Annotated in this window: 88 protein-coding genes and 1 other RNA gene (1 of these 89 running past the window's edge); 32 read left to right on the top strand and 57 right to left on the bottom strand. The window is 33.7% G+C overall.

Going from position 1 to position 115343, the window contains the following annotated elements; all coding sequences use genetic code 11:
* From ACFSSE_RS00720 to ACFSSE_RS00615, 22 genes are all read right to left on the bottom strand, one after another.
* Window positions 1-145 carry the beginning of a glycoside hydrolase family 31 protein gene (locus ACFSSE_RS00720; RefSeq protein ID WP_379041240.1) on the bottom strand. Its footprint begins 2132 nt before the window's first position, so 145 of the gene's 2277 nt are visible here — the first part of the coding sequence; the start codon lies at window positions 143-145; its stop codon lies beyond the left edge, outside the window.
* Between the two features lie 14 nt (window positions 146-159).
* Window positions 160-2658, bottom strand: coding sequence for an L-rhamnose mutarotase (locus ACFSSE_RS00715; protein WP_379041239.1), 2499 nt, complete (start codon window positions 2656-2658; stop codon window positions 160-162).
* Between the two features lie 6 nt (window positions 2659-2664).
* Window positions 2665-3723 (bottom strand): sugar phosphate isomerase/epimerase family protein, encoded by a 1059-nt coding sequence (locus ACFSSE_RS00710; RefSeq protein ID WP_379041238.1) that lies wholly within the window; start codon window positions 3721-3723, stop codon window positions 2665-2667.
* Window positions 3713-5044, bottom strand: coding sequence for an alpha/beta hydrolase family protein (locus tag ACFSSE_RS00705; protein ID WP_379041237.1), 1332 nt, complete (start codon window positions 5042-5044; stop codon window positions 3713-3715). Before ACFSSE_RS00705 ends, ACFSSE_RS00710 begins: the two co-directional genes overlap by 11 nt.
* 206 nt (window positions 5045-5250) lie before the next feature.
* On the bottom strand, window positions 5251-6384 hold the full coding sequence (locus tag ACFSSE_RS00700; RefSeq protein WP_379041236.1) for a sialidase family protein: 1134 nt from the start codon (window positions 6382-6384) through the stop codon (window positions 5251-5253).
* A 1-nt stretch (window position 6385) separates the two neighbouring features.
* Window positions 6386-7048, bottom strand: coding sequence for a DUF3826 domain-containing protein (locus ACFSSE_RS00695; RefSeq protein ID WP_379041235.1), 663 nt, complete (start codon window positions 7046-7048; stop codon window positions 6386-6388).
* Window positions 7049-7050: 2 nt separating this feature from the next.
* Window positions 7051-9789, bottom strand: a complete 2739-nt coding sequence (locus tag ACFSSE_RS00690) for a glycoside hydrolase family 78 protein (RefSeq protein WP_379041234.1) — start codon at window positions 9787-9789, stop codon at window positions 7051-7053.
* Window position 9790: 1 nt separating this feature from the next.
* Window positions 9791-12574: a glycoside hydrolase family 2 protein gene (locus tag ACFSSE_RS00685; protein ID WP_379041233.1), complete on the bottom strand. Its 2784-nt coding sequence runs from the start codon at window positions 12572-12574 to the stop codon at window positions 9791-9793.
* Between the two features lie 2 nt (window positions 12575-12576).
* On the bottom strand, window positions 12577-14010 hold the full coding sequence (locus tag ACFSSE_RS00680) for a sialate O-acetylesterase (RefSeq protein WP_379041232.1): 1434 nt from the start codon (window positions 14008-14010) through the stop codon (window positions 12577-12579).
* A 353-nt stretch (window positions 14011-14363) separates the two neighbouring features.
* The gene (locus ACFSSE_RS00675) at window positions 14364-16169 is read right to left on the bottom strand and encodes a six-hairpin glycosidase (protein ID WP_379041231.1); all 1806 of its coding nucleotides are present in this window, start codon (window positions 16167-16169) and stop codon (window positions 14364-14366) included.
* 30 nt (window positions 16170-16199) lie between these two features.
* On the bottom strand, window positions 16200-17261 hold the full coding sequence (locus tag ACFSSE_RS00670; protein WP_379041230.1) for a glycoside hydrolase family 43 protein: 1062 nt from the start codon (window positions 17259-17261) through the stop codon (window positions 16200-16202).
* Window positions 17262-17347: 86 nt separating this feature from the next.
* Window positions 17348-18901, bottom strand: coding sequence for a glycoside hydrolase family 140 protein (locus ACFSSE_RS00665; protein WP_379041229.1), 1554 nt, complete (start codon window positions 18899-18901; stop codon window positions 17348-17350).
* A gap of 5 nt (window positions 18902-18906) precedes the next feature.
* On the bottom strand, window positions 18907-22017 hold the full coding sequence (locus tag ACFSSE_RS00660; protein WP_379041228.1) for a DUF6298 domain-containing protein: 3111 nt from the start codon (window positions 22015-22017) through the stop codon (window positions 18907-18909).
* Window positions 22018-22040: 23 nt separating this feature from the next.
* Window positions 22041-23690: a pectate lyase family protein gene (locus ACFSSE_RS00655; RefSeq protein WP_379041227.1), complete on the bottom strand. Its 1650-nt coding sequence runs from the start codon at window positions 23688-23690 to the stop codon at window positions 22041-22043.
* Window positions 23691-24709: 1019 nt separating this feature from the next.
* Window positions 24710-26398 (bottom strand): pectate lyase family protein, encoded by a 1689-nt coding sequence (locus ACFSSE_RS00650; RefSeq protein WP_379041226.1) that lies wholly within the window; start codon window positions 26396-26398, stop codon window positions 24710-24712.
* A gap of 174 nt (window positions 26399-26572) precedes the next feature.
* Window positions 26573-27742 carry a DUF3826 domain-containing protein gene (locus ACFSSE_RS00645; protein ID WP_379041225.1) on the bottom strand — a complete coding sequence of 390 codons (1170 nt, stop codon included), beginning with the start codon at window positions 27740-27742 and terminating at the stop codon, window positions 26573-26575.
* A 137-nt stretch (window positions 27743-27879) separates the two neighbouring features.
* Window positions 27880-28845, bottom strand: a complete 966-nt coding sequence (locus ACFSSE_RS00640) for a hypothetical protein (RefSeq protein ID WP_379041224.1) — start codon at window positions 28843-28845, stop codon at window positions 27880-27882.
* A 42-nt stretch (window positions 28846-28887) separates the two neighbouring features.
* Entirely contained in the window at window positions 28888-30753 is a 1866-nt protein-coding gene (locus ACFSSE_RS00635; RefSeq protein ID WP_379041223.1) for a RagB/SusD family nutrient uptake outer membrane protein, read from the bottom strand.
* Between the two features lie 10 nt (window positions 30754-30763).
* On the bottom strand, window positions 30764-33973 hold the full coding sequence (locus tag ACFSSE_RS00630) for a SusC/RagA family TonB-linked outer membrane protein (protein ID WP_379041222.1): 3210 nt from the start codon (window positions 33971-33973) through the stop codon (window positions 30764-30766).
* Between the two features lie 616 nt (window positions 33974-34589).
* Window positions 34590-37667: a T9SS type A sorting domain-containing protein gene (locus tag ACFSSE_RS00625; RefSeq protein WP_379100644.1), complete on the bottom strand. Its 3078-nt coding sequence runs from the start codon at window positions 37665-37667 to the stop codon at window positions 34590-34592.
* 219 nt (window positions 37668-37886) lie between these two features.
* Window positions 37887-38558 (bottom strand): DUF3826 domain-containing protein, encoded by a 672-nt coding sequence (locus ACFSSE_RS00620; RefSeq protein ID WP_379041220.1) that lies wholly within the window; start codon window positions 38556-38558, stop codon window positions 37887-37889.
* Window positions 38559-38571: 13 nt separating this feature from the next.
* The gene (locus ACFSSE_RS00615; RefSeq protein WP_379041219.1) at window positions 38572-40176 is read right to left on the bottom strand and encodes a fucose isomerase; all 1605 of its coding nucleotides are present in this window, start codon (window positions 40174-40176) and stop codon (window positions 38572-38574) included.
* Between the two features lie 254 nt (window positions 40177-40430).
* Here ACFSSE_RS00615 and ACFSSE_RS00610 point away from each other — a divergent pair, with 254 nt between their 5' ends.
* Window positions 40431-41297, top strand: coding sequence for an AraC family transcriptional regulator (locus ACFSSE_RS00610; protein ID WP_379041218.1), 867 nt, complete (start codon window positions 40431-40433; stop codon window positions 41295-41297).
* Here the strand turns inward: ACFSSE_RS00610 and ACFSSE_RS00605 are convergent.
* The 5 genes from ACFSSE_RS00605 to uvrA form a co-directional block, all read right to left on the bottom strand.
* Window positions 41294-42217, bottom strand: a complete 924-nt coding sequence (locus ACFSSE_RS00605; protein WP_379041217.1) for a dihydrodipicolinate synthase family protein — start codon at window positions 42215-42217, stop codon at window positions 41294-41296. The genes ACFSSE_RS00610 and ACFSSE_RS00605 overlap by 4 nt on opposite strands.
* Window positions 42218-42232: 15 nt before the next feature.
* Window positions 42233-43804 (bottom strand): sodium:solute symporter, encoded by a 1572-nt coding sequence (locus tag ACFSSE_RS00600; RefSeq protein WP_379041216.1) that lies wholly within the window; start codon window positions 43802-43804, stop codon window positions 42233-42235.
* Between the two features lie 331 nt (window positions 43805-44135).
* Window positions 44136-44546, bottom strand: coding sequence for a hypothetical protein (locus ACFSSE_RS00595; RefSeq protein WP_379041215.1), 411 nt, complete (start codon window positions 44544-44546; stop codon window positions 44136-44138).
* A 68-nt stretch (window positions 44547-44614) separates the two neighbouring features.
* Window positions 44615-44812 carry a hypothetical protein gene (locus tag ACFSSE_RS00590; RefSeq protein ID WP_379041214.1) on the bottom strand — a complete coding sequence of 66 codons (198 nt, stop codon included), beginning with the start codon at window positions 44810-44812 and terminating at the stop codon, window positions 44615-44617.
* 43 nt (window positions 44813-44855) lie between these two features.
* A complete protein-coding gene (gene uvrA, locus ACFSSE_RS00585; RefSeq protein ID WP_379041213.1) occupies window positions 44856-47711 on the bottom strand; it encodes an excinuclease ABC subunit UvrA in 2856 nt (951 codons plus the stop codon).
* A gap of 352 nt (window positions 47712-48063) precedes the next feature.
* Here uvrA and ACFSSE_RS00580 point away from each other — a divergent pair, with 352 nt between their 5' ends.
* A complete protein-coding gene (locus ACFSSE_RS00580) occupies window positions 48064-48294 on the top strand; it encodes a hypothetical protein (RefSeq protein WP_379041212.1) in 231 nt (76 codons plus the stop codon).
* Window positions 48284-48631: a type II toxin-antitoxin system PemK/MazF family toxin gene (locus tag ACFSSE_RS00575; protein WP_379041211.1), complete on the top strand. Its 348-nt coding sequence runs from the start codon at window positions 48284-48286 to the stop codon at window positions 48629-48631. Before ACFSSE_RS00580 ends, ACFSSE_RS00575 begins: the two co-directional genes overlap by 11 nt.
* A gap of 177 nt (window positions 48632-48808) precedes the next feature.
* Here ACFSSE_RS00575 and ACFSSE_RS00570 read toward each other — a convergent pair whose 3' ends face one another.
* Window positions 48809-50188, bottom strand: coding sequence for an SLC13 family permease (locus ACFSSE_RS00570; RefSeq protein ID WP_379041210.1), 1380 nt, complete (start codon window positions 50186-50188; stop codon window positions 48809-48811).
* A 276-nt stretch (window positions 50189-50464) separates the two neighbouring features.
* On the opposite strand from ACFSSE_RS00570, the gene ACFSSE_RS00565 reads away from it, so the two are divergent.
* From ACFSSE_RS00565 to ssrA, 5 genes are all read left to right on the top strand, one after another.
* Window positions 50465-51643: an AIR synthase related protein gene (locus tag ACFSSE_RS00565; protein ID WP_379041209.1), complete on the top strand. Its 1179-nt coding sequence runs from the start codon at window positions 50465-50467 to the stop codon at window positions 51641-51643.
* Window positions 51644-51683: 40 nt separating this feature from the next.
* Window positions 51684-52898 carry an AAA family ATPase gene (locus ACFSSE_RS00560; protein WP_379041208.1) on the top strand — a complete coding sequence of 405 codons (1215 nt, stop codon included), beginning with the start codon at window positions 51684-51686 and terminating at the stop codon, window positions 52896-52898.
* Complete coding sequence (locus ACFSSE_RS00555; RefSeq protein ID WP_379041207.1) at window positions 52895-53473, top strand: DUF4276 family protein; 579 nt, start codon at window positions 52895-52897, stop codon at window positions 53471-53473. Before ACFSSE_RS00560 ends, ACFSSE_RS00555 begins: the two co-directional genes overlap by 4 nt.
* Before the next feature lie 94 nt (window positions 53474-53567).
* Entirely contained in the window at window positions 53568-54770 is a 1203-nt protein-coding gene (locus tag ACFSSE_RS00550) for a pyridoxal phosphate-dependent aminotransferase (RefSeq protein WP_379041206.1), read from the top strand.
* A gap of 326 nt (window positions 54771-55096) precedes the next feature.
* Window positions 55097-55493, top strand: a transfer-messenger RNA (tmRNA) gene (gene ssrA, locus ACFSSE_RS00545).
* A gap of 574 nt (window positions 55494-56067) precedes the next feature.
* Here ssrA and ACFSSE_RS00540 read toward each other — a convergent pair.
* The 10 genes from ACFSSE_RS00540 to ACFSSE_RS00495 form a co-directional block, all read right to left on the bottom strand.
* Window positions 56068-56307 carry a substrate-binding domain-containing protein gene (locus tag ACFSSE_RS00540; RefSeq protein WP_379041205.1) on the bottom strand — a complete coding sequence of 80 codons (240 nt, stop codon included), beginning with the start codon at window positions 56305-56307 and terminating at the stop codon, window positions 56068-56070.
* 856 nt (window positions 56308-57163) lie between these two features.
* Complete coding sequence (locus tag ACFSSE_RS00535; protein ID WP_379041204.1) at window positions 57164-59539, bottom strand: T9SS type A sorting domain-containing protein; 2376 nt, start codon at window positions 59537-59539, stop codon at window positions 57164-57166.
* Between the two features lie 94 nt (window positions 59540-59633).
* Window positions 59634-63113: a T9SS type A sorting domain-containing protein gene (locus tag ACFSSE_RS00530; protein WP_379041203.1), complete on the bottom strand. Its 3480-nt coding sequence runs from the start codon at window positions 63111-63113 to the stop codon at window positions 59634-59636.
* A 389-nt stretch (window positions 63114-63502) separates the two neighbouring features.
* The gene (locus ACFSSE_RS00525; protein WP_379041202.1) at window positions 63503-64561 is read right to left on the bottom strand and encodes a helix-turn-helix domain-containing protein; all 1059 of its coding nucleotides are present in this window, start codon (window positions 64559-64561) and stop codon (window positions 63503-63505) included.
* 1561 nt (window positions 64562-66122) lie between these two features.
* Window positions 66123-66605, bottom strand: coding sequence for a heme-binding domain-containing protein (locus ACFSSE_RS00520; RefSeq protein WP_379041201.1), 483 nt, complete (start codon window positions 66603-66605; stop codon window positions 66123-66125).
* A gap of 3 nt (window positions 66606-66608) precedes the next feature.
* Window positions 66609-67403, bottom strand: a complete 795-nt coding sequence (locus ACFSSE_RS00515) for an inositol monophosphatase family protein (RefSeq protein ID WP_379041200.1) — start codon at window positions 67401-67403, stop codon at window positions 66609-66611.
* Window position 67404: 1 nt separating this feature from the next.
* Window positions 67405-67860 (bottom strand): GtrA family protein, encoded by a 456-nt coding sequence (locus ACFSSE_RS00510; RefSeq protein ID WP_379041199.1) that lies wholly within the window; start codon window positions 67858-67860, stop codon window positions 67405-67407.
* Entirely contained in the window at window positions 67860-69023 is a 1164-nt protein-coding gene (locus ACFSSE_RS00505; RefSeq protein WP_379041198.1) for a prolipoprotein diacylglyceryl transferase, read from the bottom strand. The genes ACFSSE_RS00510 and ACFSSE_RS00505 overlap by 1 nt, the downstream gene beginning before the upstream one ends.
* A gap of 16 nt (window positions 69024-69039) precedes the next feature.
* On the bottom strand, window positions 69040-70359 hold the full coding sequence (mtaB, locus tag ACFSSE_RS00500; RefSeq protein ID WP_379041197.1) for a tRNA (N(6)-L-threonylcarbamoyladenosine(37)-C(2))-methylthiotransferase MtaB: 1320 nt from the start codon (window positions 70357-70359) through the stop codon (window positions 69040-69042).
* Window positions 70360-70396: 37 nt separating this feature from the next.
* Window positions 70397-70969 (bottom strand): UbiX family flavin prenyltransferase, encoded by a 573-nt coding sequence (locus ACFSSE_RS00495; RefSeq protein ID WP_379041196.1) that lies wholly within the window; start codon window positions 70967-70969, stop codon window positions 70397-70399.
* 600 nt (window positions 70970-71569) lie between these two features.
* Here ACFSSE_RS00495 and ACFSSE_RS00490 point away from each other — a divergent pair.
* On the top strand, window positions 71570-71959 hold the full coding sequence (locus ACFSSE_RS00490; protein ID WP_379041195.1) for an acyl-CoA thioesterase: 390 nt from the start codon (window positions 71570-71572) through the stop codon (window positions 71957-71959).
* 125 nt (window positions 71960-72084) lie between these two features.
* On the opposite strand, the gene ACFSSE_RS00485 is transcribed toward ACFSSE_RS00490, so the two are convergent.
* From ACFSSE_RS00485 to argS, 6 genes are all read right to left on the bottom strand, one after another.
* Entirely contained in the window at window positions 72085-72477 is a 393-nt protein-coding gene (locus ACFSSE_RS00485; protein ID WP_379041194.1) for a response regulator, read from the bottom strand.
* A 3-nt stretch (window positions 72478-72480) separates the two neighbouring features.
* Window positions 72481-73566, bottom strand: a complete 1086-nt coding sequence (locus tag ACFSSE_RS00480; protein WP_379041193.1) for an ATP-binding protein — start codon at window positions 73564-73566, stop codon at window positions 72481-72483.
* 7 nt (window positions 73567-73573) lie between these two features.
* On the bottom strand, window positions 73574-75793 hold the full coding sequence (locus ACFSSE_RS00475) for a sensor histidine kinase (protein WP_379041192.1): 2220 nt from the start codon (window positions 75791-75793) through the stop codon (window positions 73574-73576).
* A gap of 4 nt (window positions 75794-75797) precedes the next feature.
* Window positions 75798-76907: a ThiF family adenylyltransferase gene (locus ACFSSE_RS00470; RefSeq protein WP_379041191.1), complete on the bottom strand. Its 1110-nt coding sequence runs from the start codon at window positions 76905-76907 to the stop codon at window positions 75798-75800.
* 11 nt (window positions 76908-76918) lie between these two features.
* Entirely contained in the window at window positions 76919-77737 is an 819-nt protein-coding gene (locus ACFSSE_RS00465; protein ID WP_379041190.1) for a hypothetical protein, read from the bottom strand.
* A gap of 151 nt (window positions 77738-77888) precedes the next feature.
* A complete protein-coding gene (gene argS, locus ACFSSE_RS00460) occupies window positions 77889-79652 on the bottom strand; it encodes an arginine--tRNA ligase (protein ID WP_379041189.1) in 1764 nt (587 codons plus the stop codon).
* A gap of 88 nt (window positions 79653-79740) precedes the next feature.
* On the opposite strand from argS, the gene ACFSSE_RS00455 reads away from it, so the two are divergent.
* From ACFSSE_RS00455 to bioD, 8 genes are all read left to right on the top strand, one after another.
* Complete coding sequence (locus ACFSSE_RS00455; protein WP_379041188.1) at window positions 79741-81192, top strand: arginine deiminase family protein; 1452 nt, start codon at window positions 79741-79743, stop codon at window positions 81190-81192.
* Window positions 81193-81430: 238 nt separating this feature from the next.
* On the top strand, window positions 81431-82342 hold the full coding sequence (ctlX, locus tag ACFSSE_RS00450; RefSeq protein ID WP_379041187.1) for a citrulline utilization hydrolase CtlX: 912 nt from the start codon (window positions 81431-81433) through the stop codon (window positions 82340-82342).
* Window positions 82343-82519: 177 nt separating this feature from the next.
* Entirely contained in the window at window positions 82520-83911 is a 1392-nt protein-coding gene (locus ACFSSE_RS00445; RefSeq protein ID WP_379041186.1) for an arginine decarboxylase, read from the top strand.
* Between the two features lie 110 nt (window positions 83912-84021).
* Entirely contained in the window at window positions 84022-84915 is an 894-nt protein-coding gene (locus ACFSSE_RS00440) for a hypothetical protein (protein ID WP_379041185.1), read from the top strand.
* A gap of 46 nt (window positions 84916-84961) precedes the next feature.
* Window positions 84962-85669 carry a 3'-5' exonuclease gene (locus tag ACFSSE_RS00435; RefSeq protein ID WP_379041184.1) on the top strand — a complete coding sequence of 236 codons (708 nt, stop codon included), beginning with the start codon at window positions 84962-84964 and terminating at the stop codon, window positions 85667-85669.
* Window positions 85659-87563 carry a DUF294 nucleotidyltransferase-like domain-containing protein gene (locus tag ACFSSE_RS00430; protein WP_379041183.1) on the top strand — a complete coding sequence of 635 codons (1905 nt, stop codon included), beginning with the start codon at window positions 85659-85661 and terminating at the stop codon, window positions 87561-87563. The genes ACFSSE_RS00435 and ACFSSE_RS00430 overlap by 11 nt, the downstream gene beginning before the upstream one ends.
* A 159-nt stretch (window positions 87564-87722) precedes the next feature.
* A complete protein-coding gene (locus tag ACFSSE_RS00425; RefSeq protein WP_379041182.1) occupies window positions 87723-88847 on the top strand; it encodes an aminotransferase class I/II-fold pyridoxal phosphate-dependent enzyme in 1125 nt (374 codons plus the stop codon).
* A 47-nt stretch (window positions 88848-88894) separates the two neighbouring features.
* The gene (gene bioD / locus ACFSSE_RS00420) at window positions 88895-89512 is read left to right on the top strand and encodes a dethiobiotin synthase (protein WP_379041181.1); all 618 of its coding nucleotides are present in this window, start codon (window positions 88895-88897) and stop codon (window positions 89510-89512) included.
* 135 nt (window positions 89513-89647) lie between these two features.
* Here the strand turns inward: bioD and ACFSSE_RS00415 are convergent, their stop codons facing one another.
* Window positions 89648-91198: a M20/M25/M40 family metallo-hydrolase gene (locus ACFSSE_RS00415; protein ID WP_379041180.1), complete on the bottom strand. Its 1551-nt coding sequence runs from the start codon at window positions 91196-91198 to the stop codon at window positions 89648-89650.
* Between the two features lie 419 nt (window positions 91199-91617).
* On the opposite strand from ACFSSE_RS00415, the gene ACFSSE_RS00410 reads away from it, so the two are divergent.
* Genes ACFSSE_RS00410 through ACFSSE_RS00400 form a run of 3 tightly spaced genes read left to right on the top strand, consistent with a single transcriptional unit; the run spans window position 91618 to window position 93289 of the window.
* Window positions 91618-91899 (top strand): type II toxin-antitoxin system RelE/ParE family toxin, encoded by a 282-nt coding sequence (locus tag ACFSSE_RS00410; protein WP_379041179.1) that lies wholly within the window; start codon window positions 91618-91620, stop codon window positions 91897-91899.
* Window positions 91900-91910: 11 nt separating this feature from the next.
* Window positions 91911-92210, top strand: a complete 300-nt coding sequence (locus ACFSSE_RS00405; RefSeq protein ID WP_379041178.1) for a HigA family addiction module antitoxin — start codon at window positions 91911-91913, stop codon at window positions 92208-92210.
* Window positions 92211-92269: 59 nt separating this feature from the next.
* Window positions 92270-93289: an acyltransferase gene (locus ACFSSE_RS00400; RefSeq protein ID WP_379041177.1), complete on the top strand. Its 1020-nt coding sequence runs from the start codon at window positions 92270-92272 to the stop codon at window positions 93287-93289.
* Window positions 93290-93348: 59 nt separating this feature from the next.
* On the opposite strand, the gene ACFSSE_RS00395 is transcribed toward ACFSSE_RS00400, so the two are convergent.
* The 7 genes from ACFSSE_RS00395 to ACFSSE_RS00365 all read right to left on the bottom strand — a co-directional run bounded on the left by ACFSSE_RS00395 (window position 93349) and on the right by ACFSSE_RS00365 (window position 98021).
* Window positions 93349-93798, bottom strand: coding sequence for a KTSC domain-containing protein (locus ACFSSE_RS00395; protein WP_379041176.1), 450 nt, complete (start codon window positions 93796-93798; stop codon window positions 93349-93351).
* Window positions 93799-94108: 310 nt separating this feature from the next.
* On the bottom strand, window positions 94109-94231 hold the full coding sequence (locus tag ACFSSE_RS00390; protein ID WP_379041175.1) for a helix-turn-helix domain-containing protein: 123 nt from the start codon (window positions 94229-94231) through the stop codon (window positions 94109-94111).
* Between the two features lie 2 nt (window positions 94232-94233).
* A complete protein-coding gene (locus ACFSSE_RS00385) occupies window positions 94234-94395 on the bottom strand; it encodes a hypothetical protein (protein ID WP_379041174.1) in 162 nt (53 codons plus the stop codon).
* Window positions 94396-94427: 32 nt separating this feature from the next.
* Window positions 94428-95399 (bottom strand): hypothetical protein, encoded by a 972-nt coding sequence (locus ACFSSE_RS00380; RefSeq protein ID WP_379041173.1) that lies wholly within the window; start codon window positions 95397-95399, stop codon window positions 94428-94430.
* A gap of 77 nt (window positions 95400-95476) precedes the next feature.
* A complete protein-coding gene (locus tag ACFSSE_RS00375) occupies window positions 95477-96499 on the bottom strand; it encodes an asparaginase (protein ID WP_379041172.1) in 1023 nt (340 codons plus the stop codon).
* A 41-nt stretch (window positions 96500-96540) separates the two neighbouring features.
* Window positions 96541-97308, bottom strand: a complete 768-nt coding sequence (locus tag ACFSSE_RS00370; RefSeq protein WP_379041171.1) for a TatD family hydrolase — start codon at window positions 97306-97308, stop codon at window positions 96541-96543.
* 83 nt (window positions 97309-97391) lie between these two features.
* Window positions 97392-98021, bottom strand: coding sequence for a LysE family translocator (locus tag ACFSSE_RS00365; protein ID WP_379041170.1), 630 nt, complete (start codon window positions 98019-98021; stop codon window positions 97392-97394).
* Between the two features lie 317 nt (window positions 98022-98338).
* On the opposite strand from ACFSSE_RS00365, the gene ACFSSE_RS00360 reads away from it, so the two are divergent.
* Window positions 98339-98779 carry a deoxycytidylate deaminase gene (locus ACFSSE_RS00360; protein WP_379100641.1) on the top strand — a complete coding sequence of 147 codons (441 nt, stop codon included), beginning with the start codon at window positions 98339-98341 and terminating at the stop codon, window positions 98777-98779.
* A 5-nt stretch (window positions 98780-98784) separates the two neighbouring features.
* A complete protein-coding gene (locus ACFSSE_RS00355) occupies window positions 98785-99624 on the top strand; it encodes a hypothetical protein (protein WP_379041168.1) in 840 nt (279 codons plus the stop codon).
* Here ACFSSE_RS00355 and ACFSSE_RS00350 read toward each other — a convergent pair.
* Window positions 99621-99818 carry a hypothetical protein gene (locus ACFSSE_RS00350; protein WP_379041167.1) on the bottom strand — a complete coding sequence of 66 codons (198 nt, stop codon included), beginning with the start codon at window positions 99816-99818 and terminating at the stop codon, window positions 99621-99623. The genes ACFSSE_RS00355 and ACFSSE_RS00350 overlap by 4 nt on opposite strands.
* 489 nt (window positions 99819-100307) lie before the next feature.
* Between ACFSSE_RS00350 and ACFSSE_RS00345 the strand changes: the two genes are divergently transcribed.
* The 4 genes from ACFSSE_RS00345 to ACFSSE_RS00330 all read left to right on the top strand — a co-directional run bounded on the left by ACFSSE_RS00345 (window position 100308) and on the right by ACFSSE_RS00330 (window position 105156).
* Window positions 100308-101492, top strand: coding sequence for a helix-turn-helix domain-containing protein (locus ACFSSE_RS00345; RefSeq protein WP_379041166.1), 1185 nt, complete (start codon window positions 100308-100310; stop codon window positions 101490-101492).
* A 251-nt stretch (window positions 101493-101743) separates the two neighbouring features.
* Entirely contained in the window at window positions 101744-102766 is a 1023-nt protein-coding gene (locus ACFSSE_RS00340; RefSeq protein ID WP_379041165.1) for a TonB-dependent receptor plug domain-containing protein, read from the top strand.
* On the top strand, window positions 102735-103910 hold the full coding sequence (locus ACFSSE_RS00335) for an outer membrane beta-barrel family protein (protein WP_379041164.1): 1176 nt from the start codon (window positions 102735-102737) through the stop codon (window positions 103908-103910). Before ACFSSE_RS00340 ends, ACFSSE_RS00335 begins: the two co-directional genes overlap by 32 nt.
* Before the next feature lie 442 nt (window positions 103911-104352).
* Window positions 104353-105156: a hypothetical protein gene (locus ACFSSE_RS00330; protein ID WP_379041163.1), complete on the top strand. Its 804-nt coding sequence runs from the start codon at window positions 104353-104355 to the stop codon at window positions 105154-105156.
* A 679-nt stretch (window positions 105157-105835) separates the two neighbouring features.
* On the opposite strand, the gene ACFSSE_RS00325 is transcribed toward ACFSSE_RS00330, so the two are convergent.
* Genes ACFSSE_RS00325 through ACFSSE_RS00310 form a run of 4 tightly spaced genes read right to left on the bottom strand, consistent with a single transcriptional unit; the run spans window position 105836 to window position 110808 of the window.
* Window positions 105836-107863, bottom strand: coding sequence for an OmpA family protein (locus tag ACFSSE_RS00325; protein ID WP_379041162.1), 2028 nt, complete (start codon window positions 107861-107863; stop codon window positions 105836-105838).
* A gap of 4 nt (window positions 107864-107867) precedes the next feature.
* Window positions 107868-108851 carry a PorP/SprF family type IX secretion system membrane protein gene (locus tag ACFSSE_RS00320; protein WP_379041161.1) on the bottom strand — a complete coding sequence of 328 codons (984 nt, stop codon included), beginning with the start codon at window positions 108849-108851 and terminating at the stop codon, window positions 107868-107870.
* Window positions 108844-110052: a gliding motility-associated C-terminal domain-containing protein gene (locus ACFSSE_RS00315; protein ID WP_379041160.1), complete on the bottom strand. Its 1209-nt coding sequence runs from the start codon at window positions 110050-110052 to the stop codon at window positions 108844-108846. Before ACFSSE_RS00315 ends, ACFSSE_RS00320 begins: the two co-directional genes overlap by 8 nt.
* A 6-nt stretch (window positions 110053-110058) precedes the next feature.
* Entirely contained in the window at window positions 110059-110808 is a 750-nt protein-coding gene (locus ACFSSE_RS00310; RefSeq protein ID WP_379041159.1) for a hypothetical protein, read from the bottom strand.
* 207 nt (window positions 110809-111015) lie between these two features.
* On the opposite strand from ACFSSE_RS00310, the gene ACFSSE_RS00305 reads away from it, so the two are divergent.
* The 6 genes from ACFSSE_RS00305 to ACFSSE_RS00280 all read left to right on the top strand — a co-directional run bounded on the left by ACFSSE_RS00305 (window position 111016) and on the right by ACFSSE_RS00280 (window position 115311).
* Window positions 111016-111861, top strand: a complete 846-nt coding sequence (locus ACFSSE_RS00305) for a transketolase (RefSeq protein ID WP_379041158.1) — start codon at window positions 111016-111018, stop codon at window positions 111859-111861.
* 215 nt (window positions 111862-112076) lie between these two features.
* On the top strand, window positions 112077-113030 hold the full coding sequence (locus ACFSSE_RS00300) for a transketolase family protein (RefSeq protein WP_379041157.1): 954 nt from the start codon (window positions 112077-112079) through the stop codon (window positions 113028-113030).
* A 71-nt stretch (window positions 113031-113101) separates the two neighbouring features.
* Complete coding sequence (locus tag ACFSSE_RS00295) at window positions 113102-113644, top strand: RNA polymerase sigma factor (protein WP_449304936.1); 543 nt, start codon at window positions 113102-113104, stop codon at window positions 113642-113644.
* A gap of 31 nt (window positions 113645-113675) precedes the next feature.
* Window positions 113676-114284 carry a hypothetical protein gene (locus ACFSSE_RS00290; RefSeq protein WP_379041155.1) on the top strand — a complete coding sequence of 203 codons (609 nt, stop codon included), beginning with the start codon at window positions 113676-113678 and terminating at the stop codon, window positions 114282-114284.
* Between the two features lie 5 nt (window positions 114285-114289).
* Window positions 114290-114724, top strand: coding sequence for a hypothetical protein (locus tag ACFSSE_RS00285; protein ID WP_379041154.1), 435 nt, complete (start codon window positions 114290-114292; stop codon window positions 114722-114724).
* Window positions 114725-114921: 197 nt separating this feature from the next.
* Window positions 114922-115311, top strand: a complete 390-nt coding sequence (locus ACFSSE_RS00280) for a hypothetical protein (protein WP_379041152.1) — start codon at window positions 114922-114924, stop codon at window positions 115309-115311.
* Window positions 115312-115343 lie beyond the last annotated feature (32 nt).

Genomic DNA, 115343 nt, shown 5'->3' with positions numbered 1-115343 from the left:
ACGGAACAGTTAATACAATTCCTAAACCTGATTTTTCTATCGCAATGGGTTTACACGATTTCCATAGTTTAGAAATCCCTTCTTCCTTGCTTAAATCAGTGTCAAAGTCTAAAAAATCAAAAAACTGATGATTGGTATGTTTCATTTAGCTTATTCTATTTAATCAAGTTTTTTTAAAAACACCCAGCTTTCACCAGGTTTTGTTCCTTCAATTCCGGTTTGGTATTGGCTCATTATTTTATTCCAATCGTCCACTCTCGGGTTATTTTCTGTGGTTTTTGGATTCAGCTCATCTAATTTTTTTCCTTTTGGGATGCTGATGATGAGCATCAATTGTCTTCCATTTTTAAAGACTTGCAATTGCTGAAAATCTGCATTGCAAAATCCTTGAGAAACTTCCGGCCATTTTTGGAATTGAGTGTGATGGTATTCCAAATATTCGTTCTGTTTTTTTACATCATCCACCAAATTGGCGGTCAATAAAATATGATCCCAATTGTCAGCCAAATTTGTATCAGAACAACGTTCATTTTTACTGAAATTATAAACCGGTTGATTGTAGGTTTTTATCTGAGATTTTGGATAAAGCGCTTTTAAATCTTTCTCTAATTTTTCAATGTGATTGAGCTTTGCATACAGCACCAAATGGTTTTCCCATTGGTACAATTCCGGATCAATTACACCATTTGATTTGGCTATAGATTTTATTTTATCAGCATCAAAACCTTCACCTTTTAATTCTACCACAGCAAAATGAGGCACTTCCTGTAAAGGCCACGTTTTATCAACCACAACCTCTTTAACCAAATATTGGTAAGGTTTTCTGATACCTGCTTTGGCTTTTACCGAGTCATCTACAAATGAATTATTGTGTATCCAAACGTTGCCCGGTCCGTTAGCGTTTTGCAAAAACTTCTCTGCCGGAACCCAGTTATTTTTTACCGTAAAATAGGAAGAACCTTCATCGGTATACAAATAAAACCAGTGAAAGGGATCGTGAGCGTAAGGATTTTGGTAAATGCTATCGATGTAATTATCGGCAATTAAACTCCCCGGTTGTGCCGAAAGGGTGTAAATAGACGCTACATCATACAAATGTTTTCCGTAATGATGAATTTTATTTCCAATGATTTTATTATTGCTCATGGCGTTGATGGATTTTGTCCAGCCCCAGCCCAAGCCAATTCCGGTGTAGGAAACATCAGAAATTTCGTTGTGTGCAATAGTGATATTTTTAACAAATCCTGCGCTAATGCCTACTGTTCCACAGTCTTCATTGGCTACATCGGTAATTAAATTATCGGTGATTAATTCGTTTGAGCAAATTTCTCTTTCGTCTTTAGGGTTGTAAGGCAAATGCGTTTCAAAAGCTTCATCAGAAAAAACGCCTAAATTTATTCCGCTTCCGCCGATGTCTTTAAACAGGTTTCCTTTGATGGTGTTATGGTTTGTTCCACGGTGAAAATCCAATCCTGTAGAAGAAAGATGCTGGAAACTACAGCCTTCGAAAATGGTATTATTGGCATAATTAACGGTTACTGCCGACTGTGGGCGACCAATCCATCCTTGATTTTCCAATCCGGCTTTATCTGGTGTTCCCGGAATCTTCAATTTATAAGCATCCAATAAGTACATTCCTGCTTGTAAAGGCACATGCCCCTGTTGCGATGGACGCAACCAATTGCTGTATTCAAAAGAAATCCCTTTGAAAGTAATATGATGAACAGGATAATCAATAGTTCCTGTGACATTAACTAAATTTTCTAAAACCGGAGCAATAACTTCGGCTTTGCTTAAATCTTCTCCAGCTTTTGGATAATAATAGATTTTAGCATTGTTTCTATCGAGATACCATTCTCCGGGCTCATCCAATAAAGAAATGGCATTGTTTAAAACAAAAGGAGAATTTCCTGTTTTTTTGGAAATCCACGGTGCTGGCCAAGGATGTTCGCTTTGAATTCTACTTTCTGGTTGTTCAAAATAGAGTTTGGCACTATCGCCTCTCACTTCCATATTTTTAATGCGGAGATTGGCAATGGCCCACCATTGTTGAATAAACATTTCCATTCCCGGCTCAAATCTCACTGATTTATCTTGGAAAGGAATCCAGCAAGTTTGTTCTTTTTTATCCCAAGAAAGGATACGATCCATTTTACTTCCCGAAGTACTTTTTGCTCTTGTTGCCTTCACTCCATTTACCCATAATTGGCGGTAATTTAAAATTTCTCCCGCTTTTTGAGGCGCATCCGCAACCCAAACTGTTCCAGCTTTTAAACCGTTTATTGCTTCCGCTTTTCTCCAGTTGATGATATTTACACCACCACTTAAAATTGCTTTTTTAAAGTTTTGCGCTTGTATAATCGTGGGACTTTCTGCCGTTCCAGAATCCTCTGGACGGATGAAAACCGGTTCTTGTAAATGATAGGTTCCGTCAGTTAAAATGATGTAGATTCCGTTTTTGATATTCGGATTTTTTAACCGGCGTAACTCTCTGGCTTTTCTTAAAGCCATGTTTAAACTGGCTAAGGGTTGCTTTTGTGTGCCTTCCGCTAAATCTGATCCCTTAGGCGAAACATAAATTTTTGTTACAGCACTGCTATCAGCTTTTAAAGCTTGAAAACTGAACAGTAAAAGAAAAAAAAAGAGAATTTTATTCATCGTTTATTATTGAAATACTTTTTTAAGATAGGCTACATTGGCTCCAAAATTCCCCTTAACATTGCGTGGCTGGGTGGCATCTCTTGAACGCTCCACCACAAGCCAACCTTTCCATTTCATGTCATCTATAGTTTGTTTCACTTTATATAAATCCAATCGTTTGTTATTTTCTAGCCAAACGTCGTCTTCATCTGTAGCATGGATTTGAACGATGTATTTTCTGCCTAAAATTTGGAGTTCTTTGTTTAAATCTCTTCCTTCTTTTAAGGGATTAGAGAAATTGAAATAGCTTCTTATATTTTTTGAGCAGATATCTTTTAACAATTCTTTTTCAGCGGTTGCGTCTAAAGAAGTTTCAATTCCGATGGTTACTCCGGCTTTCTTTGCCATTTTTCCAGCTATCTTTAAGCGTTCTACAATGGCTGGGCGTAATTCTGGATGTTTGATTAAATCACCTTTTACGCCTAATGGTAAAAAAGCGACTTTGATATTCATGGCTTTGGCTGTTGCCAGACAATCACCAATCATTTTTTGCCAAGTTGGTCGCTCTGCAAAAGATTGGGCGTAAAAACCTGTCATGGCTATGGAACAAAATTCAATATTTAATTCTTTCGCTTTCGCTAGATATTCTTGTCGAGTGGTATCATTGTTCAATTTGCTATCGAAGGTTTCTCTGTTTCCTAAACCGCCCATGTCAATTTCTAAACCGTCGGCTTTTAGCTCGCTGGCTAATGTGATGGCGCTGATTTTGTGACGTTTTAAAATCATTAAATCAATGACAGCGATTTTATAGTCTTGTTTTTGTTGGGCTTTTGTGAATATTGGAGTTAATAGTACGAGTGTTAATACTATGGCTATTTGTTTTTTACCACGGAGTGAACGGAGGTTTTTATCACAAAGTGCACTGAGTTGGGTGGTTAATTTTTTAACCACAGAGGGCGCAGAGATCACAGAGTTGGGTGGTGTTGTAGTGTTTTTTTTACCACAAAGAACACTGAGTTGAGTGGTGAGTTTTTTAAACACGGAGGGCGCAGAGGTCACAGAGTTGGGTTTACTATTTAACATCGTCGAGCTTTTTAAAATAGTTTTCCAATTGTGCGTAGCCTTTCATCGCGTTTGAAGGCAGTTTTTCTCCTTTATCGCCAAATACTTTTAAGTCGTTTTCGGTTTCGATGCTTACTTTATCTTCGTTTATGGCATTGATATTCATACTAAAGTTACGGGCAACAAAATCGTATAAGGCTTTTCGTTTATTTACGCCATAGTCATGTGATTCTGTAGGTAAATGAACATTTTCTATCTTGTCTTTTGCGCCATAATAGCTGTAAATATTTTGCAGGTATGGGAAATCATGGAGCGGTGTATGTGCTGTCCAATCGCCGCCATCAGAAATTAAAAGCTGTGGTTTTGGTGCAGCAAAAGCGGCCAATTCTACATTATTGGTGCCACCACCGCATAAATGAATAGGTAAACCACTTTCGCAAGGGCAACCTCCATAAAAATAGGATGAAATGGCGACCGCTGGTGCGCTCAATTTAATTCTGTCGTCTATTGCTGTTATTAAAACCGTGTGACTACCAGCTCCTGAACCTCCGCTAATGCCTACTCTTTCTGGATCCACATCTTTACGGGTTAAGAAATAATCGAGCAAACGGATGGCATCTAAAGTTTGCACAGCCATAGATAGGCTTTTACGATGGTCTTCATATTCAAACTGCAACATGGACTCGCCCCAAGCAAATAAATCGTAACTGAATGCCATGGCGCCCATGCGAGCTAAAGTGGCGCAGCGTATTTGGCAATCTTTGCGGTAGCGTTGTTGCAACCAATGCCCATCTGGACTTAAAATTAAAGGAATTTTTCCTTTCATTTTGCTTGGGCGGTACAACGAACCACTGAGGTAAACACCCGGCATCACTTCTAGAGCCATGTTTTGAACGGTATAACCATCAAACTTTCTAACAGCAGTAAAAATAGGTTTGCTATTAGGTTTTGGAGGTAATGGCGAAAGTTGTAGAGCCTCCATAATACATGGAATTAAGGCTGCTTTTCGTTTTTCAAAACCTGCTTTATCATTATATTTTGAAGCTAATCTGGCTAATTCTGCCCAACCATCTTCTGGTTGCCAACGGTAATATTCGTAATCTTTAAGTTTGTAAACACCTTCTTTTTCTTTGTTCACCTTCATATCTAAAGGCTTCAGTATGTTTTCTAGGGTTTCATCCACATCGGGGCGGAAACGCCATAGCGCATAATCCACGGTTTTACCAGTCACCTGTTTTTCATCAAATTTAATGGCAACCTGGTATCTTTCCTGGATTTCCATAAGCACATCTTTCAATGATTTTGGATATTTATCATCTGAACTTTGCGCTTTTACCATCATCAGCGAAAGCGTAAAAAAAATAAAAAATAAAAGCCTCATCCTAAATCCTTCTCCGAAGGAGAAGGACTTGCTCTTAATGTGTTTTAATAAGATCATTTTCAAATCATTTTCCTAAAACTAGCTAACTAATAACTTACAAACTGAAGTCAAACTACCTAACAAACGATAACCTAACCACCTAACAAACGATAACCTAAAAACTAAACCTACTCTTCTGCCGGTGCGTTTTCTGGTTTTGGGGCTTCGTAGCCTTTTAGCTTTGGCCACACGCCGTTCTTGATTTTTTTTAATTTTAATTTAGATGGATCAACCACCACATGTTTAATTTTTTCCCTGCGCCAAGTGTAAATAAAATGCAGTAAGCCATCGCTGGTTTGTATCACCGCAGGATAAGAATATTGGCTGATAGGCGAATCTTCTAAAATTAAAGCTGCTTTCCAGTTAATACCGTCTTTAGAAACCGAAACGTTTAATGGCGTACGTGGGCCTTTTACCAAATCTCCGGGAGGCAAAACATGGTTATAAACCAGCACATGCTTCCCGTTTTTCATGGTTACCGCATCGGTACCTGAGTTGTTGTTGGGTAAATTTGTTTTTTGCATGGCTGTCCAAGTTTCGCCATTATCATAAGACCAAGCCGTTGCTAAAGCTCTGTTTCTGGTACGGGCTAAAATCTGTAATTTACCATCTCCATGAAATAAAATACTGGGTTGTATAGCGTTAATAATTTCTTCTGTTTTATCTAAAGAGCCAATGGTTCTCCAAGTTTTACCAAAATCTGGCGTTACCTCAAAATGTACCCTCCAACCACCTTCGCCTTCTGTGCTACTTGGTGCAAATAAATTTCCGTTGCTCAATAAAACAGGTTTGTTTTTTACCGGACCAATCTGGTTGTTTGGCAATTTTTCTGCTTCTGACCATGTTTTACCGCCATCTTTAGAACGTTTTAACATTCCCCACCATTCTGATGGTTTTGGTCCTATTTTATAGAACAATAACAAATCTCCATCGGGAATTTGATATAAAACCGGATTCCATGTCGGCAATCTTTTGCTTGCGCTTTGCACTCCATCCGCTGCAGACACTGGGGCTGTCCATTTTCCATCTACTAATCTGGAAACGTAAATCTCTACATCGGGGTTACGCTCATGAGTTCCGCCAAAAAATGCGGAAACCATGCCTGTAGGGGTTTCTACAATGGTTGCCGAGTGCACTGACGGAAAATTTGCTTTCTCGTAAATAAACTCGTCTGTAATAATTCCTTTTCGCCAAGGCTTATCTTGCGCCTGACTCATGGTGCTTACAAAAATTAATCCTGCTAATACTGCTTTAAATTTCATGTTAGTTGTTGTTTTGTTTGGCTTTTTCTGCTTTAGCCTTTTTCACATAATCGTTATACATCTGACGCCAATTTCTACCATTGTTGTTCAAATATTGTTCTGCCTGTGTTTTATAAATCTCAAAAATGGCAGAAATCTGTTTCATACTTTTATAGTTTACTGCTTGCTCGCGGGCTTGTTCTAGTAAAGCAAGAATGGTTTGATCTTCTTTTTCAGTGATATTAGGCACAATCAAACGGTACGCCTTCATGGTAAAAGCTACTTTTCCTATCGTGTATTTATCCAAAACCATCGCTACTTGCTCTTCGTTTAAATCCTTTCTTAAACCATCCATCAAATTTTTGTGTACGGATGAAGGAATGGAAGAATCTACAATTATTTGCCTAAACAGTTCTGAAAGTGGTTTTCCATCGAGCGGATTGATTCCCGCTGGTACCAAGGTATAGGGATGACTGTTATGCCAGTCTCTAATTTGTGTTAAATGCAAAGCCACTACATTGTTAATTCTTGCTTCCTTATCGGGATTGTTTAGCAATAAACTGCTCACCCATTCTTTGGCTTTGGCTTCATTTTCCGCATCGGTTTTACTAGCAACTTCTTGTGCTTTAACCAAACCAAACGCTCCAATAAGCGTAATTAGCAATAACATTTTTAATTTTCTCATCTTTATTTAATTTGAAAGGTGTAATTCCCTGAGTTAACTTTATAAATCATATTTTTTCCATCCTGACGAATAAATTCTATTCCATCTGCCTGTTGAACAGATTTTCCGTTTTCTTTGATGTTTTTTTGGCTATCTGCTGGTAAATAAACCTCTGCCGAAGTATTTGCTGGGATGGTTATTTCCCAAGTGAAAGCTTTCTTATCCTTTTTCCAGCTGCTTTTAATTTTACCATAAGGCGAATCAAAACTGGCATCTACATATTGAAGTCCATCAACCGTTTCTGGCTTCATGATGATTTTTTTGAATCCCGGAATTCCGGCTTTTATGCCAGCCAGGTTTTCATAATACCAAATCAGTAAATCACCTAGCATCATCACATGATTTTGTGAATTCATTCTTGGGTGTGCGGTGTCTCCGTTCCATAATTCCCAAATGGTTGTTGCGCCATTTTCAATCATGTAACCCCAGCTTGGGTAAGTTTTTTGGGTTGCAATGGTGTATGCCAAATCTGGTCTTCCGTAATCATTTAAACAACGCATTAGCCACTGTACGCCTACCAAGCCATTGCTTAAATGCCCGTCATTAGTTACCTCAACAATATAGACGATGTTTTTAAAAACCTTTTCGGTTTCTGCTGCTGGAACCATCCCAAAATAAAGTGGAATAATGTTATCGGTTAACTTATTATCACCATAAAAACCTTTATTGTTATAAAATTTAGCATGGAAAGCATCTTTCACTTTTGTTGCTAAAGTTTCAAACGACATATAATCCGCTTCGTTGCCTGTTAGTTTGCTAAATTCCATCATCAATTGCAGAAAATGATAATGGTAAGCTGTGGAAAGCAAAGCTGATGGGTATTTTTTATCGGCACTTTTACCTCTTCCGGCTTCAATAGTAACAGGTGGCGCACACCAATCGCCGTAGCTATCCTTGGTCATGATGTAATTTTCCATGTACCTATCCTGCATATAAGCCAGCCATTTTTTGATTGCCGGATAATTATCTTTAACAACCTCTACATTTCCTGTTTGCCTGTACACCATATCGGTGATGGCAACAATGGTTCCGGCCCAAGTCATGTTATCACTGTAATAACGCCAAAAGGCAGGTGCCACATCCGGAATTGCACCGTCTTCTTTTTGCGAGTTGCGAATATCTTGCAACCATTTGGTGTAAATACGTTCGTTATCGAAAACAAAACTTTCTCCATAAGCCACTTCGCCTCTATCGCCCAGCCATGGCATGCGCTCGTTGCGTTGCGGACAATCCAAAGGCATGCCTTTGTAATTTCCAGCAATGCTCCACCAAGCATTTTTGAAGATTTGATTGATTAACAAGTTTGAGGTTTCAAATGTGCCAATGGTTTTGATATCATCGTAAACCATTTTCCCTAAAAAATCTGTCAGTTTTGGTTGATAGGTATAACCTGAAAGCTCGACAAACCTAAAACCACGGTAAACAAAAGTGGGTTCCCATTTCTCTTCATCGCCTCCTTTTAGGGTATATAAATCCGTATTTTGTGCGTTGCGGAGATTAGCAGTAAAAAGTTCTCCATTATCTTGTAGAGATTCTGCAAAACGAAGCTGAATCTGTTGTCCTTTTACTCCTTTAACTTTTATTTGCAACCAGCCCACCATGTTTTGCCCCATATCCAAAATGTACCTTCCACCAGAAAGTTTGGTAATGGAAACAGGTTGCATCGTTCTCATCACCTTCATGTTCTCATTCATTTGAGCTTCAATTGTGCCACTTGGTTCTTGCACATATTCGGCAGCTAACCATTTGCTGTCATCAAAACCGGATTGGGTCCATCCTAAAAATTCTTTTTTGGCATCATATTCTTCGCCATCGTATTCATTATTGGCCCTAATTGGCCCATTGGCTGTTCCTTTCCAGCTATCGTCTGTCTCAATGTCTTCTGTACTTCCATCGGTGTAAACCAAATGAAGGTTCAACAGCATTTTAGGAAAACCAAAAGTTTTGATTTTATAAGGCTTTTCATGTTGTCGCATAGCAAAGAAACGCCCATTTCCCAAAACCGCAGCTACAGCATTTCCCCCATTTTGGATGTAGGATGTCACATCGTAAGTATTTGCTTTTACGTTCTGGTTATAATCGGTAGGTGATGGTGCTAAAACATCTTCTCCTACTTTTTTGCCATTGATAAAAAGCTCGTACAAACCTAAACCTACAATGGATGCTGTTGCAGATTTGATCCCTTTGGTACTCTCAAATTCTTTTCTGAAATACCTTGCAGATAAACGAGAATTGTTTGTTATGCTGTCCCAAGGAAAAGCCCTGTCGAAACCAATCCAAGTCTTTGGCCAATCTTTATAGTAGAGCAAACCCATTGTCCAGAAGTTGTTTTCAGACCATTCGCTTTCGCCGATGCTTGTCCAAGTCTTTACTTTCCAAAAGCATTTGGTACGACTGTTTAATTCTTTACCACTGTATTTTACATGGATAGATTCCGAAGAATTTACTTTTCCTGAATTCCATAAATCGCCTTCGTTATTGGCTAGTTTAGATGCAGAGGAAGCCACCAAAACCTGATAGGCATTTTGTGTTATACCTCGTTTTGATGATACAATTTGCCAGCTTAAAAATGGTTGCTTCACATCTATTCCCAATGGATTTACCAATTGCTCCACTTTTAGTGCAGTCAATTTAGGCCCTTGTGCCTGAACTGCATAAAAACCAGTAATTAACAGAAATAATATGATGAATCTTTTAATCATTTTAATTGAAGTCAAAGTATAAAGTCAGTTCTTTTGCCCTTTCCGGATTTTTCTCATAATCGTAAAAGATATTCTTTTGCCCCATTGGCCCGGTACTTTCGGCTATTTGTGTTTTGTTGCCAATACTTGGGATGGCTTGCATAAAGCTGATATCTCCCTTAGGAAAAATCGGCACATAATTATGCCATTTGTCGTCTTTAAAAGCTGGTGTAAACAGCCTTAAAAAAGTATCTTCATCTTCTGCCAAAACTTTAAAATCCTGCCCTTTGGTTAAAAACTTGCACCAATACATATTGGCATGATAACCTCTAAATTCTGGGTAAACAAAAGGAATTTCTCCGGTTTCTGTATCGTTATAATCCTTGTGCCAAACGCCAAACTTTGGCCCTTTCATTCGGTTTTTCCAAACCCGATAAGGTCCTTTTCCCATATATTCCACCGCTTTAATTTCTGCTTCTGGAAATGAGAAATTTACCCCAGCAAACCAAGTGTAAAACTCGCCTGGAAAATAGTTTACCTTCATTTGAATATATCCGTTTGGATAAACCTTCCATTGTAAAGTATTGTAGCTTTCTTTTTTGTTAAAAACCGATGCAATCACCAAAGTATCTGCATCCATTTTTGCAGTAAAACCTTTAAAATTATTTGCCCCTTCTTGTAAAACTGGACCATTGTTAAAAGGAATTTCATTTGTTCCGCTTTTCACACTTTCTAAAATTCCGGTGCTTTTGTTGATTCGGATTTGTAGCTTTTTAACTTTGATCAAATAGCTTTCGCCGATGGTAGCATAGCTTACCTTTTCATCGGCTTTAGCCTGATTTAAAATTTCTTGTGCAATTTGCTTTGGCTTACTAATTGGAAAACTCCAAGTAAATATTTCCTTTTGATTGACATCTTTTGCGGTAAGGTATAGCACATCATAAGAAAACCAGTTTTCTGGAAGTGCTACTTTAAGAAGGCCTTTTGCATGAGGTTCGATATCTGGGGCATTGCTATTTCCTGATAAAACAGGTTTAGCAAGCGTACTATCTAGAACATTAAATTTCTTTAATTCCCAGCTAAAAGTGCATTGATTCACATTTGTAAAATCATAACGGTTTTCGATGTTAAAATCTCCTTCAAAAGCAGCTGTCATTTCTCTGACCTCAAATTTTATCGGACTCCAAACTTCTTTAATGGTAAAATAGCTGCCTTCTTTTTGATGAAAAGGCCCTAAAATACCATCTGGACCATGGTCTTTATCTGTATCGATGACGTTATTTTTATCAGTCCTTACCACACCTTCATCTGCAAAAACCCACAAAAAACCACCTGCCGAACTTGGTTTGCTCCACATGGCTTCCCAATAATCATCCAAACCGGCACCATGTCCGCCATCGTACAAACCATGCAAAAATTCTGTAGGCATTACAATGTTATGTCCGTTCATATAATTACCTATTCCGTAATTATATTGGCGATAATGTTGCGTATCAATACCTCCATAAGCTGCCCAAGGATGTATGACAGGACGTTTTTGAATATCGAATTCTTTAAAATATTTATCTAATTCTAAATTATGTCCACCTTCATTTCCGTTTGCCCAAAATATAATGGACGGATGGTGAATGGTAGGTTCCATCATTTCTTTCAGCAATTTTTTACCGGTTTGTGTATCGTAGTTACCATGCCATCCCGCCAGTTCATTCATTACATACAAACCCAAAGAATCACATATTGCTAAAAAGTGCGCATCGGGTGGATAATGTGCCATTCTCACCGCATTCATGTTCATGTCTTTCATCAGTTCAACATCATGAATAGACAAAGCTTTGCTGGTAGTTCTACCCGATGTAGGCCAAAAAGAATGACGGTTTACGCCTTTGAATTTTATTTTTACCCCGTTTATAAAAACGCCATCACGCTCTTTCACTACAATGGTTCTGAAACCTATTTTTTTGCTGATTTGATGAACTTTTTGACCTTTGTAGATTAAAGTAAAACGAGCATGGTATAAATTAGGGCATTCCGCAGACCATAGTTTAATATCTTCGAAATTGGTGCTTAGTGAAATGGATGATTTACCTTCTGTTTTTTGCGAAAAGGTTTTGCCAAACGCTTTTCCTTCTGCATCTAATAATTCCAGTTGAATTTCATCGGCTTTGCCAGAAAAAGAAATATTTGATTGGAAACTTCCATCTGCTTTGGCATCAATAGCCAATTCAGAAATATGTGTTTGTGGTAAAAATTCTAAATAAACCGGACGGAAAATCCCTCCAAAAAGCCAGAAATCTCCTCTGCGTTCCGCATCATTTACTGATTCATTAGCAGAATGTTTAGCAACTTCCACTTCTAATAAATTATCGGCTCCGTATTTTATGCTTTTGCTAATATCATATTTGAAGGCGTAATAAGCCCCTTGATGGGTTGGTCCTGCTAATTTTCCATTAATCTTTACTGTTGCATCGGTGAAAACACCTTCAAAAACAATATTGACCGCTTTTCCTTTAGCAGCTGCAGGAACTTTGAACTGGTATTTATATTTCCCAATCTCTTTTCCTCTTACGCTGTCTTTGTCGAACCCGTAATTGTATTTACCAAAACCTTGCAGTTCCCAGCAAGAAGGCACTCCAATCTTTGTCCATTTTCCTGCATTTTGTCCGGCAGAACAATAAAAATCCCATTTCACCATATTATCTTTTCCTTTACCAGAAAGGTAAATTTTCTCTGTTTGCTGAGCATTTGCCGAACACAGAAAAGCCATCAAGAAACTAAAAAAGGCGATATGTTTGATAAAAGATTTCAAAATTATGGGTTAAATTGGTTGACGATTTGATTATTTGTTCTGAAAGCACTGGCGGGTAAATTTGCCTTATTTACCAAATTTGGTTGAGCAACTTCATCCCATCCAAATCGGGCATTAATAGGGTTTTTAACTTCTGCGGAAGTCAATACAATCTTTTTTCCTTTAATTTTAGCTTTCGCTGGATGATAAACACCATCAGAGCCAGCTAATTCAAAAAAATCTAAAGGTTTGCCTTCTTTACTTCTTAAACCTTTTGCTTCTTTAAAAGAAAGAACAAGCTCATTGTTTTTGATCTTCATTTTATCGTAAACTGGTCCGCTCGAAATCAGTTTTTGACCATAAGTCTTATCTAAAGCAATCAATGCCAAACGACGACCGACTTCCCATTTGTAACCTGGGTGAATACCGCCACCACCATCAAATAAATCTGTAATTACTGCCATTCCGGTATTTGGAATTTTTAAAGCTGCTGCTTGAGCTTCCCAAAATTCGGGTAAATCATATTTATTATATTTCACTTCTCCTTCTGAAGAAGTGTAAGCAAAAGGGGCGATTTGGACATAGTAAAAAGGAAGTTCTGCGCCCCAATCTTTTCGCCAGCCATCAATTAAGGCTTTCATTTTATAAGTATAATTGACGCGATCTTTTAAAAAGCAATTACTTTCGCCTTGATACCATAAAAACCCCTTTATAGCAAAAGGGATCAATGGTTCTATCATAGAATGATAAAATTTGGCAGGGTCGCCTTCTAAATTTTTGTCTTTGAAATACGCAGAATTAGCAAAGTCTTCCTCATTAATCCAAGGCACAATTCTACTTCCAGGAATAGATGAAGCAATAATTCCCACTGGAACATTTAAATCTTTTTTGATTTCTTTAGCGAAGAAATAACCTACGGCAGAAAAATTCCTTAAAGCGTCACCTTCTGCAATATCCCATCCTTTATGCGTTGGCGATGGCTTAATCAATTCTTTTCGGTTCACCAAAAACAAACGAATATTTGGATAGTTTGCAAAATCTAATTCATTTATTGGGCTTGGGTTTAAACCTTTAGCTTGCTCTGCATCAACTTTACTATTCTTACGCATGGTATATTCCATGTTTGATTGACCAGAGCATAACCAAACTTCACCCACCAAAATATCTTTCAATATTATTGTGTTTGTTCCTTTGATAGTCATGTCACGATTTTCAAAGCTCGCTTTCAGCGGATTTAAAATCACTTTCCAATTACCCTTTTCATCAGCAATTGTTTGTGCGGATTTATTGGCAAAAGAAACTGAAACTTTTTCGCCAGCATTTGCAGTTCCACAAATCACAATTGGCTTTTTTTGTTGCAGTACCATTTGATGCCCCAATATTCTAGGCAATACCACTTCGGCATTAGCCTGAAAAGCAATGCTTACAAAAAATGCTATGACTTTTAGAAACTTCATTTAAAATTAATTTTATATCTAATGCCTTTTCAACACAACCTCGCCTGCCCTCATGCCGGGCAATGGCATTTACTTTATTCGGTTATTTTTTACTGTTTTCTTTTGTCCTCATGAGTGCTTCGCTATTTTTCATTTCTTGTTTATTTTTCTTGTTTGATGTTCAAGAGTGCTTCGCAATTTTTTCCGCAAAGAAGTAAACAAAAAACTCTCGACTACGCCCTTTGCTAAAAAGCAAGTGCTTTTACTCACTTCATCTGTACCGCAAAGTTCTGATGTCGAAACTAAGCCGTACTTTGGTCTGTGCTTGGGCTGGATTGAACGGAAAACAGTCGTCATTTGAATCATCTTAACATTTAATACGTTGTTTTTAAAGAATGAACATAGAAAACAGCTTCTTTTGCTTTCTCACCTGCGTTTTTTAAATCGTAATCTTGGTCTGTTGGGGTTTCTGCATCAGGAAAACGTCTAACTTCTCCGGTTCTAAACATGATTCTGCTGAAAACACTAATAGGTGCAAAATATACCCTCGCTCCTTTTTCCTGTCCGTTTACTTTAATTCTATAAATACGAGTAGTACAATCCAGTTCCATTTCAATTTTATAGGTCTTACCTGCTTCGTAATTCATCACTCCCGAATAACGATAGCCTACTTTTGCTTTTAAAGAACCTTCTGCATCAAAAACCAATCTTAATGCTGGTAAACCTTTATCATCCTGCAATTCTATTTGCAGTTCTCCAGTATTGTTTTGTTTAGGCGTAACTGTGAATGCTAAGTTTAGTTTTTGAGCTGGTTTAATCACTCTTACTGCTTTAGCATAATCAAAAGGATCTTCATCATGTAAAGCCAAAACCTTTTCTCCGTTTAGTTTTTCAATTTGAGTCCTTGCCCAAATCGGTGAAAATAAATTCCACTTATTTAGCTCGTTGCCATGAGGTAATTGGTTAAAATTTTCATCTACAACAGTATTTTCTTCCGCAGTTATTGGAACTGGTACTTTAGCCACCCAAATATCTTCTTTGTTCATACTGTAAGTCAGCCACATGTTATTGTCTGGCGGCACCCCATTTCCTTCTATAATTCCACGTACGTATTGCGGACCGTAGGATTTGTAGTTGCCCCCATATCGCATAAACGAAATTTCTCCGTTTACCAATAATAAATTGGTATAGTTTAAACCATCTACACTAGTAGAAACTGCCAAAGGCCACCTAAATTCTGATGGATTATACACCGTTGCAAATTTCCCATCACTGGTTTTTTGTCCCCAAATTTTAGCATTGCTATTGATGAAACCCGGTGCTCTCATTGGGCTGTAAGTCCAAGTTTTACCATCATCGTTACTTTGAGAGGTTAATGCATGTTTCCAAAAACCCATTACTTTTCCGTTTGGTAAATGGTAATAGCTAAAAGCTTTATATTCCTTTTTTAGTGGAATTAATGGATCGTCTCTATCAGCTTCTTCTACCCATTGTTGCATCATTAGTGGAGTAGCCATCAATTCATCGCAAGCTTGTTTAAATCCCTTATCTTTTGATGAAGTATAAAATGGGTAATTAGACTGTTTCTTATCCCAATTTTTATTGTTTCTGATGAAATAAATAGGTCCGTAAGTACCATCCTTATAAACTTCTCGCACTACTCTTCCAATTCCTTTCCCGTCATTTGGATCGTCTTTTAAATCCATCGCGATACCGTAATATCCTAGCGTTAATAAACGTCCATTTTTAGCCGTATAAAAACCCATTCTTTGGTGCATTACTGCATATAAATTGTTAGCTACGCCAGGATAACCTTCCTTTTTATAACCATCGGGGATTTTATAAGGAGGAAATAATACTTCTGGATTAGTCCAATTTACCCCATCTTTTGAGGTTAACATTAAGGTTCTGCCCGGAGCAATATGTTCGCCAATTGGGTCGCTTAAATATTGTAAGTAAAAAGTATTGTTCCAATAAGCTAAAAGTGGTTGATGATTGTAAGTCCAATTGTTTCCGCCTGCCCATTCTGGATGTTCTCTGTTAGCTCTAAAAACCTGTATATTATGTACTCCAATTGCTGACTGCAACTGCCCATGGTGATAATCTACATTAGACAAAGTGCTGCCTGTATATTTAACTGTATCCTGCGCAAATAGAATTTGAGCAGATAAAATCATCATTAAAAAAAATATGCTATTGTTAAGTCTCATCTACTTCTCCTCCGTTTTCAGGCTTTTTTTAAGTCTCTTTAAAAATGATTTCTTAATCGGAATAATGGTTCCGTGTTTATGTCCTTCTGGTATTGCTATTTCTGAATTGGCATCTGTAAAAGTTTTAAAATCGGCAGTTTTTACAGCGCCATAACTTTTATCCTGATAGGAATCGAAATAGATTAACCAGCCATCTTTTACTTTTACTACTGCAGGACCTTCCGTAAATTTTTTGGTATATGGTGCCGATACATCTTTAAATGGCCCGAAAGGATTATCGGCGAAAGCCACTTTTAAATTACGCTCTGGACGGGTATTGTCTTTTAAAACCAATGCATAATCTTTTATCGCTCGTTTTACAATTACAGCATCAATCACACTAAAATTAGGGTCGATGAATAATTTTGTAGGGCTAAAAGCTTTAAAATCTTTGGTGGTTGTGTAATACATCCGGTGGTTATTATTCTCTTCCTCAGCTCCTTTTGGAAAACGGAATGGAATGGTAGAAGCCCAAATGATGATGTATTGTTGATCCACATCGTCATAAAAAAGTTCTGGAGCCCAAACGTTTACCGTAGTTTCTTCATGCTGCATTACTGGGAGGAATTCTTGTTTAGACCAATGAATTAAATCTTTGGAACTGGCATAACCAAAACCTTTATCCCCTTTCCAGCTGCTGGTCCAAACCAAATGGAAAGTTCCATCAGGCCCTTGCACCATGGATGGGTCACGCATAACTTTTTGTTCTCCTACTTCGGGTTTTAGAAAAACGCAGTTAAAATCTTTCCAATGGTAAGCATCTTCACTATAAAGCATTCGCAAACCTTCGTCTGCTGGTTCGTGAAATGAGGTAAACAAATACGCTTTTTGATTGCATGTGCTAAAAAGAAATGCTGTAGCAATTAAAATATATATAGCTAACCTCATCGCTGAGGCCTTTTCAGCATAGGCTTGCCTGCCCTCATGCCGGGCATGGCATTTACTTTTTTTCCGTAAAAAAGTAAACAAAAAACTCTCGACTGCGCCATTTGCTATGGAAGGAAGTACTTTTACTTTGTTCATCTGTACCGCAAATGCCAAGGTCGAAAAAAAAGTGAACTTTGGGCTGTGCTTGGGCTGGATTGAACGTAAAAAAGTCAAAACTCGCATTATATACTTTCTAAAATTAACACCCAATCATTTCCATCTTTTACTGTTCCCGGAGGATTGAAAGATTTTGTTCCTTTGTTTTCAAATTCTCCAATTGCTGTTTCAGAACCGTCAGCTGGTTTAAACCATGATGCTTTCACATTTTCACCTTCAATTTTTCCCATATTAATTTCTAAATCTCTACCCGTCCAAGTGTAAATGAAAGCATAATCTTTTCCTTTAGTGGCTACCAAATAATTATGTTTTTCTTTTTGATTAGCGATGATGGATTGATCTGGAATCCTTTCGAAATAAGGTTTAGAGAGCATGAGTTTTTTAAGATGTTGCATTTGTCCAGCACCAGCATCGTTTATCGCTTTAGTATAATACTCCCAATTGCGGACACCAAAAGCTCCTGAACCTTCGTTTGGTTTATAAAATTGCATCACAGCATTGTTTCCATAAGTAAAACCTGCTGCTCCGGCAAACACCGACCAATAACCGTATCTTCTTACCGCTGCATCCGTCCAGCGAACTTCTAAAGAATCATGCAAGCCTTCTGGAATACCTTCATAACTTGGCTCGGCATCTAAGGTTGGTTTGGTAGGTTTTAAATTGTAATCTTCAAAAACATGTTTCCAATTATCTTCACCATAATGACGTTTTTCGTTTTTGGAAGTATCTTGATTGTATCTTCTATGTCCGGATTGGAAAGTATTGAAATCTAACCATTGCTCTTTATGAAACCACTCCGAAGAATTGGTTCTACCTCTTGGATGGAAAGTCATTAAATGTAAACTATCTCTTGATTTAATGGTTTCACCCACGGTTTGCCACACTTCTTGATATTCTGAACCTTTAATATCTCCACCATTCATCCAAATGATATTGGGTTTTTTCCCAAATCTATCTACCAAAAAATTAGCATATACTTTTGCTTCTTCAGGTTTTACTTTCCCGCTTTTAACAGCAGTTCCCCATACGTTTACAAATGCAATGTAAAGATTCCTTTTTGCCGCTTCATCTATGACGTAGTTGACATGATCCCAATAATCGTACTGAAGGCTGTCTTTAAAATCATCTCCTTTAGTCACATTTACAGAGTCGATTTTCTTATTGATTAAAGCCAAATCGCCGTAAAAATTAGCCACCTCTAAACTGTGTATTCCCATTACCTGGATTACGTTGAACCCTTTCTTTTGTCTATCGTCTAAATAGGCGACCGCTTCTTCCCGAGAAAGCTGTTTAAACAATAACCAACCCGTATCACCCAACCAAAAAAACGGTTTCCCATCATTGGTTTCAAAATATCTTCCTTCTTTGTTGATTTGCAAACCCATTTCGGCAACTTGCTCTTTTTGCTTGCAGGACGCAATGAGGAAAATCAGCCCGAAAAAGAATAAGCTAATTTTTACAATTAGTCTCATCTTAATCACGTCGAGGTTTACGAGACTTCTCACAAGCAAGGTAAACTCATAGAACTTAACACCTATTAGTGTGATGTCTCCTATCGTCGACATAACACTCGTCTTGGCGTTATTGAAATAAGATAAAAGCGGAATCTCTGTTTTCATTGGTTTTAGTTTTGATGAATCCATAAAACAGCGGTGCCATTTCCGGATTTTTTAATGCTTTGTGTTTGTTTAGTTAATTTTTGTGCAGAAATAATTTTGCCTGAACCTGGATTAATCCAAGTTATAATAGCCGATTTTGGAAGATTTAAATCAGCAGTACTGACATCGGCATCTGCATAAATAATATATTCGCCACGTTTATTTGCTAAGACATAATCTTGATTTTTAACTGATATAGGAAGCATGCTGCTTGCCGATTTTAAAAACTCATTGTCCTCTACTTTTACATTGGTAAAAGAACCTCCAGCCATAAACGCTGCCCAGCTGTAAGAAGGATAATTATCACCAGAATACATCACTGCTTTATCTGGGTATTTCTCACGATACTCTTTAACCGCTCTGTAAACTTGTTCAAAAGAAGTTTTCTTTGGTTTAAACTGACGGGCTTGCTGACGTGGCGCCAAATTTTGTCCGCCCAGTGGTGCATAAGCAGAACCATCTGCTTGGTAATGCCAATATCTAATGTCGATGACATTGATGGTGGATGAAAGATTTGGATCTTGTAGAATGGCATCTTGCACATCTTTAGTGGTACTTAAACCAATAAATGCTTTATTACCCGTTTCTTGCTCCCAATCTTTAATGGTTTGTAACCAAAACTTAGCGAAATTTAAAGGACCAGTATATTCTTCGCTGATAAATTGAATAACTGAAGAATTGCCCACAAAATTATTTAAGCATTGCCTAATGTAAGCTTTATGCAGCGGGGCTCTTTGTGGATGGGTTTCATCATAAAACTGATCGGCTAAAAAAAGCCTTTTATCTCCGGCATAAGGAACAGGCTCTAAAAAACCTGTGGAATTAATGTTATTCGCGGTTCTCCAAGGAAAATCTGCATAATGTGCACCAGCTTCTATGATGTTGTGCTGAAAATAGTTTTGATGGATGAGCACCAAACCTTTTTCATCAGCCAAATTCGCAAATTGTTTCAATCGTCCCCAGTACCAAGGATTGTATTTGGTTAGATCGTATTTGGAAAGTCCGTCCCAAGCAGTTCCTTGACCACTTCTTGCAAATGGCAATTCGTAAAAAGGAGCCCACACTTCACCGCTCATTCTGCGGATGCGTTCATGGTCGTCTCTTCTTCTATCATACCATAAACCGTAGTTTTGTTCTACAATTAAATCCGATTTTTTAAGCATGGAATCTGTTAGTTGCTCTAAATCATCGGTTAAACCATGCCCTATTCGTCCCGGAACATATCTGGTGAGTGCTGGTCTGGCTTTGGTAATATCATCTCCTTGGATACCGCCTGTCCACCATGGCACACTTAAACGACCGCCCACCAAAACTTGGTTATCTTTTACTAACCAACCATTTTCAATTGTTAAATATTTGGGAGGAAATCTTTGACCATAAAATGGTTCCTCATAAGTTATATTTTTAGCGATTACAGGAATTAGATTTCTAACTGATGCACTGTCAATAAAATCTTCTAATTGAGGTATTGGATAGGCAGCAGCCAAAGTCATTTGTCTAGCTTGTTCTACAGTTGGACTGCTGGTGGCTTCAGAAATCTTCTCCTGTAATTGTGCCCTTTTAGACACATCCTTTTTTAGCCTTTCGGCGAGTTGGGCGTAATATAAGCTACGTGGTGTAATGTGTTCATTAGAAAAATCCCAAAAGCCATCTCCTTGAAATTCGGACCAAGTACCAAAAGCCCAATTTTGAGCTGTAGGTGGTTTAAAATTATAAATTCTTGATGCAGAGCACTGCCAAAATACGCTATTGGCAGCTGTCCAGCCTGCACCTCTGGCATCCTGACCAATATTTTGGTAGTTTAATGCGTTTCCATCAATATTAATCACATCAAACAAAACTCCTGATGCCCAAGTATCAATTGCTCCGCTATAGCTAAAAGGCAAATAGGCTTTGCATTGTACAAAAGCATTTGGCCCTGGTGCTAAATAGCCCACTGCAAAATCGTGGTAACCATATTCGGAATATAAGCGTTGAAATAAAGTTTGCTGTCCATTTGTTTGAAAAGTATAGCGACGTTGTCCACCAATCTCAGAAATTGGCGCTAAAGATTTACAATCTTCTACAGTTATACATTTTCCAGTAGCTAAAACATTTACTGCCGAACCTGCAAAATGCTTAAAATTGGTTTGACGTACCCAAGCATTTTCGGTGTTTTCTATGGTGATGGCCATCCATCTATGGTTTTCATCTTTCGGATTGCTTTCATCATAAGTAGAAATGAGTGATAAATTTTCGACCCCTACATTTTCTATTCTTCCGTTCCACTGATATTTCTCAATATATCCCCCACCAAATTTTTGATCTAATGCAGTGGTAATTGGCGCATCAATGGTTATTTCATTTCCATTGTTGGCGGTAATTGTTCTGTCCCAAACCACATCTTCTTCTCCCGGTTTCCAACCTAAAGAAGAAAGATCGCCTCCAAATGACCATGTTTTAGTGGTATCTAACCAAGCTGCTGTAGAAGGACGGGTGAGCATAATTCTATCACCAACTTTAAAATTGTTAGCGTTTGCCAAATGAAAGCTCATGGCATTTACAGGAACATAAGCATCTGTAATTTCAGTTTTATGAGCTAATTTTAAATCATTGATTCCATAAACACGGATGAGCGTTTCTCGATCTAAACCCGCACCAGTAATGGTAGTTTCGTTGACGCCACTCCCTCTTATAACTATTCCCGAGGTTTGAATTTTTAGCTGACCTAAAACTTCAAAATCTCCTTTTCCTAAAAGAACTGTTCCACGAAAACCATTTTTAGCTAGCGGAAGTCTAGCTACATAATCAATTGCATTTTGGATTCGCTTTGTGGCATCTTCTGTTTTTGAAGCAACTGTAATTTTAACAGGAACATTGGGGATTTCCTCATTCCCGGCTTGATAACCTGCATAAGAAAAATCAGGAATTCGATTTCCTTGAAAATCAGGAATAAAATTTAGCTCCCCATTTTTTTCAAAAGTGAGCGGCTTAAAGACTTCGATTTTCTTTTTTTGTGAAAAAGCCTGCTGTTGAACGCACAACAGACAGCCTAAAATCCACACATTAATTTTTATTTTTTTACTAAAAACAATCACTTACGATCCTTTTAAAGGTTTTATTATTTAGCAGCAGGTGTTACTGTTTTAATATTTACCAAACTATTCAGATAATTTTCAATATTACTGTATCCATTTGCTGCAATAGCTCTTGAATCATTCGAATCTTTAGGATTTAAACCATTTTTTTTCTCATAATCATCCGGAATACCATCATTATCTTGGTCTTTATAAGGCTTACCAGCATATACCGGATAACCACCAACTTGGTTTATATCTGTGATGATTCCTAATTTGTAAGAATCTAATTCCATTCTTCTGTGTTTAAACTGAGAAGTAGGAGCTACTACGTTTGCAGGTGATTCGATTTTTCCGGTTTTGGTTTGATTAATAATTCGAACATCAACTGCATCACGAACTGGTAAATTTGCGCCTACGTTTTCTAACACATATTCTTTTGCTTTATCGGCAGGTAAAATGGTAACATGAGCCATTGGCATAGGTTTTTTAACTCGCATAGCTGCAAAATAGGGCTTTGCTTCGTCATAAGACATTTCACTACCTTTTTTGTTTTCTATCTGAATGCCGCCATTCCAATTGTCTCGAGTTACTTTCTCGTTCCCTTCTACAATGTTTCCTTCAACATGAGCTCTACCAAAAACAACATAAGGTAATTTACTGCGGCCAGCTTCTGGTTTTAAAATTCGGTATGAAATGGATTCGTTTTTTGGTGTTGCAGGACCTGGTTTATAATAGTTATTTACAATATTGTATAAAGCGGTATAGTCTCCACCATCGGTAGAACGGTGCACCCAATTAAAAACTACGTTATTTACAAAGTTAAATATTCCGTTCCATCCTATTGATGGATTTCTCCCTGCGTTGTTTGCCCAAAGATTTCTGGTAAACATACAATTCTCGCCACCTAAGGTACTTCCGAATGAGTGATTCCAAGTATCTAAAGCTTCGGAAAAAATAGAATTTTGAATGGTAATATTTACTGTAGGAAATTTCTCTTCGGTTTTTCCTGTGCTATCGTTATACATGTGACGATACATTGACATATTTTCGTCTAATCCCCAGCTTGCAGATACGTGATCAATCATAATGTTACCAATTGGATTACCGCCTATGGCATCATCTCTCCTACCCACCCAAGTATCTCCACGTCTGAAACGCATAAACCTTACTACTACATCATGGGTATTGATCCAGAAAGATTCTCCTGCAATACAAACGCCATCGCCCGGTGCACTTTGACCAGCAATGGTCATATATGGAGCTCTAACAATTAAAGGTGTTTTTAATTTAATAATCCCTGAAACATTAAAAACCACTATTCTGGCTCCACCTTGTTCACAGGCTTCACGTAAAGAACCAGGTCCACTGTCGTTTAAATTTTTAACCACAATTACTTTTCCCCCACGGCCTCCAAAAGAATAAGCACCTCCACCTTCTGCTCCGGGAAATGCCAATAAATCTGATTGAGGCAAATCAGTTGGGCGATGTGCCCATGGTACGTAAGGTTTGCCCATTGCCTCTTCTTGTTTGATCATAGGAAGAGCCTTAAGCCACGCAGAATCTGAGTGAGACACAGCTGCATCCATCAATTCTTTACTCTTTTTTTGATCCTCCGCAGATATTGAAGGGTACTGAGCAAATAAGTTAAAACAAACGAACATCAGCAAAACTGACAATGAATAATTTTTCATATTATTAATTATGGTTTATAATTTTTCAGCTTAAGCTGAAGTTGGTATTTACTACAATTGATATAGTATATGATTAATCAAATTTAATAAGCTTTTTCTCGGTTTATTAGTGAAATTTTCACTAAAAATTATAGTATCTTACCATAAACTTTAACATTTGTGTCTCTCATTCTTTTATTTTGTGTAATTATTGAATGGGGCCTTTTTTATATACTCCCTTCTAATCACTTAAAATTTGAGAAACTTTTTAGGATAACCAATTACACCTAAATTAATTATGAAGATTCTTTAATCAATTTGTTTATTTCATGATTTTATAATACTTCTTAACTAACATTTTAAATTTAAAATGAACAGTTTGAAATATAAGTTTAACTTGGCTTTAATTAATCATATATGAATATGATATTCAAATATAAAAAAATAATTTTTCAATCCTACTAAATTATGAAGTAAAATTATCATCAAAATAACTTGATATTGGTATAATTACCAATATAACTGCAAGCATGAAAATACCTTGCTTTTCTTCAGGGTATTTATCTTTCCATAAATTCCCAGTAGAGCGAGAAGTTTTTGGACTCGATTTTAGAAAGACGACTTAGCTGATAATCGTTTAGATATTTTAGGTAATGGTTATTCCGTTTACTAACTACCAACACATCAGACTTTAACATTTGTATTACACCCTACTTGATTTGTCCCATATTAGGTCTTCATATTTTTTTATCAACGCTTGCATAGATATGCCCCTGAAGTTGCGGATACAACATTGTTGGGTTAAATAATATGATGATAAAAAAACAAATAGAAGATTTTCATTAATTAAGTGCGAAGTTAATTTCAATATTAGTTAGCGTTTCTTCTAAGAGCGCAACTGTGATTTTAGTGTTTTTTATTGAAACGGAATATTTTAGAAAATACCCAACCCCTTTCAGAGTTAGGTATTATTCGAATTTATTGCTGACTATTTCTTCATTTAAAAGTTTTTTATACCTAAAGCTATTACAAAATAGCAATTAACTGATTGTATCAACGTTATTGCCAAGATTGCGGTAATTGATTTTTTCCTGCGGATTAGTGCCATTCAGGTATTCTTCCACATTGGTATAACCGTCGCCATCAGCATCCATAGCGCCATCTTTAGGGTTTTTAGGGTCGAGATTATTTTTAATTTCCCATGCGTCAGGCATACCATCGCCATCACTATCAACAAGTACTTTAGCGGGATCATATGATAATTTAGGATATCCGCCTACCTCTGATATTTCTTTAATAATACCGGTTTTAGTCGTGGTTCTTCCTGTGCGCACCATTTCTGTAACACGGGCATCTACAGCATCACGTTTAGGTAAAGTTGCCCCGGCTTTAGCCAATACAGATTCATAAGCAGTTCCGGCTGTTTGGTGTGGAGCTACCGGCCATCCTACAAAAGGGGTATTTACACGAGCAATGTTTTCAGACATACTATCATCAGAAATTATCGATGCTTTTGTCTCTTTGCTACGCATACCCGCCCAATTGTTAATGTTCAATTGTTGGTTTCCTTCCATAATATTACCCGCAACATACCATTTGCCCGGTCGATTTTGTTCTTTAGGATACCAATCACCTTCTTTCCATGCGCTTCCAGGAGAGTACATGCTACGTTGTTCGATACGAGCAAAAACTGCCCTTATATTTTCGTTTGTTGCAGGACCTGGTTTGAAATAGTTATTAATAAGATTCACCATAGAGGTTTCATCTCCTCCATCTATTGAACGATGACCCCAGTTAAAAATAACGTTATACCTGAAATCAAACGGACCAGACATCCCAATTGAAGGATTTCTAGCAGTATTAGATGCAAAAAGATTGTGGTGAAATGTTGAAGGATCTCCTCCCCATGTACCACCAAAAGCATGCCCTCTGGCATTAAGCGCTTCGCTAGAAATAGTCCACTGAACAGTGACATTCTGTGCAGCATCTTTTATTTGAGTTTTGCCATCAAAAGACGGCCTCATGTGGCGGTAAAGAGAAATATTTTCGTCCATTCCCCAACTTGTAGAGCAATGATCAATAATGATGTGATGATCCGGATTACCTCCAATATTATCATCTCCCTGACCACCAACCGGTACCCCACGTCTCACACGTAAGTGACGAACAATAACGTTATGTGTATTTATATTTAATGTTCCTGCAATGCAAACGCCATCTCCGGGAGCAGACTGCCCAGCAATAGTAATGTCTGGATGATTGATATCAAGGTCGCTATCTATTTTAATGGTTCCAGCAACACGAAAAACAACAATCCGTGGTCCTTTAGCCTCTAAGGCTGCCCGAAAGCTACCTTGTCCGCTATCGTTAAGATTGGTAACAGCAATAACTTTCCCCCCACGCCCTCCGCTGGTAAACATTCCGCCGCCCCATGCTCCTGGAAAAGCAGGGATAACTTCTTCTGGCAAACGAGTTGGGTGAGGAGGTATTTGTCCCACTTCTGGAGTGTTGCTTTGTGCATATAATTGCGCATTAGAACAAAAAACAGCAAGTAAAAGCAAACTCGTAATTAGCATTTGATAGCATGCTATTGTTTTCGATCTTTTGATCCAAAAACTTGCTAAAAAGGGTTCACATTTTGAATCAGCCTGTGTTGTTATTCCTGCATTAGCAGTAGAAAAACCGCCTACTAAAGCATCTTTTTTTGTGTCAAGTGTAATCTTTTTCATTTATTTTTTTATTTATTTTAGTTACTAGCAAACGATATTCAAAATAAGCAGATATATGCTTGATTGGTAAAGTAGGGATGAGACCCATCTCAAAACAACTTTAACATGCTCAGTAAAGATTTAAACCTACTGAAAAAGGACATTTTCTTACTAAACCAACATATTTGTAATCCTTTAATTATTTAATGCCTGTTTCTTCTCTATCTCCTCTGTTGCTTTTCTTAAATCATAACCTTCTGCAGAAAGATAATTATTAGCTCTTCCACGGTATTTGATAAACCATTGGTTTCGCTCCCGACTTGTTAATACATTCAAGGCATTCTCCCTTGCCTCCAATAAGTATTGATAAACTTTTGCTTTCTGCACTTCGGTAAGATTAGGCAATAGTTCTTGAAAACGACTAAACTCTGTATGAAGTCCATTAGCAGTCATCTCATTTTTTACTATTTCTATTTGGGCGCTATTTAACCAGCTTCCAAGTTTTGTTAAATAAATTGTTCTCTGTTGATCTAGCGCTGCTTTGTGCTGCTCCCAAGCTTTTGCAGCTTCTTTATCTATCTCTTCTTTGCTTTTCGCTAATGAATCTATTACCATTAAACGGTTTTTCCATTGCTTATTCAGCTCCCCTATTTTCTGATATTGATAGGCAACTAAATTTCTTACCGATTCTGCTTTAGCTTTATCCTGTAAATTAAGTACTTGAATAATTTTATTGGATTGCGTAATTTCTAAAGAAGTTGACTTCGTATCTCTTCTCTTTGCCCAATCGTCTCCCTCTTTTTTTAAATCATACCCCTCAGCAGATAATTGATTGGCAATTTTTCCTTTATATTTATTAAACCAAGCATGCTTTTCTTTAGATGAACCACCATCCATAGCCTGTTCTCTTGCCGCTATCAGATTAGCCCAAATCATTTCCTGTTGCTGATGAGTTGCATAAGGTAACATTAACAGGTAATTGGCATAAGTAAGTGGAACGGTATGGTAAGTCATCCCATTTTTAACCTCTTCAACCTGATCTTTAGAAAGCAGCTGATTTAAACTGTAGATATAGTTTTGGTGCGAAACTTTAACAGCCTCATCTGCCTTTGCTTTAATTGACGCTGTCTTTGCTCTGTTATGCTGGATGTCCTGATCTCTTTTTGAATGAATAGCGTTGAGTGTAGCGTATTGATTTGCAACTAAGGCTTTCACTTTTTGCGCCTTTACAGTGTCTGAAAGGTGTAATTCTACCACTATTTTAGCTGCCCTTACATTAGCAATTAACTTATAGTCATTGTCCTGAGCAATAGTATTTGTAAATAATATGAAGAGGAATATGATTGGAATAAGTGTTTTCATCATGGATTATAGTTTATTTATTAAAAATTTACTTTTCTGTTCATGTTGTTTTTATATTTAACAGTAAAGTGATATTTTACTTAAATAAAAGAGGCTGTCTTTTTGAGACAACCTCTTTTATAAATTTTAATTTATAGAATTTACCTTTGTACCTTTACACTAATGCTCAGGTAATCTCTACCTTCATAATCCTTAGCAACTGCATTTACTAGTATACAACCATACTTTCCTTCGGGTGTAACAAAATAAACTATATTACCAGCTGACAAAGCCGCTGGAGAGGTTGTAGAAGCAGTACCAGTAAGATTTGGATTGGCGCTTCTTGCATTAGATTCAATTATACTGGAAGAAGTTAAAGTGTAAAGGAATATATTAGTCCCTCCAGATCTTATAGTACTAAACCTCGTAGCTCTTTTAGTCCATGTACTAACATCATAAACTGTTAACGGATTAGGTGTTCTATCTAAAGCATATAAGTTGTAAACAAACATATTTTGTCGTGGTGGAACGTCTTGTCTTCTCCAAATTCCAAAATCAATAGCTGCTGAATTTGAGAATCCATTGGTATAGCTAAAAGTTGTGCCTTGAGCAATAGAATAAAAAGAAGGACGAATTTTTTCTAAAGTATCTGGCGCATAAACAAATCTATTAGCCAAAAAAGTATAGCTTGGTCTTCCTTCTATAGTAACACTTTTATAGCCATCGCCAATAAACACGTTCTTACTATTTGAGGCAAAAACACGATAGGTTGTTTTACCATCACGCTGCATTCTGAACTTCAGAACTCGGGAATAACTCCTTCTTTCTGCTTCATTTGTTATAGGTGTAACGGTACGTTCCGGACTATTTCCGCTTGCGCCACCTACTTTTTCAACAGTAATAAAATACATGTCTTCCTCGGCAGAGTTTACAGTATAGTCTATATAAACGCTATCACCATCATTAACTAGTTTATAATCTGTAACACTAAAAGGATGTGTTCCATTATATGTTACAGTAACATCTGTAAACATGTTAAATATATTTTGCGACTCTTTTTTACAGGAAGCCAGCGTAAACAAACCCGCTACTAGGCAGCATAAGAACCAAATATTTTTATTTTTCATTTTTTTATCATTTAAAGTAAAACCATTTCCTTAAATAGCAATCTAGTCTAATGGATCAAAAGTTCCACCTGCCCAACCTATAGTTGGTTGAATGTCAACACCTGTATTTACAAAGTCATTGTGAAAAGTGTAGAAATAATGAAACTCTGGAACATTATAGGGCAAATAATTTGGCGTTACCAAAGTGTATGGTCTAAAGTATTGAAGATAAGTGCTTTTGTTATTAATATTTATGGTTTCCCGAAACATAACATTAGTTGTGGGGTTAACCGCTTCTAATATTGCCTTTGTTGTGGCTCCATTTGCTAGTTCTATTTGTATGGTGGACATATTACCCGCCAGCAAATGCATTTTACGTGTTCTTCTTAAATCTGAATTTCTTTTGTTTTCGAATGCAAATTCAATCATCCTCTCATTCAATATTAAATCCTGTAAAGCTACCCCACTTACATTCCCCAAGCCATAATCATTTGTTCCAGCTTCAATTCCTGCTCTTTGTCTTAATTCTCTAATCAAATTTTTAGCTAAATCAGGACTATTAGTTGCGGCTAAGCATTCGGCATAATTAAGCATCACTTCTGCAAACCTTATTTCTATCCAATCCATTCCATTACCACCAATATTGCCTTGGTATCTTACTACTCCAGGTGATAAACTTGGTGTAGTGAAACGCTTACAATAAACACCTCTTACTGTACCTTCATTAATGGCGGTATTATAAGCCCATTGCTTTCTACTCATGTTTCCACTTAAGGGCCAATTGCTTCCGTTATAAGCTATAGTTGCTTCAAATCGTGGATCTCTGTTTTGCCAAAACATTACAGGATCATAAGTATATGAACCTGACTGTCCTATAGGGTTACCATCTTTCATGGGATAAGCATCCAATAATTTAGTGGTTGCCCTAAATCCTTGATAAGGAGAACCACCTTCTGATGATGGTCTGGAGCGGTATTCTGCGTCATGTCCTCTTCTTTCAATATTATTTGCGTAAGTTCTAACCAAAATTGCTTCTGTATTGGGCGTACCTTCAACTCTAAAAATATCCGCATAATTAGGTAATAACCTATGACCTGCAGCTACAGCAATATCATAAGCTTCTTTATTAGCCTCTAAGGCAGTTTGCCATCTTGCAGCGTCATAAGGATGTTTAGGGTCATTTAATGGATTAAACTGTGGACTAGCCCAATACATTAAAACCTTTGCTTTTAATGCAGCAGCAGCTACTCGATTTATTTTTCCTCTTTCAGTTGCATCATCCCACACAACCCCTTGTAGCATAGTCATGGCATTATCCAAATCACTTATAATAACCTGAAAACATTCTCTTGCACTAGCTCTTCCTTTGATACTACCAATATTTACAGGATCCAAAGGTTCCAATACCATTGGTACTCCACCATAAACTTTTACCATTTCAAAATAAACCATGGCTCTAAGTGCATAATATTGACCTAAAAATCTGTTTTTTAAAGCCTGTGGCATAGTACCTTCAGGAATAAATTTAATCGCATTATTACATCGGGCTATATCAAAATAACGGTTATTACCTGCATTACCTTGATATTGATTTCCGGTATATCTTACATCATGGTTACCCAAATCAGTTGCCATACCTAAGGCATTTCTTGCCCATTGGTCAGCATCAGGGAAAAAGTTTTCATCACTAGCCAAATGAACCCCATATCTATCGGGTATCAAATGAAAAGGAAATGCAGGCATACACACATCATAAGCCCGGTTTAAATGCATTTGAACAGAACCCTCAGAGCTCCATATAGCAGCGTCTATTCCATTTCTATCTTGCAATTCAAAAAATTCATCTTTATTTATGCAGGCAGAAAAACTAGCTGCTATTGCGCATACAATAAACGTTTTTCTTATAGTATTTTTATATTGTTTTAACATCACGTAAAAATTATAAGTTTACACTTAAACCAAAAGAAATTGTTCTCAATATTGGATAATCATAAGCACTGGAAGTGTTTGGATCTTTGTAAGGTAGTGGATTTACAATGGTCCATAAATTATTTCCGGTAGCTAATAGTCTTGCACTACCTAAACCTAAACGACTAGCAATTTTAGCCGGAACTTTATAACTTAAAGTCATATTGTTTACACGAATGGTAGTACCATCAACTTCCCAGAAATCAGAATTTCTTGTTAATGAAGGGTCATCAAACCTTGGTAACCTACCTTCCATTGGGTTATCAGGTGTCCATCGGTCTTCCCAAATGGATAATACATTACGGGTTAAAGATGGTGCTATACGAGCTCTACCATCGTAATAAACTTTACCACCAATTCTCGCCGCTATATTGGTACTTAAATTAAAAGACTTGTATCCCAGATTAAGATTAATACCGGTAGCTATAATAGGGTTAATATTATTATTCAATAGTACCATATCCCAATCGTTGATGATACCATCACCATTGGTGTCCTCATAATATAACCAACCCGGTTGAGGAATTTGATTATATAATCTATAATTAGGATTTTGAACCATAAAGGCATCTATTTGCTCTTGTGTTCTAAACATGCCCGAATTACGCAACCCGATATTATTACTATTATATCTACGTGGATCTGTTCCAAAAGCAATCAACCAATTTGGTGGTGTATTGTTAACTAAGTTACCTGGAGCATAAATTGTCCTATCCACCACAGAATTACCATAACTAAAGTTCATGCTAGAATTTAAACTTAAATCTTTACCAATTTTAGCTTTGTAACCTATCGTAAACTCAGATCCCCAATTATACAGTTCTCTAAAATTCAAAACCGGAGCAGTAAATCCAGAATATAATGGAAATTGGTTATTTCCACCTCTATCAAACTGATCATAAGTGTAATTTCTAAAAAACTCAGCTCCTACGTCCAATTTATTATTGAATAAGGACATTTCTATACCCGCATTGAATGTTTGCTTTTTTTCCCAAGTAATATTAGGATTAGGAAAAATACCTGGATTTAAGGAGTTTCCATTATTATTACCATATAAATAACCATTAGACGTGTCAATGAGATACCTTTCTTGCCATAATCTTTGTTCTACTCTGTCATCTCCAGTAATACCATAATTCACTTTAAATTTCAAGAAATTGATAAAGCTTATGTTATCTCTAAAGAAATCTTCCTTACTTACTATCCAACCCAAGCCAATGCTTGGAGATAATCCCCAACGGTTTCCGCTTGCAAAACTTGAAGAAGCATCTAAACGAGCAACTGCCTCCACTAAGTATTTCTTATCTATATCGTAGTTGAATCGACCAAAGAAGGATCTTTTAGTATTCTCATTTATCCTTACATCATTCCTTGTTAGTGTATTATTATCAAAAGCCCACCAATCTTCTCCTCCGGGTATCAACTGGTTGGTCCAGAATACCGAAAGAAATTCATTATTTGATACGGTTTGCTCACCACCAACAGTTAAATCTAAAGTGTGTTTTCCAATAGTTTTAGCATATTGTAAAGTAAAAAAACCTTGGTAGCTATTTGCATCAGCAAGACTTGGGGTAACTCTGGTATTGTTACCTGAAACTGCTTCGAATAAAGGGTTTCCTAAAGGCTGTTGGGTTAATTCATCAGTAAATAACTGTCCGTTATTTCCAAATCTATTAAAATTATACAGATTATAAGGAGGACGGTATTGGCGGCTATTCACACCAGAACTCCCTTGAGACACTTGTACCCTTGCACTTAAACCTTTCAAAAAACTTGGTTGATAACTTAAGCTAGCATTTATGCGGTATCCTCTTGACTTACGGGTATCATAATAACCCGACTGTAGTAAACCAAGCGGATTATTTCCATTATAATTCACTAACATATCATTAATGCTTAATGGAACCCAATCCGGAACAGTTATCATTGATTCGAAAAATGCCGCATCATTCTCTGTTAAATTGTGCTGAGCATTTCTAACACTATGGTCTACATTAAAATTAATATCTGCTTTTAGCCCATTTAATATAGTTGCAGTTAAACCACTTCTAAAAGAATATTTATCAAACTTCATCCCGGCATAATTAGCATTCTCATTTTGATAACTTCCCCCAGCAAAAAAAGTTATTTTATCTGATCCTCCCGAAATACTCATATTATGTCTTTGGGTAGTGGAAGCCTTCCATAATTGGTCATACCAGCTTTCATTATTAAGACTGCTGATATATTCTAAATCTGTTGGACTAAAAAAGTTACTTTGCCCAGCATTATTTACCCTGAACGTTTCATTCATTAAAGAAGCATGTTCAAAACCAGATAGCATATCAGGTGTTCTTGAGGCATCAGAAACGCCTATATAACCATTATAGCTTATACTTGGCTTACCTATTTTTCCTCTTTTAGTAGTAACTAATAAAACCCCTTTGGCACCTGCTGCACCATAAATAGCCGCAGAAGCATCTTTCAGGATAGTCATCGTCTCTATCATAGAAGCATCCAAATTATCAAATATGTCCTTTTCTACTGTAATTCCATCTATTACATATAAAGGATCCTCTCGTCCTCCAGGCACAGTTGGGGATGTAGTTGAATTTCTTATATTTAAACTAATGCCCGAACCCGGTCTTCCTGAAACCTGACTAACCCCCACACCAGCAATACGATTTCTCATAGCACCTGCAATATTAGGTGCTGGTATATCCATTAATTCTTCACCAGTAATAGTAGCTACAGAACCCACAATTTCTGAACGTTTTTTCTCGCCATAACCAGTTATTATTACTTCATCAAGAGAATTCTTTGATTCATTAAGGGTAATATTAATTTCTGTTTGTGCAGCTACTTTAACTTCTCTGGTCTCAAAACCCAAATAAGAAATCACTAAAGTGGAGCCTTCTGGTACGTTAATGGTGAATTTTCCATTAATATCTGTAAGAGTTCCAGAGTTTGAACCTTTTACTTTAATGGAAACTCCTATTAAAGGCTCTCCCTTACTATCGGTTATGGTACCATTAATACTTTTCCTAACAGCTGTTAAATTTTTATTAGTTTTTAAATAATTATCCTTTGCAATTACGCTTTCTTGAAAAGATAAAATAATAAATAAACAAGCGAACGTGGCCCAAAAAGATTTTTTGAGTTGCAGCAAACGCTTATTTGCATTAAGTAAATTTGATTTCATGATTTGCTTTTAACTGTAAAACTTATTTTCTGTGACCAAAAAATATGGTCTAATAAAAAACAAAGCCTAGCCTTAGTTTTCTTTTACAATTAAAGTTTTCAAGTAAATTCTGTTGATTTTAGTTGCATGGTGTTTATGTTTAATTTAGAAATTGGTTTATAATTAATAACTTAAAAATCGGAGAAAAAAATTCCAGCATTGCTGTTTATTATCTGAAGACTTTTAAAATAAAAGTTTATATTGGTTTATATAAATCATATATGAATATGATATTCAAATATAAAAAACATTTTTAAATATTACATTATATTATATTAACATAATTTTATAGCATATAACCTTGGCGACTTATTTAAGTGTACCTCTTTTTCCTATTTAATTCTTAACTCTCAGTTCCTCTGGAATGCTACAATTTGAAAACAAGCTGTTGAATATTTGAATATTATATAAACAACACAGCAACCAAACAAAATATGCCACACACACATACTTTCTTTGTTGGTTAGTTCCTATGTTTATCAAAAAATAAATAAGATTTTCACATACCTTATTCTTTTAAAAATCTGACTATCTTATCCCTTCAATGCCATCAATGTAAAGCTGCAAAACAGAGTTATTACTCTAATATTATTTTCTTTACAAATAAATCGTTTCCTGTTTTTATAGACTTTGCTCTCAAAATAAAAAGGCCTTTATTTTGAAGTGCTATTTTATGTGTTTGATTTGATGACAAAGCTTGCTGTGAGATTAATTTCCCTGAAACATCATAAACATTTAAGTTAGCCGGTTCTTTTAATTCGCCAACTGCAATAAAAACATCACCGTTTGAAGGTATAGGCCAAACACTAAATTCAGTTTCATTTCCCTTTGCTAATTTAATGTCTGAGAATGATTTTGCACCATCTTTATCTACCTGTAATAATTGGTAATAAGTATCTTGGATATTGCTGTTATTGTCTAAAAAGTCATAGTTCAATACTGCTTTGCTGTTTCCTCCTAATCCTTTTGAGTTGATTTTCACACCTAAGTTTATAAATGACTTTCCGTCATCAGATCTTAAAATTTCAAAATGGCTATTGTTATTTTCTTGAACAGTTTTCCAATTTACACTCACTTCCTTTTTATTTTCTCGCTGCGCAGAAAACTCTGTCAAAGTCACTGGTAATAAGGTTAAATCTACTCCCTTTACTACATTTACTTTTTTGGTCATGCTATGTCCCTGGCCATCAGTAACTGTAAAATCAAAAGCGGCTAAACCATTTGCTAAAGGAGTGAATTCAACAATTCCATTATTAACTGTCGCACTTCCGTTAACTATATTACTCACAGTATAAGCAGGTGTTATAGAGAAACCCTTTGATAATTGACTAATATCGATATTTACTTTTTCCCCAGCTACCGATTGGTAATGGGGTTCTGCCATCCATTGAAGGTATTCATCTAAATTAGTCACACCATCTCTGTCAATATCTTGATTGGCATCAGAAAAATCACCAGGAGCAGAATTAGGGCTTGTCCCTTTGATATTTTCCCACCAATCCGGTAAGCCATCTATGTCCGTATCCCAATTTGGGAGTCTAGCCACTGTTGGATATAATTCGAACCCACCAGCATCTGTTTCCGAATCTGGAAAGCCTTTTTTACCGGAGATGCTCCCTGTTACCGTATAAGTTCCATTCAAGGTTTCGTTCACCATTCTGGTATCGTGTAAATCTAAAACAGGTTGATTTACCCCCACGTCAGATAATACCATTTTATAGCCATGATAAGCAGTTTGAGTGGTTACGGGTGCATCAAAAAACGGAGTATTTACCCATGGATCGTAAGTTAAGGCCGGCTGTCCGTTAGACAATGTTACCCTTTTACCAGCCGACTGGTTACTTTCATTAAATCTTCCTGGCATTACGTTTCCTTCAAAATAATACCTTTGAGTACCCTGTCTCACATTTTCATATTGTGCAGTTAAAGCAAAAAACAGGGTTGTACCGGCGCCGGGTTTATAATAATTATTAACAAAGTTAACCTCATAAGAGCCGCCATCAGTAGCTCTGTTGCCCCAATTATAAACAACATTATTTCTGATATCTAATTGACCATCAAAAAAGCCGCCCGGATTAAGACCACCACCTAAACTCCAGTTTCTACCATAGTTATGCGCTAATAAATTATGGTGAAAACTTCCTTTTTTACCACCAATAGTGGCTGCATAACCATGTTGAGCACCAGCAGGATAATTTTGATGCCCTGCGATATTTAGTGCTTCAGAAATTAAGGTGTTTTGTAAGGTAATATTTTTAGCCCCTCTTGAACTAAATGCTTCATCAATTGTCCAGCTGATGGAACAATGATCCATGATGCTATTATTGCCGTTCATTCCCATACCATCAGCTGTTGGGCCTGAACCCAAACGTAGTCTTACAAATCTGACAATGGCATCATCTGCACCTATGCCAAAGGGAGATTTTCTAATACAAATTCCTTTTCCTGGGGCAGTTTGCCCGGCAATGGTGACATACCTGTTACTCAAAACCAATCGAGATTGCAACTGAATTACCCCACCGACATTAAAAACAATGGTTCTTGGTCCAATATTATTGGTTACCGCTTCTCTCAAACTACCGGCACCACTATCATTTAAATTTGTCACATAAACCACTTTACCACCTCTTCCTCCACGAGCAAATTGACCAAAGCCCTCAGCACCAGAAAAAGCTAATTGCCTTGTACGGAACAACCAAACATCACCTTTATAAGTTTGATCAGTACTAACCTCATCAATTCTCCAATAATAGCTATCCATACTGTATAAATTTCCTACTGCGAAAGTGGTATCTAATTTTGTTTGATTACCCTTATAAAAACTAGAATTCCGATTGGCATTAGCAACACCAAGAGAGTCTGTTCCAAAATATATATCATGAGAAATAGCTGATGGAGAAGATTCCCATTTAAGGGTATAACCAGAACCATTTGATACGTCTAAATATTGGTTCTGACTTACTGGATCTATAGCTCTGGCTTTCTTACCTACATTGACAACATTTAAATAAATTCCGTTGATATACATATTTTTAACAGGCTGGCTTCCAGAAGTTTCTGCCCTGTAAGAGATAACAACATCTTGTCCATCAACAGCAGTGATTTGTAAATCTGATGTGCTTACTTCTGTTATTTTCTCTAATCTTATGGATGGGACTAAGTCGTTAATCTTTAATACATTATCTACATATACGTCAATTGGACAAGCATTGGCAGGTATAATGTTATCAGTAACATTATGAAATGTTGTGAGATTATGAATTCCGGCTGGAAGTCCCTTAATAATTAGGTCAATTGAAGCACCAACCGCAAAATCACCATCTTTAACAAAAACACCATCATTAGTGAATTTAGCTTCAAAAGCCCCTGCTTGTACAGATGAACTGTACCAAGTTGGTGATAGATTGACCCCGCGGGGTCCTTTTCTTAATATAAATGTTATACCATTTGCTAATAAGGTATCGGTAATAGGTTTGGTTACTACCCAATGAACATGGGAAGTATTTGGAAAATCATATTGTACCTGCTGCGCAGGCCTACCATTCATATTTAAATCTATTTTAATTATAGGTGTTTGAGATTTAAGTGTATTTGTAAAAAGTAGGATTACGACACTAGCCAAGCCAAGCTTTGCAATTAGCTTTTTGTTAATCATAAAAAGTTTAAGAATGGTATATAATTTATAAAATTAAATAACGCAATCAATTTCTTTATATATGATATTATCATTTAGTTATGAAATATTATGATTCAACTTGTTTTAACTTTATAAATACACAACACTTTAGAAAAAAACCACCATTTTAAGATAGTCTGATATATAAATCTCAAATATTACTTTTCAATATTAAAACTAAGTTTGATTTTCAATATATTAGTTACCTTTTTCAGCCTTCTCCTTCTTAATTCTTGCTTGCCATTCTCCTCCAGCCTTTTTCATATCAATGCCTTCCGCAGATAGATAGTTGTTCACTTTACCTTTATATTTACCAAACCACGCATGCTTTTTATCGGAAGATTCTGCATCCATGGCATGTTCTCTGGCTTCAACCAACCAAATATAAATTTGATTTTTTTGCTGTTGCGTTAAATTGGGAAGCATTTCTTGATAGGCAGCAAATGTTAGCGGAACTACTCCATAAGTCATCCCGTCTTTTACGCCAATAACCTGCTCTTCATTTAAATTTTTATTTAAATTTTTGATGTATTGAAGATGTAAGCGGTCAATTTTATTTTGAGTCCATTGTTGTATTTTCTCTGTTTTTTTATTCTTTGCGAATTTAGTAAGTTCAGTTTTTGCTTTTAGATCACCTAACTTGGCATCTCTAGCCATATAAACATCATTTAAATCCATGTATTGATTGGCTATAATGTTTCTTACCTCAATTTCTTTTTGGGGATCTTTTATGTTTAATTTCTCTACAATCTTCCATGATCTTCCTTTAATTGACTTTACATAAACCGTATCACTTCTTTGTGCCCTAGCCATGAAATTTACTCCTATTAAAAGTAAAATCAGCAATCCTAATTGTTTATAGTTTTTCATTTTCACTCTGTTTTTAACTTAACACAACATCTCCACAAAAATTAACTTTTATTCCTAAATCATTAAATACCGCTGCTTTAATACGACAGCATTTATGAGCTTCTTCCTCATTTGTTGTATAAACAACCTGAATGTGATTGGCTTTATGTCGTCCCATCATTTGGTCTTGACTAACTCCTTTCAATACTGCGTTCATGATTGGCCATTGTGAAGTAGTCATATTCCATCTTCTTTGCACTTCTTCTTCTGGTAATTCAACACATTCACCTACTCCAATATCACAGCATAAATGGTTATTCATTACATAAATGCGGCTCCATACAATTGCACCTGGCTTGCTCACCCCTTTTAAACTTCCACCACCCAATCTGAAATACATTTCAGGTTGACGTTCGCTACTTGCACCTTTGTATCCGCCTATAAAATGTGCTGGCGGCGCTGCCCCACTTATCAAAAACACCCAAACAAATTCATCCACTCCATTGATAGCGTATTTTTCACCATAACGTAAGTCATGTAAGGTATTTTCTCCAGCTAAACCTAATTGACGCCATAATTCATAGGTAATTAAACCATCAATTCCAGCACACTCATCTACTTCGTTAAAATGCGGTAAAGCTTCATTGGCATATAATTCCTTTCCTTTTTCATCAAAAACTGGAGGCCTGTCTTGATTATTTAATAAACCTTCCACTAAATCGCTGGCTGGCACTAAATCTTTTAAGCCTTGTTGGTATTGTATTCCAATAGTGCTGCAACCAAATTCATCAGCAAGTCTTAAGGCAGCAATGTACATTTTACACTGTATTAATGTTTGTGCTTTGGTTAATTCGGTGGCTTCATTATTTCCCCAATTAAAATGCATTCCTTTAAGCAATAACCATTCTAATATCAATTCTACTTCCTCATCTTTAACAGTCAACATCTTTGCATATAAAGTAGATTGAGATAAACGTTCTTTAAATATTCCTGTTGGATGTAATAAATGATCAGGAACAATGGCATTAAACATCCCCATGCAACCTTCATCAAAAACACCCATAATTGCTTTTTCTGATCTGAAGTTTTCTGCAAACTCATTTGCAAAGGTAATTTCTGAGAGGGGCAACATTTTACTATTAAAAGGCTTTACATGATCTTCATCATGCTTAATCTCTCCATGTTTCATCCATTGCTTTAAACCATTAATAAAAAATTCGTCTTTAAAATCTTTGCTCCATAAAGTACTGTAGTTTACACCTGCTTTGGTTAAAGAGCCATTCAAATTTAACATCCCTACCAAACCCGGCCATTGTCCGCTCCAGTTTGCCAAGGTTAAAATTGGCCCCTCATGTGTAGTTAAGCCTGCCAAAACGTGATGTGAATATTGCCATACACTTTCTGCGATAATTACTGGTGCAAAAGGAACTAAATTTTTAAAAATTCTCATCCCCATTTTCTGACTGTCAATAAAACCATGCTTTTTCTCTTCATCATAATCATGAGCCATAATTACTTCTCCACCTAAAGCTTCAGTAGCTTCAATAATTTGTTGGTTCATTTTATGCTGTGCTTCCCAACAACTTTGATTTGCAGACAATCTTAAATCACCACTTGTAAGCAGATATATATTCATCATTTTGAAATTTACAATAACAAAAACAAGCTTCTCTTTATCAAATAAAGTGAATATGTTAGTTATTATTCTTGGTTTATAATTAGGTTAATATGCTATTAAATATTATTTATTAGTAAATATAACATTCATATTTCAATATTATCAAATATTTTACTATTATTGTTGTTAATTATTTGCAAATGATTATAGTATGTTAGCATAGCTAAAATTGTTTGAAAAACCAATTATAACCGACAGCTTATTTTAACTTAAAGATGAAACCCTTATTTCATAAAGTTCCAATTAGTTTAGAGAATTCTTTTGGCATTAGGCATACCCATGCACCTAATTTGGGTAAAATATGGCATTATCATCCTGAATTGGAATTGCATTTTGTTGTTAAAGGAAAAGGAGTAAGGTTTATAGGGGATAATATCAGCAATTTTAATTCTGGAGAAATCATTTTAGTTGGAGAAAACTTACCTCATACATGGCGCTGTAATGAAGTTTCTAATGATGAAGATGCTACAGATACAGAAGTAATTGTTATCCAGTTTTTACCTGATTGTTTAGGAAAAGATTTTATGCTTTTACCCGAAACTTTTATGCTACCCAAATTATTTGAAAAAGCAAAAAAAGGTATGGTATTTACTGGTGATACTAAAAAAGAGCTGGCTAATATAATGCTTGAGGCAACCAAAGCATCAAAAATAGAAAAGCTGATTGTATTATTACGTATTTTAGATGTTCTTGCTCATACAGATGAGTATGAAGAAATAACATCTGCGCATGCATTTTATCAATCAAACGAACCTGATAATATTAGATTAAACAAAATTTGCAACTATACGCTAACTAATTATAAAAAGGAAATCACACTTCAAGAAATTGCATCAATTAGCAACTTAAGTGTAACGTCATTTTGTCGCTATTTTAAGCGAATGACTAAAAAGACCTTTTATGATTTTTTAATAGAAATTAGAATAAGTCATGCTTGTAGATTATTAGTTGAAGACAAGATGCCAACCGAAGTTATTTGCTTTGAATGTGGTTTTAATAATGTGTCAAACTTTTACAGGCATTTTAAAAAAGTAACCGATATTACCCCATTTGATTACAAAAAAAAATACCTTTCTACCTAAATACCAACTCCCTGCTGTAAAATTCTATATTCTACGTAAAGCTTTTCTATTTCTGATTTAACATTTGACGAAAAATCTCCTACTTCTCTTCTTGTAAAAGTAGAAATTTGCAATCCTCTTTTTTGTAATGAATATTTAGCAACTATTGGATAAACATGGTGCATAACATCCATATTTGATGCTAAAAAATCTTGAACAGATTTTAATTCTTCTTTCTTTGATTCATTATCATAATTATCGCATAGCCAAACTATAAGTTCAGGAAAGAAATTCCCTTGAATGCATGATAGGCCAGACGCACCCGCCTTAAGTGAATCCACTGCATTAACAACATAAGCATCATATAATCCAAATTCAGGATTTTTAACCACGTTTAATTTAGCCTTTATTTGAGTTATATCTAAACTGGTATCTTTATGATAAATTACCCTCCCTGTATTCACAAAACCTTTTAACTGCGAAGCTGAAATCAACCTTTTATAAGGAACTGGGCATTCATAGAATCCGGTCATTACGCCAGGAGTTAAATCTAACAACTGATGAACTCTTTCATTAAATACATTATCAGACTCATGTTCTTTTGCAAGCAAACTACTTATTAATATAACCGCATGAATATTTGTACCATAAATTCTTTTTACAAATGATGCCTGTTCTTCTATTGTACCTTCAAAAGTCCCAGTTGCTACAACTGGCACCTGCCCATCTACCACATCCATCACATGCTCTACCAGTTTTATACGTTCGTCATTATCCAGTTCAAACATTTCACTCGAAAGGCAATTTGCAAATAAACCTGTAACACCGGCTTTTAAATACATTTCTGTAAGCTCTGTTAATGTCTTAAAATCAATAGATCCGTCCTCTTTAAACGGAGTAAGCATTACTGGAATAAAACCTTTTTTTAAATCTTTCATCATTATTTAATAAATGCCTCAACTATTAATTGGGCTGCTATTTAGACTTTTCTTAATTTTTGTTATAATTACTCCCGATAAGAACAAACTTAAAGTTCCTATCACAATAACCATATTACTATCAAATGGGCTTTTTAAATAAGCATATTCGCCAGATAATTTCCCAGAAAGTGACAACCAAAGAATAACTAGTACACCAATAGTTGTTGCCACAATGGCCGTGTGATTTTTTGTTTGCCTGCTAATTATTCCCAATAAGAACAACCCTAGCATTCCTCCTGCAAATATCCCACTTAGTTCCCACCAAACATCCAACACACTTTTGGTTCCAATTAAAGATATTCCAACTGCCATACCTCCTATTCCAAAAACAGCAGTGGCTATATGCAAAAGTTTAATAAAGTTCTTTTCCTTTAAGTCTGGTTTAAAATATCTTTTATAAATATCTATACTAAAAACAGTAGCAGATGAGTTCATACCAGAGCTAATGGTACTCATGGCTGCCGACATGATAGCAGAAATGATTAGTCCTACTAGGCCCGTTGGAACTTGTTGTACCATGAATTTTGGCATTACTTTGTCACCATAATCGGATGGCTTTAAATTCTGAGCTATTGCTGAAAGATTATTCTGCGATTCTAATGGAAATCTTTCTGCTGCAGCTTGTAACTTCACTACATCCAACATTTGCGGATGAACTTGATAATAAGCAAAAAGACAAGAACCTATAACAAAAAACAATAATGAAACAGGCACATACATACCCACACATACCCAAAGTGATTTAGAAGCTTCTTTTTGTGTTTTTGCAGTATGATATCTTTGTATATAATTTTGATCTATCCCGAAGTTATTTAGATTAATAAAAAAGCCATATAATAAGATTACCCAAAATGTTGAAGTAGTAAAATCTGGAGAAAAAGAACCCAAACTAAACTTATTGTTTTGCAAACCAATATCGATTATCTGACCAACACCACCTGGCATTTTAGAAATCAGAATAACTAAAATAGTTATGGCACCAAAAGTTAGTAAAACTGCCTGCACCACTTCAGTCCAAATAACTGCTTCTATACCACCCAGCACTGTGTACACAACTATACAGATACCCACTACTATCATAATAGATTGCATATCATATCCGGTTAATGCCTGTAAACTTAGAGCAATACCAAAAAATATGGACCCCATTCTTGCCAATTGAGTCAATAAAAAACAGCACACCGCGTAAGTTCTAGCCCAAGCTCCAAACCTATGCTCTAAATGAGTGTAAGCAGATATTTCTTGTGTTTTTCGATAAAACGGAACAAATAATTTTGCTGCAATTATGGCTGCAATAGGCATAGAAATACTAAATACAAACGCATTCCAATTTCCTCCAAAAGCTTTCCCTGGAACACCCAAAAAAGTATTGCTACTTAAGAAAGTTGCATATAAAGACAAGCCTATTGCCCAACCCGGAATTGAGCCAGAAGCTTTGGTGTACTGCTCAGAGCTTTTACTTTTTAATGAGAAAAAAAAACCTACAGCTATCATTGAAATGAGATAGAATACAATGATGGATATATCCAATAATGGTAAATTTTTCATGCTTTTAAGAAAGGAGAATATTTAGGTTATTTATAAAAAGGTTGTTATCATTGAATCTCTAACAAATTTAGTTGAGATTTTAGTTCATTAAATATAATATTTTTTCTACCTTCTATAGGATGTTAGCATAATAAAGCCATTAAAAAGAATTCCTCCCTCTCTGCCAACAAAAAACAGAAACCTGAAATTGTGAAATTTCAGGCTTCTGTTTTTAAGGAGAATCATAAGGATAGCTAAGAAATAATATCCCAAGTTTTTAAAGATTTTGTTATTAATTTATGATTGGTATTGTATTTACTATTTTAAATAACAAATGAGTATTTTTCTTAATCTAATCTTCTTCTCTTAACTTTTTAATTTTTTCTAATGCCATTACATCAATTTGATCTTTAGGGCGATTTGCTGCTTTTTTAACTAAAATTAATTGATTAATGTGTAAAAACGGGACTTTAACATCCAAAATATCAGCAAAAGAAACCAATTGATAAGATTCATCAAAAGTGTATTTTTCTAAGCCTTTTAGAGAATTCATAATATCTATTTCTAGTGTATTATCTAATCTAAAGGTAGTCCAACCAGTAACAAATTGCATGGTTTCTATACCTGAAAAATCTCCAATACCATGATTTTTAAATGCTTCTCTTAACTTTTTTCTATTTATTAGTGAATCTTTTAACCAGATACCAATGTCGTTAGTTGTTCTATGATTACCGTGTAAATTGGTTGCGATCCCACCAATCATGATATATTCAACCAAATTAGCATTCAAATTGCGCCACAGCTTTAACAATTCTTCATCAAAAATATCCTTTATGTTCTATCAAACTTAAAATCAGGCTGGTGAGTTATTTTTGCATTTCTCAACATAATGTCCATTTTCATCAATCTGGTCATCACAAAAAACCGTTCAGTATAAGACATTTTAAGCGCATTACGTAACAAATCCATTTCCGCTTTCTCGTAATCAGCGGTTAGTTCTTCTACCTTATCAAGTTTTTCATCTTTCATTTGGCTTGCTTAAATGCTCTTTTAAAGGTAATTAAAAAATTTGCTAAACCTTAACCATAGTATCCAATTCCTTTTTCAAGAAAATACCGGTAAAACTCTCTTTAACTTTGGTTAAGCCCTTTGGTGTGCCTGCGTAAACAATATTACCACCACCACCGCCGCCTTCAGGGCCTAAATCTATCACATGGTCGGCAACTTTTACAACATCCAAATTATGTTCAATTACTAAAACAGTATTGCCCTTATCAACCAACAAATTCAACACACCTAAAAGCACATTAATATCCTCAAAATGTAAACCTGTTGTTGGTTCATCTAAAATATAAAAAGTGTTTCCTGTATCTTTTTTAGAAAGTTCAGTTGCTAGTTTAACTCTTTGCGCCTCGCCTCCAGAAAGTGTTGTAGATGATTGACCTAAAGTGATGTAACCTAAACCAACATCTTTCAATGTTTTTATTTTGCGATAAATAGACGGGATATTTTCAAAAAAATCGCAAGCATCTTCAATGCTCATATCTAACACATCAGAAATTGATTTTCCTCTAAAGCGTACTTCTAAAGTTTCTCTGTTATAACGCTTACCTCCACAAGCTTCGCAAGGTACAGCTACATCTGGTAAAAAGTTCATTTCAATTACCTTCATTCCGCCACCTTGGCAAGTTTCGCAACGCCCGCCTTTTACGTTGAAAGAAAAACGCCCCGGTTTATATCCTCTAATTTGCGCTTCTGGTAAAGCCACAAACAAATTTCTGATGTCAGAAAAAACACCTGTATATGTTGATGGGTTTGACCTTGGCGTACGCCCAATCGGCGTTTGGTCAATCTCAATTACTTTATCAATATATTCTAAACCTTTAATTTCTTTATAAGGCATTGGTACTTTTTTAGCCCTGAAAAAATGCTTGTTTAAAACAGGATATAAAGTTTCGCCAATTAAAGTTGATTTTCCGCTACCCGATACTCCGGTAACACAAATTAATTTACCTAATGGAAAATCGACACTAACATTTTTTAAATTATTGCCCGTGGCTTTTTTAAGCGATAAAATATGTCCGTTACCTTCTCTAATTTTATCAGGAATTGCAATTTCTCGTAAGCCGTTAAGGTAAGAAGCTGTTAAGGTATTAGATGCTAAAAGCTGCGCCGCAGTTCCTTGCGCAACCACTTGCCCACCCTTCACACCTGCAGCCGGCCCCATATCTATCACATAATCGGCCTCTAAAATCATGTCCTTATCATGCTCAACCACTAAAACAGTATTGTTTAAATCTCTCAGATTTTTAAGTGCTTTAATTAAACGATCATTGTCTCTTTGGTGTAAACCAATAGAAGGCTCATCCAAAATATACATCACATTCATTAATTGAGAACCAATTTGAGTAGCTAAACGAATACGTTGTGCTTCCCCTCCAGATAAGGTTTTTGCAGTACGGTCTAAGGTTAAATAAACCAAACCTACATCTAACAAAAAGCCAATGCGGCTACGTATTTCTTTTAAAATTTCTTTTGCAATTACGTTTTGGCGTTCGCTTAACCTGTCTTCTAAACCATTAAACCATATTTGTAGGTTGCTAATATCCATCGATGCTAACTCGAAAATATTTTTTTCATCTACTTTAAAGTGTAAAGATTCTTTTTTTAACCTAGCACCTTCACAAAGCGGACAGGTTTTTAATATTCTGAAACTCTCTAAATCGCTACTTCCGCTGTCTCCTTTTTTCTCGTTCTGCTCTTCCAGCATTTTAATAATACCATCAAAGTTGATTTGATAATTTTGAACATTCCATTTATTGTATTCAACCGGTACAGTAACCAATTCATCCGTACCATGCAATAAAATATCAATAGCTTCTTTACTCAGTTTCTCCATCGGTTGCGATAAAGAAAAACCATATTTTTTAGCTAAAGCTTTAATAACCTGAAAAATCCAAGTTTCGCGGTATTCGCCCAAAGGAGCTAAACCGCCATTAATAATACTTAATTTAGGATAAGGAATTACCGTTTCTTCATCCACATCAAACACGTAACCTAAACCATCACACTCTGGGCAGGCACCATAAGGAGAGTTAAAAGAAAATGAGTTGGGTTGAGGTTCGTCATAAGACACACCCGTTGTAGGGCACATTAAATATTTAGAAAAATGGTAGCTATTGTTTTCTTTGTCAGATACTTTTATAATTCCTTTTGCAATTTTTAAAGCAGATTGAATGGATGTATTTAAGCGTTTTTTATCTTTTTCGGATACAATTAACCTATCAACAACAGTTTCAATATCGTGTATTTTATATCTATCTAACTGCATTTTAGGCGTAACATCTATAATTTCGCCATCTACACGCACTTTTAAATAACCTTGCTTGCGTATTTGCTCAAATAACTCGCGGTAATGGCCTTTACGTCCCTTTACTACTGGTGCTAAAATATTTATGGGTTTACCATCAAACTGAGTTAAAATTTGGTTCATTATCTGATCTTCAGACATTTTAACCATTTTTTCGCCAGTATTGAAAGAATAAGCATCGCCAACACGGGCATATAAAAGTCTCAGAAAATCGTAAATTTCTGTAATTGTGCCAACTGTTGAACGTGGGTTTTTTGAAGTTGTTTTTTGTTCAATAGCAATAACCGGACTTAAGCCAGAAACTTTATCAACATCAGGGCGTTCCATACCGCCCATAAACTGACGAGAATATGCCGAAAATGTTTCCATATAACGGCGCTGCCCCTCTGCATAAATGGTGTCAAAAGCTAAAGAAGATTTACCAGAACCGCTTAAACCAGTAATAACAACCAGCTTATTTCTGGGAAAAGATATATCTATATTTTTTAAATTATGAACTCTGGCACCGTAAACTTCCACTTCACTTTGTTCGCCCAAATCAACAGTTTTCTTACTCATAAATCTTTTATTCTCTTTGTTTAATAAACAAAAGCTCGTTTTGTTTCAATTTTGCAAAATTAACTAAAAAAGAGGGTATTTTTTTATTTCGCTTACTCTTTAAAATGTCATTTAATAACAGCTTAATTTTTTTAAAGCCTATTATTTTATTTCCAGATTTTGGGCGTTTTTACGCTATGTTTCGCACTCCGCTTCGCTTCGGTTTTTGTCCGCTAAAAGGCAGCCAAAGAACAGGTTTTTGTAAAACCTTGCTACACATAGCTAACGCAAAAAAGATTCCTACATAAAAAAACTAATTTTCTACAAAAGTATATCAAAAAAAGACATACTTTTATAATATATAATCAAATATATGAAGACAGTTTCCTTAAAAATAGATGACTCCATATTTGGAGAAACAGAGAAAATTCTAAAAACAATAAGTATCCCTAGAAATAGGTATATAAACGAAGCAATTGCGTTTTATAATAATGTTCAAAGCAGGAAATTGATTGAACAAAAATTAGCCAAAGAATCAAACTTGGTTAATAATGAATCTATCAAAGTTTTAAAAGAGTTTGAAACTATTGATCATGTTGGTTAAACAATTTGAAATTTGGATTGCTGATTTAAACCCGCAATTAGGAACCGAGCCAGGAAAAACCAGACCTGTATTAATTATTCAAACTAACTTATTAAATAAAATCCCTCATCCATCAACTATCATTTGCCCTATTACAACTAATGTTCAACATGATTCTGAAATTTTGCGGGTACATTTAAGAAAAGGCATGGCTAACCTATTTGAAGATTGTGATATTATGATTGATCAAATAAGAGCAATTGACAACAAAAGATTAATTAAAAAAGTTGGTATTTTGACCGATAATTTAATAGAAACAGTAAAGGAAAATATCGGTATTGTGCTAGATTTAGGTTGAAAAAACAACCCTTAAGTCTTTACCTTACTATAGCTTTCAATATAACTCTTATCTTATTTCCATCTAACTAATATCTTTACGGCAATATGAGTAATAGATATAATCAGCATGGTGTTTCTGCATGTAAGAATGATATTTATAAAGTCATTAAAAGATATTGATAAAGCTATTTTCTACTTAAAAAACCAATGCCCAAACCCAGTTAACAAAGCAAAACGTTAGTACAATAGAAATCACATTTAACAAAAAACCAGTCTGCACCATCTCTTTAATTGTTATTTTGCCAGAGCTAAATACAATTGCGTTTGGTGGTGTAGCAACAGGAAGCATAAATGCACAAGAAGCAGCCATTGCAGCACCTGCTAAAAGTGGTAATGTTTCTACACCTAAAGAAACGCTTAAGGTAACTAATACTGGTAAAATTAAACTCGCTGTAGCCGTATTTGAAGTTATTTCTGTTAAAAAATTAATTACTGTTATTACTAAAATTAAAATGGCAAATGCGGGTAAAAATTCTAATTGTATAAAATAACCCGCCAACCAAGTGGTTAAGTCAGTTTCTGCAAATCCTTTAGCAATTGCCAAGCCTGCTCCAAAAATCAATAATACGTCCCATGGAAGTTTCCTGGCACTTTCCCAATCCATTAAATTGCCTTTTCCTTCGCCAGCCGGAATCAAAAACATTAAAACTGCACCTATAATAGCAATAATTGTATCATCTAAACCAGGAAAAATTGGCTCCCAAATAAAGGACCTAGTTAACCACATAAAAGCTATCAAAGCAAAAACAATTGAAACCCGCTTCTCTTGAATTGACATTTTAGGAAGTTTGGCCATTTTAAAATCACTACCGTTTGGCTGAACTTCTATTTTATAACTGGTTAAATAAATCCAAGTAAGAAGAAGTAAAATAATGGAAAAAGGAGTGGCAAAAATCATCCATTGAAAAAATGATATCTCCATACCTAAAGATTCTTTTACAATACCCGCTAAAATAATATTTGGAGGCGTACCTATTAATGTAGCCACTCCTCCAATGGAAGCTGCATAAGCAATTCCTAACATTAGGTTTTTACTAAATGGTTTTCTATCTCCAAAATGATCAACTACAGATAAACCAATGGGTAACATCATTACTGCCGTTGCAGTATTAGAAATCCACATAGAAAGAAATGCAGTGGCTAACATAAATCCTAATATCACCCGCTTTTCACTAGTTCCTACAATTTCAATAATATTAAAAGCAATACGTTGGTGTAGATTCCATTTTTGTATAGCCAAGCCAATGATAAAACCTCCCATAAAGAGGTAAATTAGCGGATGTCCATAAGAGGAAGTAATCTCATCTAATTTTAAGCCACCAGATAAAGGGAAAATAATGATTGGCAAAATAGAAGCAACAGGAAGTTCAACTGCTTCGGTAATCCACCAAAAGGCCACCCATAGTGTACAAGCCATCACAGATTTACCTTCTGTTGATAAACCTCCAATAGGTAAAAACATCACTAAAGCAAACAGTAATGGACCAATTAAAAGGTTAATTCTTTTCCAGTTCATGGCTCTAAAATATTATAATTTAGAATAGAAACTAAATATTTATAAAAATCTCAGAAAGAACATCAAACATTTGGTGCAAAACATAATCTTAAATGGTTATGTAAGAAAGATATACCTAGAAAATGATTTTAATGAGAAAAATAACATTTACTTAACCCCTAAGCTAACATCTCAAAATTATAAAATCATCTAATATAAAATCATCTTAAAACACGCCTAATTCAAACCTGATTCCTGCTACAGTAATTTAAGCTAAATTAATATCTTTGCAGCAACATGAGTGATAATAGATATAACCAACGCGGCGTTTCGGCCGGTAAAGAAGATGTACATAATGCCATTAAAAATATTGATAAAGGTATTTTTCCACAAGCATTTTGCAAAATAATCCCTGATATTTTAGGAAATGATGAAGCCTATTGCAATATTATGCATGCAGATGGTGCGGGAACAAAATCTTCTTTGGCGTATATTTATTGGAAAGAAACTGGTGATATTTCTGTCTGGAAAGGTATCGCTCAGGATGCCATCATCATGAATTTAGATGATTTGTTATGTGTTGGTGCAACAGATCATATTTTACTATCATCAACCATTGGGAGAAATAAAAACCTGATTCCAGGAGAAGTAATTGCCGAAATTATTAACGGAACAGAAGAAATTTTAGCTGATTTACGTAAAATGGGCATCAATATTTACTCAACAGGAGGTGAAACTGCCGATGTTGGTGATATTGTGCGTACAATTATTGTAGATTCTACAGTGACTTGTAGGATGAAACGTGAAGATATCATCTCTAACCATACCATCCAAGATGGAGATGTGATTGTAGGTTTATCATCAAGCGGACAAGCCACTTATGAAAGTGAATATAATGGAGGAATGGGCTCTAACGGATTAACGTCTGCCCGTCATGATGTTTTTGAAAAAGCCATCGCTACCAAATTCCCAGAAAGCTTTGACCCTGCTGTTCCTTTTGACTTGGTTTTCTCTGGACAAAAACAATTAACAGATTTAGTGCAAATTTCTGATGATTTAAGTGTAACCGCAGGAAAATTAGTCCTTTCTCCTACTCGTACTTATGCACCTGTGATTAAGAAGATTTTAGACCAACACCGTTCAGAAATTCATGGAATGGTACATTGTAGCGGTGGTGCGCAAACCAAAGTTTTACATTTTGTAGAAAACCTGCATATTATTAAAGATAATTTATTCCCAATTCCTCCGCTTTTCAAATTGATTCAGGAACAATCTGGTACTGACTGGAAAGAAATGTATAAAGTATTTAACATGGGGCACAGAATGGAAATTTACGTTCCCGCTGCTATTGCAGTTAACATCATCGCTATTTCAGAATCTTTTGGTGTTGATGCACAAATTATAGGAAGAGTAGAAAATGCTGCTGCAAAACAAGTTACTATTACGAGTGAGTTTGGGGAGTTTGTTTATAATTAAATTTGAATTAAATTTATAAACATTATAAACACATATTTCAATGTCGAAATTTAATACTCTTTATTTAACTAAACTTCATTTAAAAGGTTATAAATCTATTTTAGATTGCGAGTTTGAGTTAAAAAATGGGTTGAATATTATTATTGGTAAAAACGGAGCTGGGAAATCTAATTTATTTGAGTTTATTGAGAATGTAGTTTCTGAGTATAGATTAGAAAAGAATTTCAAATATTCTAAATTAGATTTTTCTTCAGTTAATAAAAATAATTTTACACTAGAATATGAACGAATTGTTTCAGATGCGGAACAATATAAAGAAGGACTTGCTTCAAGATTTGAATTAACCAGATTTTTTTCAATCAATGGAAGAAAGAAATTAAAAGATATTTTAGGAACATCAAGCAAAAATAAAATAGAGTTTGAAAGTCAAAAATCAAATTTAAGTGAAAGTTTATTCCAATTTTTCTACAAATTAAAGTACTTATATCCTTATTGCACTAGTATTAAATATAATTTGCCTAAAAACTTATTTTATGTAAATAAACCAGGCAGTATTACAATAGATTTGGCAGATAATTTATGGGATGTTTCAAATACATTATCATTTATTCATAATATCTTTTTAGATATGGAAATTGATGATACATTAAATTTAAATAAAACGAACTCAGATAATTTAGATTTTACAGAAATTGATATAGATTCAATTAATTATAATGAATTTATCGATAATATTGTAATTCCTTCAGAAATACTTGAAAATCTAAGATTATTTTCTCCTATTAAAGATTTAAAGTTTAGTAAAAATATTACTGTTTATGTTGATGAGAATAATTATACAATAGAAAATTTAAAATTAGAGTTTCTAATAAATGATTCTTGGTTAACATGGTCTCAACTATCTGATGGTTCAAAAAGATTATTTTATTTAATAACAGAAATTACAGAAAATGATGGCTTAATATTAATTGAAGAACCAGAATTAGGCATCCACCCACATCAATTTGAGTTATTAATGGATTTTATAAAACAACAATCAGAAACTAAGCAAATTTTAATTTCTACGCATTCGCCAAAAGCGCTAGATCATTTAAATAAAGATGAATTAGGGAATATTTTGATTGCATCTTATGAAAAGGGGAAAGGTACACAAGTAAGAAATTTGACAGATGAACAAATCCAAAATGCTTCTAAATATATGGATGAGGTTGCTTTTTTAAGTGATTACTGGTTAATGTCAGATTTAGAAGAATGAAGAAGATTGGATTAGTTGGCGAAGACCCTAATGATACTTCAGCAATTGAAAATTTACTGAATCAAAAATATCACTCTCAAGCTAAATTTATAAAATTAGCAAAAGGAATAAAAGGAACTCAATTAGATACAGTAAAACTCAAAAAGCAAGTTGTTTCTGAATTTAATTCAAAAAAATGTGACTTTGCTATCTGTATAAGAGATTTAGATGCTTTTGAATCTCAAACTGATAAAGTTAATGAACGTTTAAAATGGTTTTCTGAAATTGAAAAAAGTATCAGTAAAAGTATTTTACTTTTAAATATTTGGGAGCTTGAGGCTTTGATTTATGCTGATATAGAAACATTTGAAACAAAATATCATACCAAATTAAATTTTAAAGGCAATCCGATTTCTATTCAAAATCCGAAGGAAAAACTAAAAGCAGCGACCAGAAATAGTAAAAACAAATTTCATGAAAGCCATTGTCCAGAGATTTTCAAAAAGATAAGAATAGATACAGTTATCAAAAATTGTAATGGTTTTAAAAATTTCATCGCCGACTTTGAAAACCATCTAAATCCAAATAAACCCTAAGTTTTACATTCAATTTTCAGAATTATAAATTAAACTATGTTTTTATCACAAAATCTACTTTAAATTTATAACAAGATTATTACATTTGCGGGCTATGCCAAAAATTTCAAACAAAGGAATATATATGCCAGCTTCCCCTATCCGGAAGTTGACGCCTATTGCCGAAAAAGCAAAAAAAGACGGTAAAAAAGTTTACCATTTAAACATTGGTCAGCCAGATATTGAAACCCCTGAGGTGATGCTGAACGCCATTAAAAATGCAGATTTTAAAGTATGGGCATATACTGCATCCGAAGGAACAGAAAGCTATAGAAATAAGCTGACTGAATATTATAACAACATCAATTACAATATTACACCTGAAGATATTATTGTAACTAGCGGTGGTTCAGAAGCTTTGACCATTGCCATGATGACTTGCTTAAACCCGGGTGATGAAGCAATTATTCCCGAACCTTTTTATGCAAATTACAACGCTTTCGCTTGTCAAACTGATGTAGTAGTGCGACCAATTATGTCGCACATAGAAAATGGTTTTGCCCTACCTCCTATTACCGAGTTTGAAAAAGTAATTACGCTTAAAACTAGAGCCATCATCATTTGTAATCCAAACAACCCAACTGGTTATTTATATAGCCAAAAGGAAATGGAAGATTTAAAAATGTTGGCGCTTAAATACGATTTATACATTATTGCTGATGAAGCTTATCGCGAGTTTTGTTACGATGGGCGCAAATTCATCTCTCCAATGCACTTTGAAGGAATTGATGATCATGTAATTGTAATTGATACCGTATCTAAAAGATATAGCGCTTGCGGCGCTAGATTAGGCGCTTTAGTAACTAAAAACAAAGAAGTAATTGCTACCGCAATGAAATTTGCCCAAGCCAGATTAAGTGCCGGAATGTTAGAGCAAATAGCTGGAGAAGCCGCATTAGATACTCCTGTTGAGTATTTTGAAGAAGTAAGCAAAGAATATACCGCAAGAAGAGATATTTTAGTAGATGCTTTAAACAAAATGGAAGGTGTTTTTTGCCCTGTACCTGGTGGTGCATTTTATGTTGTAGCCAGTTTACCGGTAGATAATGCTGATAAATTTTGTCAATGGGTTTTACAAGATTTTACCTACGAAAACCAAACCGTAATGATTGCCCCTGCAACAGGATTTTACGCTACAGAAAATAAAGGCGTAAACCAAGTGCGTATGGCTTATGTAATTAACCAAAAAGATTTAAAAGCTGCTATGGTTTGCTTAGAGAAAGCTTTAGAAGCTTATCCGGGGAGGTTATTTGTTTAGTTCATTCGTTGAATTAGTTCATTAGGCATTGGTTTATTTGTATTATTAGTTCATTAGGTATTAGTGTATATTTTGTGGAAAGGTTAGTTCATTTGTTAGCAGTCAATAGTGAGAAAAGAATAGTGAAATAATTGTCATCAATAAAGATTTATTCAGTCTTAATTTTTTAGCTCCACTAATTTTGGTATTTTTGTTTTTCTGATTAAAGAACGTTTAATCAGTTTTATACTGTTCATGAGAACTAATTGCTTTAAACAGCCAACAGGTACTAATGAACAAATGAACTTTTCACCATTTAGCAATTTACTAAATGAACTCAAAACAATGGGCTCGACCGGAATAGACAGGATGGATGATAAGTGTGTAAGCATGCAGCGCAATGAGGATTCAGCGCTTAAATATTGATTCTCAAAACACAAAAGGCGAAAATAACTACGCTCTTGCTGCTTAATCTTAACCAAGTTAAGATTGCTTAGTCGTAATTTAGAATTACGAGCGAGATGTTTCCCGAAGGCCAAGTCTGGCGGCAATCGATCAGGAAGCACAGAAATGCTAGAATAAGGAGGAGTAAGTTTTGGACTCTTCTCGAAAACCAAAGAAACTAAGGAGTAACCAGGCTGTTTATGGCCAAGCTGCTCTCGAAAACCAACCATAAAATAAGCATGTAGAAAGCGCAACTGGTCCCATGTTTGGACGAGGGTTCGAATCCCTCCGGGTCCACTTAAAAAAAATTAACCCTTGTAAATAAGCTATTTACAAGGGTCAATTAATTATAAAGTTCAGTTATACATTTAACTTAAGAGTCGTTATCTTTAATTACAAAAAATAGAAGTTTTGTTGATTTTATTAAATATTCATTTACTTCTGATTTTAATATGCTTTAATAAATATATTTTCACATTCTGACTAAAATTCTTAAACTGTAAATTTCAACACGCCAGCTCAGCAATACTAGGTAAAGTCTGGTTTCCTTTAACATGTCCAATTTAAATGTTTTTAACTATCACATCACTAATTTACTCAAATTTATAAGCGGTTTTTAAATTATTAAACCCTAACATTTTTTACTGTAAATTTAGAGCCTATTTAAAATTTATCTAATAATTTGTTTATGCTTACCGCCAAACGTCGGTCTGGCTTTTTTGGCTACAACTTCGTTAAATTTTTCGAGATAGCTTCCGGATATCTCTTCAAAATTTGCCTTGTTTCGCTCAACAATAAGCTATAAACATTTTTACAATACAAATTTAAACAGGTTCTTAGACATTTGAAAATTATCAAATTATTTTTTAAGATCTTATAAAGACTGCCTTAATGTAAGTTTAAATGACAATTCTTGATGAGCAATTTCCTGATTTTTAATCATTTCAGCAGCCATTAATCCCATTCCTTTAAAGTCGGTTGATATGGTGGTAATTCCATTCAATAATAATTTTTTTAAAGGTGTTTCATTATAAGATATTACACCAACATCTTTCCCAATTTTTAGGTTTAATTGAATAATTTTTTCTATTAAAATCACCAAATCATCTTCCATTAAATTAATATATACTTCACCTGCTTTTATTGGCTCATTTATTATATTATAAACTATGTAATGATTAAAAGCATATTGTTGACAAAACTTTTTGAAACCATTTATTATTTCTTTAGGGAAATAGCTTTTTATAGGGAAAACTATTTTTAATGTATGATATTTTTCTAATGTACTTTTTGCAGAAGTAAGTGCATCAAAAATATCTTTCTCGAAATTCTCGTAAATAGCAGAATAATTCCCTTCAATTCCACTAATTTTTTTATCTAAAATTATAAGTTTCTCTTTAGGTATTGTATTAATAACCTCATACGTAAACTCTCCACCTTCAATAAAATGTGGAATTATAACATAATGAGAATATTCTTCTTTCTTATTTTGGATAAGATTTTCGAAAACTATCTACTGTTTTATTAATGATTTCTTTTTCTATATTTTGAGAAAAAGAGGCTGTTGTAAAAGTAAATGCAATTAATTAAGTAAAAAGTAATCTCATACTCAATTTGCATTTATCGTTTAAAAACTAAAAATTAGAGCTTAAACCTTGTAAACAATAAATTTACTGCGGATTATTTATAAATGGTTTTCAAAAGAAATAAAATTTAACTAGTCTTCCATCCTGAGCTGTTATGGTTTTCTTATTCTTTATTTAAGGATATTAAGATTTGGAATTAGAGTTTCATTTTTTAAATAAAAAGCACCATTCTAATTTATATCACGAGCTGCAAACTCGTAACAGCTTAAGGAAGCACTATAAGGGTTATGTATGATCAGCGATAGATAAATGACAAGATGAATGAAAACAAAAAGAGCCTGCCTCAATTAAGAAACAGACTCTTTGCTAACATTTTAATTTATGCTATTGTTTTACAATTTGCTTCGTTATTACCTTTTTTTGGCCAGTTAACTTGATGTTATAAACTCCAGTAGCCAGCTTACTAATATCTAAACTGATGTTACTTTCTTGTTTATTAATAGTTTCATTTACTAACATTTTACCTGTTAGATCAATTATTTCCACCTTTTGATAAACTTCAGCATCAAAACTTAAATTAACTAAACTACTTGCTGGGTTAGGATAAACCGATAACTCTTTTAAGCTGAATGATACATCTACCCCTCTTATTCCTAAATCGGTTTGTTTACCATCTTTATCGTATTGTATTAACTGGTAGTAATTTGTGCCACTGATTGGTGTAGGATCTGTATAATTGTATTGCGTTTGTTGTGTTGAGTTGCCTGCACCAAATACTTTAACAATAGTATTGAAGTTTTTACCGTCTGTAGAACGTAGAATCTCAAAATAACTATTATTTATTTCTGATTCGGTTAACCAATTTAATTGTACAATGCCATTGGTGTTTAGTTTAGCTGTATAATTTATTAAAGTTACAGGCAAGGTACTAGGAATAACAATATCCTTATTAGCTCCTAATGAACCAACTGCCCCTGGTGCTGGTAAAGTAAGCGTAGCATTTAGAGTGCTTGAAACACTTGCAATTGTACCTCCGTTTAATGCTAATGACGTAGTAGAAACATAATCTAAATCTGTACTTACATCACCTGTTTGCACCGTGTAATTAAAAGTTAATGTATTAGTTCCTGTTCCAGAAACATAGTTTCCCACTCTATCTATTGCTCCTGTTTCTAAAGTAAGTTGTGGTGTACCCGTAACATTTACAGGTTCATTAAATGTGATACTGATAGGAATCTGCGCTCCTACCACATAACTACCGTTAGCTATTGTAGATGATACATTGGTGATGGCTGGAGGTGAACTTACATTTGATGAAACTAAAATTTGTGAATATAAATTTAAAGAACCTACGCTTACATAATCAGGCTTTGCGTCACCATTTAAATCTCCTGCAACGGTAGAGTTGAGTCTAGTTGTCATACTAAAATCTACTTTATTTGCAAAATTAATGCTTCCTACTGTAGAATTGTTTCTAAATACAGAAGATCTAAAGTCTCTATTACCAACCACTAAATCTGGCTTTGTATCTCCGTCAAAATCTGCTATTGCAACAGTTTCAGGTCTGGATAGAGTTGTATAATTAACACCAATTGCGAAAGAAACATTGCCAATAGTAGAAATATTAGCTAATACGGTTATATTTTCTGAAGCATTATTAACCGTTACCAAATCTAACTTACCATCTCCGTCTAAATCTCCTATTACAATTTGTTGAGGAGTTTGTCCTGTACCAAAATTTACAGGAGCAGCAAAAGTGATATTCCCATTAGTAGAAGTGTTTCTATATACAGAAACATTGCTGTTTGCATTATTTGCGGTAATTAAATCTAGCTTTCCATCTCCATCTACATCTCCAATAGTCGCTGATAAAGAAGGTACTGTAGTGGAAACAAATACTACAGGAGCAAAACTACTAGAGGTAAAGCTACCAGCAGTTGAAGTATTCCTTAATATTGAGAAAGACGATTGAAATGTACTTTCACTAACTACTACTAAATCTGGCTTTCCATCCCCATCTAAATCACCCGATACCACTGCCCTCGGCGTATTATTATTTAGTACAAAATCTACAGGAGCGGCAAAACTATTTGCATTTAAAATCCCGCTGGTGGCTGTATTTCTAAATACAGAAACATTAACTGTTGAAGTTATATTTGTAACTGCTAAGTCTAGCTTCCCATCCCCATCTAAATCAGTTATTGCTAACGATATAGGGTTTAATATATTAAAATAGACGAGAGGTGCAAAACTGCTGCTTGTAGGGGTAGATGTATTACGTGAAACTGCAATAAAACCATCACCGACAAAAGCTAAATCGGATTTTCCGTCTCCATCTAAATCACCAATGGCTATTGAAGCAACAAATTCAACAAGATTTGAACCTAAATCTGAAACTTCATTTGTTGTAAAATCTGCTGTAGTAATCCCCGGCTTTGCAGGGCTAAATATTGGGTTAAAGTTGCTTAAGCTTTGCGCAGCTAAATTATTTGTGGTGTTTAATAAAGTTATTGGGGCATAAGTTGCACCAATAGGTACTGTTACCGATAAACTAGTTGCTGTGGCTGCTGTAACCGTTGCCCTAGTGGCTCCAAAAAACACTACGTTGTTTGTAGTTGTGGTATTAAAGTTAGTGCCTGTTATGGTTACCACATCACCGGGCTTGCCGTTTAGAGGGCTGAAGGAAGTAATGGTGGGTACTTGCGCTAAAAGAGTGGCACTAAAAAATATTAATGTAAAAAGGAGTAGTGCTTTTTTCATATTTTAAAAATTGATTTCAGGGTGTTTAGTCTTTTTTTGATTGAAAAGCATTAAAAAGCATCTGTTTCTAAAAAAGAAACAGATGCTTGATTTTTTATTGTTTAATAATTTGTTTGCTTACTATTTTTCCTTCTCCACTTAGCTTTATACTATAAATTCCTGTTGCTAGGCTTGTTAAATCTAAATTGGCTTCGCTATTTTGTTTTAAGATCGATTTTGAAATAAGTACTCTACCCGATAAATCTATAAGTTCTAGTTTTTGATAAGCTCCTGCTTCAAAACTAACCGTAATTAAGCCACTACTTGGGTTTGGATAAATTATTACTTCATCTTCTTTTAAGGACACATTAATTACTCTTATTCCTAAATCGGTTTGTTTACCATCATTATCGTGTTGTATTAATTGGTAATAGTTGTTGCCCATAGTAGGTATAGGGTCTATAAAATTGTATGTTTTTTGTTGTGTGGAGTTTCCTGCGCCAGTTACTTTTCCAATGGAGTTGAAATTTATACCATCAGTAGAACGTAAAACTTCAAAATGGCTATTGTTAGTTTCTGATGCGGTTAGCCAGTTTAATTGTACTGTTCCATTTGTTTGGAGTTTAGCTTGGTAACTCACTAAGGAAACTGGGAGAACCGCATCTGTATTACGCAACACAGAGACTGTATTGGATGTAATATTTGCCGTTGTAATATCTGACTTTCCATCACCATCTAAATCTGATACCACCACAGAACGTGGAGAATCCCCTGTCGTAAAAGCTTGTGCTGCAGCAAAGCTCACACTCCCGCTTGTAGAGGTGTTACGAAATACTGATGCTAAATCTGAACCTGGATTCGCTGTTACAACATCCGGCTTACCATCTCCATCTACATCTCCTACTCCAAATCCATAAGCCGCACTAGGCGCAACAATCACATCTTGCCTACTTAAAAAACCTATTGCCCCTACACTAGAAGTATTAAGCAACACAGATACATTAGCGACAGTACTTAAATATGATACTAATATATCCTGCTTACCATCTCCATCAATATCTGCCGTCTTTACTAAATATTCATTTCCTAGGGTTGCATAATCTTGTTTAGCTCCAAAACTAATGCTGCCAACTGAAGATGTATTAGGTATTACCGAAACTTGGTTTTCTGACCTGTCTAATGCGATTAGTTCAGGCTTTTGATCCCCATCAATGTCTTGTATCGCTAATGATGATATATTAGTACCTACACCTAACGGTATGTCTTGTCTTGTAGAGAAACTAATCGTCCCGCTAGAGGTATTATGAAATATCGAAATAATATCTGAATCAAGAAATGAATCATTATAACCTGCTGCTATGTCTATTTTACCGTCTAAATCTAAATCACCTACAGCAACTGAGGTAACAGATAGGAACCCGTCAGCAGCAGCGAAGTCTTGTCTAGTACCAAAACTAATCATTCCGCTAGTAGAAGTATTACGAAATACACCAACTGTAGAACGTCCAACAACTGCAACTAAATCAAGCTTCCCATCGCCATCTAAATCTCCCAAAGTCAATGATGGTTCTGATGTTGAGACATTAAAGCTACCAACCTCAAAATCTTGCCTAGTACCAAAACTAGATCCTGTAATACTGCCTACGCTAGTCGTGTTGCGAAATACTGAAACAAAAGTTGTACCCCGAACCAATAAATCCGACTTTCCATCACCATCCAAATCTCCCGTTAATACCACTTGTGAACCTGATCCAACACCAAAATCTTGCTTTAGCGAAAAGTCTGAGGCGGTGATATTTGTTTTAGCTGGGCTAAATACGGGATTAAAATTACTTAAGCTTTGCGCCACTAAACTACTCCCTGTGTTCAACACTGTGATAGGCGCATAAGTTGCGCCTGTTGGTACTGTTACCGTTAAACTAGTTGCTGTAGCTGCTGTTACTGCTGCTCTGGTTGCTCCAAAAAATACTACGTTGTTTGTAGTTGTGGTATTAAAGTTTGCTCCAGTAATGGTTACTGCATCTCCTGGTTTGGCACTTAAAGGTGTGAAACTGGTAATTGTTGGAGGGAGTACATCTGTATTACGAAATACAGAAACGCTATTTGAACCCAAATTAGCCACCGCTAAATCTGCTTTGCTATCACCGTCTAAATCTCCTATGGCTACTGAAAGTGGGGAGTCGCCTGTAGCAAAATCTACTTTTGCTGCAAATGAGCTTGTTGTGATAGACCCGCTGGCGCTGGTATTGCGAAATATAGAAATACTTGCTGAACTTGAATTAGCAACGGCCAAATCGGGTTTACTATCCCCGTCTAAATCGCCAATGTTAATAGAGAACGGAGCGCTTGCAGTCGTAAAATCTACTTTTGCTGCAAAAGAACTTGATGTAATAGAACCACTGCTGCTAGTATTGTGTAAAATAGAAACATTGTTTGATCCTCGATTTGCCACTGCTAAATCGGGCTTCCCATCTCCATCCAAATCTCCAATAGCAATTGCAAATGGATTAGAGTCAGTTGTGAAATTTACTTTAGTAGCAAATGAACCTGAATTAATGCTACCGCTTGTACTGATATTGCGATATACAGAAACATTGTTAGAACCTCGGTTAGCTACTACAAAATCAACTTTGTTATCTCCGTCTAAATCGCCTACAGCTACTGAAACCGGAGTATCTTCCGTAGGAAAATCTACTTTTGCAGCAAACGATCCTGTTGTTATGCTTCCACTAGTACTGGTATTACGATAGACTGATACGATGTTTGAAAATTGATTGGTTACTAATAAATCAGGTTTACCATCTCCATCTAAATCGCTAATAGCTAAAGTCGCAGGGCTACCGTCAGTGTTAAAATCTACTTTTGTGGCAAAAGAACTAGAGGTGATACTTCCACTTGTACTTGTATTGCGCAATATGGAAATACTATTTGAACCTTGGTTAACTACCCCTAAATCGGGCTTTCCATCTCCATCAATATCGCTAATAGTCACAAAAACTGGGGAAAATCTTACTTCAAAATCTACTTTTGCTGCAAATGACCCGGAGTTTACATCTCCGCTTGTACTAGTATTACGATAAATAGATACATTGCTTGAGTTGAGATTTGCCACTACTAAATCCGACTTACCATCGCCATCCAAATCACCAATAGCAACAGAAAAAGGATTAGTGCCGGTTGTAAAATCTTGTTTTGGTGAAAAGTCTGAGGTGGTAATGTTTGCTTTTGCTGGGCTAAATATAGGATTAAACTTTCTTGAACTTTGTGCGACTAAACTATTTGCAGTGTTTAACAAAGTTATTGGAGCATAAGTTGCTCCAGTAGGCACTGTTACCGTTAAACTGGTTGCTGTTGCCGCTGTAACAGTTGCTTTGGTTGCTCCAAAAAACACCACATTGTTTGCAGTTGTGGTATTAAAATTTGTTCCTGCTATGGTTACCACATCACCGGGCTTGACACTTAAAGGACTGAAAGAACTGATTGTAGGCAGTTGTGCGCTAACATTAATGGAAGCAAATATTAAAGCGAAAAGTGAGATTAAAACTTTATGTACTCTGAATTTAAAGAAAGATTTACAAGTAAAAATTGAATTCATAAAACGTATAAAATTTAAAACAAGAGAGATATAAAAGCTTTTAAATACTTCATAAAAAAGTATGTTAAACTTTTATGAGATAAAAGTAGGCTATCATTTCGAATTCATGTAGCCCAAAAAGACGTAGATATAGCCCAAAAGGACAGAAAGTAAAAATAATTGCAGAAATGATAGTTTAAGATATAATCAGGATGAACTATTTGACATAAAAATGCTTAAAAACATAAATTTTTTAACCTCTTTTTGCGAATTTAGCTTCATCTTAAAGGCAGTATTATACTAAAATTTTGTACTCTTAACAGATTTTGCGAAAAACACAACAAAAGCAAGCTAAAAAAGCTTCTTTTATTGTGGATAAATCCTGCTATTACTTTATTTTTCAGCTTTATTTATACGTTTGAAGGGTTGGTGTTATGATAGTTTTTAAAAGCTAAAGTAAATTTACTAGCATTGGTATAGCCCATCGTATAAGCTACGTCTTTAACCTTTATTTTATTTTCCTTTAATAATTTCATGGCTAAATCCATTTGTTTACTTCTAAACCACTTTAAGGTACTTATCCCAAACCATTGCTTAAAGAGGGTTTTAACCTTAGTTGGCGAGGTGTTGGTATAGTTTGCCAAAAAAACAATGCCAGGAAAATCTTTCAATAAATTCTCCTCTAAATAATAAATCATCTTAATCATGATACGTTTATCCTCTAAAGAAAAATTAATATCTGTTAAATCTTTAGTTATACCCTCAAAAAACTCTCCTAAAAGGCTTAATGATTTTGACTTAAATAAGAATTTAGCTGATTCTCCTTCACTTATAGACTTGATTCCTGAAAACAGCTGTTCAATTTTATATTGAGCATCAAGAACAGGGTTTCTAATAAACGGATTATACTTTAATTCTGAATTAAACAAAACCTTAAGCGGATGATTATCATGAAGCTTGGATATAGAAAAGTTTCTTTCTAACCAATCCTCGTCAAAAGAAAAACAAATAATCAAATTACTAGAATCTTTGTAATGATAAGCGTTTAGCTCTTCCCCCGGATGATAAAGTGTCCAAATTTTATCAATTATAGTGTGACCGTTTAAATTTCCTTTTTTATCATCTTTATCACTGTAACTGATATAAGATAAATTATAGAAACCTTTTGTGACTACTTGGTCTTTGTTGATAAAAGCCAAATTTGTTTTATAATGACAATCAGAAATAATAACCCACAATCCTTCTTCAATTTCAAAATGATATAAAGCCGCTTTTAAAAATAGTGTATTGGTTTTTAATACTTGTTCATTTGGATAATAATGCGTGAAAGGCAAAGACTTTGCGGATTCTACCAATAATTTAGGGTGTGTAAATTGGTATGGAAACTCGAAAAAACCATTATTATACTTAAATGCTTTAGCTAAGATTTTCTTTTTCCAATGATTTACAATTTCAAGTATATTTTCCAAAATTTGATAAAAATGAATTTAATTTTTCCGTTTTAAACAATTAATTCAACAATTAAATCTAAACATAAACTCCTAAATAGTTAAATGTTCTGATAAGATTATTTAAATATTTTAAAAAAACAGACACTCTGTTTGAGAGTATTAACCCACTACTTTTAAATTTTTGTTGGTGCAATTTTCTGGGACACAGTCTTCATTTTTAATATTAAAGGTTTAGTGCCCCTAAAATAGGAGCACTTAAACTAGTTGAGAGCTAAAAAGCTCGCACCAACTTAAGGAAGATTAAACTTGCTAATAATCTAATCTTTACTATTAATTACAACATATATTGATTTTTTTTGGTTTCAATTTCCAAGAGTTGATATTTCTCAGGAAATTTACTTTTAACTCTAGACGATAATCTATGACTCTAACCATTCTGTAAAGTCCTTAAAATAAAGTTTATAATTTTTCTCATTCAAAATAGTGAGTTAATAGTCTTTCATTTATTACCTCCAAAAATAGTTGTTATTTTTCAAATTTTTAAAACCACTATTTGTTTTGGAGCCAACACCATTCGATATTTTTTTTTTTTTGCAACTAAAGAAATATTTTTTTCTCTAAACTACTTTTGCTTCTAACTATAACTTATTTTCCTCATCCTTTTAATATAAAAATAGAGAGAATAAATAATAGGATGTTTTAGAAAAGAAGTTTAACAATTCTTTGTTATGTTTTGTTCTACTCTCTCGTTTTTGCTAAATAAAGAGAAATAATGTATATGATCAAAATTAATGGAAAGATAAAGTATATTATATTCTCTTATCCCACTATAGTTATTGTTGTTAAATAAAATTAATAGAGTAATGCTAAATACAGAGAATATTTATCTATTCTTTATAATAACCTTTTCTCAAATAAGTATCTATCAAGTGGTCTAATTTCTGGTTCTTCTATTTCATCAATTCGCTCACTGGCTATTTTCGGCTATCCAAAATTTAAAAGTTTCTGCTTTAGGAGAAGGGATTGACTGAACTAAACGAAAAATGATTTCGGTATATGCTACATCTATCAGGTATTTTTTCCATCGCTTGCTACAAATTCCAGTTTGTTACATTTTTTGACAAACTCATTTCCTTCCTTCTTTAATCTACCTTTTAATTTGTCTAGTAGTTTTGTGCCTTATTGTAATCTGACTGACTGGTAAATACAGCGACAAAATTCAATCTACATTTACTTTGCTTATTGAGAAGTTAATTGCATTCCATCAATTCTTGCAATCTTCATTATAAAATTTTAGTCGTGTAATTAAACCTTTTGTAAATCGCTTTCGTTATGATATTCCTTAAGATTCGGAAATGTAACTGTCTTTAAAACTATTATTAACCGCTATAGATTGTATACTATTTGCATTTGATAGTAAAAAAATTAGGGTCTTACTAATACAAAGAGATTTTGCGCCTAAGGTAAGAGATTGAAGCTTAATGGGAGGACTTAGTTAACTATTTTTAAATAGTATATCTAATAAGAAAAATGGTCAGTAAAAAATTACTGACCATTTTTTTTAAGGTTATTTTATAATTTACTTCTTAGCCGATAAAGCAAATAAACTATCTGATTGAATAATTAATCTTGTTTCTTTAGCCCAATCAATAATTACTTTTCTTTGAGTTTCAGATAACTTTGCATCTCCATGTATTAAAGAATAAGACTCTAAAGGCATCCAACGATCTTCTTGGGTTTCTATAACTTCTTCTAATTTATGGTCTTGTCTTTTTAACGTATAAGTGGTAAACTCATCAAAATTTAAATGTTTTTTGCCGTCCTTTACATGGTCATTTAACCACCAAGCAACAGGTTGTATTGCACTATACCAAGGGTATTTGGTGTTATTACTATGACAATCGTAACAAGCAACCTTTAAAATTTGTTGTACAGAATCAGGAATTAGATATTTAGTAGTTATTGCATTGGGTTGTGCACCTTCTGCAATGTTTTTTTCTGATTTCACGAATTGAATTAAAACCAAAAAAATAGCTGTAACAATTAAGATTTTCTTTACCATATTCTATTTTTTAAAATGACTATGTATTATACCATTTAACTCTTTAGATATTTTACCATTTGTAGCTACAATATCACCTTTTTTTAACGCATCTGTACCACCATCAAAATCAAAATATTCTCCTCCGGCTTGCTGCACAATTAATAAACCAGCTGCTATGTCCCAAGGTTTTAAATTATATTCAAAATAAGCGTCAAATCTGCCGCAAGCGGTATAAACTAAATCAACAGATGCTGCTCCAATTCTTCTTAAACCATGGCATTTTTGCATCACATCAGTAAACAAATTTACATAATCTGCTTGTCTTTTAAAATCGTAATAAGGAAAGCCTGTAGCAATTAAAGAACTTTCTAAATCCTTATTGTTAGAAACAGTGATAATATCTCCATTTAAATATGCTTGGCTGCCTTTCCATGCATAAAAACATTCGTCTTGGTTTATCTCATAAACAACGCCTACTACTAATTCATCATCTTTTTTAAGCGCAATACTTACAGCAAAAGCTGGTATGCCATGTATGAAATTTGTAGTTCCGTCTAGCGGATCAATAATCCAATTATAGGTCTCTCCTATTTTATCAGATGTACCTTCTTCTGCAATAAAACCTGCTTCTGGTAATATATCAGCTAATGCTTCAATTATCATTTTCTCAGCTGTTTTATCAACATAAGAAACCATATCATTTAAGCCTTTGTATTCTATTTTTGCTGCACTAAAACCTTTTGATTCTTGTAAAATAAAATGTCCAGCTTGTTTGGCTATAGCTATAACTTGTTGGCACAAAGCTTCGTAATTCATGTTATTCTTTAACTTTAAAAGTAAATAATTTGTGTACGTAATAACTGGCAATTCCTAAGCTTAAAGCCGATGCAATTCTTGAAAAAGTTGGATATAATTCCAATATTTCCACAAAAAACCTAAGCAAACCATAATTAGCAAAAAAACCTAAAAACGCAATTAAAGAGAACCTAAAAAATTGTTTTTTAGTTGCAACATTAGATTCGCTAAAAACAGCATATTTAGTTAATAAAAAATTAATGATAACACCACAGCTGTAAGAAATTACTAAAGTAAATGTATGAGCACTAGCACTTAAATTAAGGAATTTAACCCTTTGATGGCTAAATATATAATTGATAGTTATAAAATATATTACAACATCTACTAAAGTTGCCACACCAGCAGACAGAAAAAAACGAACAGCTTTGTACTGAAAAATTTTATGAAATATATTATTATCCGCTATATCTGTCATTAACCAACCACTTTCCTTTTCCTATCATACTGATAAGCTACGATAATACCTATTACACCACCCAAAACTAAAAGTGTTGATATTAATTCGGCCTGTGTAAAAGCAAATGAACCTACATGGTATTTAGAATTAACTCTTATTAATTCAATAGCAAAACGCTCTATTCCGTTTAAAATTAAATAGATACAAAAGAAAACGCCTGGCGTTTTAATTTTTTTACGAATAGACCAAAGGAAGAAAAACAATAAAATACAAATTATTGCTTCGTAAAGTGGTGTTGGATAAACTGCTACGGCTAATTCACTGCAAAATTTACCATCACAACCTGGTATTGGCACACCTTCATTTATAACATTATGTGGGTATTTGAAAGACCAAACCCAATCTGGTGCCCAAGAAAGCCAATTTGGTTTAGGATTGGTATTGCTAATACCCCAATCGCCATCACCAGCTAATTGGCAACCCAATCTACCCACACCGTAAGCCAACATTAAACCTGGCCCAGAAACATCAACCATGTGAATAGGTTTAATGCCATTTTTACGCGAAATGTAAAGTACTGCAATTGCGCCGCAAATTAAACCTCCGTAATAAGTTAAACCGCTAAAAGAAAGTAAGTTTTGGATGGGATCTTCCATAAACCTATCCCAATATTCTAAATTATCAAAAACCTTTGCGCCAATAATACCTGCAATTGCAGCATAAGCAATAAAAGTCCCCATCATTTGGTATGGGTGTACAACTTCTGTTACCGTTTTTGGTTTTGGTAATTGGGCTTTCTTTTTTTCACTATATGCCCAATATGCAAATACGGCTGCTACTAAAAGTCCTCCTATAAAATTTCCTTCTGTAGATAAAATAAAACCTTGAGGATCGTTTACAAAAGCAGTATAGTTTAGTAATCCGTAAAGTATTTTATACCCAATTAAAAATCCAAACAAACCGTTAAAAAACAATTCTGAGATGGAAGCAGGCTCGCCAATAACAACGCTTCTTTTAACAGGATGCACCTGACCTAATTTTTCTCTGCGTTTTAACTCTTCAGAAAAACCCCAATAACCCGCTATAAAAGCCATGGCGACAAAAAAACCAAATGTTTGAATGGGTAAGGGAATATTTATTCCAAATAGATAATCAATAAGGTGTGATAAGGTTGGAAACATGAAATTGATTTTTTAATTAATGGTTTAATTGTTCAACAGCTTCAATTACACTCACGTCTCCATCAGGTAAAATAGCATCTAATTTTACGTTTTTTAATTCGTTAACTAAAACGGGGTCATATTTGACTTTTACTTTTACATAGTTTTGTGTAAAACCATGCATATAACCTTCTTTATGGTCGGCTTCAAATAAAACAATTGCATCTTTACCTATCTGGGTTTCGTAAAAAGCCCTTCTTTTCTTTTCAGAAAGAATATGTAGCATTTTACTCCTGTCTGATCTTTGCGACCCCGGCACTGCCCCTTCCATATCTTTTGCAGGTGTGTTTTCCCTTTCAGAATACGTAAATACGTGTAAATAAGATATATTAAGTTCGTTTATAAAATTATAGGTGTCAATAAAATCTTCTCTTGTTTCTCCCGGAAAACCAACAATAACATCCACTCCAATACAAGCATCGGGCATTAAAGATTTAATGATATTTACCCTATCCAGATACAAATCTCTTTTATACCTTCTACGCATTAAGCTTAAAATTTTATCAGACCCAGATTGTAATGGGATGTGAAAATGTGGGACAAACCTTTTACTTTGTGCAACAAAAACTATAATTTCATTGGTGAGCAAATTAGGTTCTATGGATGATATTCTAATTCTATCAATACCTTCTACTTCGTCTAGTGCAGTAACTAAATCTAAAAACTTATCTTCTCTTTTACCTAGTCTAATGCCAAAATCGCCAATGTTAACACCTGTTAAAACAATTTCTTTTATTCCAGAAGCAGCAATATCTTCTGCTTGTTTTACAACGCTTGCAATGGTATCACTTCTACTCTCGCCCCTAGCTAGTGGGATGGTACAAAAAGTACATGAATAATCGCAACCGTCTTGCACTTTTAAGAATGTACGCGTACGGTCACCAAAAGAATAAGATGCTACAAATTCTGTAGTTTCTTTAATTGGACTATTATGAACAATAGTTTTCGGATTTTTTGTTAAATCGCTTATGAATTCAACAATTCTAAATTTTTCTGCAGCACCCAAAACTATATCAACACCTTCAATATTGGCAATTTCTTGCGGTTTTAGTTGCGCATAACAACCAACAATTGTGATGTATGCATTTGGAGAATGTTTTAAGGCTTCTTTTACAACTTTTCTGCATTTTTTATCTGCGTTTTCAGTAACAGAACATGTGTTTATGATATACACGTCTGCTGGTTCGGTAAAATCAACAGTATCAAAACCTGCTTTTGTGAACTGCCTGCCTATGGTAGAAGTTTCGGAGTAGTTTAATTTACAACCTAACGTATAAAATGCAACTTTTTTATTCATAATAAAATTGGCTGCAAAGATATAAATTTTGAACTAATTAAGCTTCTTCTTCTCCCCATTGGTAACTATCGGTTTTAAAACCTGACAAATCCAAGACCCTATCAACAACTGTTGCAGCAACTTCTTCAATAGTTTTTGGTTTACTGTAAAAAGAAGGAACAGCTGGACATACAATTCCGCCTGCCTCTGTAATTGTTTTCATATTGTTAATATGTATTAAATTTAAAGGTGTATCTCTGGCAACCAATATCAGTTTTCGTCTTTCCTTTAAAATTACATCGGCAGCTCTTGTAATTAAATCATTAGAAATGCCACCGGCAATACGAGCCATTGTTCCCATAGAACATGGAACAATAATCATGGTATCAAACTTTGCCGAACCTGAAGCAAAAGGGGCCATAAAATCATTTTTATCGTAAAATTTAAAACTAAAATTTTTATAAGTTTCGTCATCTAACTCATAAGTCCAAACATCTTTAGCATTATCAGACATAATTACGCCTACATCTGTTAGCTGGTTTTTCAAACCTTCTAATTTTTGCAATAGAATTTTAGCATAAATTGAACCGCTTGCACCTGTAATTGCTACAATTATTTTTTTCTTTTCCATAACACAATAACAATGTAAATACTAAAAGGTTCTAAAACAAAAAAGGGCCGAATATAAATATTCGACCCTACATCTACCTATGAAAAACATGCCCTTTGGGAGGGCCTTACAAATATAGAAACATTTTACTTGTTTAAACAATTTTTTTTAAAAAAAATTATACAGTATATATAGTTAGATTAATATAATTAAATAGATTAGATTTAAAATTAACTGATTAAGAGTTGTTTTTTATAAAAATTTATATAAAAGAAATAAATATTTATAATTAAGATAAAATATTTATAATTAAAACAAATCAATCGAATGATTAAATATTGTCTTTATTATAAAAAATTAAAAATTATTTTAAAAACATCTTTAAAGTCACTTCAAAATTTATCAAATTATAAATTTGTGATTCTTTTAGGTTTAAACTTCACTAAATTTTTAAATGTTGGTTCCTAATATCTTCACATAATTGGCTTGGTTTATATCCTCACTGAAACAATAAACGTTTCATAAATCAATTAAAATAGACTCTGATTTTTAAATCAAAAATTAAAATCCTTATCGTTGTATAATAATTGAATAATATTAAATTTAGATATAATGAATAAAATGAATTTCCACACCCGCAAATGGGTTAAACCAGAAGACTTAAATCCAAACGGTACTTTGTTTGGTGGTAGCTTACTAAAGTGGATTGATGAAGAAGCGGCAATTTATGCAATGTGCCAGTTAGATAATAAAAAAGTGGTTACAAAATATATGTCTGAAATTAACTTTGTTAGTTCGGCAAGACAAGGTGACATTATTGAAATGGGTATTATTGCTACGGATTTTGGCACAACTTCGCTAACCTTGTTTTGTGAAGTTAGAAATAAAATTACTCGCCAAAGTATATTAACAATAAATAAGATTGTTTTTGTAAATATTGATGAAAATTTTAATCCTGTACCTCATTATAAAACAGAGATCACTTATTCGCAAGATAAATTTAAAGATTAGGTTTTTATATGGATTTCTTTTTTAAGAAATTGATTAAAATTCATCAACCCTAGGTTAAGAGGTAATAAAGGGGATTTAATTTTTATTTAGAGGCAAGCATTGGAGAATAAAGCCCTGAGGATAAATTAAACTAATTTGTTTAAAATGATGTTTAATTCATCTAAGCTGTAAGGTTTATTTAAAATTGCTTTTACAGAGTTAAATCTACTCATTTGAGCTAAATCTAACTTATCTAAAGAAGTTGTAACTACAATTATCCTGAACTTATTTTGCAGATTTAAAGGTAGCGTTTCAAATTCTTCTACAAACTGAACACCTGTCATTACAGGCATCATTATATCTAATAGTATTACAGTTAAACCATCATAGTTTACTAAACCCTGTTTTATATCGCTTAATACTTGTATAGCGTTATTGTAAATTTTATAACTGTCGCAAATACCAGTTTTTTTAACAATACCTTCTGCAACTAAACAGTCTAAATTTAAGTCATCAACTATTAAAAAAGCCTTTCTCATTAACTATTTGTTTGGGATAATAGCTGTAAAAGTACTGCCATGGTTAACTGCAGAATCAACAGAAATTTTTCCGTTTAATTTATTAATTGCGCTTTTAACATTAAAAAGCCCTAAACCAGAACCTACATTATAATAATGAGCTCTAAAAAAAAGCGTGAAAATTTGATCATGATATTTTTCTTCAATTCCGTGACCGTTATCTGAAACTTTAATAGTTGCGAAACCCTTTAAAACAGTTATTGCCACATCAACTTTTTTGTTTTCACATTCTAATCTTTGATATTTTATTGCATTACCGATAAGATTATTTAAAATAAGATTAACATTAATTTTATCTGACCAAAAGTCTTCTTCTTGGCTAACTGTGATACTAAAATTAATAGCTAAACTTTTAGCATAAATTTCATATACGTCTTTTAAATCTTTAGCTATCTCGTTAAAATCAATACTTGTAATTTTTAATTTACCTCTTTCTAGACTATAATAATCATGCATGTTAATGATAAACTTATCAAGTTTATCAACAGATTTAGACATCATTCTTAAAATATCCTTAATCTCATCAATATTGTTGGTATCAAGTGCTAGGCTTATGCCGCCAGAGAGACCTACTAAAGGCCCTCTAATATCATGACTTACAGAATAAGCAAACTTATCTAACTCTGAATATGCTGATCTTAATTCTTCGTTATTAATTGCTAAAATAGAGCTTGCTTGATAATATTTAATGCTTTCTTGAATGGCATTTATAATTTCCGACTCGACCCAAGGTTTTTTAACATATCTAAAAATATTACCTTTATTAATTGCATCTATGATAGACTCAACATCTGTGTAAGCGGTAATTAAAACACGTACCGGATTCGGATATTTTTTTTGAACATCCTCAAAAAACTGAACACCGGTAATTTCCGGCATTCTTTGATCACAAAATATAACTTTTATATCTTCATACTGTTCTAAATAATGGTAAGCTTTTGAAACATTTTCTGCAATTAGAATTTGGTAATCTAAACGTAAGGATGCTTTAAAGCCTACAAGATTATTCATCTCATCATCTATATAAAGTATTTTGGCTTTGTTTTCCATTTGGGTATTACAAACTTACATTGTCTTTTTGATAAAAAGGAATTTCGATGATAATTTCTGTTCCTTTATTTAACTCTGAGTTAACTATTATATTGCCATTATGCTTTTTTATGGTATTGTAAACTATAGACATCCCCAAGCCAGTACCTTCCCCAACGTCTTTGGTAGTGTAAAATGGCTCAAATAACTTGTGCTTAGTTTTTTCTGACATACCAGTTCCGTTATCTTTTATTGCAATCATTATTTTACCATCAATTGCGGCTGTGGTAATGGTTAATAAACCTTCCGAAATATTTTGAGTGTTAAATTTTATAGCGTCAATTGAGTTGGAAATTAAATTGAGAAAAACTTGATTTAATTTACCCGGATAACATTCTATAGATGGCAAATCTTGAAAATTCCTTTCCACTTTTATGTTATGTGCGCTCAACATACTATTCATAATAACTAAAGTTGAGTTTATGCCTTCGTTAATATCTGCCTTTTTTAAATCGTCTTCATCAACTCTTGAAAAAACCCTTAAACCTTTTACAATTTCTGCAGTTCTTACCGCCCCTTCATTAATCCCTTTTATTAAATGAGCAATTTCTATTTTAAGGTAATCATAATCTAATTCTTCTTTAAATTCTTCTATCTCAGCTTCTTTTTCTGCTGTGCTAGATGTATTTAATGCAATGGTTTCCATTTTATCAAATGCATCAAAAACAATTTTAAAATCTCTTTCTAAGGGTGCAACATTAGATGTTACAAAGTTTATTGGATTATTAATTTCATGTGCTATACCTGCTGTCAACTGCCCTAAAGAAGCCATTTTTTCGGCCTCAACTAATTGAGTTTGTGTTTGCTTTAAATTCTCTAAGGTATCTCCTAATTCGGTATTGGCTTCCACTAATTCACTTGTACGCTCATTAACTTTTTGTTCGAGAATAATATTTTGTTGGGTAATAATACGTTCATTCTCTTGAGCCGTTGCTAAAGCTTCTGCCTGCGAGATTTCCTTTTCTTTTTTAAATATATTAATTTTATTAGCAAGTGCAAAGGAAAGCAATATAGCTTCTAAAGCTGAACCAATTTCTACTGCGTGTACTGTAAATTGATTGTACGGCACAATACCGTAATCTTTGGCTACAAATATTAAAACACTTATAAAAAAAACTGAAAAGCTGATTAAAAAATATTTAGCGGGGGTATATTTTTTTCTGTAAATAAACCAAGCAACGTATAGAATTAGTAATGAAACTGTTACTGCTGTTAAATTAACTAATTGAAAAGCTTGTTGTTTAAGGTTAAGTAGTAATAGTGTTAATGCTATTAGATATATTGTAATAGTGATATTCAATAAAAGATTTAATTTGAATGAATATTCCTTAGTTTTTAAAAATGATTTAGCGAAAATTATGGTTGCTATACCAGACATTATACCGCATATAATCACCATATTTTGAGCAAGCCACACGCTATCTGTCCAAAAATATCGATGAGAAAAACCTAATAAAGTAGCCTGTGTTAATGCCACCCAAAATATATAATGACAGTACACCAAATAATCTTTATCCTTTATGGTAAAATAAATAAATAAATTATAAAGCATCATCACAATCATTATACCTAAATAAAAACCAGTTTGTACATCTGCATTACTAATAACCGGTAAAACTTGGTTTGGTGTGTAAATGCTTAAAGGTGCAAGTATTTGCTCTTTAGCATTTAATTTTAAATAGCATATAATGGTTTCATTAGGTTTTAAATTAATATCAAATAAATAGAATTGATGCTTATATTTTCTATTTCTTATTGGAGAATAGTTTGTAGTATTTATGTTCTCGGTTGTGCTATCTCTTACAACATATAAACTTACTTTGTTTATTAGAGGGTTTGATAGATTGAGGATGAATTTTTCTTGGTTAGAGTTATTGCTTAAAGTAAATTTTAACCAGTTATTATTTGCGGTAATACCCAAGTTTGGTACATCAAATGTGCTGGGTGTAAATAAATCGTCAGATTTTAAAACTTGTTCGAAACTTAAATTACTGGTTGAATCTTGAAAAATAGCAACAGATTTACCAATATATTTCTCTTTTAAAGCATCATTAATATTAAGCACATTTTGAGCAAATAACGAAATACTTGATAGGTAAATGAGAGATAATAAAAGTATAGCTTTTTTAAAACTTGATATCTTTATTTTAAAAGCCTGTTCTTTTAAGAAAGAAAAAATAATCATCATACTTCTATTTGTTATTAAATATATAATCTAAATCAACATAATACCTACCCGAATCTTTATGCTCATTAAGCAATATACGCCTGCAAATATCTGTTGTTATGGCACCTCCTAATACAACTGACGAAGCCAATTGAGGCCATGTATTGATACTTTTGCCAATTTGCGCCATTGAAAATTGCATTCTTTCAGACAATTTATCAAAGGAAAGAATTGACATCAAAATTTCTGTTCTGTTGGCAGGTGTTACTGTTATGCCATTATTCACCATTAAATGATCTAAATAACCATGAAAAATATTCCTTTCTGGCTCTAAATCAAATCTTTCAATATCAAGCATTCCACGGTCGTTAGTATCCATAACAACTGGCAACTTTAACTCACGGGCTTTCATTCTGCTATCTATTTTAATCTCTAAAGAATCGCACACCTCAATAAACAAGTCTAATTTTCCGTCTTCCAGAAAAAAATCGTCTAAATTCTGATTTGTTAAACCTTCTGGATAGATTTTTACTTTTAAAAACGGATCTATTTCAGCAATTTCTCTTGCTGCTAAAACTGTTTTACTGATTCCAAGATTGTGTACGCCAGTTCTTATTCTATTCAAATTGCTTAATTCGGCAGTATCAAAATCCGCTAACCTAAGTTCGCTACAAGTTCTTTCCATGGCTAAAGTTAGCGCAATAGATTGCCCTACAGAAAGCCCTACAACTCCTATAATTTTTGATTGTAGCTCGGCTTGCTCTTCCCTAGTAATTTTATTTCTATTTCTGTTGGTTCTAACTTCAATAAACTCGTCCTTATTTAATAGGTGTACTAATTTATTACTCCAAGGGTAATAAACCCATACTCCATAATTATCTAATTCTGTACCGTTTAAATGAGCTTCTATAAAAGATTTAACTTCTTCTTTGCTAAGTTTAACCGAAGGATTTTTACATTTTATGAGTTCTTCTAACTGACTGTAAATTTCATCGTGAATACACAGATTTTTTTCTTGTTCTAACAGTTTTTTTAACTCTTGTTTATCGATAGATTTTTGAAGATTAAAGAAAACAGGTTGATATATAGTTTCAGATTGTTTGAAATGATAGAGTGTTTTATCAAAAAAAGCCATACTAAAATTATTTAAAGAAAGGTAAAGTTATTAGCACCATCTATACTTACGGTCGCTTTTTGGAAATTATTATAAGCCTCACTAATTGCGTGGTCTAAATCCCAATTGTTTATTAAAGGAATTAGGGTTTCATAATGTATAGTAATTTCTTTTTTTCTTAGTGTTTCGTTTTTCACCACATTTAAATCCTTGCGAAGTTTAACAATTGCAATTTTATCTTCTTCTTCGGCTTTACTTAAAGTATCAACATCCTTTAGTATCATGGTTGTAGCTACTAAATCAAGTTTAGGGTACACAAAAGTACCTTCATTACCAATGCTAGGTTCGAGCTCCATGCCGCATGTTGCAACTGGTTTTATGGTATATGGTGCACAAAATGCAAATAGTGATTTTATGCCTAATTGCTGAGATATGGCAACAGCAGCCCTAATTAAAAATATGCTTCCAACACCATAACCCGCAATCTCTCTTGAGTTCCATAATCCACACAATTCACCAGTTCCGTTTTGTGCATATTTCCATACTAAGTCAAAAACGTTAGAATCTAATGCAGATGCTGCTTCCTCTAAAGGCAAAGGTTGATTACCTCCTGCAACATGAACTCTAGCACCACCGTAAACCCTCTTTCCTTCTAAATCCTCTACCACCAAAACAAAAGCGGCTGGGTTATACATCCAATCATTTTTTGAAGAGGTTACTTTTGTAATGCCTATGCTTGTTAAAACATGTGTATGCCCTTCTATAAAGAGTTCACATGTTTTCGGATCATCTATTGCCCTAAATGCTCTTAATCTTACTACAGGTTTATCCTTATTTAAAAAAATTTCCATCAAATTTAAAAAATGTTAATGTGTGTGATTATATTTTTCGCAAAGGTATTAATGCAAAATAGTACGTTTTTATTAAGAAAAAGTTACTAAAATAAAAAAGTCAGGTATTTGCCTAAATACCTGACTTTTATAAAAAAATTAAAAGAACAAATTACATTCTCTCTGGCATGGCAATACCTAATAAACTCATTGCTTTGTTTAAAGTTAAAGCGGTATGGTATGACAATTTAAGCCTAAAAGTTCTTAAATCATTATTTTCTATTTTAAGAATACTTTCTGTTTGGTAAAACTTATTATAAGCTTTCGCTAAATCGTAGGCGTAATTGGCAATCATAGCTGGATTATAAGTTTCCGCAGCTATTTTTAATATTTCCTGATATTTACTAATAAGTTGAATGAGCTCAACTTCGGTTTCTTTTAAAGTTGTAGGTGGCACCATTACCGATCCAAAATCAGATTTGTTTAAAACAGATTTAATACGAGCGTGGGTGTACTGTATAAACGGACCTGTATTTCCTTGAAAATCAATAGACTCATTTGGGTCAAACAATAAACGTTTTTTAGGTTCAACTTTAAGTAAAAAGTACTTTAAAGCACCCATGCCTATGATGTTGTATAAACTCTCTTTTTCTGCTTCTTCAAAATTATCAACCTTACCTAAAGCTTCGGTTTTTTCCTTTGCAGTGGCTTTCATTTCTTCAATTAAATCATCGGCATCAACCACAGTTCCTTCTCTCGATTTCATTTTACCACTAGGCAAATCAACCATGCCGTACGATAAATGGAATAACCCTTTTGCCCAATCTTTACCTAATTTTTCCAAAATCAAAAACAGGACTTTAAAATGGTAATCTTGTTCGTTACCAACTACATAAATAGATTTTTGTACGTTATAATCATCAAACTTTAATTGAGCAGTACCTAAATCTTGGGTAATGTAAACCGAAGTACCATCTGCCCTACGCACCAATTTCTCGTCTAATCCATCAGCAGTTAAATCTATCCAAACAGAACCATCTTCTTTTTTAAAGAAAACGCGTTTGCTTAAACCTTCTTCAATAATATCTTTTCCTAATAAATAAGTATTTGATTCATAATAATATTGATCAAAACTTACGCCTAAAGCTTTATAAGTTTTATTGAAACCGGCATAAACCCATGAATTCATGGTTTTCCATAAATCAATAACTTGCTCATCGCCTTGCTCCCACTTTAAAAGCATTTGTTGTGCTTCTAAAATTAAAGGCGCTTGTTTTTTTGCTTCTTCTTCGGTTTTTCCTACCGCAATTAAATCAGCAATTTCCTTTTTATATTCTTGATCGAAAATCACATAATATTTTCCAACCAAATGATCACCTTTTAAACCTGATGATTCTGGTGTTTCTCCATTCCCAAATTTCTGCCAAGCCAACATAGATTTGCAAATATGAATTCCCCTATCATTAACCAAATTCGCTTTAATCACTTCAAAGCCTGCTGCATCTAAAATTTGAGCTACAGCAAAGCCTAATAAATTATTACGTACATGACCTAAGTGCAAAGGTTTATTGGTGTTTGGTGATGAATATTCTACCATCACCTTTTCTCCGTTTGAAGGTAATCGCCCAAAATCAGGATGAGAAATATGACTTTGAAAAATCTCCAACCAATACGCATCGCTTAAAACCAAATTTAAGAAACCTTTAATTACATTAAAACCTGCTATTTCTTTACAATTATTTTGCAAATATTCTCCCAATAAATTAGCAGTTTGCTCTGGCGATTTTTTAGTAAACTTCACAAATGGAAAAACCACAAAAGTGGCATGCCCTTCAAATTCTTTTTTGGTTTGCTCTAAATTTACTTGATGCTCTTGAAGTTCTGTATCGAAAACATCGGCGAAAGCCTTAACAATGGCTTGGTGTAAAAATTTCATCTGGCAAAATTAATTAATCTTATTTCATCTGGGCAATTTAATTTTTGAATTAAATTCTAATAGCTTTGTATTTGAACCATTACAAATTATGACCAAAGATTCTAAAGATTTTAAAGTTAACGTAAGTTCTGAAATTGGAAATTTACGTTGTTTACTTATACATAGCCCTGATAGTGGTTTAGGGAAAGTTGTGCCTTCTAAAGCTCAAGATTGGCTTTTTGAAGATATTGTTCACTTAGATACTATTAGAAAAAAAGAATACGATTATTACTTAAAACTTTTACTTTATTTCTTAGACCCTGAAAAAGTAAAAGGTAAAACCACAGAAATTGATAGCGACAAGACTAGAAGTTTTTATAAACCTGCTCATCCAAATTTCCATGCTTCAAACAAAGTTATAGAGTTACAATTTATTTTAGCTGAGGTCTTAAACAACGTTAGTCTTAAAAAAGAAATGGTAGCAGCTGTTTGCGCTATTGAAGGTTGCACTTATCATTTACAAAATAAACTGAATGAAATGTCGCCCTCAGATTTGGCAAACATTTTTATTTCGGGTTCTATTAACCAAGATGAGATGATTTTTGCGCCTATTCCTAATTTAATTTTTACTAGGGATATTGGAATTACAATTAATCAGCATATTTTAATAAATAAACCAGCAAAAAAAGCTCGTTCGCGAGAAACGCTTTTGGCCAAATACATATTTTTTAATCATCCCTTGTTTGCAAATTATAAAGAGAACATTATTGAGATACCAGATTCTTTGCAGCATTTTTTACGCCCCGGCGAAGAAAACGAACAAAAAAGTACTTTAGAAGGTGGAGATGTGATGGTGGTTAGTGAAAATCACCTAATTATTGGTTTTAGCGAACGTACATCTGCAAATGCAATTAGCGACACTATTAAAATTTTGTTTGAAAAAGATGTGGTTGATAAAGTTAGCGTTGTAAAAATACCTCATAAAAGAGATTTTATGCACATAGATACTGTGTTTACACAAGTAAAACGTAATATGTGGGTAATTTTGCATGCTATTGGAAAGCAAGATATACGCGGTGATGGAAGTGAGCCAATTGATCATTTAATTAACGAAGAACCTAAAGACAAACCAGAAATTACTCAATTTCTGAAAGGCGAAATTAGTAACCCTAAAAAGTTTAATTCTATTGAAGCTTTGCTTGATGATATCAGTAAAAATGATTTGAAATCTGATCAAAAAACAGAATTTATTTACTCGGGAAATGAAGAGTTTCCTTACGATTCTAGAGAGCAGTGGACAGATTCTTGCAATTTATTAGCTCTAAAAGAAGGTGTGGTTTTAGGTTACGATAGAAACGACTATACTATTAAAGGATTTAAAGCTAAAGGATTTAAAGTTATTGGTGTTAAAGAACTTTTAAAGCAATTTGAAAGCGGGAAATTGAGTCCAGAAACGTTAGAGAATACATTTATTACTATGCCGTCAGCAGAATTATCAAGAGCTAGAGGCGGTTTTCATTGTATGAGTATGCCTATTTTTAGAGATGAATTAGATGGTTAGTTGGTTGGTTGGTTAGTTGGTTAGGACTCTTTATTGTGTTTTAAAGTTCATTAGTCATTGGTTTATTAAGGCTTTTGATTGATAATAATAAGTTCATTAGTCATTGGTTCATTAGGACTTTTAATTAATAATAATCTCATTTACAATTATTTATAAATAATTTTTTTATTCAATCGATATATTTGGTGCCGTTTCGCCAGTTCTCAATTCTCATATCTCACATCTTAATACTAAAAAAATGCAAAACACATCAAACATATTAATGATAAGGCCTGTTGCTTTTAGGTTTAACTCACAAACATCAGACAGTAATGCTTTTCAGCACAAAGCAGAGGATGAAAATGTACAAGAAAAAGCTTTGGTAGAGTTTAATAACTTTGTAAATAAGCTTCGTTTAAATCATATCAATGTGATTGTTATTGAAGATACTTTGCAGCCTCATACTCCAGATTCGATTTTTCCAAACAATTGGGTTTCTTTTCATAACGATGGAAGCGTTTACATTTACCCAATGCAAGCAGAAAACCGTAGAATGGAACGTAGAGAAGATATTTTAGATGTTTTAAGCACTCAGTTTAATATTAAAGAAGTAAACGATTTAACCTTTACCGAAGAAAAAGAGGAATATTTAGAAGGTACTGGCAGCATGGTTTTAGACCGTGAGCATAAAATTACTTACGCTTGTATTTCCATACGTACAAACCCAAAAGTACTGGAAATTTTTTGTGCAGAAAGTGGCTATAAAGCCATTACTTTTTTAGCTGTTGATGAAAATAACAAGCCTATTTACCATACCAATGTGATGATGTGTGTGGCAGAAAAATTTGTGGTGATTTGTTTAGCGAGTATTCCAGATTTAGCAGAAAAAGAACAGCTAATAAATAGTTTTAAAAATACAGGTAAAGAAATTATCGATATCAGCTTTGAGCAGATGAATAATTTCGCTGGCAATATGTTAGAAGTTAAAAACACTTTAAACCAAAGCTTTTTGGTGATGAGCGAAAGCGCTCATTCTTGTTTAAATGCACCTCAAATAGCTCAAATTAACAAATATGCTGATATTTTATCTTCGCCGATACCTACAATTGAAAAAATTGGTGGGGGTAGTGCAAGATGCATGATGGCTGAGATACATTTAGAGAGGAAATAGGATATTATTTCATAACCTTGATAGAGTTGCTAACTTTTTTTAAATGAATTTTATAATCATATTTAACTTAAACAGTTTTGATTAACATTTCAAATTTATCTATCGCTAAACAGTAAAAAAATAATAAACCTTATATTTTTTTCATTATTTAATCACACTTTTGCAAAAAAATAATAAATGCAGAGTTACGAAGAATTTTTAGACCTCAGTGTTGGTTTCCCTCAAGAAGGTTTTGACATTATTGATGATGAACTTTATTTCCACGATTTAAACCTGATGGAAATGATAGAAACTTATGGTACACCGCTAAGGTTCACCTATTTACCTATCATCAGTAAAAAGATTCAGCAAGCAAAAATATTGTTTCAAACTGCTATCTTAAAAAATAATTACCGTGGCTCTTACAAATATTGCTACTGTACAAAAAGCTCTCATTTCCGTCATATAGTTGAGGAGGCTTTAAAAAACGATATTCACCTAGAAACATCATCGGCTTTTGATATGCCAATGATTGATGCTTTAGAGAAAAAAGGATCGTTAAATAAAGATGTAACTGTAATTTGTAACGGCTTTAAAACCTACCAATACAAGCAATATATAGTTGATATGTTGCATGATGGTTTTAAAAACATTATCCCTGTTTTAGATAATAAAGAAGAATTTAACCTTTATGATGACGAGGTTGAGTTAGATACACCTTGTAATTTAGGGATAAGAATTGCAGCAGAAGAGCAACCAGATTCACAGTTTTATACCTCAAGATTAGGTGTAAGACAAGAAGATGTGATTGATTTTTACAACAACAAAATCATTAAAAACCCAAACTTTAGGGTTAAACTTTTACATTTCTTTATTAACTCTGGAATTACTGATACACCTTATTATTGGAACGAATTAGAAAAATACGTAACGTTATATTGTAAATTCAAAAAGATTAATCCTGATTTAGATACTTTAGATATTGGTGGCGGTATGCCATTTAAAGATTCTTTGGTTTTTGATTTCGATTATGAATACATGATTAACGAAATTATTAAACGTATTAAAGAAATTTGTGCCGAACATGAGGTAATGGAACCAGATATTATTACCGAATTTGGTAAATATACAGTTGCTGAAGCTTCTGGTATTTTATACAAAGTTTTAGGTCGTAAACAACAAAACGACCGTGAAAAGTGGTTAATGCTAGATGGCTCTTTTATTACCAATTTGCCGGATGTTTGGGCAATGAACCAACGCTACATTCTGTTACCAATTAATAATTGGGATAGCGAGTATGAGCGTGTAAATTTAGGTGGTATAACCTGCGACGGACAAGATTATTACAACCAAGAAGCACATGTGGGTAACGTATTTATGCCTAAAACACGTAAAGTACAATTTCTTGGCTTTTTCCATACGGGAGCTTACCAAGAAGTATTAAGTGGTTATGGGGGTATCCATCATTGCTTATTACCATCGCCAAAGCATGTAATTATCAGAAGAAACCGCGACGAAACTTTTAATTATGAAGTTTTTGGTGAGGAACAAAACAGCAAGCAGGTAATGAAAATTTTAGGTTATTTATAAAGAGGAGTTTCTCCTCTTTTTCTTTTTAAAAGAAATTACAGCTACTAGATTTTTTGGGTTATCATTATTCATTTGATTAACTCTATCTTTATTTTTCAAAATCATTTCCTATGAAACATAAAAGTTTATTGGTTTTAGCAATCATCTTACTCAGTTTAAAATCATTTGCACAAAACGACCTATTGGAGAGATTACAAGTACTTCAAAATAAAACCGTTAAATATTATAATATTGATAATTACCTAATTACAAGCGAAATCTTCAATAGCGATTTGAATGATAAACGTTTAAATATACTTTACAGGAAATATGATATTAAAACGAAGGATTTAAAATCTAAGAATCCTGAGATTCCATATAACCATATCTACATAAAAAAAGAGAATTCAGTCTCTGATCAATTGACACAAAAAAACAGTTATTACTTTGTAGAAAACAAAGATAAAATGACTGTAATTATTCGGTTTTCTAACATGACCAGTATAGATCAAGATTTAGAAAAAAAGATGGTTAACCTTATTGTAGAAAACACGATTCCAAAGGAAAATTATGCGAGTCTTAGAATTGATTCAATTAATTTTGCAGGTAGAAACATCAAACTTAATAATAGCTGCTATTGGACAAATGTAAATACTGTGCAATGTCCTTATTTAGGAGAAATGAATTGGTCTTTACATTCTGATTTAAATAGTGCACAAACGGCTTTAGACAATCAATTATTAATAACTAAAACTAAAAAGGGTATTAAAATAATCTATGATGAACTTGTAGAAGTAGAATTTGAAGGCACACCTACTAAAGCGAAAAAGGTTGTTATTGATTTTAATGGTGGCACATCTTTATTATTAGGAATAACAGGAAATAAGACTTTAACAGTTTATTATGTTGCAGAAAATATTAGAAATCATTATTTAGCTTGTGTTTTGAGCTTTTGGAATAACGATGATATTACATCAACAGGTCTACCTCAACTTTTAAACCAAGTAATGAAAATCAATAATTAATATCATTAATTATAAAATATTATCCAAATTTTATTAATTTTCTTCTGTGAGAGAATATTTTTTAGTTATTGATACAGAAACATCGGGTTTACCAAAAAAATGGGATGCTCCGTATTCTTCCAATAACAATTGGCCTTATATTTTACAAATTGCCTGGCTAATTTACGACGCTGATGGTGCTCTTGTTAAAAAAGAAAACCATTATGTTAAACCTGGAAATTTTAAAATTAGTAAAGCTTCATTAAAAATACATCATATTACCAAAGAAGATTTATTGCATAAAGGCAAAGATAAATTAGCTATAATAAAAAGGCTGGCTAATGACATTGTAAAATACCAACCTTTAGTTGTAGCGCACTTTACAGAACTTGATTACCACATGGTAGGTGTAGAAAGTTTTAGACTAAACATAGAAAATCCGCTTCTTCACAAGCCTTTGTTTTGCACCATGAAGGCAAGTGTTCCTTATATTAAAAATCCTAATTTTAAGCATTTAAAACTAAACGTATTTTATAAAACTCTTTTTAATAAAAAGCCCGAAAAACTACATAATGCACTAAGCGATGCTACAATTACTTCTGAAATATTTTTTTACTTAAAGAATAAAGGAGAAGTAAGTGATAGTATAATAGCCAAGCAACAAATAACTACTAAAACTGAATTTAAAAAACCCGATTCCTTCTTTAAATGGTTTTTATCCATTTTTAAAATCATCATATTCTTCATCCTAATTTGGTATAATTATGGAAAATAAACTTAAATTTTTACAGCAGACTACTCCTTTTAACTTGCTTCCTATTGACGTAATTACTGGCGTAGCCGAAGTATTAGAGGAAGTAATTTACCCTAAAGAAAAACTGATTTACCAGCAAGAAATCACCAAAATGAAAGGGCTTGATATTATTGTTGAGGGAGAATATGAATCTTTTTTTTACGATACCAATAACAATAAAAGAGATGTAAATAACTTAACTAAAGGTGCGGTTTTTGGTGGAATTTCTGTTTTATTGAACAGAAAAAAAGCTTTAAAATCTGTAGTTGCTAAAAAAGGTACATTAGTGTATGTTTTGCCGCGTAAACATTTTAAAGCTTTATGTGATGCCTACGATAGCTTTTTTCAGTTTTTTACTGCTGATTTTGGTAAAAGAATGCTAAATGAAGAATTTGCATTCTTTTATAAAAAACCCGCTCTTTTTGCAGAAAGCTACATTGCTTCTGAGCAAATGTATTCTCGAAAAATTGAAGGTTTAAGCTATCATAAAATAGCAAGTTGCAATTCCTTCACTCCTATTTTTGAGTGCGCTATTAAAATGGCACAAGAAAAAGTAAGTTGTTTATTTGTTACTGATGATGAAAATAAAATAATTGGCTTTGTAACTGATATTACTTTAAGAGACCGAGTTATTGCTCAACAATTAGACGCTGGCAAAAGCATTTCTGAGGTAATGGACGATGAAATCATATCCATTTCTAAAGAAGCATATATTTACGAGGCCATACTATTAATGTTTAGAACGAAAAGCCGATACCTTTTAGTGGAAGATGATGGCGAATTTGTCGGGTTTTTGAGCCGAAACAGATTATTGAGTGAGCAAGCGCAATCGCCTTTGGTTTTTATACAATCTGTAAAATCGGCTTTAAGCACTAAAGAATTAAAAGCAAAATGGCTAAAAGTACCAAGTATTGTTTCTCAGCTGCTAAGCAGAGGCGTACATGCCGAAATTGTTAACCAAGTAATTACAACCATTGCCGATACCATTTCTACCAAGGTAATTGAAGAGGTTTTTAAAGAAATTGGCCCTGCACCGGCAAAATTTGTTTTTATTGTTTTAGGTAGCGAAGGCCGTAAAGAACAAACCCTAAAAACCGATCAAGATAACGCCATTATTTACGAAGATAAAGCTAACGAACAAAGAGAGCTAGTAAGAACTTACTTTTTAGAATTTGCAACCCGAGTTTCTGATAAACTTAACGAAATTGGATTTGTTTATTGCTCTGGTGATTTTATGGCTAAAAATCCTAAATGGACACATTCTTTATCGCATTGGAAACGTAATTACAAAGAATGGATTGACGATGCCCTGCCAGAAACCGCTATCAAATTTTCAACTTTTTTTGATTGTAGAGCAATTTATGGGGATTTAGCTATTATGGATGATTTGCGTAATTTTGTGAATTTAGAATTACAAAAACCGATGGAAAAGTTTTTTGTGTACATGGCAAAAAATGCATTACAGTATGACCCACCGCTTACTTTCTTTAAAAATATTAAAACCCAAACTATAGAAGAAAAACAGGTTTTTGATATTAAAAGAGCTATGACTCCTATAGTAGATTTGGTGCGTGTTTATGCATTGCAAAACAGAATTTTTCAAAAAGAAAATACCGGTGAAAGATTAAAAGAGCTACAAAAAATGGGCGTATTTTCAGAAAAACAATATCTTGAATTAATGCAGTCTTACTACTATTTAATGGGGTTACGTTTAAAGCGACAAGCGCAAAACATCATAGATAATAATGCTGAACCCACCAATTATGTTGAATTAAACTCTTTAACAAAAATAGAACAAGTTACCATCATTGAGATTTTTAAAACCATTGCAAACTTTCAGAACTCTACAAGAATGAAGTTTGTAGGAAGTTTATAAAGTATAATGAATGATATAAAATTGTAACGATATAGGGAGTGTGAATTTTTAGGAATAAAGTTTGGAATGATTAAATTTTAAATGATTGACGGAGAGTTCAAGAATTAATTATTTTTGTAATTAAGCTATTAAATGGCTAACAAATAAAATGCTAAGGTATTGGAAAATTTTTTACAGCGAAAACTTCAAGAAAGAGTTGATAACGATTCGTTAAGAACGTTACAGCAGCACCCAGAAAGTTTAGCCGATTTTCACTCTAACGATTACTTAAGCTTTGCTCAATCGCATATTCTTAAACAAAAACTTGAGCAATTACTGCAAACATACCCTAACTATAAATTGGGTTCAACTGGTTCAAGATTATTAGCTGGCAACGGTAAATTTGTAGAAGAGCTAGAACAAAAAATAGCAGGTTTTCATGAAGCTGAAGCATCCTTAATTTTTAATTCTGGTTATGATGCTAATATTGGTTTGCTTTCTTGCATTGCGCAACGTGGTGATACCATTGTTTGTGATGAATTGATACATGCAAGCTTAATTGATGGCGCAAGGTTAAGCCTAGCCAATAAATATACTTTTGCGCATAATAATTTAACCGCTTTAGAAGACAAATTAAAACTAAGCAAAGGGAATGTTTTTATAGTGACAGAAAGTGTTTTTTCTATGGATGGAGATACAGCTCCTTTGTTAGAAATTAATGAGTTAGCCATAAAATACAATGCAAATTTAATTGTAGATGAAGCCCATGCAATTGGTGTTATAGGTAATAATGGCGTGGGACTTTGCCAACAATTAGGCATTCAAGATAAAATATTTGCCCGCATTTATACCTTTGGTAAAGCTTTAGGTTGCCATGGCGCAGTAATTACTGGTTCGGTTTTGTTAAAAACTTATTTAATAAATTTTGCCCGCTCCTTCATTTATACCACAGCTTTGCCTTTTCATGCTTTGGCATCAATTACGGTTGCTTACAGTCAATTATATCAATCTGCACAAATGGTAATTTTAAAAGAAAACATTGCACTTTTTAAACACCTTTTAAGTAGAATGAATTTACTTTTGATACCTAGTGAAAGTGCAATACAAAGTATAATTATTGAAGGTAACAGCAATTGTAAAAACTTTGCCAACTATTTGCAACAACATGGATGTAATGTGAAAGCTATTTTAAGCCCAACTGTACCAGCAGGTAAAGAAAGATTAAGAATAAGTTTACATGCGCACAATACTAAAGCAGAAATTTATAATTTAACCAATCTTTTAAGTGCTTTAAGTAAGGACTAAAATCTGATTTTTAATTAGTTAAAGCTAAATTCTATAAAACAACAATCATGAATAAAACATATTTTGTAACAGGTATTGGTACAGAGAATGGAAAAACAGTAACGGCTGCTATTTTAGTGGAAAAATTAAAAGCAGACTATTGGAAGCCTATACAATCTGGAGATTTGGAACAATCAGACACTCTAAAAGTTGAGAGCTTAATTAGCAATTCCAATACAAAGTTTCATCCAGAAACTTACCGACTTACACAACCTTTTTCTCCGCATTACTCTGCACAATTAGATGGTGTAAAAATAGATTTAGCTGAGTTCAACATCCCGCAAACAACTAATAATTTAATTATTGAAGGCGCAGGTGGTTTAATGGTTCCGCTAAATAATGAAGATTTGATAATTGATTTGATAAAAAAATTAGGGGTAGAGGTTATTTTAGTTTCTAAAAATTATTTAGGCAGCATAAACCATACGCTACTATCTGTAGAAGCTTTAAATAACCGTAAAATACCAATTAAAGGAATTATATTTAATGGAGAACCAAATCCGGCTACAGAAAGTATCATCTTAAAAAAAACTGGTTTAGCAGTAGTTGCTCATATTCCTTTATTAACTAATTTGAACAAGGAAAGTATTTTTGCCGTAGCAAATGAGATAAATTTTACGTTTTGATAAGAATTTTTAATCTGAGAGTCAGAAAATATTTTAGACTACTAAAACTCAAATACACATAAGTTTAACTCCACAAAAAAGTCGGTTTCACAAATTTAAAACCGACTTTTTTATTACGAATTTAATTTATTCAGCTTAATCTAACCCACCTCTTCTGTTTGGAGAACGTGGTGTAGGCCAAGTCATAGGTTCGCCAGTTCTAGGACTAACTGGTAAAACACTTTTAACTTTTGAAGTAGTTTCTGGGTCTTCACTAGCCATATAAGTCATAATTGCAGCCATAATTGTATTGCTTCTTAAATCGTCAAATACAATTTTATCATAAGTATCTCTGTTGGTGTGCCAAGTATAATTACCATAAGCCCAACTTATAGAACTTAAAGAAAATGCAGGAGCACCAGCTGCAACAAAAGATGCATAATCAGATCCGCCACCACCTGGGTTACCTGGGAAATTAGTTTTTACTTCTTTTCTAATTTCGTAAGGCACTTTATTTAACCAACGCCCCAAATAATCATAAGCATTTAAAAACCCTTGACCAGATAAATCAACAACTCTTCCCGTTCCGTTATCTTGATTAAATAAAACTTGTATGTTTTTTACTATTTCTGGATGATCTTCAACAAAAGCTCTTGATCCGTTTAAACCTTGTTCTTCACTCCCCCAATGGCCTACCAAAATAGTACGCTTTGGGTTTGGATAAAACTTTTTCAAAATTCGCATCACTTCCATCATGGTAACTGTTCCTGTTCCGTTATCAGTAGCTCCAGTTGCACCATCCCACGAATCAAAATGTGCAGATAGCATCACATACTCTTCGGGTTTTTCTGTACCTTTTATTTCGCCAATGGTATTAAAATTTGGCACTACACCTAAATCTTTACTAATAGCAACAATTTTCAATTTTGGCGTATTCCCGCTTTCTGCCAAACGATAAAGCATTCCATAATCTTCTAAAGCAATATCAACCGTGGCAATTTTTTTAGTTGATGCACTAAAAATTTTATTTACACCAAAACCGGCAGACCAATAAGAAGAAATAATTCCCGCTGCGCCAGCTTTTTCTAATGCTAATGGCAAAGTACGACTTGTAAAACCTGTTTTTCTAATTCTTTGCGCCCAAGCCGTAGTCATTTCAGCTCTTTCTTTTTTCATTTTCTCAACAGACTCTTTGGTGCCATATTGTTCCCAATTATCATCCGGACGGCCTGTTGGTTGCATCATAGAAACCATTACAAACTTTCCTTTTACTGTTGGCAACCAAGCTTTAAACGCATTAGAATCTGCTAAATCTGGGATAATAATAATATCAGCGGTTACACCTTTTGCAGGAGTTGAAGGGCTCCATGCCAATTGAGTACCCTCTAAAGAACGCACTCTTGGAGAAATCATATCAATATGTGTAATGCCTCTATCCCATCCTTTCCACTCTCCCCATTTTTCATTTCTTGCACTTATTCCCCAGCTTGTATATTTTGCAACAGCCCAATCATTAGCTTGCTTCATTTGTGGCGTTCCCACTAATCGTGGACCTATTAAATCTGTAAGTTCATGGGCAAGTTGCGGTAATTGAGAGTTTTCTGTTGCTTCTTTAATAATGTTTTCAATTATTGCATCTTTTGTTTGTGCAATCGCCAAACCTTGTACAATAAAAAGCGGAATAAAAAGGTAATTTTTTAGCTTCATGTTTTTGTGGGATTAAATAAAAATCCAAAGTATAAAAACTAATTATAATTTGAGAAGTGAGCTCTATTGTGTATCAGATTTAATACGATTGGAAATGGTTAAATTAACATTTTGATAAGTGAATTTTGATATTTTAGAGATAAAAAATGGATGATGTTGATGATGAAATTTTGAGTTTTTTTGTGTTATTAATTTATGAGGTAAATTATCGAAATTGGCTCAGGAACTTTTTTAGAATTGTAATATATTCGGGAAAAATATTTCCTCGATTTAGTAAGTTTCCATATTTGTTCCTCAAGTTGCGTCATTTATGCACAATAAACAAAATATTAAACTACATCGTTTGATGCGGTATCACATAAATTTGTGTCCCCATAATAATTTACTTACCTTTGACGTAAGTAAATTAAAGCGGCGATATGTTAACCTCCTTCGGCAAAAAAGACACAGAGAAAATATGGAAAGGAAAGCGTGTCAAGGGTTTATCAACAGAAATACAGGAAATTGCAAGAAGGAAATTAAGAATGTTAAATAACTCGCAAAATCTGACTGACTTACAAGTTCCGCCATCGAACCGATTGGAGAAACTAAAAGGAAATTTTAAAGAATTTTATTCAATTAGAATTAACGACCAAGGGCGCATTATTTTCAAATGGAATAATGGAAATGCTGACGAAGTTGAAATAATAGATTATCACTAAATTAAAAAAAAATGGAAAAGCTAAAAAACATTCATCCCGGAGAAATTCTTCATGAAGAATTTTTATTGCCTTTAGAAATTACGGCATATAAACTTTCCAAAGAACTTGGAATTCCTCAAACACGTGTTTCTGCTATCATAAAAGGAAACAGACGTATCACAGCGGACACAGCACTTAGACTTTCTAAATATTTTGGAAACTCTGCAAAGTTTTGGTTAGGACTCCAAGACGATTTCGACATTGAAGAGGAAAAAACCGATAAAAAAGCAGAACTGGATGCAATCAAACAGCATTCTCGCAATGCTGCATAAAGGCAAATTTGCACAAAAATGGCTTTTAATGGTATTTTTACAGTTCAACAAATATTATTTTGGAACAAAAACAAGAATGGTTTAATACATTAAGAGTAATTGCAACAATTGCTGTAATAACCATTCATGTTAGTAGCAACGCAATATTAAAACACAACACTTTACCATTTAGTAATTGGGGTTTCGCTTTAGTTTTTAGCAGTATCTCCAGATTTTCTGTTCCTATATTTTTTATGCTTTCCGGCGCTTTATTACTTCAAAAAGACGAAGGCATTCATCAGTTTTTATCTAAACGTTTCTTAAAAATTATTCCTCCATTAATTTTTTGGAGTTTAGTTTATATATTTTATGATGCTTTTATTGTAGCAAAAAAAGCTTTTACAATTACCAACTTCATTGCTTTAAAATGGGATGAATTATTGAATGGCAGTCAATACCATTTGTGGTTTGTTTACACCCTTTTAGGCTTGTACCTTTTTATACCAATTATTAGAAAATGGGTAAAACAAGCTTCAATTAAAGAACTTAGTTACTTTTTAGCAATTTGGCTTATTAGTTTTTTATTTACCATACCATCAATAAAGCAATTTTTACCAAAAATTGAACTCTCTAATTTTGCAGGCTATTTAGGTTATATGGTTTTAGGCTATTTTTTAATGCAAATACACATCAAAAAAAAATATGCTGCTATTTTTGCATTATTGGGTTTAGCAGTAATCATTTTTGGCACTTATTACTTAGCAATCACTAACCATCGCCTATCAAAAAACTATTTCGTAAACAATTTAAATTACCCTGTATTTATATATGCCGTAGGTGTTTTTATGCATTTTAAAAATTACGAAATTCAAAACCAATATTTAAAGGGCATTATTAATTTTATTAATAAATATAGCTTCGGGATTTATTTAGTGCATGTGTTGTTCATCAAAATTTTAAATACAGCAGATATCAATTGGAAAATGGCTCATCCGGCTATAAGCATTCCTTTTACAGTTTTAACCTGTCTTGTTTTATCAACTTTGTTGGTTTATTTAACTGGCAAAATAACTGATATTATAAGGAAACAATTGTCTTAAAACAAAAAAAGACCCGTCTTTTGCAGACAAGTCTTTGTTGTTATACTTATAACAATTAACTATGCAGTAGCTACTAATCTATTTACGCTTCTGTAAACAAAAGAGCTAAAAATGTGTCTTCGAGCAAATCTACCTCTACTATCCGCATTTACCAATTTCACATAAACAGCCTTAGGAACATCAAAGTATTCGTACTCGTTACCATCATAGAAAGTAACTTTCAAAACCTGCGACTTATATTCAAAATCTGAAATATTAGATTCGTTAATAGTGGTAGTATATTCGGCTAAAGATTGTTTACGCGTTTCTGGCGCAATACTTACTAAAAAGTGATAAGCTTCAATTATATATTTACTTTTCTCTTCTGCGTCTAATTTACTTTCTTCGCTATCCTGAAATTTATCTGGATGCCATTTTTTCATTAAGCTTCTGTAAACAGTTTTTAACTCCTGTAAATCTGCAGCTTCCGTAACTTCTAAAAACTTACGGTAATCAACAATTTTCTTCATAAAATTTTTCTTAACTATTTTCTTGGAGATTTTATACCTTACCGCCAAGAAAATAATTTTGCAAAGCTAAGCTTTTAAAATGATTTAAAAAAAAGGGTTTTAATTGTTTATTTTAAGATAAAGATTGATGGTGTTGAAAACAAAAAAAGATAATATTATCTATTGAACTGGTTGCAAGTTTAAAGATTTGCGATTTATTTACAAAAACTTGTCTGCCCGCACAAAATTTAATAAAATGTGCTGAGTGCGCATAAAGCACTTAGCTCGGGAATAGATTTAAACTTGCTGTTATAGGGCGCTTTTCTTTTTCTTAGTGCAGTTTAATTGAAAGCTCTAATTGTCCACCAAAACCAAGTTCAACAATTTTTTGAAGTGTCGAAATACGAGCTTCTTTTATATTGTTTTCAATTTTTGAAATATAAGATTTGGTCATTCCTACTTTTTCTGCAAGTTGTGCCGAGTCATTCCCATTTCAAGTCGAGTGTCATGAATTAAGGCCCCGATTTTGAAATTTTCATAGCCCGCTTCAAGTTCGTCACGTTCGGTATTGCCGCGTTTTCCGTAGTTTTTTTCTTTAAACTCTTCAAGAGTCATCATACTATTTTTCGCTTTATAGCCAGTGGTTCTTGTTATCCTTCGATTGTCGATATATGTTTTTCTTTACAATAATTTTCAACTTCTGTGTCATTTGCAAAGTAACTGTCACAAAATTCGTCAAGTTCCTTTTCTGCTCCTGAAACATATTTTTCGCTTGCGGTCATTAGTTTCTCTGTCTGCTCAATGAACTTTTCAAACTCTTTATTCATTTTACAAAGTTTGTCAATTGTCTTAAAGTCCAAGTCACGAAAAACAGAAGGATAAAGTACTTTGCTTTGATATGGATTTGTGTTTAGTTCAATAATGCCAATTCCAAAAGATTGATTTAGTCTTGCCATTTCTTCATTCAAACTGTCGCTAAATTCAAATGCAACTAAATAACCATAATTTGCCCAGCTTGAATTTGAAACAGCTTGGAAAAATGCTTTTTTAAGCTCGCTGTCACTATTGATTTCCCTTTTTAATTCATATGAGCTTATTTTAAAAGTGTCAATACGATTTATTGATTTTAAAAAATTCTGACTGGCTTTTGTCTGTAAGTTTAGAAACTTAATTCCAACCATATCTGGATGTGTCCAAATTTGGTTGTTGTCTTTTCCGTTTGATTGCTCGTGAAAAATTGTCTTTGAGTAAGTGTCTGTATTTTTTAAATAGCTACTTAAAAGTTTATGTAAATCTCTTTCTTCGTAAGTTTTTGACTTATGTATTTTAATTGGTTGTGTTATCAGAACTTCAGTGTCGCCACTTAAAATTTCAACTCCGATATTTTGCTCGTTTTTTGTCAGATAGTAGGAGTAAGTTCCACCGTCTTGTTTTATTCTCTTTACTCTTGTATCTCCATTACGAATGAAGTCGCCTAAAACAGCCGAAACTGTAGAACCTGGAGTTTTTGCTCCGCCAAAGTCATAATAGTTTTTGTCGTTGATATGGTTTAGCACCACCAAATAATTGGTGATGTCGTTAATGTCTTCTAAACTTTTTAATACAGCTTCTTTTAATGTCATTGTCTGTTCGTTTTTTTGTTACGGTTCGGTCGTCCTACACTTGCCACTAACTAATATATATGAGTTTAATAACAAATTTAATTCTTCGTCAACTCCCCTCTAATAGAAGTTCCCAATCTCCTCAACAACCTATCTTTTGGGTAATTACGTCCTAACAAATACATTAATTTAGTAACTGCTGCTTCAAAAGTCATATCGTAACCGTTAATTACACCCATTTCTTTTAAAGCGCTACTGGTTGCATAACGCCCCATTTCTACAGAACCTACTTTACATTGCGAAATATCTAATATTATTTTGCCAGAATTTATGGCATTCTCTAATTTATCTAAAAACCATTTGGCAGTAGTTGTATTTCCTGTTCCAAAACTTTCCATAATTATGGCTTCCGCATCAGAGTTTAATACGGCATCAATAATTTCCGGACTAATACCTGGGTATAATTTTAAAACTCCAATATTATTACTCACATTGGTATGAACCTTAAAAATTGTATTCTCAAGCTTTCCTATAACAGCATCATTATATCTAATATGCACACCTGCCTCTACCAAAACCGGGTAATTGGGAGACCTAAAAGCTTCAAATTTTGCCGAGTTGTATTTGAAAGTTCTGTTGGCTCTATAAAGTTTATTCTCAAAATAAATACAAACTTCTGGCACTCTTGCTCTGCCATCTTCTAACTTAGCAGATGCAATTTCTAAAGCAGTAATAAAATTTTCTTTAGCATCTGTACGTACTTCTGAGATTGGCAATTGTGAGCCAGTAAAAATAACTGGTTTTGCTAAACCTTCTAACATAAAGCTTAAAGCTGACGCTGTAAAAGCCATCGTATCTGATCCATGAAGAACTAAAAAGCCATCATGGTCTTCATAATTTTCGTGAATTAACTTTGCTAAAAACGCCCAAATTTCGGGCGTCATATCAGAAGAATCTATAATTGGATCAAAAGAATAAACTGTTAATTCATAATCCATCCGTTTTAATTCCGGAACGTTTTCTATAATTTGTTCAAATGTAAAGGGTTTTAACGCTCCAGTTTCAGGATCTGTGATCATACCTATAGTACCACCAGTATATATCACAAATATTTTTGTCATGTTTAATATTTTAAAAGAAATACAAATTAACGCTTTATGATTTATATGCCAAAAACTTTCTTCGAATTAGCGGTTGTAATTTCGGCAATTTCTTCCAAACTTTTTTGATGCAAGTCTGCAACTTTTTGTGCAATATGTACCAAATAAGAACTTTCATTTGGCTTACCTCTATATGGACTTGGTGCTAAATAGGGCGAATCTGTTTCTAAAACCAAATGAGCTAAATCTAATTGCGCTACCACATTATCTAATCCTGCTTTTTTATAGGTAACCACCCCTCCTATTCCCAAATAAAAACCTAAATCAATGGCATGTTGTGCTTGTGGTAAATTGCCAGTAAAACAATGGAAAATCCCTCTTAATTTTTCATCTTTTGTTTCTTCTAAAATTTCAAAAACTTCATCAAATGCGTCTCTGCAATGTATTACAATTGGTAAATCTAATTCTTTAGCTTGGGCAATTTGTTTCCTAAAAGCACTTTGTTGTTGCTTTAAAAAAGTTTTATCCCAATATAAATCAATACCAATTTCGCCTATTGCGTAAATTTTATTTTGTTTTACAGCATCAGCAATCTGCTTTAGCTCTAATTCATAATCCTCATTAACATCACATGGATGCAAGCCCAACATTGGGAAACAATTATTTGGGAATTTTGATGCTAAACCAAAAACTAAAGGAATAGAAGTACTACTTACATTAGGTAAAAATAACCTTGAAATATTGTTTTGCAAGCACCTATCTAATTGCTCGGTTTGTTTAACGGGATCGGTTTCGTAATATATATGCGTATGCGTATCTGTAAGTATCATATCTGACTTGGAAATTGATAATAACTATTTATTAATGTAGCCAAAATAGAATTAATTATTGATGGCAAAAGCAGTTTATAAAATTATATCAAACTATGCCCAACTACTAAGTTGTAAATCAACTTAAACGCAAAAATTATAATAAGTACGCCAGCAATTTTATTTAAGTTTTGGATGGTTTTCTCTTTAATTTTATAACGCATTTTATAGGCAAAATAAGCCTTTAAAGTATCCATACCAAATAATGTAATTAATATAGAACCAAAAAACGGAATAATTTGTTGCGAAGTTAACTCGCCATAAATAGAATACACACCGCTAGAAACGCTAACCCAATAAAGTAAAATAAAAGGGTTAAAAATACACATGAAAAAACCCTTAAAAAAATAGCCAGCGTGTTTAATGCGAGAAGATTCTTGCGTATAATTAATTTTAACTTTTTTAAATAAATAATAAAAGCCAATGCTTAACAAAATTACACTGCCAACAATACCAATTGGGATACGGTAAGTGCTTTCAAAGCTTAATAAACTTGTACCAAAAAGGGTAATGGTCATGTAAATAAAATCGCTAACAACTACCCCACCTGCAAGTGCTACCCCGGCAGCAAAACCTTTCTCAATACTTGTTTTAATTAGCGCAAAAAATACAGGCCCGGTTAAGAAAGAGAGTACAATTCCTAAACCAATTCCCGAAATAATAAGTTCTAGCATTAATTTAATTTAGCATCTGTGCAATTGCGAATATGCAATTTTCAAAAGCAAATACATAGTTTAATTTTATAATCAATATTAAATTTACTAAAATATTTTGCTATTATTTTTGTATTCCCTTAGTTTAATTACTTTTACAAAACATACAAGATCAGCAAAAAAATATACTTTATCAAAACTCCAAAATGTTATAAATATTATAGATTTTTGCTGCCATATTTATTGCCGTCAAACCAATTTTGATTGGTTTTTTAATCATAAAATCATAATCCATTAGCTTTTAAATAGTAATGAAATTAAGTTTTAATTCAATTTTCATGAATTTAGCATCAGACCTTGCTTTTCGCTCGCATTGTGTAAAAAGACAAGTTGGTGCTGTTTTAACAAAAGATACAAGAATTATATCTATAGGCTATAACGGTCCGCCGCCAGATACCCATAATTGTGATGAGGAATGGCCAGAAGAAGGTTGCCCAAGAGATTCAAGAAATAGTTGTTCTTTAGCATTACATGCGGAAGAAAATGCAATTTTATACGCTGTTAAAAACGGTACTCAAATACAAGGATCAACCTTATACACTACGCTATCGCCTTGTATTGCTTGCGCCAGATTAATATTATCATCAGGCATTAAACAAGTATATTTTAAAGAATCTTATGCGCTTTATAAAGGTTTAAAAAACGATGAAGGGGTCGATTTTTTGAATAAGTTTGGTGTAAACTGTGAGGTAATGCCAGAAGAGCCTTTTGCTAATTAAATCTCATGAAAAAATTACTGCTCATTATTGTTCTTTTTGTTAATGGATTTGCGTTTTCGCAAAATCAAAAATTAAAAGATGATAACATCAATGAATGTTCTGGCATTGCCGTTAGTACTTTAAGCGACCATTTAATGTGGGTACATAATGATAGTGGCGATAATAGCAGGATATTTTTAATTGATGATAAAGGGAATACTGTGGCCACTTATAATTTTAATAAGGAGGTTAAAGATTGTGAAGATATTGCCATATCATACCAAAATGGAGGAAACTCTAAAATATTCGTTGGCGATATTGGTGATAATAAAGCGGCAAGGCCTTACATAAGTATTTTTAAATTAACTGAACCTGATGTAAAAATCACGAGTAAAAAAGAGCTTAAAATTTGTGATGTTGAAGAGCTTAAATTTAAGTATCCAAACGGGTCAAGAGATGCTGAATGTTTAATGGTTGATAAAAGAGATCAGAAAATATACATTATTTCTAAAAGAGAAGATAGCGTTGGAGTTTACTCTGCACCATTAAATAGTAAAGCAGGGCTAATAATTACGCTAAAAAAGGAGGCTGAATTATTTTTCAATGCCCCAAAAGTTTCTAAATGGGTTACAGCCGGAGATATTTCAAGAGACGGAAAAGTTGTGGTGGTAAAAACTTACATAAATATTTACTATTGGGATAGAAAAGAAAATGAAACCATTCCGGAATGCATAAAAAGAGCCTACATTGGCCTCCCCTACAAACCTGAAGGACAAGGTGAGGCAGTAGGATTAACACGGAGTGGCAGATTTTATTACAGCATCCCAGAAGGTAAGTTTGCCGAAATCACTTTTAAAGCAATTTAATTTACAACCTCGTCATCATCTTGGTCGGGTAAAATTAAATCATCACCAAACTCTTCATTTACATCATGCACCCAGTGCTCTTCGTTGGTGGTTTCATGCAAATTTTCAGTTTTTTTATTCACCACTTTATCTGAATCGTTGATTACTTTTTCTTCTCCGTTAACTGGATTTTTTGGGTCTTGAGGATTTTCCATAATTATTGTTGTTTTTGGATATTAAAACAAAAAGCTTACCAACTGTAAGACAAACAATAATTTAAAACCTTATGGGAGTTTTTTTTAGCACTTTAAGCTCATTTTCAAGAAAAGCTCATTTTAATTAAATAACTGCTTAAAATCATCAATCGTTTTAAACGTGGTCCGATTTATAGCTCATACTTTAGCTAAAATTAAAGCCCTGGTCAAAAGGAAATGATATAATATATACAGTCTTTTATACGGTTTAATTATTTAGCATATTTACCCTGTATTTCAAACAATGAATACGTAGAAATAACTTTTGAAGCCAACTGAAACCATTATGTAAATCTAAAAAACACATTCTTAGACAAAGAATACAACTTAAACTTATTAAAGCTAATTATTTAGATAATAATTTCATTAAAAGTGAAATTCAGCTCCTAAAAAACTATTTTTACTAAAGAATAATAGGATAAATAAACCTGGAATTAATAACTTATAAAAATGCTTTTTGAGTTTAATCTTTATAGTACCCTTCCGCTGATTTTCTTTTTTCATATTCTCATTTACAGTATCTTATTTTTTATAAGAAGTAGCCGGCAAGAAAACTATGCCGATAAATTGATGGGCTGGTTTTTATTTATTGGTGCTTTTATAGTGGTTCCTTGGATGGTTGGCTTTGCAGGTTGGTATGATAATCAACCTTATCGGGATATTTTATTTTTCACTCCTTTTGTTCATACTTTGGCCATTGGGCCGCTACTATATGTTTATGTAAGAGCCATAACCGATTTTAATTTTAGAATTACAGGTAAAGCCTACCTGCATTTTTTACCCGCTATTTTATATTTGGTTTATAGATTAACTTCTACAGGCGTCGATATTTTAGTTTTTGATAAATACAATTTAACCAATGAATATGAAGACCCAGATTTTGCTGGCTGGTACAGTGCCTTATCTACCTTAAGTGTTTTGGTTTATTTGTTTCTTTCTATTAAACATTTTAGAGCCTACAAACAATATATTAAACTCACCACGTCCTTCGCTGATTTAGTGAGCTTAAAATGGTTGAGAAACTTTTTATATGCTTTTGGATTGCTTACTATTTTACCAATTATAAAAGATATTTTATCTAACTTTTCTTTCTTTGAAAAGATGCGATATTTTTGCCCTTGGTTTTATTATGTGGCTTTTGCCATTGTAGTTTATTATATCGCTATCAATGCTTATCAGGCGGTGTACATTCATTTAAGAAAAATAGAATTTAAGCCTCAATTATTATTAGCCTACCAAGAAACAGGAAAAGATTTGGAACTTAAACCTGATGAAGAGGTGGTTGTTTTGCCTGTAGATGAAAAAGGTATTGAGTTAAAAAACGGGATTCTTAAATTAATGGAAGATGAATTGCTTTTTGAACAACCAGACCTTACTTTGAGCGATATTGCCGAAAAATTAGCTACCAATTCGGTAATTTTAAGTAAGGCTGTGAACCAGCAATTCGGGATGAATTTTAATGATTTTATTAATCAATACCGTGTTAACGCGGTAATTGAAAGAATAAAGGACCCGAAATTTAAAAATCAAACTTTACTGGCCATTGCATTTGATGCGGGCTTTAATTCTAAAGCTACTTTTAACCGAGCTTTTAAAAAATTCACCAATAAAAACCCTAAAGAGTATCTAAATTAATACGTTCTTTTTGTGTTAGGGATAGCAATGGAAATCCTTTTTTGTCTCTCTGAGCGTAGTCGAAGAGTACGCAAAAAAGATTGTAATGGATAGCCCGACCGCCATTTGGCGGAAACGCCCAAATATTTCTAACCTTTTTTATGAAACAAGTCTCAAATTATAATTTGATACCTATTTAACGCCTCAAATTATGATTTGAAGCGATGCGCCTTTCTTTTTGCCACACCTTTGGAGAAACAAAAGAAAACAGCATGAAAAATTTAGTACTCATCCTTGCAATTGGCTTAGCTTTTAAAGTAAGCGCACAACAAAAAGATAGCGTAAAAGTAGATACTATTAAAACTCAAAACTTAATGGAAGTAGTTGTAAAAAGTGCAACTCCATTGGTTCAGGTTTTAACCGATAAAGTTTTGTTAAATATTGATGCAATGCCCAATGCGGCCGGAACTAACGCTTTAGAATTATTAAGATTGGCCCCAGGCGTAACAGTTGATGGGCAAGATAATATCCAAATGAGCGGTAAAAAAGGAATACAGGTTTTATTAGATGGTAGGTTACAAAATTTAAGCGCTCAGCAAATTGCATCTTTATTAAAGGCTACCGATGCTGCAAATATTAAAACCATAGAAGTGATCGCTAATCCATCTTCTAAATATGATGCTGCAGGTAACGCCGGAATTATCAATATCGTTTTCAAAAAATCTAACCAGTATGGAACAAACGGCAGCGTAACTTTAGGCTATCAACAAATGCAAAATTACCGCCAAAACAGTGCTTTCAACATGAACTGGAAGGCAAAAAACGTTAATGTTTTTACCAATGGTAATTATGATAACAGCCTACAATTTACTACCGTTAAAAGTGACAGGTATTTAGCAGATAAAACTTTTATGCAAAGCGGTGTTGAGCAACAAGGATATAAAAAACCAGGGGCAAGGGCAGGTGTAGATTATCAGTTAAATAGCAAAAACACCATTGGTGCGATTGTTAATTACAATCAGATTTGGGACAATTTCCCTTCAAATGCTACTACTTTAATTCAAAGTGGCAACCAAAACCAAATATTAAATACCGTTACTACTGCAAACCTTACCGAGAATAGATTGAATACTAATTTGAATTATCAGTTTAAGGATACTACCGGAAAAACTTTAAATGTAGAGGCCGACTGGCTTAATTATAAAGCTAGCTTAACAAATTTTGTTTCTAACACTTTTAATAACAACAATAGCATTAACCGTTTTGATAACGATACTAAAACAGGTATTAATTAATTTATTTTCTGCTAAAGCAGATTTGAGCACTAAGTTTTTAAAGAACGGGAAATTTGAAGGTGGGCTTAAATTTACATCAAGCCAAACCGAGAATAATTTAAAAACCATGCAGCAAAATGCTATGGAGCAACAACAGAACCAAGCTAATGATTTTAATTACCGTGAGCAAGTTTATGCTGCTTATGGTTCTTTCAATAAAAATTTTAATAAATGGAGTTTAAATGCTGGTTTAAGAACAGGGCTTACACAAAGCAAAGGGCAATCATTAGATAATAATCAAAGTAAAACAATACTATCTGACAGTTTGTACCTTAATGTTTTTCCTACTTTATTCTTAAGGTTCCAAAAAGATGAGAATCATTCTTTCGGATTTTCTTATACCAAGAGGTTAAACCGCCCATCTTTTCAAGATCAAAATCCGTATATCTATCGTACCGATTCTTATTACGCACAACAAGGTAATCCACTTTTATTGCCTCAATATACCCAAAGCTTAGGTCTAGATTTTACTTGGAAAGGGCAAACTCAAATCAAACTAAATTTTAATCAGACTAAAAATTTGCAAGAGAATATCATCATCCAAACAGGCGATCAAACTTTAGCAAAATGGGTAAATGCGGGTACCAGAAGTTTTTTAAATATCAATGTAAGTTCACCTTTCCAAATTGCTAAATTTTGGAGCGGCTACGCTTCTGCAGAGCCATATTATCAGTTCTACAAAGCAGATTTAAGCAAAATAAGCAGCTTGGGAAATATCAACAATGGCGGTTTAGGTTTTAATTCATACATCAGTAATAATTTTGATTTAGGGAAAAAATGGACTGCTTCTTTAAGCAATTGGTTTAACTATGCAAGTCGTTCTTCAATTTATAAGACAAAAGCTATTACGAGTGTAGATGTAGCTTTTAAAAAGCAGTTGCTTGGCGATAAAATGACTTTAAACTTAGCTTATCGCGATATTTTTAATACCCAAAGATGGGCACAAACGGCATTAGCCGGCGATATCAATCAATCTAGTGTGCGTAAATGGGAAAGTAGTGGAGCGTATTTTGGTTTAAGCTATCGCTTTGGTAACCAAAAAATTAAAGCAAATAAAAGAGCTAATCAAATAGAAGAACAGCAAAGAATAAAGTCGAGAAATTAAACTAATGATAAGTAAGTTTTAAAAAATAATACAACAAAAAAAGGAGGCCACTTGTGCAAAAGTGGCCTCTTCTTTAGTTAATCTAATCTAACTAATTGTTAATATTTCTGTCAATTTCATTAGTGTGTTAGCTGTTTTTTAGACCAAAAATTACAGCATTTATACCTCAATTATTAAAAAATTCAAATTTCGATATCAAAATAGCATAAAATACGCAGTTCTTCGTATGGTATCACCTCTTTGTAAAAACCAATTTTGACGTATGAAATTTATAAGCTATTTAATGAAATTATAAGGTTTGGTGCAGAATTATTTTAAGATAAAATTCTATCAAAACTGATTCTATTTCATTAGAAAACAAATTTCATAGAACTTATGACGAACATTTAAACAGAATTTAAAAAGCTCAAAATCAATCAAAAAAAAATCTAAATCAAAAAAAATGAAATTAAAAACACTTATTGCATTTGCATTAGCAACTACATCTTTTAGCGCAATGGCTCAAAAAGAAACCAACCCAGTTGTAATACAAGAAAGCCTAGACTGGAGTAAACTAAGAGTTAGACCAGGATTGGCAATTTATATTCCTTATGTTGAGTTAGCTTCTACTCAAATTACAGGAGAAGTTTACACACAAGCTGCCTACCAATTGAATAAGCGTGTTGATGTAAATGCAAAACTTAGTTTAGGTTCTTTTACCGGAGTTGCCTTTGGAGGAACGCTACACACCACAGATAAAATGGTAAACAAATCGACGAAATTTAGAGTAGGTTCTAGTACTAAAGGAAACATTGAAACAACTAGCTTTTACAGAAATAATTCTGATTACAGAGTGGTTAAAGGCCCAACTGCAGAAGTTAGAATAGGAAAATTTGGTGATAGTGGTTTTTATACAAGAATAGATGGCGGTTATGATATTCAGACTTACGGAAGATCTTATTTTAGAGGCTTTGCAGGAAATAAAAATGGCTTTACTTCTATTAGGTTTTTAGCTACTGTTGCTAAATTTAACCAAGCAGAATACACTGGTTTTACACAAAATTATGAAAGTAGAGTTGGAGCTGGAGGATTAGTTAGCTTATTTGCTGAAAAAAGCCCTTGGAAACGCGTAACTTTTCATCTTGGACTTGACGGTGGATACATGAAAATATTTGGTGTTACCAAAAACCCAGGTGCTTTAGGGATAGAAAACAATACCTCAAATTATATTATGGAATTGAAAGGTGGGCTTAGTATTGGGTTGTAAAGTTTTACCTTTCTTTAGCTAATTACTTGTGGTTGGTGTTATCACCAACTCTGTGGTTGGTGTTATCACCAAACTCTGTGGTTGGTGTTATCACCAACCACTTTAACTCTGTGGTTGGTGTTATCACCAACCACTTTTTTTTTACTATTTGAATTTTCTAAAACGGTTTGCAAATCCTAATTTATTATTAAGTTGATTAGACACGTGGAATAACTCAAACAGCTAATATAAACTCTGTGGTTGATGTTATCATCAAACTCTGTGGTTATCACCAACCACTCTTGGTTGTTTCTTGATTTTTTTCATGTGTTAAGTTAAGGGAAACTTGCGACACGTTGAGGAACGAAACGTCTCACAAGCAGATCTACTCATAGTATATAATACCTATTTGTGAGATTTTTCACTGCGTTCAAAATGACGAAATTCTTAACTTAATGACATTTAGCTTGCACTAGCTTGTTTAAATGCCTCATTTAATGACCAACTTCCTTCAACCTAAAATATAGAATTACAAACAATATAATGTAATAAGTTAAACTTTTTTAACATAGTTAAACGAGAATTTTGTTTTTCACCAAACACAAGTAAGTCCTTTAATAACAATACTAATTTCCAAAAAAAAGAGACCACTTGTGCAAAAGTAGCCTCTCTTAGGGTTAATCTAATCTATGTTTTATTGTTATTGTGTGCCTGATATTAAAGGGAATATTGGGTATAAATTATAACTCGGAACGTAAGACATTACTGGGTCAACCTTTACCACTTTAAATTCTGTTCTACGGTTAAGTTGATGATCAGCAGCAGTACATTTTGCACCATCGGTACATTTGTTTAATAATTGTGTTTCTCCAAATCCTTTAGCGCTTAAACGTTCTTTGTTAGCTCCTTTTTTTAATAAATAACTTTCTGCAGAGGCAGCTCTTTTTTCGGACAATGTCATGTTGTAGGTAGCCTTACCTCTAGCATCTGTATGCGAGCGCAACTCTACATTAACATTAGGTGTGCTCTTCATAAAATTTAATACTTTCTCCAATTCTGGTTCAGCATCTTTTCTAATATTAAACTTATCGAAATCGTAATAGATATTGTTCAACCTCACTAAATAAGCATCCTCCCCTTTTTCAACCTCAAACTTTACATTGTAAACTGTAGATTCGCTTGTGCCTTTAGTACTAATTTCACCTTGTTGTCTGCTGTAATATTTATCTAAATCTCCACGAACGGTATAATCAGTTTCTTTTTCTAAATCGAATTTAAAACTTCCGTTTTCATCAGAGATTAAGCTTTTTTCTGCACCAGTGTTTTTGTTAACCAAATAAACTTTAACACCTTCCATTGGTGCACCATCCGTTTTTTGTACCACTTGCCCTTGTACTGCAAAAAACATTTCTTTAGGGCGTTCACTAAACTGGTAAATATCATCCATACCTTTACCACCTGGCCTGTTGGATGATAAGAAACCTGTTAAATTATCATCAAAATAATAAATACCAAAATCGTCTTTTGTAGAATTTATTGGGGCTTTTAAGTTTTCGGGTTCAGTCCATTTTTCTTTGCTACCTTTTGCAGAAAACACATCTAAACCACCAATAGTAATATGCCCTCTTGATGAGAAATATAACTTACCATCTTTTCTCACATAAGGAAAAACCTCATCTTCTTTAGTATTAATTTCTGATCCACAATTTTTTGGTTTTGACCAGCCAGAACCTGTGTTTTCAGAATAAAAAATATCCATACCGCCTAAAGTTCCAGGCATATCCGAAGCAAAATACAATGTTTTACCATCCGCACTTAATGCTGGGTGTTGCACAGAATATTCAAATGGTTTATTGTAGGGAAATGCTACTGCTTGCGCCCAAACACCACCTTGCTTTACTGCATAATAAATAGCTTTCTTAAAAACTAAATCTTCGCTTTTAGCTGGCATTTCAGATTTATCTGGCACACCTGCTTTAGTAAAGTACAAAGTATTGCCATCAGCACTTAAAGTAGCCGGCCCCGAGTGGTAATTATCATTAATTTCTTCGGGCATTAAAGTCAATTTTAAACTACCGTTAAATTCGCTATCTACGTTTTCTGCTTGGTAAAGTTTAAGATATGGGTTACCCGTCCAACCGTAAATTTTAGAAGATTTGCTCCCTTTACTTTCTGGTTTTATAAATTCTCTGTCAGATACAAAAATGAATCCTTTATTGTAAGGAATTGGAGAGAAATCAGATTTATCGGTATTGAAACCACTTTCGTTTACAATTTCGATATTTAAGTTTGGATTTTCTAGCCAAATACGAGCGGCATCGCACCCATTGGCTAAAATTATAGCTTCCTCACTTTTAGAAGGCACTCTTTCTGCGTAAGTTAAATAACTTCGTTTAGCTTGTTCAAATTTTCCGTTTTGCTTTAAAGCACCTGCGTAATAAATATAATTAATTGGGTCAAAACCCGGGAAAGTTAAAACTGTTGCATAAGCTTTTTCTGCTTCTATGGAGTTGTTTGTAAACCTGTAACAATTGGCTAATTTTTCTGCCGTTTCTACAGTTGGGTTTTTATCCATCACTTTCTGATAGATTTCTATTGCATATTTATAATCGTACTTTTCGTAATACTTATTTGCTTTACCTAAGTCGTCTGACAGTAAATTAAGGGGAACTATGTAAATAATAATCCCGATGCAAAAAATAATTAATAATAGCTTTTTTATTTTCATTACCTTAAAAATATCGTGGTGAAAGTATTCTATAATCTTTTCTTGCACTCAGGTTATAACCTATAGAAATCTCATGCGACCCGTTATCAAAACCTCTAATAGAAGAAACTGAATAATCGTAAGCGTATCCTAACCTAAAACCTTTACCTGCGTAAACCTCTAACATTCCAACAGCAGCATTAGCGCTATTTACAGAGCCAATCACACTGTTCTTTTTCCAAATATTAACTGATGTTCTGTACGATGCACCAATCCACACTCGCTCCCCTAATAAGAAAAAATTATTGATATCTAAATTGGTTGGACCTTTAGTATCTTCTTTTATTAAAAAAGATGGCTTAAACTTTAAAAAATCGGTAATATCAAACAAGTAACCTGCGGTTAAAAATATATGCCTGCCTTGTTTAACTACTAAGTTTTTTGTTGCTGAGCTATAATCAATTACTTGAGAAAATAAATTTGTAGTTGATAAGCCTGCATAAAATTTATCGCTGCTAAAGTGAACCCCTGTTCTAGCATCTGGTGCTATAAAAGAAAGTCTTCCGCCTCCAAAATTAGGGTCAGATGGATCTTCAAAATTAGCATCTGAATTATTTAAAGTAAATTGGGCAATACCAACTCCTAAACCTAGTGCTAAAGTTGAATTTTGACCAACTTTTAATCGGTAAGCATAATTAAAGTATGCATTTGTTTGTCCTTGCAAACCTATTTTATCATTAACAATACTTAAACCTAAGCCAACTTTGTCGTTGTTAAAACTACCATCTAATACAATAGATTGTGTTTTTGGTGCACCTTCAAAACCTACCCATTGTGTACGGTGTAAAGCACTTAAGTTTAAACTTTCTTTATAACCAGCATAAGCTGGGTTAATAACTAAACTATTAAACATGTACTGGCTATACTGAGCGTCTTGTTGCGCCGCAGCATAAAAAGCACTTGCTAATAAAGCAAAGCATATAATAGCACTTTTCTTTATTTTAGTCATTTCTAAGCAGTGTTATAAATCCTTTGTAAACCTTTTGCTCTTTGTTTATATTTACTTTAAGCAGGTAAAAATAAGTTCCGTTATTTAGGCTTCCGCCGTCCCAAGCATTGGCATTATTGTATCCATTAACTTTTAAAATCTCACTACCATATCTATTCAAAATGGTTAACTCGTTATTAGGAAATAAGTCTATATTTTTAATTTCCCATTTATCATTTTTACCGTCTCCGTCTGGAGAAAAACTATTGAAAATGGTAATAGGGTCGTTATTTGGAGTTATTGATGACATGGTAATTGACAATAAACTCACAGGTTGAAGTGTAGAGTATGTCATTACCTGATTGTATTGAGGGTTGCCTAAAACAGGCTGTTGGTTTGATATACCTGCCTTTTCCCATAAATTAAACTTAACCCAATTAACCAATTGGTTAAAATTTCCATCTAAAGGATTGTTGTAAAAGAAATTAAAATCTGCTAAGCTTGTGCCTGTTTTCTGATCTAGAAGATAGAAGAATAAAGGATTAACTTCATTAACATCAAACCGCTTAGCATCTCTGCTAAAACCTTCATTACTGGGGTCTTTTTCAACAAAACTTAAGCCTATGCTGTTGTTTAAATTGTCTTTAGTTAAAACTGTTACTGGTCTATATTTAAAACTTCCCGAAAGGTTAGAACCTAAAGGGTAAGTATAAGTTGCACCGCTACTGGTGTTTCTGTATAAAAAACCTTTTAAATTAGTGCTTATAAAACCTGTGGTAAATATTAAAGATGTTTGAGTAGTTCCTAAAACTTCAAAATTCTTATCTTCTAATGCTAATTCCCTATCTGCTAAGTCTAAATTCGCTCTAACATCTGTATTAACTAACAATTTTTTAATGCCGGTGCCTGCTAATGTTAAGTTTGGGAAAACAGTTTTTTGAGTGCCACCAATATTTTGGTTTGCTCCGTTTAAAGTTACTAAGCCCGAAGAAGGTAACGTAAATACTCCTTGGGCATCAGCATTAGCCCAATTGCCACTTACATTTATGTTTCCTAAATTGGTAATGCTTCCGCTGATATTATTAAAATCGCCAACAACGTTTATTGATGCTCCGTTTTGGATAATAATATTGCTTCCGTTATTTACAAACTGGGCATTTGCGCCAGTGTGGATACCAGCGTTTAATAAAAAAACAAGAAATAGTGTAGATTTAAATCTCATTTATAATTATTTAATGATAGCTATTTCGTAAGCTCCTGCAGGTACATTTAAGTTTCCGTTGGTTGCATTGTAAAATTTAACAGTTACTACATCTGTTGCGCTAACCCTAGCATAGGCTATTATAATTCCATCTGGTAAGTTAAACTTAGGAGAGCAAACAACTGCAAAATCGGTTAATGCACCAGCAAAGGGAAAAGTTTGTGGTGGTGATGAGGAATTTGCAGGGATTGAAAATCCAGCACTAGAAACTTCTATTTTCTCGCTTCTTTTACCTATTACTAATCTTCTCCATGCTAATACAAGTGGATTTAGAGAACTTAATTCTTGTTGATATATATCACCTGTAGAAATATCTAAATACAAATCGTTTAGCTTACCTATTGTTTGTGTAGGGCTTGTGCTACCAGGAGGAACACCCTGCCCTGTAAACCATTCTACACCAGCCCCAATCTCAATCCAAGTGGTTCCATTCCAATAATTAAATTTTAAAGTCCCTGTATTATAAATCAACAAACCATTGGCTGGCGCTGCTATTGCATCTCTTTGTGTGGTTGTTAACCTTGGTGTAAGCAAACCTTTATTTGTAGAAACTACATCTAAAGCTGCACTTGCATTGGGAGTTTGAGTACCAATACCTACAGAACCTTGTGCAAAACCAGAATGATTAAAACCGATACAGATAGCAAACAGAAAGTAAATTGTAGTGAAAACATTGGGCTTTAAATTTGCTTTAATGATTTGTAAAGTTTTTTGCATGTTGTTAAAAAGTTATCAACGTTAAGTTATAAACATTTTCAATGTAGTAAAACATCGCTTTACGTTTATTAAAACAAAGATTATTTATAAAAAAGTATTATCAGCCAAAAGTTTTCCACAATGTGTTGTTAACATGTTTAAGGTTCATTATTATTATGCCTTTCCAGTAATTTTTTTACTTTAGTAACAATTTTACAACAATCAATTATGACATTAGAAAATACTGACTTAAAACGTATGGCCTCTCAGGTAAGAAGAGACATTTTACGAATGGTTTACGAGTGCCAGTCTGGCCACCCTGGAGGTTCTTTAGGATGCACTGATTACCTGGTTGCTTTATACTTTAAAATTATGAAACACGACCCATCTTTTAACATGGATGGTAAAGGTGAAGACCTTTTCTTTTTATCAAACGGTCACATTTCACCAGTTTTTTATAGTGTTTTGGCAAGAGCCGGATATTTTGATAAAGAGGAGTTAAAAACTTTTAGAAAACTAAACTCAAGACTTCAAGGGCACCCAACAACCCACGAAGGTTTACCAGGGATTAGAATTGCATCTGGTTCTTTAGGACAAGGATTGTCTGTTGCTATTGGCGCTGCTTTAGCTAAGAAAATGAACAAAGACAATGGAATTGTTTATACTTTGCAAGGTGATGGAGAACTGCAAGAAGGCCAAAACTGGGAAGCTGCAATGTTTGCACCATTTAACAAAGTGGATAACTTAATTTCAGTTATTGACGTTAACGGACAACAAATTGACGGACCTACTGATAAAGTTTTAGGCTTGTTAGATTTACATGCAAAATTTACTGCTTTTGGCTGGGATGTGATGGAAATGAACGGTAACGAAATGGATGAAGTTGTAAAAACTTTAGAGCAAGCAAAAGCCAAAACCGGAAACGGCAAACCTATTTTAATTTTAATGAAAACTGAAATGGGTAACGGTGTTGATTTTATGATGGGTTCTCATAAATGGCATGGTGTTGCACCTAATGAAAAACAATTAGGAGAAGCTTTAGCGCAGTTAGAAGAAACTTACGAAGATTATTAAGATAGTTAGTGATGAGTGGTGAGTGGTGAGTAAAAATCAAACAAAGCCTCATGAACTCTTTATTTACATTAAATAAACCTAATGAACTCCCACTACTAATGAACTCCTTAAAACTATAAAAAAAGAGTAGCACTCTTGAATGCCATCAATTAAATTAAAAAACAATGAAAAACTGCGTAGCACTCTTGAATGCCTAAATTTAAAATAGATAAAAAATGAAAAAATATACATATACAGAAAGTAAAGATACCCGTTCTGGTTTTGGTGCTGGTTTATTAGCAGCCGGAAGAAAAAACCCGGAAGTGGTAGCACTTTGCGCAGATTTAGTGGGTTCACTAAAAATGCAAGACTTTATTAATGAGTTTCCAGAAAGATTTGTACAAGTAGGTATTGCTGAAGCAAACATGATTGGTATTGCAGCTGGTTTAACAATTGGTGGTAAAATTCCTTTCACAGGTACTTTCGCAAACTTTTCTACAGGTAGAGTTTATGATCAAATTCGTCAATCTGTAGCTTATTCTGATAAAAACGTTAAAATTTGCGCTTCACACGCTGGTTTAACTTTAGGAGAAGATGGTGCAACTCACCAAATTTTAGAAGATATTGGCTTAATGAAAATGTTACCGGGGATGACAGTTATAAATCCTTGTGATTATAACCAAACCAAAGCAGCAACAGAGGCTATCGCCGAGTTTCATGGCCCTGTTTACTTACGTTTTGGTCGCCCGGTAGTTCCAGTTTTTACACCTGCAGATCAGAAATTTGAAATTGGTAAAGCGTGGATGGTTAACGAAGGTAAAGATGTGAGTATTTTTGCGACCGGACATTTAGTGTGGGAAGCTATTTTAGCGGGTGAAAAGCTTGCAGAAATGGGGATAGACGCAGAAATCATCAACATTCACACCATTAAACCACTAGACGAAGAAGCGGTATTAAAATCAGCTGCAAAAACTGGTTGCGTAGTAACTTGCGAAGAGCATAACCGTTACGGTGGTTTAGGCGAAAGTATTGCTCAATTATTATCTACCAACACTCCTACTCCTATGGAATTTGTAGCTGTTGATGATTCTTTTGGAGAAAGTGGTACACCAGCACAATTAATGAAAAAATACGGTTTAGATAGTAGCAATATTATTGAGGCGGTGCAAAAAGTGATGAAAAGAAAATAATTAACTTTTAAACATTTGTATTTTAAGCCGAAGTTTCTCAACTTCGGCTTAATTATTTTATAAGAATGATTATAGAGGACTCAGTTATACTTCAAAAATTTGAAGACGAAAAAACAAGGAACGAGGCTTTTTCTCTCTTACTAAATAAGTATCAACAAAAAGTTTATTGGCATATTAGAAGAATGGTATTAAACCATGATGATGCTGATGATATAGTGCAAGAAGTATTTATAAAAGTTTGGAAAAACTTAATAAATTTTAGACAAGACGCTCAACTTTACACTTGGCTTTATAGAATTGCCAGTAACGAGTGCATTACTTTCCTCAATAAAAAGAAAGCCAAAAACAACATCCCATTTGATGATGTTTCTGAGCAACTTACCAATTATTTAAGCGAAGAAAATTATTTCACTGGCGATGCCATTCAAAAAAAATTGCAAGAAGCCTTAATTACTTTGCCCGAAAAACAAAGGCTTGTTTTTAACATGAAATATTTTGACGATATGAAGTTTCAGGAAATATCTGATGTTTTGGGCACAAGTGTGGGCGCCTTAAAAGCATCATACCATTTAGCTGTTAAAAAAATAGAGAAACATTTACTTTCAACAGATTAAACCTTTTAAACTTTAATCACTCAATAATACAATGAAAACAGAGGAAGATTACATGGATTGGGAAAAAGAAGCACCTCTTTTATGTTCAATTAAAGGTAAACAAGCTTTTATAGTTCCCGAAAATTATTTTGAAGACTTAAACAACCAAATTAAAAGCAGTATTAATTTGAGCCAGCTAGGTATTAATAGCGAAGGTTTTACAACTCCAACAAATTATTTCGATAGTTTACAAAACGATATAACGTCTCAAATCTCATTGCTAGATATTAAAAACAGCAATGCAGGTTTTAATACCCCTAATGATTATTTCGAAAAATCTAAAACTACTATTTTAGATAAAACATTGGTAAAAAGCACAAATAAAAGCAAAATATTTAATATCAGTTTTATTAGATATGCCGCAGCTGCCTGTATTTTATTTGCAACATCTGTTGGTGTTTATATGAATATACAACACACCAATAACGTCAATTATCAACTATCAAAAATTGCAGATGAGGATATTGAAAACTATTTACAGTCTAACGTAGATGCCAATGATTTGTCTTTAATAATTGAGAATTTAGAAGAACCAAATTCGCTACAATTAGAAAATTCTTCTACTAATGATATTCAAGAATACTTAAATAAAACTCCTTAATAAGCATGAAAAATATTATTACTATACTTTTTTTTGCGCTATTTATGGCTACAAATATTGCTTTTGCACAGCAAAATCAAAGCAGAAATAAAAAGACACAACAAATTGAAGCTATTAAAATGGGGTTCATTTCTGGTAGGTTAAATTTAACTGATGAAGAATCAGCTAGTTTTTGGCCAGTTTATAAACAATATCAAAAAGAAACTGCGCAACTTTTACAACAGAAAAAAAAGGCTCGTGAGCTTAACAGTACAAATCCTAATAAATCTGTAGATGATGACTTTATATTTGACACAAAAATATTAGAGCTCAAAAAAAAATATAGAAATGAATTTAGGAAATCTCTAAATCCAGAAAAATTAAAAGCATTATATTTAGCTGAAAGGGATTTTAGAACAGAGTTAATAAAGCAACTTAAACAGAGAGCAAACGATAATTAAATTAAAATTAATTTTTCACCCTTTTCAACTACCAAAATAATTTTCTATTCATCTAAATTATAGTTTAATTATCATTTTATTTCTTAATAAAATGATAATTAGTAGTAGAAATAAATACTTTGTACGTATTTATAGGTATTCTATTACCCGTAATTTAGGGTACAAATCAAACATCTATTAGATTTAAATTAGTAAGTATGAGAAAGCCACATACTTCAAATTCTATTTTTAAACTAATCATCATCCTGCTTTTGTTTTTTGGTTTTACTAAAAACACGTTTTCACAAGATTATTACGAAAAATTTGACAAAGCTTGGGCGCTATCAAACGAAAGTAAATTTGACCAAGCATTACCTCAATTTTTCGATTTACTAAAAGAGCGGCCATATTATGAACAAGTTCATGTTCAAATAGCATGGATTTACCTTTGTCAGAAAAATATGCCTAAAGCATTAGCTTATGCAAACAGTGGCTATAATTTAAAGATGGACGATATTGCCGCTGTACTTTTAAAATCTTATTACGAATTTGCAAACGGCAACAAAGAAAAAGGGACATATCTGTCCGAACAATTTCCGATTTCGTAAAACGGAATTATTAACTAATTGATTTACAGTTA

Source organism: Pedobacter alpinus (assembly GCF_042684645.1).
GTDB lineage: Bacteria > Bacteroidota > Bacteroidia > Sphingobacteriales > Sphingobacteriaceae > Pseudopedobacter > Pseudopedobacter alpinus.
This window is presented reverse-complemented; position numbering and strand designations above follow the sequence as displayed.

Bases quoted from the DNA above. Each gene is read 5' to 3' on its own strand.
- ACFSSE_RS00520 (WP_379041201.1), bottom strand. From the start codon at position 66,605: ATGGTAAAGAAAATCTTAATTGTTACAGCTATTTTTTTGGTTTTAATT.
- ACFSSE_RS00290 (WP_379041155.1), top strand. From the start codon at position 113,676: ATGAAAACAGAGGAAGATTACATGGATTGGGAAAAAGAAGCACCTCTT.
- ACFSSE_RS00395 (WP_379041176.1), bottom strand. From the start codon at position 93,798: ATGAAGAAAATTGTTGATTACCGTAAGTTTTTAGAAGTTACGGAAGCT.
- ACFSSE_RS00670 (WP_379041230.1), bottom strand. From the start codon at position 17,261: ATGAACAAAGTAAAAGTACTTCCTTCCATAGCAAATGGCGCAGTCGAG.
- ACFSSE_RS00465 (WP_379041190.1), bottom strand. From the start codon at position 77,737: ATGGAAATTTTTTTAAATAAGGATAAACCTGTAGTAAGATTAAGAGCA.
- ACFSSE_RS00610 (WP_379041218.1), top strand. From the start codon at position 40,431: ATGAAACCCTTATTTCATAAAGTTCCAATTAGTTTAGAGAATTCTTTT.
- ACFSSE_RS00550 (WP_379041206.1), top strand. From the start codon at position 53,568: ATGCCAAAAATTTCAAACAAAGGAATATATATGCCAGCTTCCCCTATC.
- ACFSSE_RS00625 (WP_379100644.1), bottom strand. From the start codon at position 37,667: ATGATTAACAAAAAGCTAATTGCAAAGCTTGGCTTGGCTAGTGTCGTA.
- ACFSSE_RS00495 (WP_379041196.1), bottom strand. From the start codon at position 70,969: ATGGAAAAGAAAAAAATAATTGTAGCAATTACAGGTGCAAGCGGTTCA.
- ACFSSE_RS00650 (WP_379041226.1), bottom strand. From the start codon at position 26,398: ATGAAAAAGATTACACTTGACACAAAAAAAGATGCTTTAGTAGGCGGT.
- ACFSSE_RS00485 (WP_379041194.1), bottom strand. From the start codon at position 72,477: ATGAGAAAGGCTTTTTTAATAGTTGATGACTTAAATTTAGACTGTTTA.
- ACFSSE_RS00355 (WP_379041168.1), top strand. From the start codon at position 98,785: ATGAAAAAATTACTGCTCATTATTGTTCTTTTTGTTAATGGATTTGCG.
- ACFSSE_RS00305 (WP_379041158.1), top strand. From the start codon at position 111,016: ATGACATTAGAAAATACTGACTTAAAACGTATGGCCTCTCAGGTAAGA.
- ACFSSE_RS00690 (WP_379041234.1), bottom strand. From the start codon at position 9,789: ATGATTAAAAGATTCATCATATTATTTCTGTTAATTACTGGTTTTTAT.
- uvrA (WP_379041213.1), bottom strand. From the start codon at position 47,711: ATGAGTAAGAAAACTGTTGATTTGGGCGAACAAAGTGAAGTGGAAGTT.
- ACFSSE_RS00350 (WP_379041167.1), bottom strand. From the start codon at position 99,818: ATGGAAAATCCTCAAGACCCAAAAAATCCAGTTAACGGAGAAGAAAAA.
- ACFSSE_RS00370 (WP_379041171.1), bottom strand. From the start codon at position 97,308: ATGATACTTACAGATACGCATACGCATATATATTACGAAACCGATCCC.
- bioD (WP_379041181.1), top strand. From the start codon at position 88,895: ATGAATAAAACATATTTTGTAACAGGTATTGGTACAGAGAATGGAAAA.
- ACFSSE_RS00310 (WP_379041159.1), bottom strand. From the start codon at position 110,808: ATGCAAAAAACTTTACAAATCATTAAAGCAAATTTAAAGCCCAATGTT.
- ctlX (WP_379041187.1), top strand. From the start codon at position 81,431: ATGCAAAACACATCAAACATATTAATGATAAGGCCTGTTGCTTTTAGG.
- ACFSSE_RS00330 (WP_379041163.1), top strand. From the start codon at position 104,353: ATGAAATTAAAAACACTTATTGCATTTGCATTAGCAACTACATCTTTT.
- ACFSSE_RS00580 (WP_379041212.1), top strand. From the start codon at position 48,064: ATGAAGACAGTTTCCTTAAAAATAGATGACTCCATATTTGGAGAAACA.
- ACFSSE_RS00560 (WP_379041208.1), top strand. From the start codon at position 51,684: ATGTCGAAATTTAATACTCTTTATTTAACTAAACTTCATTTAAAAGGT.
- ACFSSE_RS00655 (WP_379041227.1), bottom strand. From the start codon at position 23,690: ATGAAAAATTATTCATTGTCAGTTTTGCTGATGTTCGTTTGTTTTAAC.
- ACFSSE_RS00705 (WP_379041237.1), bottom strand. From the start codon at position 5,044: ATGATGGTAAAAGCGCAAAGTTCAGATGATAAATATCCAAAATCATTG.
- ACFSSE_RS00320 (WP_379041161.1), bottom strand. From the start codon at position 108,851: ATGACTAAAATAAAGAAAAGTGCTATTATATGCTTTGCTTTATTAGCA.
- ACFSSE_RS00710 (WP_379041238.1), bottom strand. From the start codon at position 3,723: ATGTTAAATAGTAAACCCAACTCTGTGACCTCTGCGCCCTCCGTGTTT.
- ACFSSE_RS00475 (WP_379041192.1), bottom strand. From the start codon at position 75,793: ATGATGATTATTTTTTCTTTCTTAAAAGAACAGGCTTTTAAAATAAAG.
- ACFSSE_RS00445 (WP_379041186.1), top strand. From the start codon at position 82,520: ATGCAGAGTTACGAAGAATTTTTAGACCTCAGTGTTGGTTTCCCTCAA.
- ACFSSE_RS00530 (WP_379041203.1), bottom strand. From the start codon at position 63,113: ATGAATTCAATTTTTACTTGTAAATCTTTCTTTAAATTCAGAGTACAT.
- ACFSSE_RS00385 (WP_379041174.1), bottom strand. From the start codon at position 94,395: ATGATGACTCTTGAAGAGTTTAAAGAAAAAAACTACGGAAAACGCGGC.
- ACFSSE_RS00595 (WP_379041215.1), bottom strand. From the start codon at position 44,546: ATGATTGGTGGGATCGCAACCAATTTACACGGTAATCATAGAACAACT.
- ACFSSE_RS00390 (WP_379041175.1), bottom strand. From the start codon at position 94,231: ATGACCAAATCTTATATTTCAAAAATTGAAAACAATATAAAAGAAGCT.
- ACFSSE_RS00455 (WP_379041188.1), top strand. From the start codon at position 79,741: ATGACCAAAGATTCTAAAGATTTTAAAGTTAACGTAAGTTCTGAAATT.
- ACFSSE_RS00680 (WP_379041232.1), bottom strand. From the start codon at position 14,010: ATGAAGTTTCTAAAAGTCATAGCATTTTTTGTAAGCATTGCTTTTCAG.
- ACFSSE_RS00315 (WP_379041160.1), bottom strand. From the start codon at position 110,052: ATGAGATTTAAATCTACACTATTTCTTGTTTTTTTATTAAACGCTGGT.
- ACFSSE_RS00430 (WP_379041183.1), top strand. From the start codon at position 85,659: ATGGAAAATAAACTTAAATTTTTACAGCAGACTACTCCTTTTAACTTG.
- mtaB (WP_379041197.1), bottom strand. From the start codon at position 70,359: ATGAATAAAAAAGTTGCATTTTATACGTTAGGTTGTAAATTAAACTAC.
- ACFSSE_RS00700 (WP_379041236.1), bottom strand. From the start codon at position 6,384: ATGAAATTTAAAGCAGTATTAGCAGGATTAATTTTTGTAAGCACCATG.
- ACFSSE_RS00600 (WP_379041216.1), bottom strand. From the start codon at position 43,804: ATGAAAAATTTACCATTATTGGATATATCCATCATTGTATTCTATCTC.
- ACFSSE_RS00695 (WP_379041235.1), bottom strand. From the start codon at position 7,048: ATGAGAAAATTAAAAATGTTATTGCTAATTACGCTTATTGGAGCGTTT.
- ACFSSE_RS00440 (WP_379041185.1), top strand. From the start codon at position 84,022: ATGAAACATAAAAGTTTATTGGTTTTAGCAATCATCTTACTCAGTTTA.
- ACFSSE_RS00415 (WP_379041180.1), bottom strand. From the start codon at position 91,198: ATGAAGCTAAAAAATTACCTTTTTATTCCGCTTTTTATTGTACAAGGT.
- ACFSSE_RS00325 (WP_379041162.1), bottom strand. From the start codon at position 107,863: ATGAAAATAAAAAAGCTATTATTAATTATTTTTTGCATCGGGATTATT.
- ACFSSE_RS00300 (WP_379041157.1), top strand. From the start codon at position 112,077: ATGAAAAAATATACATATACAGAAAGTAAAGATACCCGTTCTGGTTTT.
- ACFSSE_RS00575 (WP_379041211.1), top strand. From the start codon at position 48,284: ATGTTGGTTAAACAATTTGAAATTTGGATTGCTGATTTAAACCCGCAA.
- ACFSSE_RS00480 (WP_379041193.1), bottom strand. From the start codon at position 73,566: ATGGAAAACAAAGCCAAAATACTTTATATAGATGATGAGATGAATAAT.
- ACFSSE_RS00405 (WP_379041178.1), top strand. From the start codon at position 91,911: ATGGAAAAGCTAAAAAACATTCATCCCGGAGAAATTCTTCATGAAGAA.
- ACFSSE_RS00375 (WP_379041172.1), bottom strand. From the start codon at position 96,499: ATGACAAAAATATTTGTGATATATACTGGTGGTACTATAGGTATGATC.
- ACFSSE_RS00540 (WP_379041205.1), bottom strand. From the start codon at position 56,307: ATGGAAGATGATTTGGTGATTTTAATAGAAAAAATTATTCAATTAAAC.
- ACFSSE_RS00510 (WP_379041199.1), bottom strand. From the start codon at position 67,860: ATGACAGATATAGCGGATAATAATATATTTCATAAAATTTTTCAGTAC.
- ACFSSE_RS00535 (WP_379041204.1), bottom strand. From the start codon at position 59,539: ATGAAAAAAGCACTACTCCTTTTTACATTAATATTTTTTAGTGCCACT.
- ACFSSE_RS00665 (WP_379041229.1), bottom strand. From the start codon at position 18,901: ATGAAAACAGAGATTCCGCTTTTATCTTATTTCAATAACGCCAAGACG.
- ACFSSE_RS00620 (WP_379041220.1), bottom strand. From the start codon at position 38,558: ATGAAAAACTATAAACAATTAGGATTGCTGATTTTACTTTTAATAGGA.
- ACFSSE_RS00470 (WP_379041191.1), bottom strand. From the start codon at position 76,907: ATGGCTTTTTTTGATAAAACACTCTATCATTTCAAACAATCTGAAACT.
- ACFSSE_RS00675 (WP_379041231.1), bottom strand. From the start codon at position 16,169: ATGATGATTTTATCTGCTCAAATTCTATTTGCGCAGGATACAGTTAAA.
- ACFSSE_RS00365 (WP_379041170.1), bottom strand. From the start codon at position 98,021: ATGCTAGAACTTATTATTTCGGGAATTGGTTTAGGAATTGTACTCTCT.
- ACFSSE_RS00280 (WP_379041152.1), top strand. From the start codon at position 114,922: ATGAGAAAGCCACATACTTCAAATTCTATTTTTAAACTAATCATCATC.
- ACFSSE_RS00590 (WP_379041214.1), bottom strand. From the start codon at position 44,812: ATGAAAGATGAAAAACTTGATAAGGTAGAAGAACTAACCGCTGATTAC.
- ACFSSE_RS00340 (WP_379041165.1), top strand. From the start codon at position 101,744: ATGAAAAATTTAGTACTCATCCTTGCAATTGGCTTAGCTTTTAAAGTA.
- ACFSSE_RS00505 (WP_379041198.1), bottom strand. From the start codon at position 69,023: ATGTTTCCAACCTTATCACACCTTATTGATTATCTATTTGGAATAAAT.
- ACFSSE_RS00555 (WP_379041207.1), top strand. From the start codon at position 52,895: ATGAAGAAGATTGGATTAGTTGGCGAAGACCCTAATGATACTTCAGCA.
- ACFSSE_RS00630 (WP_379041222.1), bottom strand. From the start codon at position 33,973: ATGAAATCAAATTTACTTAATGCAAATAAGCGTTTGCTGCAACTCAAA.
- ACFSSE_RS00345 (WP_379041166.1), top strand. From the start codon at position 100,308: ATGCTTTTTGAGTTTAATCTTTATAGTACCCTTCCGCTGATTTTCTTT.
- ACFSSE_RS00645 (WP_379041225.1), bottom strand. From the start codon at position 27,742: ATGATGAAAACACTTATTCCAATCATATTCCTCTTCATATTATTTACA.
- argS (WP_379041189.1), bottom strand. From the start codon at position 79,652: ATGAAATTTTTACACCAAGCCATTGTTAAGGCTTTCGCCGATGTTTTC.
- ACFSSE_RS00285 (WP_379041154.1), top strand. From the start codon at position 114,290: ATGAAAAATATTATTACTATACTTTTTTTTGCGCTATTTATGGCTACA.
- ACFSSE_RS00605 (WP_379041217.1), bottom strand. From the start codon at position 42,217: ATGATGAAAGATTTAAAAAAAGGTTTTATTCCAGTAATGCTTACTCCG.
- ACFSSE_RS00515 (WP_379041200.1), bottom strand. From the start codon at position 67,403: ATGAATTACGAAGCTTTGTGCCAACAAGTTATAGCTATAGCCAAACAA.
- ACFSSE_RS00360 (WP_379100641.1), top strand. From the start codon at position 98,339: ATGAATTTAGCATCAGACCTTGCTTTTCGCTCGCATTGTGTAAAAAGA.
- ACFSSE_RS00635 (WP_379041223.1), bottom strand. From the start codon at position 30,753: ATGTTAAAACAATATAAAAATACTATAAGAAAAACGTTTATTGTATGC.
- ACFSSE_RS00640 (WP_379041224.1), bottom strand. From the start codon at position 28,845: ATGAAAAATAAAAATATTTGGTTCTTATGCTGCCTAGTAGCGGGTTTG.
- ACFSSE_RS00615 (WP_379041219.1), bottom strand. From the start codon at position 40,176: ATGATGAATATATATCTGCTTACAAGTGGTGATTTAAGATTGTCTGCA.
- ACFSSE_RS00380 (WP_379041173.1), bottom strand. From the start codon at position 95,399: ATGACATTAAAAGAAGCTGTATTAAAAAGTTTAGAAGACATTAACGAC.
- ACFSSE_RS00565 (WP_379041209.1), top strand. From the start codon at position 50,465: ATGAGTGATAATAGATATAACCAACGCGGCGTTTCGGCCGGTAAAGAA.
- ACFSSE_RS00570 (WP_379041210.1), bottom strand. From the start codon at position 50,188: ATGAACTGGAAAAGAATTAACCTTTTAATTGGTCCATTACTGTTTGCT.
- ACFSSE_RS00410 (WP_379041179.1), top strand. From the start codon at position 91,618: ATGTTAACCTCCTTCGGCAAAAAAGACACAGAGAAAATATGGAAAGGA.
- ACFSSE_RS00490 (WP_379041195.1), top strand. From the start codon at position 71,570: ATGAATTTCCACACCCGCAAATGGGTTAAACCAGAAGACTTAAATCCA.
- ACFSSE_RS00715 (WP_379041239.1), bottom strand. From the start codon at position 2,658: ATGAATAAAATTCTCTTTTTTTTTCTTTTACTGTTCAGTTTTCAAGCT.